A 110413-nucleotide genomic window follows, 5' to 3' on the forward strand; every position below is an offset into this window, starting at 1 on the left:
CGGAAGCGTCGGGCTCGAGCCGCTCATCTTGTTCTTGATCATCTTCCTTTGGACGCCACCCCACTTCTGGGCACTGTCGCTCAATCTTGCTGGAGAATATGCCCGCGCCGGTGTGCCGATGTTGCCGGTCGTCGCCGGCAAGACCGAAACAAAGCGCCAGATTCTTCTCTATAGCGTGCTTTTGGTTCCGATCTCGCTGCTGCCTTGTGCACTGGGATTCGCGGGGGCCATCTATGGCGCGGCCGCGGCGATGCTGGGAGCGACCATGATCTTTCTCGCATGGCAGGTACGTCGGAGCCACGACAAGGAAAGGCGGCCTGCTCGTCGCTTGTTCGTGTTTTCGATGCTCTATTTGGTGCTTCTTTTTGGTGTGCTGCTGATGAATGCTGCACCCTCAGCCCAGTCCTACTAATTGGGCTCATTCGAAACGACAGCCGCAGGGCTTACTTCGTGCTGTCGCCGGCGAGATTGGGCTTGCCTGGCCGATCAACCGAAACATCTTCGCCGCGGGGGCGGGCCCCGCCGGGCAAATCAATGGCAGGGCTCAGGCTGGCTCTGACCCGCCACAGCATTCGCCGCGCGTCTGCACCGGAGGGCAGGGGACCGTCCCGTAGGAGCAGAACACGCAGCAATCGCCGGCAAGCGGCTTGAGGCGGGTGCCGCAGCCGCGGCAGTCGTAGAAGAACTGGCAGGCATCGGTCGGCATGGTTTCGGTCGCGGCAAAGCCGCAGGCCGGACAGGTCAGGGTTGAGATGAGTTGCATGGGCCGCGGATCCGTTGGTCAGTTCCTCATGTCATTTCGGCGATCGCTCAGGTCAAGTGGCAAGATTGTGATCGGCGGTCGCCAAAGACGGGCTTATCCAGGCGCAATGAACTCGCGAACCGACGTCGATAACGCGCGAATCGAACCGAATCCGTAACGGCATCAAAAATATTCATGGTTTGGCCGATCGGGGTGTAACCAAACCGGCCGCCTGAGCGAACCAGACCATAGAAGCGCTGCATGACGACCGCGGAAAACGAGCTCAAGCAACTGATGCTTGCCAGCCAGGATGGCGATGCGGCGGCCCACCGGGCGTTGCTGGAGCGCCTGAGCCGGCATTTGCGTGCCTACTACAAGAGCAAGCTTGCGAGGAGCGGCCGCGGCGCGGCGGAGGCGGAGGATCTGGTGCAGGAGGCCGTGCTGGCAATTCACCTGCAGCGGCACACCTACGATCCGGCACAGAAGCTGACGCCCTGGGTGCACGCGGTCGCGCGCTACAAGCTGATCGATTTCCTGCGCCGCACGCGCGCCTCGCGCGCCGACGTGTCGATCGACGCGGCCGACGACATCACCGCGCATGACGATCATATCGGCGCCGAGAGCAGCTTTGACGTCAGGCGATTGCTCAAGCAATTGCCTGATAACATGCAGTGCGCGATCGCGGCCGTGAAGCTCGATGGATTGAGCGTCGCCGAAGCGGCGCAACGGTGCGACATGTCGGAATCCAGTGTGAAGGTCAGCGTTCATCGCGGGCTGAAGGCCTTGGCCGCGTTGATCGCCGGGAGGACGGAGCCATGAAGACGGACGAACTCATCGCGGCGCTGAGCAACAATGTCGAGCCGGTCGATCGCCGGCTGGTCGGCCGGACCGTCGCTATCGCGCTCGGGCTAGGGCTGATTGCCGCGCTTGGCCTCGTGTTTGCCGGGCTCGGCGTTCGCGCCGACCTCGCCACGCCGCGCGCCGTGACCTTTCTCTTTCTGAAGCTCGCATTCGCGGTCGGCATTGTCGGCGCGGCATCGGCCTATCTGACCCGGCTGGCGCGGCCGGGCGGCGAGCGAAAGATCTCGCTTGGACTTGCCGCACTGCCGTTCGGAGCGATCATGCTGCTTGCCGCCATCAGCCTCGGCCAGGCGCCCAGCTCGCATTGGGACAGGATGGTCATGGGAGACCAATGGCTCGAATGCCTGATCTCCGTTCCGATCATCGCGATCGTGCCGTTTGCCGTGGTGATCTGGGCAGTCAGAAAGGCGGCGCCGACCAATCTGGTGCTGGCGGGGGCATTCGGCGGCCTCGTCGCAGGTGGCGTAAGCGCCGTCGGCTATGCGCTCCACTGCACCGATGACTCATTGCCCTTCGTCGCGCTGTGGTACGGCGGCACGATCGTGCTGTGCACACTTGCAGGCGCGGCATTAGGGCCGCGGTTGCTGCGCTGGTGAAAGCAGATCAGATCTTTCACGTCAGCGTGAGCGTGTAACGGGGGAAACGCCGGCTCCGAACTCATGATTGGAAGCGCAAATCAATGCGCTTCAGCAAAATGATGGAGCCGACGATGTCGATCAACAAATGCCTTCTTGCCTTCTCAATCCTCGCGCCGCTTGTGGTGGCATCGGCAACCGCGCAGGCGGGCCTGACGGCCTCCGACCGGAGATACTTGCCCAACGAGACCGCAGAAGCCGCCCCGGTGGGTACCGTTGCCGTGCAGCGCGATCCAATGTCCGCATTCGGCTATGATCAGGGGGCGATGCGCGTGCAGCCGGCGAGTGTTCCGGACGCTGCCCGGACGCCGTGGCGCTATCACGGTGGCCCGAAGTCTCCATATCAATAGCCGCGACATGCGGGACGCCAGGCCGGGATGAACGATTAACCACCCAATCTCCCGCTGGTGCAGTTGTGAACAGGGTGACCTTTTCAGCACCCGTCATTTGTGAGACTGTCGCGACATGAATGTTCGCCAATTGTTCAGATTGCTGCTCGCCGTCCTCGTGACGGCAGGCCTGACAATTGCGCCGCTGGCTGTGCCCGCGGCGGCCGGATCTTCATTGACCGGTATGAGCCAGGTGGCGGACATGTCGGACATGACGGCAGATATGCCGTGCTGCCCCGACAAGCAGAAGAGCAATGATTGCCGGGATTGTCCGCTGGTTGCGATTTGCATGTTGAAGGTCCTGCACGCGGGACCATCGACCCTCGGCCTCGCGGTGAGGCCGTCGACACAGCTGCGATTGCATCTGCGTGACGATCTGGTCGCTGACGGGCTGGTCCGTCCGCCTCCCGACCATCCTCCTCGACATTTGGTCTGACTGGCGCCGCAAGCGCCGGTTGCTGCCGCGCGACCTTCGGTCGCGTGGACGCCGCGTGCCGCGCAAGCGGCAGATCAAATCCTATCGAGGAATGAAACGAATGACGTCGTTCAATACGTCGCGTGCCGTAGTGGCCGCGCTCATCGGCCTGGCGCTGACAGGCACTGCCACTGTCGCGCTCGCCGACATCAAGGATTACGAATTCCAGCTCGTCGACCAGACCGTCCAGGCTGGTCCGGACAAGGTCGTCACCGTCCGGCTGATGAACATGAAGACCGGCAAGGCCGTCCCTGACGCCGTGATCTTCACGACGCGGCTCGACATGGCCCCGGACGGCATGCAGGAGATGGCCACCAAGGTCACGCCGATGCCGGGCGTCGAACCCGGCACCTATCGGTTCAAGGCGAATTTCGGCATGGCCGGGCGCTGGCAGCTGTCGCTCGGTGCGAAGGTGCAGGGCGAGACCGGCACGGTCGAAAGCAAGCTCGTCGTCACGGCCGGGAAATGAACCGGCTCGCTCTGGCAGGCGCTGCCGCTGCGATCGTTGCAGCGGCAGGCGTCGCATATCTCGGTCGCGGCCTGCCGCCGTGGCCAGGCGCAAATCTCGCTCCCTCTGCCGCGCAAGCGGCCGAGGCCGGCGCGCCGATCTATTTCCGCGATCCGGACGGCAAGCCGTCTTACTCGCTGACGCCGAAGAAGACGCCTGACGGCCGCGACTACCAGCCGGTCGCCGCCGGCGCCGATCTCAGCTTTGACGAGCCGGACGCGCCAATGGCGATGCCGGCGGGCAGCAACGCCACGGCCGCCAAGGGCGAGCGCAAGGTCAAATATTATCGCAACCCGATGGGCCTTCCCGACACCTCGCCGGTGCCGAAGAAGGATTCGATGGGGATGGACTACATCGCCGTCTATGACGGCGAAGACAGCGACGACGGCTCGATCACGCTGTCGCCGGGAAAAATCCAGCGCACCGGCGTCAAATCCGAAGCGGCGGAGCTGCGCCGCATCCGCACGCTGGTCCGTGCCCCCGGCACGATCCAGCTCGACGAACGGCGTGTGTCGGTGATTGCAATGCGGGCCGAGAGCTATGTGCAGAAGGTCGCCGACATCACGACCGGCAGCCGGGTGACCAAGGGGCAGCCGTTGATGGAGATCTATAGCCCGGCGGTGTCGTCCGCCGCGGCCGAATATGTCGCGACCATGACCTCGAAGGCGATCGCAAATATCGAGCCTTACGGGCGAGGCTCCAAGCAGCGGCTGACCAATCTCGACGTTCCCGAGACGGTCATCGCCGAGATGGAGAAGAGTCACACGGTTCCGCTCGCGATCCAGTGGTTGTCGCCGCGCGACGGCATCGTGTTGCAGCGCGCCGCGATCGAGGGCATGCGCGCCCAGCCGGGCGACGTGCTGTTCCGGATCGCCGACGTCTCTGTCGTATGGGCACTGGTCGATGTCGCCGAGCGCGATCTCGGCAACATCGTGGTCGGGCAGAAGGTCGCGGTGCGGGCCCGCAGCTATCCCGGCCGCACGTTCATGGGCCAGATCAGCATGATCTATCCGCAGGTCAACAAGGACACGCGCACCGCGCGGGTGCGGATCGAATTACAGAATGCCGATCTCGCGCTGCTGCCGGACATGTATATCGACGCCGAGATCGACATCGGCAGCGCGGCGCCGGTGCTGACGGTGGCTGACAACGCGATCCTCGACACCGGGAGCCGCCAGACCGTGCTGATCGACCGGGGCAACGGCCGGTTCGAGCCGCGCGAGGTCAAGCTCGGGCGGCGCGGCGAGGGCTATGTCGAAATCCGCGACGGGATCGCGGAGGGCGATGCGGTCGTCACGTCGGCCACTTTCTTGATCGATGCCGAAAGCAACCTGAAAGCCGCGATCAAGGGCTTTGCCGAGGCCGGCGCTGCGCAAGCGGCAACGGCCGACAGCCAGATGACGGACGGAGGCCGGCCATGATCGCCCGCATCATCGCCTGGTCGGCGCGCAATCTGCTGCTGGTGCTGTTCGGCACCGGCTTTGCAGCCGCCGCGGGCCTCTACGCGCTGCTGCATCTGCCGCTCGATGCGATTCCCGATCTCTCCGACACCCAGGTCATCGTCTACACCGAGTATCCCGGCCAGGCGCCGCAGGTGATCGAGGACCAGGTCACCTATCCCTTGACCACGGCGATGCTGACGGTGCCGAAGTCGAAGGTCGTGCGCGGCTTCTCGTTCTTCGGCGTCTCCTTCGTCTACGTCATCTTCGAGGACGGCACCGACATCTACTGGGCGCGCTCGCGCGTGCTCGAATTCCTCAACGGTGCGGCGTCGCGATTGCCGGCCGGCGTTTCGCCGACGATCGGTCCCGATGCGACCGGCGTCGGCTGGGTCTACCAGTATGCCGTGATGTCGAAACAGCTCAATCTGGCGGATACCCGCACGATCCAGGACTGGAACCTGAAATTCGCGCTGGCGAGAGCGGAAGGCGTCGCCGAGGTCGCGAGCGTCGGCGGCTTCGTCAAGCAGTACAATGTGATCCTCGATCCGCAGCGGATGCGTGATCGCGGCATCACCATGCAGCGGATGCGCGACGCGATCCGCGCCAGCAATGCCGATGTCGGCGGCCGCACCGTCGAGCTCTCCGAGTTCGAATATGTCATTCGCGGCAAGGGCTATCTGAAGGACATCAACGATCTCGGCAACATCGTGCTGAAGACCGACAACGGCACGCCGGTGCTGCTGCGCGACGTTGCCCGCGTCGAGCTCGGCCCCGACGAGCGGCGCGGCATCGCGGAATTGAACGGCGAGGGCGAGGTGGCGAGCGGCATCGTCCTGCAACGCTTCGGCGTCAATGCGCTCGACGTGATCGAAAACGTCAAGAAACGCTTCAAGGAGATCGCGACCAGCCTGCCGAAATCGGTCGAGATCGTGCCGGTCTACGACCGCTCCAACCTGATCTATGCGGCGATCGACACGCTCAAGCGCACGCTGTTCGAGGAGAGCGTCGTGGTCGCGCTGGTCTGCTTCGTGTTCCTGCTGCATGTCCGCAGCGCGCTGGTCGCGATCCTGATGCTGCCGGTCGGCGTCCTGATGGCGTTCGGCGCGATGAAGCTGCTCGGGATCGGCTCCAACATCATGAGTCTTGGCGGCATCGCGATCGCGATCGGCGCCATGATCGATGCGGCGATCGTGATGATCGAGAATGCGCACAAGCATCTGGAGCGGGCCGAGCCGGGCCGGTCGCGGGTCGCGATCCTGATCGAGGCCGCGGCGGAGGTGGGACCGGCGCTGTTCTTCAGCCTGCTCATCATCACCGTGTCGTTCATGCCGATCTTCACGCTGGAATCGCAGGAGGGGCGGCTGTTCTCGCCGCTCGCCTTCACCAAGACGTTCGCGATGGCGGCAGCCGCGCTGCTGTCGGTGACGCTGGTGCCGGCATTGATGGTGATCTTCGTCCGCGGCAGGATCGTCCCCGAGCACAAGAATCCGATCAACCGGTTCCTGATCTGGATCTACCGTCCCGTCATCAACGGCGTGTTGCGGGCCAAGACGCTGGTGATCCTGCTCGCGCTCGCAGCGATCGCCGTCACGGTCTGGCCGGCCCGGCAACTCGGCACCGAGTTCATGCCCGACCTCAACGAAGGCACGCTGCTCTACATGCCGACCACGCTGCCGGGGATTTCGGTGACCAAGGCGGCCGAGCTGCTGCAGATGCAGGACCGCATCATCCGCAGCTTTCCGGAGGTCGTCTCGGTCTACGGCAAGGCCGGCCGCGCCGCCACCGCGACCGACCCTGCGCCGTCGGAGATGTTCGAGACCGTCGTCAACCTCAAGCCGAAACAGCAATGGCGCAAGGGCCTCACGCTCGACGGCCTGATCGCCGAGATGGACAAGGCGCTGCAATTCCCCGGCGTCTCGAATGCCTGGACCATGCCGATCAAGGCGCGCATCGACATGCTGTCGACCGGGATCCGGACGCCGGTCGGCGTCAAGGTGATCGGCCCCGATCTCGCCGTGATCGACAAGCTCGCGCGCCAGGTCGAGCAGGTCGTGAAGGGCGTGCCCGGCACCTCGTCGGCCTATGCCGAGCGTGGCCTCGGCGGCTACTACCTCGAGATTACGCCGAACCGCGAAGCTTTGTCGCGCTACGGCATCGCGGTGCAGGACGTGCAGGACACGATCGCGACCGCGCTCGGCGGCCAGACCGTCACGACGACAGTGGAGGGGCGCCAGCGCTTCACCGTCAACATGCGCTATCCGCGCGACCTGCGCGACAATCCGGCCGCGATCGCCAGCGACATCCTGGTGCCGATGCCGGCGGGCGGGGCGGTGCCGCTCGGCGAGGTCGCCGATATCACGCCGGCGCGCGGACCGACCACGATCCGGACCGAGAACGGGCAACTCGCGACCTACATCTATGTCGATATCCGCGATCGCGATCTCGGCGGCTATGTCGCGGATGCGCAGCGCGCGGTGCAGGCCGGCGTCCAGTTTCCGCCCGGCACCTACGTGGTCTGGAGCGGGCAATACGAATATCTCGAACGCGCCACCGCGCGGCTCAAGATCGTGGTGCCGGTGACGCTGCTGATCATCTTCCTGCTGCTCTACCTCAACTTCCGCTCGGTGGTGGAGACCATGATCGTGATGCTGTCGCTGCCGTTCGCGCTGGTCGGCGGGCTCTGGCTGATGTGGGCGCTCGGCTTCAACCTGTCGGTTGCGGTCGCGGTCGGCTTCATCGCGCTCGCCGGCGTCGCCGCCGAGACCGGCGTCGTGATGCTGATGTATCTCAACCATGCGCTGGCCGGGATCACCGCGCGTCGCGCCGCCGAGGGACGCTCGATCGACCACGAAGATCTCAACCGCGCGATCATCGAAGGCGCGGTCGAGCGCGTGCGGCCGAAGATGATGACGGTGGTCGCCATCATGGCCGGACTGCTGCCGATCATGTGGAGCACCGGCACCGGCTCCGAGATCATGCAGCGCATCGCGGTGCCGATGATCGGTGGTATGATCTCGTCGACCTTGCTGACGCTGATCGTGATTCCCGCAATCTTCGCCGTCGTGAAGGGCTTCGCGCTGCGCGCGAGGATGCCGGAGGCGGATGTCGTCGCGCCCGTCATGCGACAGCGTGTAGCAGGGGCAGGGAATCCGTTGGCCGGTTCAAACCGGATTGAATGATACCCTGCGGGGGTATATAGGATGGCGGTTCGCAGCCGATTGATTTGCAGTCGGGGTGCGGGCGAGGTGAGTTCGGGGCGATCACGCAGGTGCTGGTGCGGTTGACGAGGTCAGGGCGGGTGCGGGCGGGATGTTCCATCATCCTGGCCTATCTGTTCTGCGTCCTCGCGCCGTCCGTCGCGCTCGCGTTCGGGGCGCCGTTTCCGTGCCTGACCGATGAGGTCCAGCCGGCCGTCGCGGTGCATGTGCATGTGCATGATGCCTCGATGGCGCATGCCGATGGCGCCATGCACGATAATGCCGGCCACGATCATGGCGGCATGCATATGAACCACGCGGCCGATGGCGCCGAACCGCCGGTCAAGCACAGCCACGACGGCAAGAGCGCGCCCGGGCCGTGCTGCGCGATGATGTGCGTGTCGGCGCTGCCGGCCGATCTTCCGCTCGTCGCCGGTCCGTTGCATCCGATCGCGACCCGTCTCACTGAAGCCTTGCAGAGCCTGCACGGCGAGGCGCCCGCGCGACTCTATCGTCCCCCCATCGCCTGATCCTCAGCTGACATCGTGGCTGCGCCGCGCGCTCGCGTGCGCATGCCTGCTATTCATCTGATGATCGGGACAGACCCATGTATTCGCATTTCGGGGCGAGGCTCGCCGCCGTGGCCACACGGCTTGGCAGCAAGCTTGGCCGGCGCGCGCCATCCACATTCGTGTCGCGCATCGCCGCCGCCATCCTGGCGGCTGCGCCGCTCGCCGGTTGCATGGCCGACGGCCGGCCGCTTGCCGCCGCAGGCGATCCGGCCAACCCGTCGGCGCACACGGCCGGCGTCGGCTACCGCTCGACGATCGCGCCCTACAGCAGCCTGCGTCCGGCGACGCCGCTGCCCTGGCGCGAGCGCAACGATGGCGTGACGCCGCAAACCAATTCCGATCACAAATCGGATCGGTAGGAGGGCGCCATGCGACATCTGGCCATTGCGCCGATCCTGCTGCTGACATCCGCGCTCGCGGGATGCGCCTCGTTCTCGCCCGACAGCGGCATGGGCGTCGTCTCCGACGTGACCGAAAAGGCGATCGGCAAGGATGTCGCCTTCGTTCGCTCCGCGGATGAAGCCGCGACCGTCGAGGCCGCGGTGAAGCGGTTGCTCGCCCGCAACCTGACCGCGGATGCGGCCGTCCAGCTCGCGCTGCTGAACAACAAGGGCTTGCAAGCCGCCTATAACGAGCTGGCGCTGGCGGAGACCGATCTCGTCGCCGACAGCCTGCCGCCGAATCCGACCTTCTCGGTCTCGCGCATCACCGGCAACGGCGCCAGCGAGGTCGAGCGGCAGGTGGTCGGCGACATCCTGGCGCTGGCGACCTTGCCGGCCCGCTCCGAGATTGCGCGCGAGCGCTTTCGTCAGGCACAGCTGAAGGCCGCGCTCGCCACCTTGCGGCTCGCCGCCGAGGTGCGGCGCAGCCATGTCGCGGCGGTGGCCGCGAACGAGACGGTCGCGCTGCTGACTGATGCGAAGGCGACCGCTGAGTCCACCGCGCAACTCGCCAAGAAACTCGGCGAGACCGGCGGCATGAACAAGCTCGACCAGGCCCGCGAGCAGGTGTTCTACGCCGAGATCACCGCCGACCTCGCCAGCGCGCGGCAGAACGCGACGAGCTCGCGCGAGCGGCTGGCGCGTCTGTTGGGATTGTGGGACGGCGATCTCGGCTTCCGACTCCCCAGCAAGTTGCCATTGCTGCCGAAGCGGCCGCTGGAACAGCCGTCGATCGAGGTCGCGGCGGTCGGTCATCGCGTCGATCTGCAGATCGCACGGATGGAGATTGTCGCGCTCGCAAAGGCGCTCGATCTCACCGAGGCCACGCGCTTCGTCACGCTGCTCGACGTCGCCGGCATCGACAGGCGGACGCGCGATCCCGAGGGCCCGCCCTTCACGGAGCGCGGATTCGATGTCCAGTTCCAGATCCCGATCTTCGACGGCGGCGAGGTGCGCCTCCGACAGGCGGCCGAGACCTACCGGCAGGCGATGAACCGCCTGACCGAGAAGGCGATCAACGTCCGCTCCGAGGCGCGCGACGCCTACCGCGTCTACCGCTCGACCTACGACATCGCGAGCCACTACCAGCGCGAGGTGCTGCCGCTGCGGCAGATCATCACGGAGGAGATGCAGCTGCGCTTCTCCAGCATGCAGGTCGACGTGTTCGCGCTGCTGACCGAAGCGCGGCAGCGGCTAGGCTCGCTGCGCGCGGCGATCGACGCCAGGCGCGACTTCTGGCTGGCGCAATCCGACTTGCAGACCGCGATCAACGGCGGCGGCGCGGCGGCCGCGCCATCGACACCATCCGCCATCGCCTCGACCGCACCCGCGGCCGGCGATCATTGAGAGGAGACGTAGATGTTTTCACGTCGAGGATTTTTAGGGAGCGCCGCGCTGGTCACGGCAGGCGCGGTCAGCGGCCGCGTCCAGGCCGCAGCCATTCCGGAGGCGCCGACCATGGACAAGGCGGTGATGCAGCCGCCGCTGCATCCGTCGAGCGGGCCCGACTACCGGCCCGTGGTGACGCTCAACGGCTGGTCGCTGCCATGGCGGATGAACGGCGACTGGAAGGAATTTCATCTCGTCGCCGAGCCCGTGGTGCGCGAATTCGCCGACGGCATGAAGGCCAATCTGTGGGGCTATAACGGCCAGGCGCCGGGACCGACCATCGAGGCGGTCGAGGGCGACAAGGTCCGCATCTTCGTCACCAACAAATTGCCTGAACATACCACGGTGCACTGGCACGGCATGATCGTGCCATCAGGCATGGACGGCGTCGGCGGCCTCAACCAGCCACACATCAAGCCGGGCAAGACCTTCGTCTACGAGTTCGAACTGAAGAACAGCGGGACCTTCATGTACCACCCGCATTCCGACGAGATGGTGCAGATGGCGATGGGCATGATGGGCATGTTCATCGTGCATCCGCGCGATCCGGCGTTCCGCCCGGTCGACCGCGACTTCGTCTTCATCATGAGCAGCTATCTCATCGACCCCGGCACCTATCTGCCGAAGGTCAACGAGATGACCGACTTCAACATGTGGACCTGGAACAGCCGCGTCTATCCCGGCATCGATCCGATGCCGATCCGGCTCGGCGACCGGATTCGCGTGCGGATCGGCAATCTGACCATGACCAACCATCCGATCCATGTGCACGGGCACAATTTCGCAGTGACTTGCACCGATGGCGGCTGGGTGCCGCAGAGCGCGCAATATCCGGAGACCACGACCGACGTGCCGGTCGGCGCCGTCAGGGTGTTCGACATGCTCGCCGACAATCCGGGCGACTGGGCATTCCACTGCCACAAGTCGCACCACACCATGAACGCGATGGGCCACGACGTCAGAAATTTCATCGGCGTGTCGCGCCAGGATCTGGCGAAGGCGGTCGGCAAGCTCGCGCCCGACGCGATGGTGATGGGATCGACCGGGATGGCGATGGGCAACATGGAGATGCCCGCGCCCGACAACACGCTGCCGATGATGACCGGAACCGGACAATTCGGCCCGATCGAGATGGGCGGCATGTTCACGGTGATGAAGATCCGCGAGGGCCTCGGCCGCGATGATTACACCGATCCGGGTCCCTACAACTATCCACCGGGCACCGTCGCCTATGAGGTCGATGCGCCCGCCGCCGAGCCCGCGCGGCAGCCGCCGGCGGCCCCGGAGCGAAAAGCCAAGCCATCGATGAAGGGAATGAAGATGTAGCGGATCAACGCGCCGTTCCACGACACGCAACCATCAAAAACAAAATGGAGAATCCAATGAAGCACGTTACCACGATCGGCATCGCCCTCATTGCGCTGTCGATCACCGCGGCGCCGTCGCGCGGCCACGAAAAACACGCTCACCAATCCTATTCGGCCGGCGAGCCCGGCGATCCGAGCAAGCCGTCGCGCACGGTCGAGGTCGAGATGAAGGAGATGGAGTTCACGCCGTTCCGCATCGAGGTCAAGCGCGGCGAACAGATCCGTTTCGTGATCAAGAATGCCGGCACCGAGGATCACGAATTCCTGCTCGCGACCACCGAAGAGAATCTGAAGCATGCCGAAGTGATGAAGAAGCATCCGCATATGGAGCATGACGATCCGAACGGCGTCCGCCTCGCGCCCAAGAAGACCGCGGAGATCGTCTGGAAGTTCACCAAGGCTGGAACCTTCGAATATTCCTGCCTGATCCCCGATCACCGCGACTACGGGATGACCGGCCGCGTCATCGTGAAATGAAACCAGCAACAAGAGAAAGGACGACAACGATGAACAGGATGACCTGGATTGCAGCCGCAGCTGCGCTGGCGCTGACATTTGGCGGCGCTTTCGCGCAGGCCGCAGCCATCAACGGCGAGGTCAAGAAGATCGACGAGGGGGCGGGCAAGATCACGCTCAAGCATGGCCCGGCCAAGAGCCTCGGTATGGATGAGCCGATGACGATGGTCTACCGGGTCAAGGATCCCGCGCTGCTCAAGCAGGTCAAGGTCGGCGACAAGGTCAAGTTCGAAGCCCAGGAGGGTGACGGCGGCTACACCGTCACCACGATCCAGAAGGCGAAGTGAGCCGACACCCGTCTCGCCGCTCCGCGCACGTTGGGCTGTCGGCTGAAATGCAGCCGGCAGCCCCGGCAAGCGCGGGTAGGGGAATTCGCCTTGCATTTACCTTAAATGATGGTGCCGGGGGAACGTCCGCGGCAGCGGCGCGTTGCTGTGCATCATTCGTGCGCAGAAGGCCCCTTCCATGACAGTCAACGCGGCAATACTGATGGCGGCATTGGTGCTATCGGGAACCGTGTTGGCGCAGAGCTCCGGTCCGACGGCCGGCTCAGCGGGGGCTGGGCTGGCGGCCAACGTCACCACCACCGGCCAGGCGATCAACAGCAGCAAGCAGACCGGCGACGGCGGCCCGCCAATCGAGAAGGCCGCGCGCCCGGCGAAGCCTGCTGACGGCAGCACGGTGGGCGCGAGCCGTCCGCAAAAGCGGGACCGGCGCCTCGAGCATTACCCCTAGGCTGCGTTCCATCTATCCTGCGGCTACGGGGCAGCAAAAAGCCGGCGGGTCCTGAATGACCGCGCCGGCTTGATCTGTCGATTGTTCGCTTGCTCAGTAAACCAGGCCGGTGCCCGGGGGCTTCTCCAATGCTGCGGCGAGCGAGCGATATTCGTCGCTGTTGGTGCCGGCGAGTTGGGCGATGCGGTTGAGGTGGTATTGCGCCTGGTCGCGGTTGCCCTGTTCGACCTGCCAGAGGCCGTAATACTGCCAGGTGCGCACATGGGCCGGGTCGGCCTTCAGCGCGCGCTCGTACCAGACCTGCGAGACCTTGTAGTCGCCGAGCTTGCGATAGGAATAGCCGATCAGGTTGGCGACGTCGGCACGGTCATCCTGGCCGAGCGCCTTCAGCTGCTCGATCGCAGCGGTATAGTCGTGCTTGTCGTAGATCGTGGCATAGGCGGCGTGATAGCCGGCCAGGAACTTCTGATCGTCGATCGCCGAGCTCTTGTCCTTCTTCGCCTTCTTGCCCTTGCTGCCGCTGTCGGAAGCCGGCGGGGAGGGATTGTCGCCGCCTGCGGCGTAGGCCGAGATGACCGGCCCGGCGGCGAGTGTCATCGAGAGCACTGCGAGGCCCAAAAACCTTGTCGTCCTGCTCATTCCTGGTCGCTCCTGATCGTTCCTGATCGCGCTCGGTAATCGTACACCCAAGCCTGCTGACTTGAACACCCGGGGGTGCAGAACATTCCCGCCCGGTCCCACGATTGCGTGATCCCCGCACTCAGGCGGATGAGGATGAGGGCGGCCAACATGACCAAGATGTCATTCACATGAATGAATTCCGTCAGCGCCCTTCAGAACGGGTTCAGTGCGCGGCCCATAAGGTCACGTGCATTGATCGGTGAGGCCGACCATCCGGCCGGAGACCTCTCGATCCCGCAGAGGAGACCACCATGCTGAAGACGATTTCCGCCGCGCTGCTCGCCATGTCCGTGATCGCAGCGCCCGCGCTCGCCGCTGAGGCCGGCAAGACTGCCGCGCCCGCGCCGGTGACCACGACCGCCCCGGCGACCAAGGCCGCTCCCGTTATCAAGAGCGAGCAGCTGCCCTCGAAGGTGCGCAACGCCAACGCCAAGATGCACCACAAGCACTACGGCCATCACCGCCACCACAAGCATATGGGCATGCTGAAGGTGAAGGCGCCGAAGCATGCGACCAAGCACGTCCATGCGAAGGTCGCCACCAAGCACGTCGCGCCGGCCAAGCGCGGCTGAACCTGACGCCAGAGGGCGTCGTTCGATCCACCATTGCTCCGTTGCGCCCTCAGCGACAAAGGCAAAGCCTTTGCGCGGGGATGCAGATCCGGCCCGTCCGTCCATTGCTTCCCCAATGGCGGCGGGCCGGAGTGCGTCCGGGCTTCGGTCGAGACCCGGACGGCGCCGTCACGGGCAGGAACAACCGAGTTGCGAATTCCCCGCCCGGCGGTTTATGAGACGCAAACGGGGACCCATGAAACAGCTGACTTTGCGGACTTCATCAGGACTGGCGGCGATGCTGCTGCTCTCGATGCCGCTTGCCGGCTGCCTCACCAGCGATGACGGCGGCAGCTCGACCACCTTCACCGACGATCGCGGCGTCGCCAACCAGCCGTTTCCGGACCGGTACCGCGACCAGATCCTCGCCTTCATGCGGACCTATCTGAACAATCCGGTCGGGGTGCGCGAGGCTGTTATCGCCGATCCGGCGCAGCGCACGATCGGCGGCCGGCTGCGTTACGTGGTCTGCCTGCGCTACAGCGCAAAGGATACCGACGGCAATTACCGCCCGGCCCGGGAGCGCGGCGTCCTGTTCGTCGACGGCCGGCTCGACCGCATCCTCGACAATGCCGCCGAACCCTGCGCCGGCGCGTCCTATGCGGCGTTTCCGGAGCTCGAGAAGATGTCGCGCTAGGCATGATCCGGAAAAGTGCGAACCGGTTTTCCCTCGCGACAAACGCGTAGCGTTTGCGCGGAGATCATGCCCAAACAAGGAGCCAAAGCGCGATCTCATCGCGCTTTGGGGCACGGCGGCTTGTCGCAAGCCTGACCGGATCCTTAGCGAACTCTGATCACTTTTCGGGGAGCGCTGAACTTCACCTTAGCCGTTTGCGACCTACATACTGCCGAAATACGGCTGCTTAACCGGTGAAAAAACCTTCTGTGCCAAGGAACAAACGGGCGTTGTTGCGACCCTGTCACAGCTCGGAAACATCACAGGTCAGGCACTGCCCCAAAGCAACCTAATTGGCGTCACGTTGTTTGGCTTAACAGCGCAGCGTTCGTAACGGGGATCAGAAATGAAGAAGTTTTTGCTCGGCACAGTCGCGCTGGCCGCCCTTGCGGGCCCGGCATCTGCGGCTGACATGCCGGCCCGCACCTATACCAAGGCACCGCCGCCTTATACCGCCCCGGCGCTCGTCTACAACTGGACCGGATTCTATATCGGTGGCCATGTCGGCGGCGCGTTCACCGACGGCACCAATCTGATGGGCAGCGACGCGCGCTTCATGGGTGGCGTGCAGGGCGGCTTCGACTATCAGTTCGCGCCCAACTGGGTGATGGGTGTCGAGGCGCAGTACTCCTGGCTGCCGAGCTCCTCGAATAACGGTCTGGTGTTCCCCGCCGGAACGGTCGTGACCGGCAATACCGACCAGCTCGGTTCGGTGACCGGCCGCCTCGGCTACACCTGGGGTCCGGCGCTGCTCTACGCCAAGGGCGGTTACGCCTGGCGCGACAACAACAACATCACGGCGTCGGTCGGCGGCGTGCCGGCGGCCTTCACCACCGATGGCGGTCACAAGGACGGCTACACGGTCGGCGCGGGCCTCGAATACATGTTCGCTCCGAACTGGTCGGCGAAGGCCGAGTACCAGTACTACAATTTCGGCAAGACCACTTTCACCAGCGGTCCGGCCGACATTGTCGGCGCGAGCTTCCGGAACGACGAACATACCGTCAAGCTCGGGGTCAACTACCGCTTCGGCTGGGGCGGTCCGGTGGGCTCCCGCTACTGATCGCGTCTTGGTATCACCGAGATCGAAAGGCCGGCCTTCGGGTCGGCCTTTTTTGTTGGCCCGCCGCTTCCGCGGGCCCCACATTCACCCGATGTTCAGGCCTGATCGTGCAATGCAAAAAATAATTCCTGCATTGCACGGAACTTTCATCGTGATGCGCTATTGTGGGATCGCCGGGCTGGTGGACAAACAAACATGCGTAGCTTTGCGTTAGGGCTGATCATCTCTGCGGTCTCTGTGCCGTGCTTCGCCCAGACCGTCCTCAAATCCGAACCCTTGGCGCTTGCGCCTTACGAGGTGGTGTTCGTGCAGGACGCCTCCTGCACGGCCGGCAAGGTGCTCAAGGTGACCGGGTCGATCCGCGGTCTGCATCGGCGGAAAATCTGCGTGTCGCTCGCCGCCGAACAGGCGTCGCTGGCGACGGCGACGCCGTAAGGGCAGCACGACGGCCGCATCGGCATCCGGTCCGCCCAAGCGCACCGGACGACCCGCTGTCGCTCAGTTCAACCGCGGCTCCAGACGCGCTTCGCGATCGGCATCGGCCTTGTTCTTGACCGGATCCTCGTTCGGTTCGAGCTGGCACGGCCGGATCTCGTAGTCATTGTCCAGCACCGGGCGGGGCGAGGACTTCTCCTCGTCGGAGACGGCATCCACCACCAGGCCCGATTTCCGGGCGAGCTTCCAGACGTCGGCCTCGGTCGGGTAAGCCTTGCTCAGCTTGGCGTCTTGATAGAACAGCGCGTACGGCATTTCGTCATTTCCCCAAACAACCGACAACGCCAAGGGCCTTCCCGGGTTTCAGGCCAGATCGCCGTTCCGATCACGGAACCGTGAGCTAGGTTTGGGCAAGCATCTGAAAACATGAGTTATTCCGGACCTTTCGCCGGAGGGGCCTGAGTCCTTAATGAGCGGTAAACCCCAGAAAAAAGAATCCCCGGGACTCCTCCGCTAGAATCGCCGGATGCTCCGAGCCATGAGAGCGATCCACCAGCCCCCCTACGAACGCGTGCAGCTCGCGCTTGCGGTTGTGCTGCTCGCAGCCTGTGCCGCCAACGTGGCGCTGGTCTGGTCGTGGCTTTAGGGAAAATCTGGCTTTAGCCAAAATCTGTATGTGGCGACCCACGCGAAAACGCCGTGGCCGCGCGACGCCTCTACCGATTGACGGCCACGCCGTTCCTTCCATCATTGCCGGCAGAACAAGGGCCCGCCGCTGCCTGGCGGACGGGGCAGCGAAGCGGGGTGGAGCTGACATGATCGAGATGCTGAAGGAACGGGTCAATTGCGACGCCGGCCTGGTGCGGCGCGGCCGCTATCTCACCACGACTTTCCTGCTCGAGATCGGCAAGGCCGCCTGGCTGATCGCGATCCATGAGGGCCGGATCGTCGCGGTGACGAAGGGGCCGTTCGTGATGCCGTCGTCGTCGTTTGCGCTGCGCACCTCGGACGAGGAATGGGACAGGTTCTGCGAAAAGCGGCCGCCGCCGGGCTCGAACGACCTGATGGCGCTGATCAAGCGCCGTGTGCTGAGGGCCGAGGGCGAGCTGCAGATCTTCATGGCGAACCTGCGTTACTTCAAGGAGGCGCTCGGCAAGCTGCGCCGCGAGGGAGTGACCGCATGAGCGCCAAATTCGAACCGATCATCGGCCGCTACATGCAGCTCGAGCTGTCCGGCCGAGCGCACCGCGTCTATGTCGAGGAGGCGGGCGAGGGCACGCCGCTGCTCTGCCTGCACACCGCGGGCGCCGACGGGCGGCAATATCGCGGCCTGATGAACGATGTCAGCGTCACGCGCAACCATCGCGTCATCGCCTTCGACATGCCCTGGCACGGCAAGTCGTCGCCGCCCCAAGGCTGGCACGACGAGGAATACCAGCTCACCTCGGCGCAATACACGGCGATGATCCTGGCCGTGATGGAGGCGCTCGACCTCGACAGGCCGATCGTGATCGGCTGCTCGATCGGCGGCCGGATCGCACTGCATCTCGCGCTCGAGCATCCCGAACGCTTCCGCGCCATCATCGGCCTGCAGGCCGGCGCACATGTCGATCCCTATTACGACCTGAATTTCCTGCACCGGCCGGATGTGCATGGCGGCGAGGTCGCGGCCGCCATCGTCTCGGGCCTGGTCGGGCCCGACGCGCCCGACAAAGAGCGGTGGGAGACGCTGTGGCACTACATGCAGGGCGGGCCCGGCGTGTTCAAGGGCGACCTCTATTTCTACAAGATCGACGGCGACATCCGCGCCCGCGTCGCCGAGATCGACACCAGACGCTGCCCGCTGTTCCTGCTGTCGGGTGAGTACGACTATTCCTGCACGCCGGAGGAGACGCTGGCGGTGGCAAACAGCATTGCCGGCAGTGAGGCCACCATCATGAAAGGCCTCGGGCATTTCCCGATGAGCGAGAACCCGGGCGAGTTCTTGAAGCATCTGCTGCCGGTACTGGAGAAGATCGGCGGCCGCTGATTTTAGTGCCGGGACGTGCTGCATCCGTCATGGCCGGGCTTGTCCCGGCCATCCACGTCTTTTCCTTGCATGGAGACCAAGACGTGGATGCCCGGGACAAGCCCGGGCATGACGAGGCGGCGGGATAAGACAGTACTTGCCGGAGCGCGGCGGCTTACAGTAGTCGCGGATCGCGATACGGTGTGACAGACTGCGAAATCGCACGAAAAGATTGCGCGGGAGGTCCCCATGCTTCCGAAGGCTGAAGCGGCATATTTCGCGATTGCCGACATTTCCGGCTACACCAACTTCCTCGCGGCGGTCGAGCTCGACCATGCGCAGGACATCATCGCCGATTTCATGGACGTGGTGGTGAAAGGGCTGCGCCCGCCATTTCGCCTCGCCAAGTTCGAGGGCGACGCCGCCTTCGTCTACTCGACCGGGTCAATCGACGGCTCGCTGCTGCAGGACGCGATCGAGGGCGCCTATTTCAAGTTCCGCCGGCGGCTGCGCGACGTCCGCCAGGCCTCGACCTGCGAGTGCAAGGCCTGCGTCGCGATGGGCGATCTCGATTTCAAATTCGTCATCCATCACGGCGAGATGGTGAAGCAGAAGATGGGCGGCAGGGAAGAGCTCGCCGGGCGCGACGTCATTCTGGTCCACCGACTGCTCAAGAACACGGTGGGCGAGAAGCTCGGAGGGCGGGCCTACGCGCTCTACAGCGATGCGGCGATCCGTGCCATGGGCGTCGATCCGGTGGCGCAAGGTCTCATCCCGCATCAGGAAACCATCGACATCATCGGCGATGTGACGCTGTGGGCGCGCGATCTCGAAGCGGCGTGGCAGCAGGAGGACGCGCAAACGCGGATGGAGGTGACGCGCGAAGACGCCTACGCGATACTGGAGTTCGACATCGCCGCGCCGCGGCAGACGGTGTGGGAGTTCATCACCGTGCCCGGGCAATGGCGGAAATGGTGGGACGCCGACGACATCGTCGAGGAGTCGGGCAAGGGACGACGCGGTGTCGGCACCAAAAATCATTGCGCGCACGGCAACCATACCAATGTCGAGGAGACGCTCGACTGGCGTCCTGTCGATTACTTCACGGTCGGGATCACGCTGCCGGTGCCCGGAGCGCCGCGCATCGTCATGACCCGGGCTGTTCTCGACGGCCCGGACGGAACGTCCCGTTTCGAGCTGCGGATCGCCAAGCCGAAGCCGAAGGACAGGGCGTTCCTTGATGGCGCCGCGGCCAAATTCGCCGAACGTATGACCCAGGCGGTGGCCGGCCTGCGATCGATGCTGGAAGGCAAGCAGCCCGGCGTTGACGCGATGGAAGAGCCGACGCTGGCGCACTCGAGCGGACGCTTCCTGACCGAGCCGGTGAAATCGGGCGCGCGGGGCTGAAGCTCAGCGAACGGCCAGAGATTAGAGGATGCGGGTTACTTGCCGGAGCGCGGCAGTTCGCTGTTGTCGCGGATCGCGGCGCGCACCTTGGCCATTGTGGTGGTGCAATATTCCTCGCGCTCCCTGAGGAAACGCTGCTGCTGCGCGCGGAAATTGGCGACCCGCTCCCGCACCTCGGATCCGAAGTCGCCGCTGATGTCGAGCTTGGCAAATTGCGGCAGCTGCGCCGGCGGCGGCGGGACTTCGACGACGGTCACCGTCAACGGCGGCGGCTCGGGGGGCAGGCCCTCGAGCACGGTCGGCACCGGAAGCGGCGGCGGCATGACGACCCTTGGAGCCTCGGCAGCAGGCTTGATCTCCAGGGCTGGCTTTGCCTCCAAGGTGGGCTTTGCCTCCAAGGCTGGCTTTGCCTCCAAGGCTGGCTTTGCCTCCAAGGCTGGCTTTGCCTCCAAGGCTGGCTTTGCCTCCAAGGCTGGCTTTGCCTCCAAGGCTGGCTTTGCCTCCAAGGCTGGCTTTGCCTCCAAGGCTGGCTCGACCATGGTCGCCGCGGTGGCCGGCAGCGGAGCAGGTGCTGGCGCTTCGGCGGTCTGCGGGGCAGGCGTCGGCAGCTCAGCGTCGGGCAGCTTGCCCTTCACCGACTGTACGAAAGCCATTGTCTGCGCGATCAGGAGATCGCGTTCCTTCATCCACTTCATGGCGCACCTTGTGCGCGCGGATTGCAGCAGAGCAACCCCGCGGAATCAAGCACTCGCCATCATGATGGTTGACGAAGACGGCTGTTTTGCAGGTACGGTGACAAAATTGTGACGTGACCTGTACGCGAGCATGGTCAGCGCTGGCGAGGATTGGTGTTCGGGACGAACGGGATACCGACGATCCGGACCGGCGTCCGGGTCTGTGCCTGGCTTGGGGCGGGCGCCTGATTCGCGGCCGGCCGGGGCGCGGCGTTGGCCGGCGCGGGCGCCGGATCGAGCAGGGCGACGATGCCGGCAGCGGCCACGCTCAGCAGCGTGAAGCTGCCCAGAAGCATCAAATTTCGGTTGGTCTCGCGTACCCTCATGCAGGGAAAATCGCCTGAGGGGCATCATGTTCCAAACAAATCCTCAGGCGTTTTCGCGCGGTTTGGCCTCAGGCTTCAGAAGGTGCGTCAGGAGTGGACCCGAGAGCTCGGGTCACATGTCCTGCAAGGCGCCTCCTGACCGCGATCGGTCGGGTGCACCGGCGGGAGCGGGTGGGTCAGCCTAGTGCGCCATCGCCTCGACAGAGGCTGGTTCGATGCTGCGGGCCTCGATCAGGTCGGCGTAGCGGCCATACTCCTCGGCCATTTCGAGCAGCTTTTCACGCACCGCGGCGTCGGTGACCTGGCGGGCCAGCCGTCGCGCCTGATCGGACTGGAAGCGATAATGCGCTGTGTCGGACATCGGAGGCTCCTCACACATGTGTAAGGGCCGTCCGGCAAAGGTTCATCAAGACGTCATTGAAGGGAAGACGTCATCGAAGGGCAGGCGCTATTGAAGGGTGTTGGACCGATCGGTCACCGTCGCCGCGATCGGGGGGCCGGCCTTGTCCTCGCGGACCTCGACCTCGAACCAACCCATCTCCTTCAGCTCGCGCGCCTTCTTCTCGGCCGCGTCTTCGCTGTCGCGCTTCAACACGATTTGGCTGGTGCCATCCCGGGCAAGGATCAAATAGGTCATTGGCTGAGTCCCATCCCGCATTCTGCATACCCCAATTCTGTTCGCAAGGACAGTAACAAGGCAAGGGATGGGTGATCCTACGGGGATGATCCCACGATTCCTGCCAAGGAGCGCGGATTGCGCCACTTCCGAAAACTCTGTGATTTCGCGGTGCCCCTGAACACGGTTGCGTCTTCGGTCAGTCCATCATTGCCGCGCCTGTTCCAGCACGTGCTGCCAGTGCGCACCGCCGCCTCATGGAGACCGGAAGACTACGGCTTCCGCTGCGCCTTGTGGGTAAGCCAAGCGAGGGACTTTGATTGAATCGCGAGTCCGTGCTCGGCTTGGTCCAAGGACAACACTCGGCGCAAGCCGCGTAGATCTGGATGGAGGACTCGATGCCAAGGCACTTCGGTTTGAAGGCAACGTCTGCGGCAGGACGGTCGGCATTCACGGGATCATCAAGAGATTTGCAGCAGCGGACCGCGTCGGCGTCTGCGTCGAAGAACCGTGCTTCGGTCAGTTCGCCGGCGTCAAAGCCCGCTTCGCCATGCGCGGAGCTGCCGTATTCTCCGACGAGCTGGCGGGGCTGCTGCGGTCGACGGTCGATCTCGGCCGACTGAAGCTGCGCGCGACGAGGCGTGGCCGGCCAGTCTTCAGAGCTCGGACGGCGCGTGGTTCTTGTCGCGCTTCAGGTCCAGGCGATCGACGCGTTCGTCGATCAGCCGATTCAGTCTCTCGTCCCGCAGCGTATCCTTCCTGTACAGCCCGCCATGCAGGCGATAGGCAACCAGGAGCAGGACAACGGCAACGCCGACGAGATAGTAGGACCAGTTCATCATCAGAACCGCGCCTGGCAGTGTTCATTGTGAAGCAGCGAGCCTCGGCAACCCTGCCAAGCAGCGCGACCGGCGGCTCGTCAGCACGACCGCAGGGTCAGCTCAATTGGCGCCCGCGAGGACGAACAAATTGTTGTAGACGGGCAGTGCAATGAGGGCGACCACATAAGCCATTTGGCGTTCGCTGTTGCCGTGCCAAAGCAACCACATCACGAGGTAGGTTAGGCCCAGTTTGGCAACAAGCCACCATTCACCCAACCACTCCTGGGTGAGCCACATGAACGGGTTCAGTTCGCCCATTCCCCGCTGCAAGATCTCGTTGGTGGTGATGAGATCCGAGTAGCCCATCAGCAGGGCAGAGACCAACAGCATTGCCTTTAGCAACGACGTCCTTGTCCGCAACTGCTTTTCCGTCATCCGGTGCCTGCCCGAAATCCGCTTGTGGCTCCCTGTCGCGCAATTTTGCGGAATGTTTTCAGCGAGTGCAAGTCTCCACGACCCGGTTGCCCAACGCTCCGCCCTCCAAAGCGACCACGTGGGGTACCCCGTACCGAGGCACGGTCAACTGACCCGTCTCATTGATTTCGTAAAAAACTGGTGCCGGCTGAGGGGATTGAACCCCCGACCTTCAGTTTACAAAACTGCTGCTCTACCGCTGAGCTAAGCCGGCGACATGGGAATGATTTGCGCGCTCGCATAGCAGACTTGGCGGGGCAGGGCCAGAACCTGAAGGCCTAAACCCGCAAGGTCCGGATCGACCGCTTCCCCACCGGCCAGGCGGCAAAAAGGCAGCCCGAAGGCCGCCTTTTGCGCTTCAGCGTTTCGCCTGAGCTATTGGCAGGGATGCTGGAGGCCGTCGCTGCCGCGGAACCAGGTGCCGGGGGTGCAGACAAAGCCGTTCTGCCGGGCATATTCCTCGCCGCCGATCGGGGTGCGGGCATATTCGCTGCCGCCGAAGGGGGCGGTCGCGATCGCAGCCGCCGTGCCGACCGCGCCGCCGACCACGCCGGCAGGGCCCGGGTCATACCGATTGTAGCTGCCCTGCCAGTCGCGATCGCGCCGATAGGCGTGGTGGCGATAGGCAGTGCGCGTGGTGCCGGGCGCCATCGTCTGGCATGGGGCGCCCGGACCGGCATTCGAGCAGCGGGCGGCGGTGCCGATGGCCTGTTGCGCCATCGCGGGGCTAGCCAGCACCGAAGCGAGCAGAGCTGCTGCGCTAAGGATCTTGAGCTGTGTCATGCAGGATCTCCTCTCGTCGTCGTGGAGAGCTAATCTCGCCATGCCGCGACCGTTCCGGCGCGGCCTCGCCCTGTGTTCAAACCAGTGTGAAGTTCCGTAACTCTGGCGCATGATGCGTTCCGGACGATGCTGTCTTTGACGAGAATTGGTCGCGGCGTTCGAGAACGAGATGCGCGCCGGTAAGGTTGCCGACTGGCAGGTGATCAGCTACGGCAACACGCTGCACGGTTTTGCCAACCCGGCCGCCGACGGCTCGATCATGAAGTCGGCGCTCTACGACGCGCGGGCCGACCGCCGCTCCTGGGCGGCGATGCAAGGCCTGTTCGACGAGGTGCTGGTTTGACGAGCTGCCGGCCTGACAAGATCGGCGATGTCGTGTTTGATCTGCCGTCACGCGCCGGCGCGGAGGATGGATGTTCGCAATCTTGAGTCTTGGCTTTCTGCTCGGCATGCAGCATGCGCTGGAGCCGGATCACATCGCGGCGGTATCGAGCATCGCGGCGCGCCGTACCCATGTCGGTGACATCGTCAAGCACGGCCTGACCTGGGGCCTCGGTCACACGCTCACGCTGTTCGTCTTCGCCGGCGCTGCGATCCTGCTCGGGCACGCGATCCCCGAGACGGTGGCGCAGCCGATCGAGACCGCGGTCGGGGTGATGCTGGTCGGCCTCGGCGCGCATGTGTGGTGGCGGCTGTGGCGCGATCGCGTACACTTCCACACCCATTCGCATGGCGACGGCATGACGCATTTCCACGCCCACAGCCACGCGGGCGACATCCTGCCGCATGCCCGCGCGGCGCACGGCCACGAGCACGGCTTCCGCTGGCGCACGCTGCTGGTCGGCCTGATGCACGGCATGGCGGGCTCTGCAGCGCTGTTGGTGCTGACGGTCTCGCAGGCCCCAAACCCGGTGATCGGGCTCGGCTATGTCGCGCTGTTCGGCGTCGGCTCGATGATCGGGATGGGCGTGCTGTCCAGTGTGATCGCGTTGCCGCTCGCGGCCTCCGCGCGCTGGCTGACCTGGGCCAATCGCGGGCTGCAAATGGCGGTCGGCGCGGTCACGATTGCGATCGGCATCCACTCGATCATCGAGAACGCGTTCACCTGACGCATAGGCACCCAGAGCGGCCGTTAACGATTCCTGATCCCGCACGGCCGCATTGACCGGATGCCGATGCTTACGCGTTAGGCTTACCGCCAGTTTGGCCCGCGCCCTTAACCCTTCCGCCAAGCCGTTGGATTAGGCTGCGGGTGGAACAATTCGGGACGCTGGGTGAACATGCGCGGAAGTCTTGCGCTGGCGATATTGGCTGCGATGACCTCGACGGCGCTGGCCGGCGGCGGCTTCGACATCGTCGTGCCCTCGCGACCCGGCGTACCCATCATCATCAATGGCGTCGATGCCTCCTACGCCGTGGTCGAGAGTGCGATGGGCTTGGCCCGCAACGACTCGATGGTGCCGACCGTCTATGGCGGCCGCCCGATCGATCCCGAGCCGAATGTCGGCCATTATTATCCGAGCCTCGGCCGCATGCCGGGTTACGGCCGCCTCGAGATCGAGCCGCCGGTCAACCGCCGCCTGCCGCGGCCGGCCGAGAGCTATCATGAATCGTGGGGGGCGCAGTCCGCGCCGCTGCCGGCACAGTCCAACGTGCCGGTCGATCCGCCGCCGGTGATCTACGCGCCGCAATTCAACGGGCCGCGGCCGCTGCCGGGTCCGCCGATGCGGCCACCGCGACCGAGAGGCTTCTAAATCGGGAGCCCTCTGGCAGAGGGCCCTTCACAGCCACCAAGAGCTACGCGACCACAACAAGACCTACAGGCAAGATTTACAGGAGAGAGTAATGCGTCAAATGATCAAAGGACTGATTGCGGCCGTCGCCGTCATGGTGACCGCGCCCGCAATGGCGTGCGGTTTCAACCCCTGCGGTGCGCCGGTCTATGCCGCGCCTGCCGTGACCTATGGCTGCGGCGGCTGCGGTGGCTACGGCTATGGCTATGGCGGTTACGGCGCGGTCGAGCGCCTGCCCGACCCGGATGCGGTCTATCCCGACGCAGCGCAGCAGTACTATTACGTCAACCAGGGCCCGAGCTACACCGGCCCGGGCAATTGGGCGCCGCGTCCGTACTACCGCGAAGGCTATGGCCGCCCGTATTACGGCTATCGCCACTACGGCTACCGCCATCACTATCGGTCCTACCGTCCGCACTACGGCTATCGCTACGGCCATCCGGTGCTGCGCCGCTATTACTGATCCAACGATCGTCGACGAGATATCAGCGCCCGTTCGCGTCAAGCGAGCGGGCGTTTTCGCTCACATCAGCCCGAGCCGGCTGGCGCCGATATAGAGCGCGAGCACACAGGCGTTCGACACGTTGAGGCTCTTGATCTCGCCGGGCATGTCGAGGCGGGCGACGACGCGGCAGGTCTCGCGCGTCAATTGCCGCAATCCCTTGCCTTCGGCGCCGAGCACCAGCGCGAGCGGTTGCTGCAGCTGGACCTTGCCGAGATCCTCGGTGCCCTCGCTGTCGAGGCCGACGGTCTGGAAGCCGTGGTCGTTCAGCTCGTTCAGCGCGCGCGCCAGATTCTGCACGGTGACAACAGGCACCAACTCGAGCGCGCCGGAGGCCGACTTCGCCAGCACACCCGTCGCCTCCGGGCTGTGGCGGGCGGTGGTGACGATCGCCTTCACCGCAAACGCCGCGGCCGAGCGCAGGATGGCGCCGACATTGTGCGGATCGGTGATCTGGTCGAGCACCAGCACGATGCCCTCCTGCGCCAGCGTGTCGATGCCGGGCGAGGGCAGGGGATCGGCCTCCGCCAAAAGGCCCTGATGCACGGCATCGGGGGTGAGGCGCCGGTCGATGTCGCCGGGCCGGACGATCTCCGGGGTGACGCGGGTCGCGATGTTTTCGTCGGCAAGGCGCTTCGCGGCGTTCTCGGTGAGGTAAAGCTTGCGGATCTGGCGGTCCGGGTTGGCAAGCGCCGCCGCCACGGTGTGCCAGCCATACAGAATCACCGGTCCGTCGGAACCGGATTCACGTTCCCGCCGGGCCGGCGGGCGGCCGAATTTCGGCCCTTTTTGGAAGGGTTTACCGCCCTTGCCTCGGAAATTGGGTCTGCGGTCGCGATCGCTCATGTGAGGCTTGTGTCACGGCTCCCGAATATTGGCAATTTACACAGCGTTTTCGAGCGAAGTGGAGGGCGGTTCGCGTGAAGAAAACGCGTCAAAAACAAGAATCTAGCCCCCGCAATTGCTCGTTTGGAACAGAGATCGCGACAGCCTGCAAAAGTATGCCAAATAGGCGGCCCGCTTGGTTGACTTTGGGGACCGCCTTCGCCCATAAACGCGCCCGACCGCGCACCCGTTTCGGGTCGGCCGGTTATCAGCGTCATTTCGATGACCCGGTCCGCCGCCACTCGCGCGGCCGGTTCGACGCTGTTGGACGGGGGAGTGTCCCGAGTGGCAAAGGGAGCTGACTGTAAATCAGCCGCCTCATGGCTTCGCAGGTTCGAGTCCTGCCTCCCCCACCACGCTTCGCCCTGACGGGCTACGCGTGGCGCAACCACGCCTGGCCCGTCAGGGCAAAGCGTGTCCGGCGTAGCTTGAGCGCTAGCGATAGCGAAGACGGACTGGCCAAGGGCCTCGCTTCCACGAAGTTCAACTCGGCACGTTACTCCCATTTCGCTGGGCATGCAGTCAGCGCCGCCGCCACCACGACTCACCCCCGCAATCCGCGCCGCAGCAGCTTGGCGAAATCCTGCGCCATCTGCGACGGCGCCTCGTGCGTCGGGGAGAGGATCGCGATCTGGTACTGGATCTTCGGCTTGAACGGGCGAATGGCGAGGCCCTCGGTGAAGGGCTTGCTCACCACGGGATCGACGATGCCGACACCGCGGCCCTCGGCGACTTGGACCTCTCCCGAGAAGATCGGCAGGGTGGCTGCCAATACCACGACGGTCCAGCCTGTATATCGACGGCGCGACGGACGTATGATCACACCTCGACTCATCGATCTCCCTCCGCCGGCAATCCGTTAGTTCATATCGTTGATGTCACCTCCGGGAGCTGCACGATGCAAACTCAGTCCGCGACGTTGCGTCGAGATCAAGGTTGGCACGCTACAGCAAGTCGGAATTTTTTCGCTAAGCGTTTGCGACGGACTTTCGCCAAATGCCTTTCTATATTCGACAGAAAAGCGTCCTAGCTCACTGAAACCAAAATCTGCTGCGACTCTGGTAACCGTGGTTAGTTTTCGATCGGCCTCCAGAAGAACTTTCCTGGCATGTAACAATCGCAATGTGCGCAGGCGCCGGCAAGGCGGAACGCCATGAATCTTGGTGAATGCACTGCGCAGCGTACGCTCACTCACCGCAAGGGACCGGCATATATCAGAAATGGATAGCGCTTGAGCCGGACGGATCAAAACCAATTTCTCAGCTTGTCCTACCAGATCGCGCCAGACCTCTCGCTGTCCTGCGGATACCATTTCTAGAATGGTCGGGGGTCGATGACGCCTGGACATTCAACCGATCCCATGTGCCAGGCACGCCACTGCGATCGCCTCGACAATGCGCTGGTCGAGACTAGCGTAAGCGCCCAGATCGGTCTGTGCGTGCGCCGATTGGACGATCGCCGACGACGCCGCTACGACGGTTGTCTGACGGATGACCCTAGCTCCTCCTGTTTGTCGCGAACGGATGGAGCTGGTTCTGCGGTCGGCCGCTCGGGCTCGGCGAAGTGACTGCATGACGTGGTGGCTACCGTGCTCGCCAGACTGCGCGGCTCAATGGCAGAGCGGATAGGGGCTTGCGCGATTCAGAACAACGGCGACATCATCTGCCACCGATGATCCGTGCTCCTTGAATCCGGAAACCGTGACGTTCGGAGGATCTTTCGCGAAGTTGTCGCTACCGTTGCCCCAATCCTCGACAATTCGCGTTGTCAGATCGAGGGCCGCCGCTCGAACCGGTGTATCGGCGAACACGATTGCAGTCGGCGAGACCCCCACCAGCACCAGTTGGCCGTCCTTCAGGTTCGCGCTCCGCGAATTGATAACGAAGCGCGAGGGTACGACTTCCGGCTTGATCTGGCCGATGGCTTTCTCAAGCAGCGCAAGCGGCTCATATTCGGGTGTCGAATAAGCAAAAGATCCTGGGGCCAAGCCAGCGATGCGGCGGCGCAAGCGGCGATCAGGGTTGTGCGAAGCGGCATTGTTGTTCTCTCCCCCTACAAAGGCGGACTGTTTTTGCTTCGGCCGGCCCGGATAGCTTTCCATAGCGTCCCTGCGCTTCAGTTGAACGAAAAACAAAATGGCTCCTTGGGGAGCCCGGAAATCTCGCTAAACATTTCGCGCCAATTGAAATCGTGCGTCTTGCCATTTCACGCCAATCTTGGGAATGGTTCAGCCATCGATCGCGCAAGGTCGTTTGCGATGGGGCGCCTGCCCATGCTTACCGGCAAGTTGCTGCCGCCTATAGACAACAGGTTGAACTTTCATCCAACGCGCGAAAGTGCGGCTGAAGCTGCTTGCGTTGGCATACCCAAGGAATTTCGCGATTTCCGACAAGCGCTTGCTTGAGTGCGCGAGCAAATGGCAAGCGACGTCCAGACGAACCTCGGCGAGCATTCGACTGTGACTTGTGCCCATACGGCCAAGATGACGCTGCAACGTCCGCGTGCTGATCTTGCATGCGCGAGCTGTACCATTTATCGTTGCATCGCCGTGTCGCAACGACGCGACAATGGCCGCGCGGATCGCCTCGGATGAAGGCAAACGGACAGCTCTCATCTGTTGGTGCGAGGCGCGAAGCCTATGCTCCCTCTAGGGAATACCGGATGCTTCGGGGTCCATGGGTATTCCGGGCTTCCACCGACGCGCTCTAAAGGCTGAATTTTCTTCCGTGCCGGTCGTAGTTTTGATTTCATGTAAGCCTATGCAGCAAGTTGTTGGCCGTCTGGCCATGAGGCGCCAAAAAGCGACCGCAAGATCCGCATCGAAGGAGCGGCCTTGCTGGTCGATGCCGCGGATCGCTGCGGTGCAAAGAGCCGTGCGTGCCGGAAGGGGATCATCGAATTCTCCCATTCTTGCCGGCCACACAAACGGCGGTCTCAACGGAATTCCTGCCGACAAACAGCATGCATTTTGCGATCGAGGGGCAACCCGGTGGCAAATATTCATTTGACGCGCTGCCAATTCCTCATTCCCTTCGCTGATATCCTTAGCGAGATCGGCGCATCGGCGGGCTCATTTCTGGAAAAAACTCGTCTTCCCCCATCGTTGGAAGAAAAGGCCAACCATTACGTTCCGATCCTGCAAGCGATCGACTTCGCGGAAATCGCCCGGAGATCGCAGGGCATTACGGATTTTGGATTCCACGCTGCTCGACGTCTGCACTATTGTCATCTGAGCGAGAAAACCCGGACTCTGATCGGCCATGCCCCAACACTGTTGGTCGCGCTGCAACAGGCTTGCAAATGGGCATCGATCGAGGACTCGAACTTGAGCAACTGGATCGAGCGCTACGACGATCACGTGAGGTTTTGCAGCAGACTCACTGGAACAAAAGGACTCCTGCATCTCGAGCATTCACAATGGCTTCAGAATATTTTCCCCATATACATGGTCCAGCAATTCGCCGGGCCGAATTGGGCCCCGGCGACGATCGCCTTTGAAGCCCGATATACGCCGAGCCTGGCGTGTCAATCATTCTGGCCAAACACGCGCTTTCTGTCTGGTCAGGACGCATCATGGATCGATATTCCAATCTCGCTCCTCAGCCGCCCTAATCAGTCAAGGGAAAGAACTCCCTCTTGGCAGGACGACGAGGCTGGCCCAACAGGTTATGATATTATCGCAACTCTCAAGTTGATGTTGCCGTCTTACCTTGATCAGGGACTTCCAGCTCTCGCTGAAATCGCGGAGATGGCTGGCGCGAGCACGAGGAGCTTACAACGCAAACTCGCATACGCCGGCCTTACATACTCGGATCTCATCGATACCATCCGGTTCGAGAATGCCAGCAAGCTTTTGCGTGACACGGATTCCAAGATCATCGAAATCGCATTCTCCTCCGGCTACACTGATCCGGCGCACTTTACTCGCGCCTTCCGCCGAATTACCGGCGTTACGCCTAGGCAGTTTCGCGCACAATCACGGCCAGGATAGGCACGGTCTGCCTAGGGTACCCGTCCGCCCCGAATTGATTGAAAGTATCCCTTGGGTCGACACGCCTTCGTTGTTGGCCCGGCAACGCAATCACGTGGCGGAACAGACGCGCGCCGAGCTCAACATCGATCCGGTTGGTGGTGCGGGAGAAGACATATATGTACGGAGACTCCGAGAACGCACTCGAAGATCGATACGACGACGAGGCCGAACACCAGCACGTCGAGCGTCGTGTAGCCGCGATGCGCCGGCACCTTGTCAGATACAACCTGGAAGAGCTGCCGCGTAACCGTAAGTGTCGTTTCGCTCCCACCTTTCCGGGGGCACATGGGATCGGCAAGCTTCACGATCGGCTTGTGTTTATGCTTGACAACACGCTTAAGTTGGGCGCTGCAGAACGGCGTCACGCTGGCAATGGTCAGGCGGCGCGGCCTAGCGTGCCACGTAGGCGCAGCACCATCATCCCCGAAAGTACATCAAGAGAACCTAAAAGTCCGGACCGAATACGTCGCTATTGAACTGGGCCGAGGCCTCGTCGTTGTCCATGCTGTTGATCAGGTTCTGCTCGGGATCCGTAAAGCCACCTGCTGAGAGTGCATCTGCCGGCAATGCGCCATAGCTGGCGCGATATTTGTCCATCGCGGCCACGCTGCCGACATACGCACAGATGCACCCGGAGGGATCGGCATAGACATAGTACGGACGCCCGCCCTTTTGCCGCAGCTGGAATTGATTGGGTGGAAACGACTTCAGCCGATTCAAGATCTCCGGCGTGGTGGCGGCGATGGGGTTAAAACCCGATGATATCAACAATTGGCCCGTCGATTGCTGAGCATAGACGCGGGCGCCAAAATATGCCTCGGCGAGAAGAACGACCGACACGATGGTTGCAGTAGCGCATGCAGATCGAAGACTCATCTTCTCCTCCGGGGAGGCCTGAGTGAACCACCGGTTCGAGCCGGGAGTGAAACGGAAGGCGTCTATAAATATGCCGTATACGAGCCGATCCACACCAGGATCGACATCAGCAAGCCAATACATCTAGATGTCTTGCAGGCGAAACTCGGTCTGCGCGTCCTCGCCTGCTCGTAACCGGCTGTCAATTGCTTGACTTGCTGGCGCGCCTGGGCGAGCGAAGCCTCAAGTTGGTTGACCTTGTACTGGAACGGCGCCGGATCGACGCGGAACAGCACGGTACCGGCTTTCACCGGTTCGTAGGCTTGACCGGAATGTCGATCACCTCGCCGGACACATTTGGCGTGACCTCCATGACGCGGGAAATCACGACAAAGCTTCCCGACGGGGTGAGATAGTTGAACATCGCGGGGATGAAGGCACCGAACAGCCCTGCGACGGTGCCGGACGCCCAACCCCATCGCATGAGCTTGAACCTGAAGAAGACGAGCCACACCAGGATCAAGTACAGCGTCAGGATGATGAGCACGACTGAATTCCTCTATCTGCCGTGCACCGGGATTGCACACTAACAAGCCCGGCAACACGGCGGTATCGGCCAAATGCTTGCATCCACGACACCATCGCCGCGCATCAAGCCGGCGCAAATCCGGTCTCTACGAGACGCGCTTGAAGACGGGAGGCTTCCACGTCCCCTCACCAGCGGGCAGTATCGATGGCGACGTGGTTTTCGGCCAGTACAGCCGCATCACCACATAGATCGGGCCATCCGGCGCCGGCAGCCAGTTTGCCTCCTTGTCCGCTCCCGGAGACTTGTTCTGGATGTAGAGCGTCAGCGAGCCGTCGGCGCCGAGCTTCATGTTCGGCAACATCGGCGAGTTGATCAGGTAACGGTTGAGAGGGTTCCTCACCAGCAGCTGCGTCTTGCCGTCATACATCGTGACCGACCAGAAGGCATTGACCGGCGGCAGCTGTCCCGCCGGGAAGGTGAGCGCGTAGCTCGACTTCGCGCAGTCGAGCTCTTTGCCATCGGCGTCCACTTTGCTGAGAGGATACATGGCCTCCACCGCGTCGTTGCCATAGATGCCGGCCTTCGCGGCTGCTGCGCGCAAGAGCCAGTCGCCATGAAAGAATGCGGCATCGCCGAACGACGCGCCGACGCGCCAGCCGTTGATATCCTTGCCGAGCGTTGCTACGGCCTCCGTGACCTTGCGCTCGCCCTCCTTCATGCCGAGCAGGATTTCGCCTTTGTCTTCCAGCGACAGGCTGCGGAAATCAAAGCTCTTGCCCGGCCCCACACCGATCCGCGCCAGTTGCTCGCGGATCCAGCGATCCTCCGGCAGCGCCGGCGCGAACTGAAGCGCGAAATCCAGGTATTCGAAGAACTCGGTGCGGACGAGATCCTTCGCGAATTTGGGGAAAGAAAGCGCCGGCGCCGGCGCGGGCGCAGGCTCATTCAGGAAGCTGGAGAGCGATTGCGCCTTGTAGCCGGCCTGAACCTTCTTGACGGCCTCAATATCGGCCGGGTCGAACAGCTGCGTGCGGAGAAGTCCCAAACAGAAATCGGTGGTCGAGCGGAACACCTTCTTGATGCCGGGGGGCGTCACGCCGGTCCATCGCGGGCCGACGACCATATAGCTTCCAGCATCGCTGCCGGTGGCGCGCGTGCCGACATAGCCAAAATTATACGTGTTGAGGTCGTTCAACTGCAGCGCGTAGTAGCGCTTGGGATCGATTGCCGGCACGGAAAAGACAATGGGCTCGGCCCGTAGGTCCAGCCACGCGAACGAATACGGCGTGTCGCTGTTGGGCGTGATGACGGCGGTATCTTCGTATGTGAAGACGCGCGCCTCGTTGAACAGTGTATTGAACGGCGCCTTGTACTGGCCCGACGACTTGTCGACCGCGTACTCATTCATGACGCCATAGGCCATCACGATCGGGAGGCCATAAATGAAGCCGGCTTCTGCAATGTCCTTGGCCTTGAAAAAGCCGGGACGCTCGAACGACTGGGCCCAGGCTTGGCTTGATTTGGCCCCAGCCGCGACGATGGTCGCCAATGCGGCAGATCGCACAAAATCGCGCTTCGTCAGCATGAACGTGCTCTGGCTCAATCGTCGTTGCATCAAATACTCCGTTTCCGTTTTGGACGGGGCTGACACGCCGGGCGTCTTCTCGTCCGCTCGCCAAGCTTAACGATCGCGCGGCGGCGCACTATGCAAATTCGGCAGCCTGATCGGCATGGCGACGGCGTGTCCAATTGTCGCTTGCGCGGGCAATCTTCTCGCCACCACGCGCTGCGTCGGGCGGATCCCACTGGCGGTGCGTACGAACAGGGATCGCCGAGCGCGTCGCGCAGGCGGGCAAGCGGTTGCTGACCGCGGGCTTGGTCATCGTCAGCGCGCTCGCCGCGCGCATGACACTGCCCTCGGTCATCAGCGCCTCGAAGACTTTCAGCAGGTTGAGGTCAAGCGTGCGGAAGGACACGAGAAATATTCACAATGGTGATGTGATAGATAATAATTATAAATTGTTCCCATAATACCGATTTGTCTATCATTCCCCCGGACTGACCTCGCGGCGCGTGCCGAGACCCCAATTTCGGCTTCGCCGGCGTGTTCGGCGTCACCGCCACAGTGCTGTTGATCGGCGCCGTCACCGTGCTCTTGATGGGCGTACCGACGCGCGGCCGATCGCTGGAAGACATCGCAAGCGAAGCCGCGTAATCACGCCGGCTGCATCCTGACCGGAGACCACTATGCCTACCATCCTCTTCAAGAATGCCGCGCTGCTCGATCCGCTACGCTCCGATCTGCTCGAAGGGCACCATGTGCTGGTCGAGGATCGCCTGATCAAGGAGGTGTCGGACCGCCCGATCGAGGCCTCGACCGATCGCGTCGTCGACCTCAAGGGTAAGACGCTGATGCCCGGCCTGATCGACCTGCATGTGCACGCGGTCGCCGTCGAGCTCGACCTTTCGCTGCAGGCGCGCATGGCGAACGTGCTGGTGACGCTGCGCTCGACCATGCTGCTGCGTGGCATGCTGAAGCGCGGCTTCACCACCGTCCGCGATGCCGGCGGCGCCGGCTATGCGCTCAAGCAGGCGATCGACACCGGCCTGACCGATGGTCCCAGGCTGTTCGTGTCCGGCCGCGCGCTCAGCCAGACCGGCGGGCATGGCGACGGGCGCGGCCGCTCCGACTATCTGAGCGACCCGACCTGCTCCTGCTGCGTGCGGGTCGGCGCCATCGCGCGCGTCGTCGACGGCGTCGATGCGGTGCGCAAGGCGGTGCGCGAGGAACTGCAGATGGGCGCCGACCAGATCAAGATCATGGCGTCCGGCGGCGTTGCGTCACCCACCGATCCGATCGGCGCGTTCGGCTACTCCGAGGACGAGATCCGCGCCATCGTCGCGGAGGCGCGGGCGCGGCACACCTATGTGCTGGCGCATGCGTACACCGCGGAGGCGATCGAGCGCGCGGTGCGCTGCGGCGTGCGCACCATCGAGCACGGCAATCTGGTCGATCTTCCGACCGCGCGCCTGATGGCGGAGCAGGGCGCCTATGCGGTGCCGACCCTCGTCACCTACGAGGCGCTGGCCACCGAAGGTGCCAAATACGGCCTGCCTGCGGCGAGCGTCGCCAAGGTCGCCGACGTGCGCGACGCCGGCTTGCGCTCGCTGGCGATCTACCGCGAGGCCGGCGTCAAGATGGGGTTCGGCACCGACCTGCTCGGGCCGTCGCAGCGCCTGCAGAGCGAAGAGTTCCGGATCCGCGCCGAGCTGCTCGGTGCGCAGGCCGTGATCCATAGCGCGACCGTTATCGGCGCCGAGGTGCTCGGCATGGAGGGCAAGCTCGGCCGCATCGCGCCGGAGGCCTTTGCCGATTTGCTGGTGGTGGAGGGCAATCCGCTGCGCGACGTGGCGTGCCTGCTCGGCCAGGGCGAGCACATCCCGCTGGTGATGAAGGCCGGCAAGGCCGAGGTCGACCGGCTCGGCGGGTAGGACGGGAAGAGGTCGCTCTGAATCGATCCTGCGACAGGTTCCCTGAACCGCTCCCGCTTGCGGGCAGTGCGATCGCATATGGCTATCGGCCACGTTCCATAGCCTGGCCCTGACGACGTGGAGACGTCAGTTGCAGAAGTCCGCAAATGCCATATGCGATCGTCCCGGGGCGAGGCTCTGCACGATTTCTGGATAATAGAAGAATGCCGCTGATTTGCCCGACGAGTCAAGTTGCCCGTGTCGAACTGCCCGTGTCGAACGTGCCCGTGTCGAACGCCGGCGGCCGCCGGCTACTTTGCATGGGGTTGTTTTCGATATTTTGGCAGTGCGTCCATGCGACGGCAGCCTATCGCATCCTTATGACGGTCCGGCCTCACCACACCACGCGGAGGCCCGCGGTGCCCTGCCGAGGGGCTCGAGCAGGCCGACTGGCTCGATCACGATACCGCTGGCGGCGTTGACGTGGCCGGGCGGAAGCACGACATACCGGTTGCCGACCCCACCCGCCGCTCCGGAGCCAGCCATGAACGCGCCCAACATCGATTCCGTCCCGCCGCAGTCCGACGGCGACGTTGTGAGCTGGTTGACCAACCAGACGCGCGACCAGCGCTTTATCGACAATATCTTCGCCGAGCTGTGTATCCGGTTGCAGGGCGCGGGCATTCCGCTCAAGCGGGCGACGATGAATCTCCTGATCCAGCATCCGCAATGGCTCGGCGCCCGGATCATCTGGGCCGACGGGAAACGCGAGGCCGAGATCACGAGGGTCGACTACGATGTCCAGCAGCGATCGGAATATATCGGCAGTCCGGTCTACGAAATCCATCAGGGGGCCGACGAGGTGCGCGAGAAGCTCGAACGCGACCCGTCACAGGGCCGCAAGCACGCGCTCTTTGACGAGATGCGCGAGCAAGGCGTGACCGACTATGTGGCATGGCCGTTGCTGCATACGCTCGGCAAGCGGCATGTCGTGACCTTCGCGACCGATCGTGCCGGAGGTTTCGATGAAGCGCATATCGCCAGCCTGAAGACGGTGCTGCCGGTGCTGGCGCTGGTCAGCGAGATCCGGATGAAGAACCGCCTGGCGCGGACGCTGCTCGAGACCTATGTCGGGTCGCACGCCGGCGAGATGATCCTGGCCGGCGCGACGCGGCGCGGCAGCGGGACGACGGTGCGTGCCGCGATCATGATCTGCGACTTGCGGGATTTCACCCGAATCTCGGACTCCTGGCCGCGCGATGACGTCATCGATCTCCTCAACGACTATTTCGACGCGATGTCGGAGCCGATTGCGCGGCATGGCGGGGAAATCCTGAAATTCATCGGCGACGGCCTGCTCGCGATTTTCCCGCTGAGCGATCCCAAGGCCTGCGCCAACCTGCTGCATGCGGTGTCCGAGGCGCGGCTGGCGATGGCGGCGCTCAGCGAAAGGAACGGCATGATGGGCCGTGCGCCGATGAATTACGGCATCGGCGTCCATGTCGGCGACGTCATGTACGGCAATATCGGATCGCGCAGCCGGCTTGACTTCACGGTCATCGGTCCCGCGGTGAACATGGCTTCGCGCCTCGAAGCCCTCACCAAGCAGTTGAAGAAGACGGTGCTGCTGTCCCGCGCATTCGCCGATCTTGTCGAGCACGATTTCGCGCTCGAGCATGTCGGCGAGCATGCGGTGCGCGGCTTCAGCGAGCCGATCGAGTTGTTTGCCTATAACGGCTGACGCCTGATCGGTCAGATATGTCGGGCCGGCGTCGTGTTCGCCGGCGCGGCCCGCTCGACGAATCCCTTGGCGAGGGCGTGATAGACGCCTTCCTTGCAGATCAGGCGTGAACTCGCGTGCGCGATCAGGGCCGCGGCCATCAGCGGCACCACCATCGCGTGATTGTCGGTCATCTCCGTGACGATCACGAAGGCCGTAATCGGGGCCTGAACCACGCCTGCGAAATATGAAACCATGCCGAGCAGCATGAGGGCCGGCAGCGGCGCGCCGTGAAACAGCGGCGCGATGTTGGAGCCGAGCCCGGCGCCGACCGCGAGCGAGGGCGCGAAGATGCCGCCCGGCATGCCGCTGATCGAAGCAAATGTGGTGGCGAGGAATTTCCAGAAGCTGAAGCTCGCGGGCAATTGTGCTCCGGCTTCGAGCGCGGATTTGACCTGCTGATATCCCGTGCCGTAGATCGCACCGTCCGAAGCGATCCCGCAAATCGCCGCGGCGAATCCGCAGATCGCGGCAAAGCCGACCGGATAGCGCTTGATGGTGCGTCCGACCGGATTGGCAAATCCGCGCGCCATTGCGATCAGGATGCGGCTGAACAGGCCGCCCGCCAGACCCCCGGCCACGCCGCAGAGCGGGACTGCGAGCCAGTCGGCACCGTTGCGCAGCGCCGTCGCGCTGGTGCCGAAATAAGTGTAGTTGCCCATCAGAGCGAGCGACGTCAGGCCCGCGGCGATTACCGCGCCGATGATCAGGCTGGAGGTTCGCGTCTCGAAGGCGCGGCTCATTTCCTCGATGCCGAACACGATCCCGGCCAGCGGGGTGTTGAAGGCTGCCGCGACGCCTGCGGCCGCACCGGCCAGGATCAAGCCGGGCTGGCGCCGGGGCGAGAAGCGGCCGAGGGCAAACATGATCGACGCGCCGATCTGCACCGTTGGTCCCTCGCGCCCCACCGATGCGCCGCACAGCAGGCCGAACAACGTCAGCAAGATCTTGCCGGCGGCAATCCGCAGCGAGACCAGACTTTCGCGCGCGCTCTGGTCGGTCAGATGGCGTGCGGCGATGGCCTGCGGGATGCCGCTTCCCTGCGCGTTCTGAAAATAGCGATTGGTCAGGAAGACCGACAGCGCGAAGCCTGTCGGCGTCAGCACCAGCGAGGCATACCGGACATGCGACACCAGTGCCGTAAAAGCGACCTGCGCCAGATCCGCAAGCTGCGCGAGCGCGACGGCCGCCGCACCGACCGCAATTCCGCCCAACAGGAAGATGGCGCGGCGCTGCCAACGCGCGGAAACGATTCTGAACAGCCGCCTCTGGCGGTTTGAGGGGAAGCCCATTCTGACGCAATTCCGGCTGATGTCGTGGTCCGGTCCGGACGGATCACGGCATTCCTAGCATGCGTCGATCGTGTGCGAAGCCCAACAAATCAGCAAGGCGTGCCCGCGCAGCCGCCAAATGCCGAAGCCGAAATCTGTGATTTTCCGCGCGCAGCAGATCCCGCGCCTATCTCCGGCGCCGCTGCTTCCTTGGAAACAGCCGATCGCGGATATAGCGCGAGGTCGCCGTCAGGCGAAGTCCCCGCGGCTTCTGCCAGGCCGCGCGGTCGATCTCCTTCTTGTCGCCGATCGCCAGTCTTCCCTTGGCGTTCTTGGCGATGAAGATCGCGTCGCTCATCTTGCGGCCGGAACGCTTGTTCTTGGCGGTCACTTCCTTCCAGAGGCTGAGCCTGCCGAGCTTGAGCTTCGGCAGCTCTTCCTTGATCTCACGCTTCAGACAGTCCTTGCCGGTCTCGCGCGCGCGCCTGCGGCCGCCGGGGAACATCCACAGCCCGTCAGATCGACGTCGGACCAGAAGGACCTTGCCGCGCTTCGCGGCAACCAGTTTGGAAGATTTCGTCATGTACTGCGCAATGATCGAAGCAGAATCGACTCCATTCTAATTTGTCTATTTGAGTAGACAAGTTCCAAGGGTGAATTGTTCCACAGTCATGTGTCGACCGTTTGTCTGTGACGGATGGCCGGAGCGCTGAGGAAATCCGACGCGCATTCTCATAAGAGAAGGCCGCAAATGAGGAGGCGGGCCGGCAGTGAGGGTCTATCGCGGCTTCATCGGCAGACGCTTGCACACGATCGCCGTGATCCCGGCTGGGCGCGTTGGTCCGAGGCTCTGGTCTCGTTTCATTGAACATCCTCACGTTGAGTTCGTGAGTATGAGATACTCCTGGTTCCGTAGCGGGAACTGGTGCCATCGCATATCGATGACAAAGTCCGTGACAGGCAGGCTCCGGCCTTGACTTGATGTTCTTGTTTTGTTCTAATTGCCTCCACCGTGAATAGGAGGCCGCCATGGACAACCGTATCAGCGAAATTCGCAGGCAGATCAGGGCACTACGCGTCAGCATGCTCGAGGCCGAGGCCATCATGCGACAGCAGATCAACCGGGACGAGGACTGCGCCTTCGTTGCCGGGGACCTCCTGAAGATGCGCCTGGTGATGAGCCGTCTGGTCGAAGAGCGGGGCATGCTGGGCGACCGCGAGCCGATCATCGTGCATGCGGGCGTTGCTCCGCGCCGCCGCGCCGCGACACCGATCTTTCTGCGCGCGGCGAAGCGGGAGCTCGTCGCCGGCGAAGCGCGTGGGTGATGACGCACCCAGGATGCAGCGGCTGCGCGCCGAGTTGCGCGAGCTCGACGCATCCGTGAACCGGCTCAGGCAGGCCGGACGCGATAGTGCATCGGCACAGCTTCTGCTGTCGCGCAAGCGCGCCGAGCTGGAGGACGTGATCTGCCGGAGGAAAGATGAGAGAGCCGCTTCGGTATTTCCACGACAGCGATGATCATGCGCCCTGGATCAAGGCGCTGGCCGAGGTCCGGCACATGGCGACGCGGGAAGGCTGGTGCTTTCACCACGTGCAGGCGATCATCGTGGCGATCGACCAGTATGCGGAGGCCGCGCTTGGCAACCGCGAATTCTTCCTCAACCGCCCGCAGACCGTCGGCCCGCTGCGGCGAGGCGAGGTGCCGTAGCGAGCGGCTGATCTCGCGCGCGATCCGCATCGTCGCGCCACAACCGATATCAGTTTGTTGTTATGCCGGGCGCATGACGCTTCCGGACGCAGGGGCCAAATGTTCCGGCCTGGCTGATCCGGCCGGGATGGCCAATCCGCGGCTGACGACATATCGTGACGTTCCGCAGCCGAATCTGAGGCGGATCGTTCATCGCCGGGTCATCTACATCAGGCCATCGTCAGCGCCGCGCCCGCGAGCGGCGGCGGCACATTTTTCGGAGGAGGTTTCGGATGATCAGGGGCTGGCAGATTGCGACGTCGGCGCTCGCCATCGTCGTGATGGTTGCAACGCTGGGCGCAGAGGCGAACGCGGCGCAGTGCGGCAACGGGCCCGGCGGATTCGAAGCCTGGAAGGAGCAGTTTGCCGGCGAGGCGAGGGCCAAGGGCGTCGGCGCCACCGCGATCGACGCGTTGATGCAGGCACATTACGCCAGTGCGACGATCGCCGCGGATCGCGGCCAGCGCAGTTTTGGCCTGTCGCTCGAGCAGTTCATGGCCAAGCGGGGATCTGCGACCATCGTGGCGCGCGGCCGTTCGCTGAAGCAGTCGCAGGCGGCGCTGTTTGCCTCGATCCAGCAGCGCTACGGCGTGCCGCCGGGACCGCTGATCGCGATCTGGGGCATGGAGAGCGGTTTCGGCAGCCAGCGCGGCAACCAGAACATGCTGTCGTCGATCGCGACGCTTGCCTATGACTGCCGCCGACCGGACTTCTTCACCGACCAGCTCTATGCTGCGCTAAAGCTGATCGACCGCGGTAGTCTGTCCGGGAGCACGCGCGGCTCGATGCATGGCGAAATCGGCCAGACCCAGTTCATGCCGAAGAACGTCCTCGCCTATGGCACCGGCAATCTCGACGTTGCCGCCAATGCGCTGAGCTCGACGGCGAACTTCCTGCGCGCCCATGGCTGGCGCGCCGGCGCCGGCTATCAGCCGGGGGAACCCAACTTCGCCGCGATCGAGGCGTGGAACGCGGCGCAGGTCTATCAGAAGGCGATCGCCATCATGGGACGGCAGATCGACGGCGGCCAATGAGCGCAGGGCTCAGGTTCTCACCCAAGTTCCTTCACCCGAGTTTCCTTCATCGAAGTTCCTTCACTCCCTGTTAACGCGACGGTGCCCAGATCGTTTGTTGTGAAACGGAGCGAGTGGAGGCAGGCTCCATGCTCAAGAACGGCACTTATGCGGCGTGGTTTCGAACGTCGCTCGCCGACGGCACCGGCATCGTGCACGTGGCCGACGGCAGGCTGTGGGGCAGCGATGCCATCATGCTCTACAGCGGCACTTATGAGGTCGACGGCGAGCGCTTCTCCGCCGTTCTCACCGCCAGGCGGCACTCCGAGGGACATTCGACCGTGTTCGGCACCGACGATCTCGTGGTGCGGCTCGACGGCGTCTGGAGCGGCGCGATCGCGACCTGCAAGGGCAGGGCCGATACCGTGCCCGATCTCGCCTTCGAGGTGACGCTGATGCCGAGCCACGAGGTGACGCCCGAGCCGCCGCCGGATCTGCCGTTGCCGAAATTCGATCCGAGCAAGCTGCCGAAATTGCCGAAACGCTCGAGCCGTTGAGCAGCTCCCCAGAGCGCGATCTCTACGCGTCGCTTGGGCCCGCAGTTTCCGGAAACGGTGCGCCGGGGGTGTAGCGCTTCAACGCGCGGATCTCGTAGACCGCCGACGGGTTGGCGCTGCGCAGGTCGCGCGCCGCTGCGATCGCTTCTGCTTCATCGGCGCAATCGATCACGTAGAAGCCGAGCAGCTGCTCCTTGGTCTCCGAGAACGGGCCGTCGATCACCATGCCGTGGCCGGGCCCGCGCAGGGTGCTGGCGTTGCGGGTCTCGCCGAGCCGTGCGGCCGGGCCGAGCCGCCCCCTCAACCGTTGATGGACCTCGCGCAGCCCCGCCATGACGGCTGCGTCCTCATCGGCGCTCCACGACTTGACCTCGGCTTCGACGTGATAGGCCAGGATGGCATAAAGCATCTCGTGAGCTCCTGATTTCTGATGCGGCAGGCCCAAGGACGAGCCAAAGCCAGCCACGCCGACATTTCATGTGTAGCGGACCGGCCGGTTTTTGTGCTGCGACAAGGCATCCCGCCGGCGGCATGGCGGCGGCGAGGTGCGCGGCCCGAACAGCCAAAAAGGCGCGGCGGAATCGCTTCCGCCGCGCCCCCGGATTTGTTGTCTCGCTGGTCCAGGGCTGAGAGCGCCCCGATGCCAGGCTGATTACTCAGCGCCTAGCGGGCGATCCCAGCGAGGTGACAGCGCTTGAGACAAGACACTAGATCACCTCCTTTCTTTGTTGATGGGACCAGCAATATAGGTGGCGAATCTGCCGCTGTTAAGGTCGCCGTCCGCCCCATCCGGGCCAGGAACCGGCCCGATCGCGCCGACATAGTCTCGTTTACCGGCGCACAAGGACGCCAGCCGAAGCAGTTGAGACGGCCGTCCGGCCGTGTTAGGTGATCGCCCGATGCGGGTGTAGCTCAATGGTAGAGCAGCAGCCTTCCAAGCTGAATACGAGGGTTCGATTCCCTTCACCCGCTCCAATGTTTTCAATCACTTGCGGCACGCCTCAACTCCATTCTGACAAGCGGGCTGTCGCTCATTCTGACATTCGGTCGGTTTTTGTTCGCACCGCGCGGCGCTTCCTGGTGCCGGTGGCGATCTGTCTTGTGGTGCGCTTCACGTAGCGCGGCAGGACCTTGACGGTGGTGTGCCGACTCTGCGCGAGGATCTCGCGGTCGGTAAGCTCGGCGTCTCCAGTTTCGGTCAGGCCGCCGTGCCGGAAGCTGGCGAATGATAATTCGTCGCGCATCTCGGCGGCGCGGATCACCGCCTTCACCTTCCTGCTCATGTGGGTGAAGTCGGGTACGTCGGGTTGTGGCCATGTCGGCCATGGTGCCTTGTTGCCCCAATCCCGGCGCAACATCAGGCCGCCGATGCGATCGCGCTTGATGGCGTCGAGCTCGGCCATCAGTTCGGGATAGAGCGAAAGATTCGTCTCAGGATCGAATAGCGGTATCCAGCTCTCAGTGCCGGTCTTGGCGTCTACAACGCGCGTCATGTTGGGCCGCTCTTTCGGCCGATAGTGCGCAACGTCAAAGGTCGCGAAGATGTCAGTCTCTCGCTGCAGCCACTCCCATCCGATCAGCGCGGCGGTTGCCAGCGACGGCAAGCCCAGCTCCACAGCTTTAGCGCGGAACGTGGTCAGCTCCTCATAGGTAGCTGTCGGAGTCTCGCGGTCGGAGGATTCCAGGCCCATCTTGGCGAACGGGTTGACCAAGGGAATGGAGCCGGCAACAACCATCTTCGGATTGCGGCGGGCACAGATGAACCACGCGCGACGGCAAGACTTCATCGAGTGATTGACGGTGGTGCGCCGCTCGCGCTCCGCCACTTTGCCGCTCGCGTCGGTGACCTTGACCACCAACAGTTTCTCATAGAGGTCATCGGTGATTGATGTATCGATGGCAGTCAACCGCTTCTGCCCTAGTCGCGTACCGTCTTTGAGGGCGTAGCCGCCGACGAGTTTGAATCCATTCTCGTGATTGCGCTTGTGCTTGGCCGACAGCTTCTTGTAGCGGCGGTCTGCACGATACTCGGCGAACATCCAATCCAACGTTCCGGGTTTGGCTACTGCAGGTGACTCGGCCGGTGCAGAGCCGCCTTTGCGCCACTCATCGAATGCTGGCAGCAAAACCCTTTCGGCGCGCTGCGTGGCCTCGTCATAGTCTGTGCCAAGCGCCTCGGTCTCAATCGGGCAGCCATTCTTCCGCGCCCACATCGGCGGGTTAAAGAAATAGGCAGGTCCCGTCTTCAGCAATTTACGGAGAGTGTAGCGCGGCAATGGCAGGGCAGAGCGAGGCGGTTTCATTAGAGCAGCCCCCGGAGATCGTCTGACGTGTCGCTGACTCCCCTATCCTGGTCCGACCCGGCCCCGTCGGCAACAACGATGATTCGTCCATCTGGTGAAATCTCGACCCGGCCAACCGTCACGCCGGCCGCCGCTACGGCCCTGACGGCCTTGGTGACGTCGGTCTGTTTGAAGGCTTGCCTGGCGCGAGACATTACGCCGTCCCTGCGTTTGGCCGCCGATCGAGATAGTCCGGTATGTCTAGCCCGTCATCTGGCGCGAGTGGGGCGGACTCGGTCTTCGGCGCGGTGGTCTCCTCGGCCTCGATCGCCTTCTGCTTGGCCCGGTCGACCTCGGCCAACAGGTCCATAGCTTCACGCAGCTCGTCTCGCGAACACGCGTCGGCCAGTGCCGCAATGGGCTTGCCGCGAAACACGATCAGGCGTCTAACGGCTTCACTGAAGAATCTTCGCTCGGCACAACCTGATCCGAATGGTTGTTCTGCTCGAACCGGACCAGAAGATGAAGGACCGGGATGTACTCGTGCTGTTGGAGGCGTGGTCACGACCTCCGGACGGGACTTCGGCTTGGTGGTCGGTATCGGCTTAATCGACTTCGATTTGTTGGTCGGCTGACGCCTGCCCTTGGTGTCGACAACTCTCTCGACGTGGGGAATGCTCCCCACGCGTTCCTGTTCGCGTCGAACGGCAGCGACCGTCTTGTGATCCACCTTGGCTATCTCAGCGGTCGCGCGGTCGGATCTCTCCGGGCTTTCTTGCAGAAGCTTCGCGATCAGATCGCGCTTGGTCTCCTGCGTCAGGTGTCGCCGGTGGATATTGGCGCTCGCAATGTACTCGACGGGATCGTATAGGATGACATTGACCGCAGCGGCCATTGACCTCGTGCCATGGTTAAACTCGAGGTTGAGGTCGACCTGTTCGCCATGTGGGTCAAAGGCTTCAACTTCCCAGCGATACTTCGTCTGGGACTTCCTCACGATCTTGACCTGAAGCCCGACCCGCTCCATTGCGTCCAGTCGGTTGCGGCCGTCGATCAACAGCGCCTTGTTGTCCTCGACTATGACAGCGATCGGGCTGGCCAAGCCATTGCGCTTGATGTCCTCGCCGAGAGCGGCCAGCTCTTCATCAGTGAGCATGGGGAACAGATCGGCGGCCGGATGTACTGGGAGATGATCGCGCCAGGACATCATCGCCCCCCCGGCCGCTTCGCCCAACCCTCGGGATCGGCGACCCATGCATTGATTTCGGTGCATCGCCATCCAAAGCGATGCGGCGAAATACGGATGCGCCGAGGGAACAAGCCGCGCTTCTCCATGCGCTGGCGTGTCGGGTCGCGAAGCCGCGTTATCTTCTCGACTTCGGTCGGGAGTAGGAATTCGGGATTTGCAACGCTCATGAGACAAGCCCATCACAACATGGTGGATGTTGCGCGGGGGCCCCTTTGGTCCAATCAATCCCCGCTGGGCCAGTCCCCCTGACACCGCACCGTTTAGCGTGAAGGGGCGCGGTTGTTTCCTCAAAGAGGTCGGGAGTTGTCGGTCCTCATATGGTTTTGTGCGCTAGGGTAGTCAAGAGTCAGTCTCCGGCTCGAACGAAAAGCCGCATGAACAAACGTTCAGCCGCCGTTGAACGCGCTCCCCGGCGCGCGCTATTGCTCGCGAGCAAGCGCGTGAAGAGCAGCATCGATACCGGCGACAAGCTCGCGGCAAACAGGCGAAGGCATCTGCGAGAGACGATTGCGAAGAATCTCGAGACCTGCCACGGCTTGCTCGATCTCGGCGCCGGCTGCGCGTTCTCGTAGCCGGTCCATTTCCCAGGCGTCGATGCGACGGGCGTTTGCATACCAAAGATCCCTGGTTCTGTTGTAAGTGAAGCCCAATCGCCTCGCGGCTCGGTAGATCGCCGCCTTGACGCTGTCGCCGACGGGCCTAGGCTCGGCGCAGCGATGTACTAGGTTCCGTGCTTCATCGGTCGGGGAGCCGCAGGGCGAGCGAGGTAACAATGTGGACGAAACTTCAATCGTCGCATCGCTAGTCGAGTACATTTGTGATGCCTGTTCCTTATTTCTCTCTTTCCCTCTGGACCATTGCTTCGGGAATGGTGGCGTCGGCTGTTTCCTTGATCCACTCGCCGGCTCCAACGTGGGCTTCGGCGGCATGCTGTGTCATAAAGCCGTAAAGGCGGCGATCGCGGATCGCGCTAACGACTTTTTCCAGATACTCAGCCGCTTCCGCCGCTGACATGGCGTATTCAATGGCAGCAGTCGTATCCAGAGGTGGCGGGTCGCTCGATTTGGGGTTGGGTTTCGCTCGAAACTCAAGTGACACAGCTACGATCATAAAGTCGTCCGGATGGGGCTTGGGTCGTTCTTTTCTTTCAGCCATTAATGTTGTCTCCTTGAGGTTCGTTGATCACCAAAGTCGAAGTGGGCATAGCTCCGCCGCTCACTGGCAAGGTGCATTGGGTTGCTCACGGATTGATTTTTGATAGAAAATCAATTAATGCTTCTGAAGACGGAAATCAATAGAAATTCTATCAGTGGGCAAGAATGATTTCGGTTCGTCAACTCAAAGCCGCGCGCGTACTGTTGGCCTGGTCGCAGGGGAACCTGGCTCAGGCCTCGGGAGTATCTGAGCCGACAATTGCTCGTCTTGAATCGGTTGATGGACCTGTAGGGGGGAGGCCAGAGACGGCCGCGGCGTTGGTCGGAGCCCTCGAAAAGGCCGGCGTCGAGTTCATCCCGGAGAACGGGGGAGGGGCTGGCGTGAGACTTAAAAAAAAGAAGCGATAGAGTCGGATGCCTCCTGGTGCTCAACGTTCTGCTGTTGAATCGGTGCGTCGACATCGAAACTACAGCCGCTGTGCCGTGCGAACCAGTGCTGCTCAAGCCATCTTCCGGTCGCAAATGCGGGATCGAACCGCGGCGCCAGCCTCCCGGGCTTCTTCAACATGGCGAGCTGGGCTGCGGTAGGGCCTGTCTCCTCGGTAACTGGTGCGTAGGCATTCCCCCTGTTAGGCCTTCGTCGCGATGCCTGTGATGACATCACCCAGCTGGCTGGTTCCGAATATTTTGTCGGATGGATTTGGACAAATTGTCTGCACAACCGCGCGGACGGAAATCTAAGCCATTGAAAGCCTTGTTCGATCGCAGTGGCATGATCATTGCGAAGACGGTAATGCTAGTAAAGTGTGCCAATCATGAGGACCTCTTCGGCACGGGGTTCAGTCGCCCTGGCGGCGCTGATCGGTGGCTTTCGTCAGGAGAGACAGTCGATCGAGCCGCCGCCGGCGAACAAGTGCTGAAGTTCATCAGAATGGAGTTCTTGCTGCTAAAATTGCGATCGTTTGATTCAGCGGCCGCGGCCACACCGTCAAGCCCGCAGAAGCGGTGCAACGAAGTGTTGCATCGGCTCGATCGTATATCCGCCCGAAGGCTGAGCGCGCTCTCGTTGAATTGCTTTGAACGATCTTGTCCAGCGGTCGTTCATGAAGTTCAATAGTTCGCGCGGACCCGCCCACCATTGAGAACGTCCATGAAGAAAAAATTCGATCCTGCGCCCATCGACAAGCTCGTGGTCGATCCCAAGAAGGCGATCGAGGCGGACTTGAAGCAAACCAAGCTCGAGGAAGGTCTTGAAGAGACGTTTCCGGCCTCCGATCCTGTGAGTGAGACTCAACCTAAACCCTCAAGATACTGATCATTTTTGCGACGCCTTCCGTGGCATGTGCTTCGAGGCGGATCGCGACCGCTGTGCATCTGGTGATCATGCGCTATTTCCTGGATGCTGAGTTCAACGGATTTGGCGGTGAGTTGATTTCTATCGCACTTGTCCCGCAAGACGATGCCGCGCCGGCATTTTACGAGGCCGTCATCTGCGAACGTCCGACTGCCTGGGTACGCGAGCATATTCAGCCAGTGCTCGACAGACATCCGCTGAGTCGCGAGCAAGTCTCTCGGACCGCTTTTTCGAGTACCTTCACAATGACGAGTGTCCCATCATCGTCGCCGACTGGCCAGAGGACATCGCGAATGCGGCGCGGCTGCTCATTCTTGGTCCCGGAACGATGCAGCCCATCCGCCGAATTCGCTTCGAGTTGATCGACGCCGCGATCATCAGTCCATATGTCCCTTCAGCCAAGCGACATAACGCCTTGCGCGACGCTGAAGCGCTCCGCGCCACCGTGTTGGCCTACGAGGAACGCCTGCATTGGGCCAGCTTTGATCGTGTTCCTTATCACCCGTCCGCTTCTTGAATACAGGACTCGAAGGTGAGGGCCGAGCGGATCATCGATCGGCGTCGCGCTTCTGTTAGATGCAAGTTTGTCCGGCTCAGTCGGCCAGGTTCGCAAGAAACTGCCGCGGCGGTACGAAGAACGTTGCTCCAGAGACGGGGGTTGAGTAGTCGAGGATGCGATCGTGAAGCGGAGGCGGATCTCCGATAAACATCCGCTCAAGCATTTTCTCGATAACCCACAAGTGCCGGGAGTAGCCGATGAAGTAGGTCCCGTATTCTCCCCGCCCCGGCACCGCGAACGGCATATTGTCACGCAGAATATCGTGCTCGCCCTGTTCATCGGTGATGGTGCACAGTGTCTTATGGGACTTCTGCCCCTCACTCGCGTCCGCCAGCTCGACATTGTCGAACTTGGTGCGACCGATGATGGCCTCCTGCGTTTCGGCGGTCTGAGCCCGCCAGGCAGCCAGATTGTGGAGGTACTTCTGGACGACCACATAGCTGCCCCCGGCATGGTCCGGATCTTCATCCCCGACGAGAGTCGCGGCGGGAAGATCTAGACCATCGGGGTTCGCCGTGCCGTCCACGAACTCCAGCAAGTCCCGGCCGTCGAAGTACCGGAAGCCAGCGACATCATCCACGGCGGTGACTGCGTCGCCGAAGGCCTCCAGCAGGATTTTCTCGAACTCGATGATTAGATCGGCGGAGGCGGCGCGGATATGGTAAAGCAGATCGCCCGGCGTTGAAATCGCGGTATGCTTGGCTCCCTTGATCTCCCTGAACGCAGTGAGCTCCCTGGGTTCGGGTTTGCCGGTGAGAGTTCGCCAGACGCGATGACCGATTCCCACATTGGCGGTGAACGCCTCGCCGTTGGCCCGTCCCTGGATATCCTTGATAAGATCGGCGGTCGAACCGACGACAGCACGAACCGTCTCGAGAGCCTGATCGCCAGGATTGATCGCCAGCACCAGGAAGGCCGCCGACGCGGTCGTCGGCGCATCGATGTACTGGGGCTCGGAGTCCATCGCGCGCTGCCGTGACTTTTGAGTCTGCGCAGTTTGTGTTGTGTTGGACGCTGTCACATTCATAGTGTCGTACTCGTTGAGTCAGAATCGTCCTGCCGGGTCCGTTGCGTGTCGTTCGTCCAGTATCCGTCTCGGCTTCGGCGACCGATTGGTCGCCTGCCCAAATCTGGCCGAAGATCTCATGTCCTGCAATTGCGCAATTGCGAGCTGCGCTATCTCACGAATGGTTGGGCGGGGTGGTTAGCGCCAACTGATAGACAATTTGTCTGTCGCTCCTCAGACAAATTGTCAGAAGTTGCTTCATCGCAGGTCCCAAGTCGTTGACGTTACTGCGCGCTGGACGATGGCACATCTATTGCTCCGAGAAGCTCGGATTGGTTCATGAAGATTGTCAGATGGCGCTCGCTCGAGATCCCGATGGCCAGTATGAGGTTCACCGTCATGGAATTTATTTCGTGATGTACAGCGATAGTGCCGAGGTCACATGCATGATCGCGCGCAGAGCTCTCAATGTGATGCGCGTCCGATTTCATCCTGTTCCAAGCGTCGAGGAACTCTTCCTGATGCGGCGAGCGCGCATCGAACGCGCCGCCAGCGACAAGTTTGAAAACCGTCAATCCGGTGTGGCCCGCGTGGTTTCGCTCGATCGGTTCGACGTAGATTTCTAAGCGCAGTTCAGTCTCATAAATGATGTTACAATCCGACACAGCGGCCGCATTCTCTGCTCCATCGCAGGAAAATCCTCCCGGATCCGGAGCACCGACGCCGGCGGCGACCCGGTCCGGAGTGCTCTCGGGCGTGTTCCGAGCTAATCCCATTCCCCGATCGGAAGAATATCTGCGCGGGCCTGCCCGCGGCAACGAAGCTCGGACCGGCCCGGCCTTGCAATCCGGGCATGGGAGTCGGCCTTGGATGTCGGGGAGGCTGCAATGATCGTACGCTCCAGGCCAGGCTTCTGGGACGTTGCGTTCGCGGTGAATGGATCGATCTTGCCGCGGATCGCGCCGCATCTCGTGGCCATTGCGCTGATCAGTGTGTTGGCAATCTTTGCTGCCATGGAGCATCCGGGCATTTTCGCGCGCATCAGTGCGGTTCCGTTCACGCTGATCGGCATCGCGCTGTCGGTCTTCATGAGCTTCCGAAACAGCACATGTTATGCCCGTTGGTGGGAGGGGCGCGAGCTCTGGGGCAAGCTGATCATCGCCTGCCGTTCGTTCGCACGTCAGATTGCCACCCTAGAGGAAGACGATCGCCGCGTCCTGCTCCGCGGCCTATGTGGCTTTTGCTCCGGACTAACAGCGCGCCTGCGGGGTGAGGACGAAGTGGCGGCGATCAAGCCATGGTGCGACATCGACGCCGCTTCAGGCGGCCCCAACCCGACCAATGCCTTGCTCAGCCAGATCGGGCTGCACTGCTTGATGCTGATGAAGCGGGATCGGATAGAGCCGATCCACTACGCGGTCCTGGAGGGGCAGCTTACCGCTCTCTCGGACGTGCAAGGGGGATGCGAGCGCATCGCGTCGACCCCGGTGCCATTCGCCTATTCGCTGCTGCTGCATCGGACCGCCCTGATCTTCTGCGTGACGTTGCCGTTCGCGCTCGCCGGATCGCTCGATTGGTGGACGCTGCTGCCCGTTCTGCTGGTCGCCTACACGTTTTTCGGCCTCGACGCGCTTGGCCATCAGCTTGAGGCTCCCTTCGGGTTGGAGCCAAATGCCCTTCCGCTCGACGCAATGAGGCGAGCCATCGAGCGCGAGATGCTCGCCCTGCTCGGAGAGCGCGATTTGCCCGCGCCGATAGAGCCTCGTCGGAATGTGCTGATGTAAGCCTCGTAAGCCGCCGGGTGTCGGAGTGTGCAAGTCACGGCGCACGATGTTCGTTGGAACGCGCGTGGCCTGGAATGGCCTCGATCAGTCGTAACCCTGCGGTGGGAGCACAGCCCAAATGATTGTCTCGAAAAAGAAGAGGCCGCGAAAGCCACTCGATACGATCATTGTGCTCGTGTCATGGGCGCTGTTGACGGCCGGTATCGTCTTTCTTGTTGTCAATTCACGATGATTGGTGCGAGCCGCAGGAGGGACGTCATGCTCCGGCATGATAGTCGCAGCTGACCTGAAAATGACAGAGCGGGCTCCTCGCACGCCGGCGATCAGTGTGGGGGTGTTGCGGGTCGCCAGGAAAGATCGCCGGACCAGACGTAGATTGCTATGGCCGCCAGGCATAAGGCGATGCCAACCCAGAAGACAGGCGAATGATGGATTGGTCGTCGGTCTCCCGGATCGCGCTTCATTCGGTCTCCTCGCTTGCACGAATAATCAACGAAGCGTCCTTGCGCATGAACGCGGCACCCCAACATTCGTGAACGTAAGCGAAAGCGGTGTTGAAGTCATTCGTCATCGCGTTACGCAAGCCATCTACTGCGCCGAGCAAATGCATTCGGACGTCGATGGCCCGTTGATGCGGGACGCGTGTCCACGGCGACGGCGTTGAGCGTTGCGCCAAAAAGGATGAAGTCGGGGCGGGAAATGTACGTGCCGCAACATGCCACGGCGGACAACTTGGCCAAAGCCGTCGTGACAAATTGTCCATCGTCGATGGCCCGCGCCGCCTAACTCATTGATATAGCGATGCGCTCAGACTGGCACGCCTGTTGCTAACCTCTCCTCGATGCACGTTTCACGGTTAGGCAAAAGAAGGAGATGAAAATGAACTGGGATCGCATCGAGGGAAACTGGAAGGCTGCAAAGGGCGCACTCAAGGCAACATGGGGCAAGCTGACCGACAACGACATTGATGTCATCAACGGCGACAGGGAGCGGCTGGAGGGCAAGCTGCAAGATCTCTACGGCATTGACAAGAACCAGGTCCGCAAAGAGGTCGACAAGTGGGCCAGGGAAGCAAATTGGGATCGATCCTGATTGAGTGATCCCGACGGATCGACGGCTGCTGCGAGGCAGCATCGACTCCCGATTTACATTCATCGTCCGCACCGGACGATCACAGCGGATCGCAAAGCTGCGTAGAGCTTGGGTCGGCGAAGCCCGGCCTCAAGGGTCTCCTGAATTGCCGCGATTTGCGCCCCCGCGAGAGCACCAGCCAGGACAGGATAGATAAGGAGATACAATGTCCAAGGATCACGACAAGGCGTCACACGGATCGCAGGACGCGCGACGTCACAAGATCGATCATCAGACGCGCAACGAGTGGCTTCACAGAGACGCCGGCCTCCAGGATGCGTGGCGCGCATCCGGCATGACGCGTGATGACTTTATCCGGCACAACGAAGGCATGATCGACAAGGTGATCGTCGCCAGCCTCGACCAGGATCGATAAAGCCGCCGTTAGCACGGTCCAGCGTGTTGCGGGTGATCTCATTCAGGTCGCCCCGCTGAAGACCCTACTGAAGATCTGACAATTGCGGAGTTGATTTATGTTGGACGGCAAGCCGCGCTTTAAGACGTATCATCATCCCGCCGGTGGTTGGGGTGCCGCCGCAGCGACTGCAAAGATCCTTCTCGAGCAGAGCGTGGTGACGAAGGGATCGCGCGCGCTTCTGTCAATGAACCAGCCCGGCGGATTCAAGTGCTCGAGCTGTGCGTTTCCCGACGCGGAATGCAAGAAGACGCTCGATTTCTGCGAGAACGGTGCCAAGGCGTTAGCATTTGAGGCAACGAAGTTTCGAGTCACGCGAGAGTTCTTTGAGCAGCACACCGTGTCCGAGCTCATGGAACAGTCGGACTACTGGCTCGAGATGCAAGGACGTTTGACGGAGCCGATGCGCTATGACTCGTCGTCGGATCGCTATGTGCCGTGCAGCTGGGACGACGCGTTCGCGCTGATCGGTCAGCATCTGCGGTCTCTCGACAGCCCCCACGAAGCGGAATTCTACACGTCCGGCCGTACGCCCAACGAAGCGGCGTTTCTCTATTCGATATTCGTCCGGGAGTTTGGGACGAATAATTTTCCCGACTGCTCGAACATGTGCCATGAGCCGACCAGCCGGGGCTTGCCGCCCTCGATCGGTGTCGGGAAGGGCACCGTTATCCTCGATGATTTCGAGCACGCCGAAGCGATTTTCGTCATCGGGCAGAACACCGGGACGAACTCGCCGCGGATGATGAGCAATTTGGTCGAAGCGAGCAAGCGCGGGGTTCCGATCGTCGCCGTCAACCCGATGCCCGAGCGTGCGTTGGTACGCTTCGCCGATCCGCAAGATGTCATCCAGATGGCAACCTTCGGTTCGACGAAGATTGCCAGCGAGTTCGTTCACGTCCGCATCGGAGGTGACCTCGCCTTCCTGAAAGGTATCATGAAGGTCATGTTCGAGCGCGAGGAGCGCGGTGAAAAGATTATCGACCGGGAGTTCATCCGCGAGCATACCGTCGGCCTGGACGCGGTCCGGAACGACGCGATGGCGCAGACATGGTCGGAACTGGAGCGGGCCTCGGGGCTCGAGGAATCGCAAATCCGGAGATGCGCCGAGATCTACATTCGCTCGCGCGCGACGATCATTTGCTATGGGATGGGTATTACGCAGCACCAGGAGGGGTCGCGACTGGTGCAACAGTTGGTCAATCTGCTCCTGCTCAAGGGCAATTTCGGCAAACCCGGCGCCGGAATTTCGCCCATTCGCGGTCATTCCAATGTGCAGGGAGATCGTACCGTCGGTATCGATGAACAGCCGAGCCAGGACTATCTCGATCGCGTTCGCGATGTCTTTGGGTTCGAGCCGCCCCGCGAACATGGTCATCATACGATCGAGTCCGTCGCGGCCATGCAGGCGGGCACGGCGAAGGTATTCATCGGCCTCGGCGGCAATTTCGTTCGGGCGGTGCCCGATACCGAACGCTCGTACGCGGCCATGCAAAAGCTCGCGCTGACGGTCGCCATCACGACCAAGCTGAATCGCGGACATCTGGTTCACGGCCGCAATGCCTTGATGCTGCCCGTCATCGCGCGCTCGGAGACCATCCAGACGGCAGCCGGTGAGCAGTTCGTGACGATCGAGGACTCGATGTCGAACGTCACCGCGTCTCGCGGCGTGTTGCAGCCGGCGAGTCCGCACCTCCTGCCCGAGGTGGAGATCGTCTGCCGGATCGCGCAAGCGACCTTGCCAAACAGCAAGGTCGACTGGAAGAGCTACAGCGAGGATTACGGCTTGATTCGCGACAAGATCGCGGAGGTCTATCCGGAGATCTACAGCGACTTCTCCGAGCGCATCGAAAGCCCGAGAGGTTTTCACCTCGACGTGCCGCCGCGCGAGCTGGTGTGGCCGACACCGAACGGCAAGGCAAACTTTCTGCTTCTGCCCGGTCTGGAAGTGAACGCATCCGTTCCGGATCCCGATATGCTGCGACTGGCAACCATTCGCTCGCACGATCAATTCAACACGACGATCTACAGCAACAACGACCGCTATCGCGGTGTCTACAATGACCGCATGGTACTGTTCATGAACGCCGAGGATCGAGCGGCGCGAGGGCTCGAAGACGGCGCGAGCATTGCGCTCGAGACGATCAGCGACGATGGCATACAGCGGCGCGTGAGCGGATTGAAGGTGCTGGACTATCCGATGCCGCGCGGATCGGTTGCGGGATATTACCCCGAGCTCAATCCGCTGCTGCCTCTGGACTACTACGACAAGATCAGCGGAACGCCGGCGGCCAAGTCTATTCCAGTGCGGGTTGTTGCCGCTTGATCGGCCGGACGCCGGTGACGAAGTGCCGGGACGCATATCCTGAGGCAAGGAGGGGACATTGCTGGACAATCTCGATGCGGTGATTCTGGCGCGCGCCCAGTTTGCGTTCACCGTCTCGTTCCATTTCATATTTCCGTCCTTCTCGATCGGGCTTGCGAGCTATCTGATGGTGCTCGAGGCGCTGTGGCTGAGGACGGGACAAGGCGTCTATGCCAATCTGTTCCGCTACTGGCTGAAGATCTTCGCCGTTGTGTTCGGTATGGGTGTCGTCTCGGGAGTGGTGCTCTCATATCAGTTCGGTACGAATTGGTCGGTATTCTCCACGCGAGCCGGGCCGATCATCGGGCCGCTTATGGCGTATGAGGTGATGACGGCCTTCTTTCTGGAGGCCGGCTTCCTCGGCGTCATGCTGTTCGGCATGAGCAAGGTCGGGAAAGGCCTTCATTTCTTCGCAACGTGCATGGTCGCGCTTGGTACATTGATCTCGGCAACCTGGATCATTGCCGTGAACAGCTGGATGCAGACGCCAGCGGGATTCGCGATCAATGCGAAGGACCAGTTTGTGCCCGCCGGATCCTGGATCCCGATCATCTTCACCGCGAGTTTTCCGTATCGCCTCGTCCACACCGTGATCGCGGCCTATCTGACGACGGCGTTCGTGGTTGGTGGTGTCGGCGCCTGGCATTTGCTGCGGGACCGCACCAATGCCGGCGCGCGCAAGATGTTCTCGATGGCGATGTGGATGGCCGCGATCGTGACCCCGATCCAGATCCTCGCGGGTGATGCCCACGGACTCAACACGTTGGAACACCAGCCCGCCAAGGTTCTCGCCATGGAAGGGCACTACGAACCCAGTCCCGATGGCGCGTCGCTGATCCTCTTCGGCTTTCCCAGCAACGAGGCAGCGCAGGTCCGTTACAAGCTCGAAGTGCCGCGCCTCGGATCGCTGATCCTCAAACACGATCCGGGTGCACCCCTGCCGGGGCTCAGCGACTTCCCCAGGGATCAATGGCCGCCGGTGCCGATCGTGTTCTGGTCGTTTCGGATCATGGTCGGCCTTGGATTTGCGATGCTTGCTGTCGGTCTCTGGAGTCTGCTCGCGCGCTTCCGGGGAAGGCTCCACGACTGGGCCTGGTTGCATCGCGCCTGTGTCGCGCTCGGACCGGCCGGCTTTGTCGCTGTGATCGCTGGATGGGTGACGACGGAGGTCGGTCGGCAACCCTTCACCGTCTATGGGCTGTTGCGAACGGCGGAATCGCATTCGCCGCTGGCTGCGCCGGCGGTGGCGGCCTCGCTTGTCGCTTTCGTGCTGGTGTACTTCGCAGCCTTCGGCGCCGGCACCTATTATCTCCTGCGCCTGATGGCGAAGCCGCCCGCTCCGGGCGAGAAGGAGCCGCCCAAGGTACCGCAGCGCGCTGCAGGTATTACCCCGGCGAGCAGCGTCGGCGTGCCTCTGACCGCGGCGGAGTGAGGCCAATGTACAGCATCGACCTTACCACCTTCTGGGCTGCCATTATCGGCTTTGCGGTGATGGCCTACGTCGTCATGGACGGGTTCGACCTCGGCATCGGAATTCTGTTCCCGAGTTTCGCGGTCGGCGATGAGCGCGACCAGGCCATGAATTCGATCGCGCCGGTCTGGGATGGCAACGAGACGTGGTTGGTGATGGGCGGCGGCGGTCTGTTGGCGGCGTTTCCGCTCGCCTATGCGATCATCCTTCCGGCTACCTATCCGTTGATGATCGCCATGCTGCTTGGGCTCGTCTTCCGTGGCGTCGCCTTTGAGTTCCGCTGGCGCGATCCAGGGCATAGGCCGCTATGGGACATTGCGTTCTGGTTGGGCTCCCTGGTGGCCGCCTTTGCGCAAGGCGTGACTCTCGGCGCAATTCTGCAGGGTATCCACGTTGTCAATGACGCATATGCTGGAGGCTGGCTCGACTGGCTGAGCCCATTCAGCATCCTGACCGGCGTCGCGGTTGTGATTGGCTATGCGCTGCTCGGCGCAACGTGGCTGATCTGGAAGACCGAGGGGACCAGCCAACGTCACGCACGCCGTGCCGCCTTCTGGCTCGGCGCCGGCACACTTCTGGCGCTGGCGGCCGTCAGCGCGGTGACGCCGTTCCTCGACTATGACTACTGGCGGCGATGGTTCGCGATGCCCGGCGTCTTGTTGACGGCTCAGGTGCCATTATTGGTACTGATCTGCTCGGCAACCTTCTTCTGGAGCCTGAAGCGTGAGTTCGAGCGGCTGCCGTTCCTCATGGCGCTGGCACTGTTCTTGTTGAGCTTCATCGGGCTCGGAATCAGCATTTATCCTTACGCTGTTCCGCGCGCGATTACGATCTGGGATGCCGCGGCACCAGCCGAAAGCCAATTGTTCATGCTGGTGGGCGCCTGCGTTATCATTCCGCTCATCCTCGCCTACACGGGTTGGGCCTACTGGGTGTTTCGCGGCAAGGCCGGCACCGCAGGATATCACTGATGCAGGCGCGGATTCCGCTATGGCAACGGCTCGTGTGGATGGCCGCGATCTGGATCGCAAGCGTTGTGGCGGTCGGCTTCGTCTCGGGCCTGATCAGACTGTGGTTACGATAGTCCAGTTTCATTCATCTTGGTTTCCAAACCGTCCCGCTTGTCGCGAAGCCGCGAACATTGACCGGGATGCATAGTCGTTCCCGGCAGATTCCCAAATGACACATACCTCGAACTACGATCTGACTGCGCTCTGGACGATCTTTCTTTCGTTCTGGCAGCGAAGCATCCTGGACCTGACTGTCGGACACCTCGTCGTTTCGATCGTCATTCTCGCAATCGCGGTGCTGATCCGGCGCTTCTTTAGCCGCACGATCATTTCTCGTATCCACTCTTGGTCCTCGGGCAAGGAAGGAGACCTCAGCCGAACGATCGTCGAGGCTCTTGCTCCTCATCTCCAGTCCATTCCGATCGTCTTGGCGATCCTCATTATCGGGGAGTTTATTCTTACCAATCAGAGGCTCAAGGATGGGCTTCTCCAGATCGATCAATCGTTGATTGCATTTACGATCTTCTGGGCATTGTTCGAGGTGATCGGGCCCCTATGCGCCGTTCTGGATGGTCGAACGCCGATCTTCAGCAAGGCCATGATCGGTTGGACCGTCAGGGTCGGACGCGCCATCATCGTTGCGCTAGGCGCTACCGCTGTCCTGGAGGTCTGGGGCATTCACGTCGGCCCGGTGCTGGCGAGCTTCGGGCTCGTCGGTGTTGCGGTGGCGCTGGGCGCTCAGAATCTCTTCAAGAACCTGATCTCTGGAATCTTCATCATTGGAGAACAGCGCTTTCGAAACGGCGATTGGATACTCGCCGAGGGGATTGTCGAAGGCACGGTTGAGACCATTGGTCTGCGGACGACGAAGGTCCGCCGGTTCGATCAAGCACCCGTATTCGTTCCGAACTCGTATTTGGCGGACAATGCCGTCACCAACTTCTCGCAGATGACGTCCCGACGTATTTCCTGGATCGTCGGCCTCGATTACAGCACGACTATCGACCAGCTTCGCGATGTCCGTAATGCAATCGAGGCTTACATCCTCGGCAATCAGGATTTCGTTCATCCCCCTGAAGCGGTCGCGTTCGTACGCGTCGACAAGTTCAATGACTCGTCGATCGATGTCATAGTCTATTGCTTCACCCGCACCACGGTCTGGGGTGACTGGCTGAAGATAAAGGAGGAGCTCGCGTATGCCATCAAGGCGATCGTGGCAAAGGCCGGCTCTGATTTCGCCTTTCCAAGCCAATCCCTCTATGTGGAGGCGGTTCCAACGGGACTCGAACTCTTTCCCTACACCAAAGCACCGGGCACCAACCGGACGACTGCTCCGACCAGCCCGGAAGTGGATCGTGAGCCCGATCCTTCCCGAGCCGCACTGGGTCCGGTAGATCGGTTCGTTCGGGATGGTGGTACGCCGCCAGGCACTTGAGGCCGTTATCGAGGTCGATCGGAAGGATCCGTGACATGACCGCCAATATCATTCTTGCTTCGGAAAGCCCGGCCGCCGAGAAGTTGCTGAGGAATGCTGGGATTGGTGTCGAGCTTCAAGCCATTGATCTCGACGACGGGGCGCTCGAAGCGCCTCTTGTTGAGACCGGCAGCTCTCCAGAGTGCATTGCCCTCGTCGTCGCGGAAGCCAAGGCGACAGCAATCAGCGAACGAAACTCGGGAGCTATCGTTCTTGGCTGCAAGCAGGTCGTGGCGCTCGACGATGACATTCTGCGTGCTCCTGCCGACATGGATGAAGGCCGCAGGCGCCTGCTCCTGCTGTCCAATCGCACCCATCAGGTGAATAGTGCTGCCGTCGTCGCCCGTGATGGAAATGCGCTCTGGCGCCATGTCGGCGTCGCTCGCTTGACGATGTGCAGGCTCGATCCACCGTATGCCAGCCGTTACCTGGCCCGCGTAGGGCCGTCTGCCTTGCAAAGCCCTGGTGTCTATAGGATTGATGGTGAGGGTGTGCAGCTTTTCACCGAGATCGACGGCGACTACTTTACGATTATCGGGCTCCCGCTGCTGGCTGTGCTCGCAGAGTTGCGCCGTTTGCAGGTGATCGATTGCTAATTGCGTCCGACCCATGCCGACCGCAGCGACCTCGGCTCAGGTGGTCGAAACCGCTCTCGCCCGGTCTGTCGGTCCTCGACCCCCGGTCATTTTGTCCGGGGGATCTCGGACAAAATGACCTCCTTACGAAGTCGATCTCCATAACACATTGAAATCGCACCGCTTGCGACCTGGCACGGCGATTGCGTTGCCGTGATGCGAGGATGGCGCCGTTCGCACGCAGGGGGCCGATCCGCGTGCAGCGAGACTCGCGATCTACCAAGAGCAACTCGATCTTTGGACAAATCATCTATGGCGCAGACATGTGGAATGTCGGAACCGAAGCGAGCGTTCACGGGATTGATGACCGAAGCGCGAGGGAAGTGGGGTTGGTTCGTCGCCCTGGGCATTCTTTTTATTGTGCTTGGCTTCGGAGCACTCAGCAATCTGCTGTTGGCGACCATAGCAACGATCTTCTACATCGGCGTCTTGATGATCATCGCGGGCGCTTTCCAGATCGTCCATGCGTTTAGCGTCAAGAACTGGCGTGGGTTCTTTCTTTGGGGCCTGGGCGGCTTCTTCTATGCTGCAGCCGGTACGACAATCGTTCTGGATCCAGCAATCGCTTCGCTTGTTCTGACTCTCATATTGGCTGTTTTCACGATCGCGTCGGGCCTCATGCGCCTGCTGCTTGGCTTCAGAGCAAGGGGAGATCGTGGCTGGGGCTGGCTATTTGCCTCCGGACTGCTCACCGCGATCGCAGGATTGGCGTTTCTCCTGGGGTGGCCGCTCAACAGTCTCTGGCTGCTTGGTCTGTTGTTGTCGGTCGACCTGGTTTTCCAGGGCTGCACGCTGATTGGCCTGGGCCTGCAGCTTCGGGATGCGCGGTAGACGGCCGGCTCGGGCGCGCGAAGAACGGCGCTCTTCCGACTGGCCCTCAACAAATCAACGGCAAAGATAAGAGAGCTGCCATGACCAATAACAGCACGCCCAGGAATCCTCATCACAACAGACAGATTCACCCACACCACACTCAAGGAGGGACTCATCAGGAGAGGCAAGATGTAGAGAGGGTGACGCCTGAGGATTCTGCAAGGGAAGCAGCCTCCGAATCGCCAGATGCTGCGAGCGTCCCGCCGGGAGGAGCAGAAGACGCGCATGATGCTATCGCGCGGCTCGTGGCGGAAAATGTTGACCTCAAGGACCGCCTGCTTCGGGCGCTCGCAGATGCCGAGAATGTACGCCGGCGGGCTGAGCGCGAGTTGAACGACATGCGGCAATACGCCGTGACCAAGTTCGCGGGCGATATGGTCAACGTCGCGGACAACCTGGAGCGTGCGATATCCAGTCTTCCCTCGGAGCTGCGCGGCAATGCCGGCCCCTTCAAGACGTTTGTCGCGGGTGTGGAGCTTACCGAAAAGGAGCTGCTGCGATCACTGGAGGCGCACGGCGTCAAGAAGCTTGATCCGACCGGAAGCCGATTTGATCCTCACTTGCACGAGGCCATGTTCCAGGTCCAAGATCCGTCAGTGCCAAGCGGCACGGTCACGACGGTCGTGCAGCCAGGTTACACGATCGGATCGCGTTCGTTGAGGCCCGCGAAAGTCGGCGTCGCGAGCTGAAATTCCCGCTCGCTTCCAAGACGGCCGCGCAATGGCCCCGATGCTTCTAGCAGTGCCGGCTTGGATCGACTACCTGTGCTTGGGAAGCGTCACGGTCATCACGCCGTTGTCGAAGTACGCGCTTATCTTATGAGCATCGACCGAACGGGGTAATAGCATCGAGCTCAAGACTCTGATTGTCCGTTCGGCACCGCGACCGTCGTTTACCTGCCGCTCGGCGATGATGGTAAGTACACCACGCTCGACGGACACGTCTATGTCGTTTGCCGTTAGACCATGCAGCTCTGCAACGATTTGGAGTTCGTCATCTGTCTCGTTCACGTCAACATTGAGCATCGTGAACCATCCTGATCGTACATGCGACGGTATAGACCATCGAGCGGATCAACCAGCAGCAATACGTGTGCCATCGGCGCGGCAAGTCATATCAGCAGCTTAAGGTGTTGGTCGGTTAGCCCGCGGACACTTTGTCGAAGTCGATCGGACAATTTGTCTGATGCAGGTTTGGTACAGGCGCGATCTGTACGCTCTGGACGTGCCCGAAAACGGCGCTAGCATTGATCATGCAGGCTGGGGAGGGATCGAGTGTCGAGCAAGATCGATCAGGCCGCGTCTGCGATCGATGACGTCCGGCCGCTTGTGCAGCGATTGCGTCGAGTTGAGGCGTGGCGACGGAAGCGCTTCGAGCGTGCAATTCAGGATCTGGACGAAGAAATGGTCCTTGATCGATCGAACGTGATCAAGGTTGCGCAGCTATACACAGCGGTTTCAGTTCGTCGAAAAGCTCTCGAAGCAGGAGTCGTCAAGCCTTGGCGTGGCTTGCGATAGGCGCATGATGACTTTCGGGTTTCCACGCGTTGAATGGTTGATCGAGCCCTCCATGATCAGAGCTTGTGTTGAAGCCAAGGCGCGAATTCCCCCGACACAGCAACTTTGCGAGGACATGCCATGAGTGCCGGCAAGTTATCTTCCAATGCTCCTTCTGGCGATCTTTGGCCAGCTCTATCCTGCCAGGCCTTCGAGCAGACGCGGCATCTTCTCCACATGGTGTTGCAGGCCGTTGGCAAGCTCAAGCTGGCCGGGCCTTTCCAGGCGCAATGGTCCGAGGTTCCGCTATGGCTCGGCGCGAGAGGCCTTACCACCGGTCCGATCCCTTACGCCGGCGGCGTCTACGAGGTCCGCGCCGACTTCGTCTCGTACGAGTTGCAGTGGCTCACGAGTTCGGGCGTATCGGGACAGCTGCCGCTGGGCCCGACGTCCGTCGCCGCACTGGTCGACACGTTCCTCGACCGACTTCGTCATGCGGGGGTAGATGCTGCCATCACGCTGATGCCGCAGGAAGTGTCCAACCAGATCCCGTTCGACGAGGATAGGCAGCAGCGCCCATACGACCGCGACATGGTCAACGCCTGGTGGCGCATTCTCCTCAGTACGCAACGCGTCATGCAGGTCTTCCAGGGGCGGTTCACGGGCAAGACGCAACCCATCGGCCTGATGTGGGGGACGTTCGATATTCGCGTGCCGTTCTATACCGGCAAACCCGCTTCACCGGCGCCGAACGCTGATTTTGTCCGGCGCAATGCGATGAATGCAGAGTTGATGGAGATGGGGTGGTGGTCGGGTGATCCCTCCTATCCCAGACCCGCATTCTACTCCTTCACCTATCCGCAGCCACAAGGTATCGAGATCGCGAAGATCGGTCCAAGCGCCGCGCGATGGGACGCCAGCCTGGGCGAGTTTCTCCTCGACTACGACGACCTGTGCAAGTCTGGCGATCCTGACGGTGATCTGCTTGGCTTCCTGGAATCGACCTACAATGCTGGTGCGACTGCGGCGGGCTGGGATTCCGCCCTGCTGGGCAGCGGGCGTCCGGAGTAGCTCTCCGATGACTGCATGCCCGACGGCAGATGTATTCTCCATGGACGTGCACACAGACTTCCTTACGAGATGTTTCGGTGCACGTCGCAAACGATCAGGGCGGAGTCCGGGCGAGCTAGTGCGACGAGCGTGAGTCCCGCCTGCTCTGCGCGTTCGACCGCAAGGCTCGTAGGCGCTGAAATGGTGACGAGCATCGGACAGCCTGCGCGAACGGCCTTCTCAACAAGTTCATAGCTGCATCTGGCAGAGAGCAGCAGGAAACCGCCGGACGCTGGGATGTCGGACAGCGCCAGCGCGCCGATCAGCTTGTCGAGCGCATTATGTCGACCGACGTCCTCCCGAACGCACAGGATTGATCCGTCGGGGCGGCAGAATGCCGCCGCATGTGTTCCGCCGGTGGATCGACCGAGCATCTGATGGTGTTGCAGGGCATTTAGCGCGTCAGCGATGGCTTCCCGGCTCGTGGTGATGCGCCCACGTATCGGCGGCAACGGGCGCAGCACCTGCTGGATATTTTCCAATCCGCATAGCCCGCAGCTGCTTTCCGAAACGCGCTTGCGAGCGCGCTCCAGTGCGATTGTCGCGCCTTCTCGAGGTAAGGTAAGCCGGATGATCCAACCGCCTTCCGTCTCGTGGACGATGATGTCACTGAGGTCCTGTACATGCTTGATAAGGCCCTCGGCCAACGCGAATCCCGCCGCGTAGTCGCGAAGGTCCGACGGTGTCGCCATCATCACGGCATAGCCTATTCCACAGACCTCGATTGCGACGGGGACCTCAACCGGAACAACACGAATGAGCTCGCCGTCACTACGATCGGTGAATGCAAGGCGTCGCACCGAAATAGTCTGGGTTTGGTTGGTCATGTCATTGCTCGCGCAAGCCAATGATCTGAAGCGGTTGCCCCGTTAGTCAACGTCCCGAGTGAACGTTATCGAGAAGTTCTATCGCAACATGCGTGCCACCCGACTGACTGAACAACGTCAGCAGCTTACGACGTGGCTTCGGTGGATCGACGGACAACTTGTCCAGCGGTAATCGACAATCTTTCCGTAGTGTCGGTTACGGCAGGACAGACCGAGGCCCGTCACGCGTGCCTAAGCCAATAGACACTTTGTCCGAGGCGCTCCGGACAAAATGTCCGACGTGTAGTGATCTCGCTGCGTAAGTCGTTGAAATCACGTGGGACGTGATGTGGCACATGTGTTGCTCAACGGTAGTGGCGCAGGGCGCAAGCCGCACATAGTCGATCAACGAAAAAGTCAGAGGAGCGCGACGTGGCAAAAGTGATCGGAATCGACCTCGGGACGACCAATTCATGCGTCGCGGTCATGGATGGCAAGAACACGCGCATCATCGAGAACGCCGAGGGCGCGCGTACGACACCTTCCGTCGTGGCGTTCACGTCCGATGGCGAACGCCTGGTCGGACAGCCGGCCCGGCGGCAGGCGGTGACCAACCCGACCAATACCATCTTCGCGGTGAAGCGCCTGATCGGGCGCCGCTACGATGATCCGACGGTCGAGAAGGACAAGACGCTCGTCCCCTACAAGATCATCAAAGCGTCCAATGGCGACGCTTGGGTCGAGGCCGAGGGAAAGCCGTATTCGCCCTCCCAGATATCGGCCTTCATCCTGCAGAAGATGAAGGAGACCGGCGAGGCCAATCTCGGTGAGAAGATCACGCAGGCCGTTATCACTGTTCCCGCCTATTTCAACGACGCGCAGCGCCAGGCCACCAAGGACGCCGGCAAGATCGCCGGTCTCGAGGTTCTCCGCATTATCAACGAGCCTACTGCGGCTGCGCTTGCCTACGGTCTCGACAAGAAAAAGCAGGCCAAGATCGCTGTCTACGATCTCGGCGGCGGCACCTTTGACATCTCCGTTCTCGATATCGGCGATGGGGTATTTGAGGTGAAGGCGACCAACGGCGACACCTTCCTGGGTGGCGAAGACTTCGACATGCGGCTGGTCAACTACCTTGCCGACGAGTTCCAGAAGCAGCAAGGTATTGATCTGCGCAACGACAAGCTCGCCCTTCAGCGCCTCAAGGAGGCGGCTGAAAAGGCCAAGATCGAGCTTTCCACCGTCACCCAGACGGAAGTCAACCTGCCGTTCATCACCGCGGATGCCTCCGGCCCAAAGCACCTTCAGGTCAAGATCACGCGCGCCAAATTCGAGTCCCTGGTCGAGGACCTCGTTCAGCGGACGATCGAGCCGTGCCTCAATGCCCTGAAGGACGCCGGGCTTACGGCCAAGGACATCGACGAAGTCGTGCTCGTCGGCGGCCAGACCCGCATGCCGAAGATCCAGGAGGTCGTGCAGAAGATCTTCGGCAAGGAGCCGCACAAGGGCGTCAATCCCGATGAGGTTGTCGCCGTCGGCGCGGCAATCCAGGCCGGCGTCCTGCAGGGCGACGTCAAGGACGTGCTGCTGCTCGACGTGACGCCGCTTTCACTCGGCCTCGAGACGCTGGGGGGCGTGTTCACCCGGCTGATCGAGCGCAACACGACGGTTCCAGCGAAGAAGAGCCAGGTGTTCTCCACCGCCGAGGACAACCAGAGTGCAGTGACGATCCGCGTCTTCCAGGGCGAGCGCGAGATGGCATCCGACAACAAGTTTCTCGGCCAGTTCGATCTCGTCGGTATTGCCCCGGCGCCGCGCGGCGTCCCGCAGATCGAGGTGACGTTCGACATCGATGCCAACGGCATCGTCAACGTTTCGGCCAAGGACAAGGGCACCGGCAAGGAACAGAACATTCAGATTCAGGCATCCGGCGGCCTGTCCGAGAGCGACATCGAAAAGATGGTCAAGGATGCAGAAGCTCATGCTGCGGAGGACAAGAAGCGGAAGGAAGCAGTCGAAGCGAAGAACGCTGCCGAGGCACTTCTGCACGCAACGGAGAAGACAGTCGCCGAGCATGGCTCAAAGCTCGCGGCACCGGACCGCGGCGCGATCGAAAGCGCGATGTCTGATTTGCGCGAAGCGTTGAAGGGCGACGATGCCACGACGATCAACACGAAAGTGAGCGCCTTGCAGCAGCATTCGATGAAGCTTGCGGAGGCCATGCAGAGTGCCGCGCAGGCGGATCCTGGTGCGGCCCCGGGCTCAGGCAGAGACAATGTCGTCGACGCCGAATTCACCGAAATCGACGACGACAAGAAGAATTCGAAGTAACGCGCTTCCGTAAGCGCGGGCGCGAGCCCGCGACGATCAATCGCGCTTTGCAGCGCTGTCGGGACGAAACGCCAGCTCTCAAGTGCTGGAATGCAATCCCGGTTGCGTCTTTTTACTCAGACTTCAGCAGACGTCTTGAAGGCATTCCGCCTTCCTTTTGTAGGAGCTTTCTTATGCGACGACGTTCGACGGTCCTCACTGCCTTTGCCGGAGCAATGCTGGCCGCCCTGGTATCAACCGCGCAAGCCCAGCAGCCCGTTCAAAAGGTGCAAGTCGGCGTACTTGAATGCAAGGGTGGGCCGAGCATCGGCTTTATCGTAGGCGCGGTGACCAATCTGGCGTGTGTCTTGCGCATCAACGGACTACCCGAAGATTACTATGTCGCGACGATTCAGAAGGTCGGTCTCGACATCGGCATTACCGAGAGCACCGCGCTTGCCTGGTCGGTGTTCGCGCCCATTGCCCAGCCCGGCCGCGGCGATATCGCCGGGACGTATGTCGGCGTCGACGCGATGGCTGCGGCAATCGTCGGCGTCGGCGGCAACGTGCTGCTGGGCGGTTCGAACAACAGCATCGCGCTGCAACCCCTGAGCGTGCAAGCGGAAACCGGCCTGATCGTCGCAGCAGGATTGGAGAGCGTGACGCTGCAGCCGGGTCGCTAGGGCGTACCGAAACTGACACCGTTCGCCGCTGCGAACGGTGTCGTGCATCACGCGAATAGCAACGTTTTTTCGCCAAGGTTCTCATATGTTGAAGCGACTGCTGACGACGACATCTCCTGTAGTTTTCGCTGTCTTGCTGCTTGGAAGCGCATGCGTCATGCCGACGGCCGCGTTGTCCCAGGAAGCAGCCTGCTCTCAAGTCACGGCCGTGGAAACGCCACCGCCGCCGTTGCCTCGATACGAACAGCCCCCTGTGCCTGCGCCGGGGTATCTCTGGTCTCCGGGATATTGGTCGTGGGATGAGGATGCCGGTGACTACTATTGGGTGCCGGGAACCTGGGTGCAGCCGCCGCGACCGGGCCTGTTGTGGACCCCGGGCTACTGGGGCTGGCTTGCGGGAGCCTACATTTTCCACCCGGGCTATTGGGGTGAGCGCGTCGGCTTCTACGGCGGCGTCAACTATGGCTTCGGCTATTCCGGCATTGGCTACGAAGGTGGCCGCTGGGATCGTGGCCAATTCTTCTACAACAGCACGGTCAACAACGTGCGGAATGTGACGATCAGAAACGTCTATCAGAAAACCGTCGTCGTCAATGAGACGGTGAACAACGTCAGCTACAATGGCGGACGAGGCGGCGTCGAGACTCGTCCGACAGCTGCGGATAGAGCTGTCGCCAAAGAACAACATTTCGCACCGACGCCGTTGCAACGTAAGCACGTCGAGGTCGCGAGCCACGACACCCGCCTGTTCAACAGGACAAACGGCGGGGCGCCGCCTGTGGTGGCTACGCCGCGTCCAGCTGTCCTGAACGGGCGAGACATTGTTCGGCCACGCCCGCCCGCCGAGGTCGTCCCCGCGAATACGGACAGGCCTCGGCCTGAAGATCTCAAGCGCGCGCGCCCCGAGGATCCCTCGCGGCAGCGGCTCGAGGAGTCTCGACGTCCGTCGGAGACGCCGGCGCGTCAGTCGCCGGCGGATGAAGGAAGAAAAGTTGCGCCTCGCGAGCTTGAGCGTGAACGGACGCCGTCGCCCGAGGCCGCCCCGAGACCTCTCGCCCCGGAAGAGCGAAGGCGTGAGGAAATCCGCGTGCCGGAGGCAAGGCCGGATTCCGCGCCGAGGCCGGAGCCTCGCCCCGAACCCATGGCTCGCCCGGCGGCGAGGCCGGAAATCGAGGCCAGACCTGCTGCGCCAGCTGTAAGGCCGGAACCGCAGAGAGAGGAAATGGGCGCTCCTCCGCGCCGTGGACCATCGGGAGAGGAGCGTTCCGGTGAAAGACCCGAGGAGCGGCGGCCCGAGCAACGCTGAGCGTGACACGGACGGTTCCTGTCAGGCCAGCTGCGGCTGAAACATCATTGAAGAAGAGTGTGCAGAGGTTGGAGGGCGATGACAGCGAGTCTCGGAGGCAATGGACAGCTTGACGACGGCAAGCCGCGGCTAACGGAAGACGACATCGTGCGGGCGCGGCTGGGTCCGCGCGGTGTTCCCGGAGCACCGGATCCCGCACGGATGACGCCTCAGCAACTGAAGAACTACCCCAAATACGTGGATCCCGGTCATGTTGAATAATCGGGACCCGGCGCTCGGCCGTTCCTCGCTACGGGCAAATCCAATCTCTGCCATCTTCAAGTCGGGAGCGGTCATTGGCTAAGAACCCGTACGATGTGTTGGGCGTGTCCTCCTCAGCGTCGGCCGCCGAGATACAAAAGGCCTATCGTAAGCTTGCGAAGAAGCTGCATCCGGACCTCAATCCCGGCGACAAGGCCGCGGAGGAGAAGTTCAAGGAAGCGGCCGGGGCCTATGACCTGCTCGGCGATGCTGACAAGCGCAAGCGCTTCGACAATGGCGAGATCGACGCGACGGGAGCCGAACGGCCGCAGCATCACTTCTATCGCGACTACGCCGATGCCGGAGACCCGCATGCTTACACCAGCGGGGCCGGCTTTGCCGACTTCATGGATTCGGACGATGCGTTCGCCGATCTGCTAAGGCGCGGGCAGCGCGCACGCGCAAACCGGCGCGGTGAAGATCTGCACTATCGCCTGCCGATCGCGTTCGTCGAATCGATCAGCGGCGCAACCAAGCGAATCACACTGCCGGATGGCGGGACGCTGGAAGTGAAAATTCCGCCGGGTCTGGTCGACGGGCAGGTCTTGCGCCTGAAGGGCAAGGGAACACCCGGCGCCGGCAAAGGCGGACCAGGCGATGCCCTCATCGAAGTCGAGGTCATGCCGGATCGACGCTTTACGCGCGATGGCGACAACATTCTGCTCGAAGTGCCGATCTCGTTGACCGAGGCGGTTCTGGGCGGTCAAATCCGGGTGCCGACACCGACCGGCGACGTTACCATGGCGGTGCCGAAGGGATCGAATACAGGCACGACACTCCGCCTCAGAGGAAAGGGCGCCCCGCGCCGAGGCGGGAGTGCCGGCGATGAATTGGTGAAGCTGACGATCGTCCTGCCGAAGTCGCCGGATCCGGAATTGGAAGCATTCGTCGAGAACTGGGCCAAGGGGAAAGAATTCGATCCGCGTGAAGGCACCTTGTAATGACCCTGACCAAACAGGAATTTCTGATCTCCTCGGGACTGCGGGTGCAGACACTCGAATTCTGGCTGGAGCAACGATGGCTGCTTCCAACCGAGGCGACTTCAGGCGCGCAGTTCTCTGACGCGGATGTGGCCCGCGCGCACCTGATCCGCGATCTCAAGAGCGACCTGGGCGTCAACGATGAGGGGATCGACGTCATCCTCCATCTTATCGATCAGCTGCATGGTGTCCGACAGGCTTTCGCGTTGATGCGTACCGCAATTGACGACGATTCATGAACGGTTTGACAGAACGGGTGACCACGGTCGATCGGGCGACAGGCATTAGGGAGCAGCTATTCAATGGAACGCACGCTCGGCAACGGACCGATTGTTGGCTTGGTGCTTGAGGCCCTGGTCCGCACGCTCCTCGCGAAGAACGTCTTGTCGTCCGATGACGTGAGGGCCTTGCTCTTTGAGGCGGCGACGGGCCTGGACGTTGAAGGCAGCCCGCAAGCGCTGCAGGCAGCGAAGATCATGGTCGATGAGGATCTGGCGCCTGTCTTCCTTGGTGACGACAGGAAGGTATCGATCGATCCGCCTCCCAGGAAGTCATCGTTCATCTCGACGCCGACCGAGGAAAAGTAACCCGCGCGAGCGCCAACGCGCGCATATCGACGCCCCGGAGAACAACCCAGAGATGGGCAGGAACAACACGCCAACGTCAGGACGTTTTCGCTATCGCGAACCGACGATCGCGGACGACGGCTTCAATGGCGGACTTGTGCCTCCCGCGATGTCCGCGATCCGGCCGAGGAGCGGAATGACTTATGGCTTGGCGCGGCTTGTGGTAGGCATATCGTTTTGCCTTCGCTTTTTCATTGCGCTGGAGAGGACCATCGCCCTGCGTTGAGATGATGGTCGTCGAGAGCGGAGTCGGGAGAGATATGGATGTCTGAGGAAGCCCCGCGTGACGTTGCCGAACCGGTGGTCGACCCGGAATTCGGACCTTGGCTTGCGCAAGCCTCGATTCTGATCGTTGACGACGAACCGGGCATGCGCAATTTCCTCGTCAAGCTCCTGCGCCCGCGCTGCAAGCTGATCGAGGAGTCTGCGGACGCCAAGGATGCATCCCGGAAACTCGACGGGCAGCATTTCGACGTCGTTATCCTCGACAACGTCATGCCCGGAAAGACTGGCCTCGACTGGCTTGCGGAGCAGCGAGCGATCGGGTTCTTCACCGATGTCATCCTTATGACCGCCTATGCCGATCTGGATACGGCAATCGGCGCGTTGCGCATCGGCGTCATTGATTTTGTCATCAAGCCATTTCGATCCAATCAATTGCTGAATGCCGTTGCGCGTTGCCTCGACCGAGCGCGACTGCAGCGAGAGAATTTTGTGCTGCGCCATGAGATGAAGTCATCCTCGCAGCAGCTTTATCTGCGTAACAAACTCCTTGGGGCATCCGCAGCAATTCAAAAGGCGCGGGAGACCATCGCTCGGGTGGCACCCTTGCCGACGCCGGTTCTGTTTACCGGCGAGTCCGGAACCGGCAAGGAGGTCGCCGCTCGATCGCTCCATTCGTTGTCCAATCGAGCTGACAAGTTGTTCGTGCCGGTTAACTGTGGTGCAATCCCTTCGGAAATGATCGAAAGCGAACTGTTCGGCCATGTGAGGGGGGCGTTCACAGGCGCAGGGAAGGCCCGAGAGGGTCTGTTCATGTTCGCGCAAGGAGGCACCCTTTTCCTGGACGAGATCGGCGAGCTCCCATATCATCTGCAGAGCAAGCTGTTGCGCGTGCTTGAGGATCGTCGGGTACGTCCCGTCGGCTCGGAGCGTGAGGTGCCGATCGACGCCCGGTATGTCTTCGCGACCAACGCCGATCTGCAGAAGCGGGTTGCGGCAGGCACTTTTCGTGCGGATCTCTATTTTCGTATCAACATCATGCAGATTGATCTTCCGTCCCTTCGGGAGCGCGATCAGGATGTGCTCGAGCTCGCCGAGATCTTCATGCGAGAGATTTCCGAGCAGCTTGGCATGCCACGCGTTCCAATCGATGCCGGCATGCGCACGTTCCTCTTGCAGTACGATTGGCCGGGTAACATACGGGAGCTGCGCAATCTGATCGAGCGAACGTTAATCCTCGGCGAATTCCGGGAGGATTATCTCAAGTCACGCGCCGAAAGATCGACAAGCGATATCACGCTCGCCGATGTGGAGCGGCGCCATATCCTTTTTGTGCTTCGCGAGTCAGAGGGCGACCGTGAGGAAGCGGCACGCCGTCTCGGGATCTCGCGCAAAACGATCGACCGCAAATGCGCAAGCTGGCAGCTCTGATCGCGAGTTTTTCTCCAGGGGCGTCCGTGCGGTATCGTCTGCTGGCGATGGCACTCTTGCCGATGCTCGTCATTCTTCCGCTCCTTCTTGCGATCAGCATCTATCGCTGGAACGTGAGGTTCGACGCGGTATTGACATCCAAGGTCCATGACGATCTGACGATCGCCAGGCAATATCTCGGACGAATTTTCGAGAACACCGAGGACTATCTGGTATCGTCGGTGAACTCCGCGCGCTTTCAGTCGATTACGCAGGCCCCGGGCTATGAGCGCGGCGCCCTGAGCGATTATCTCAAGGACATCGCACAGGCTCGCGGCTTCGATTTTCTCTACGTCATCGCTGACGATGGAACGGTGATCGCGAGTGAATATCAGATGGCGGCCGCGCCACGATGGAATTGGCCTGTCATCAGTTCGGCGCTTGAGGGGCGCGCACAAACCGCGATTGACGTGTTTCAATCCGTGGAACTCGCGGCGATCTCCCCCGATCTTCCGAAGCGTGCCCAGATCGACATCGTGACGACGTTCGGAAGCGCGCCGAGCACGCGGACGCAGGAGAGCCGAGGACTGGTGCTGCAGTCGGCGACGCCGGTTTTGCTACCGAATGAACGAAAGGCTGCGTTGGTTGGCGGGATGCTGCTCAATCAGAACCTTGCGTTCGTCGACACAATCAATGATCTGATCTACTCCGGGGCGGGTTTGCCTGAAGGCAGTCGCGGGACCGTTACGCTTTTCCTCGATGATGTACGTATCAGTACCAATGTGAGGATGTTCGAGGCGCAGCGTGCAATTGGCACACGTGTCTCTGCGGAGGTTCGAGATGCGGTTCTCGATCGCGGCCGGACCTGGCTCGATGGCGCATTCGTCGTCAACGACTGGTACATCTCTGCCTATGAGCCGATCCGTGACAGCTATAATCGTCGCGTCGGAATGCTCTACGCCGGTTATCTCCGGCAACCGTTCACCGCAGCAAAGCGCGGTACCGTTCTGGAAATCGCGCTGGCATTCGTGGTTGCCGTTGCACTGACTGTCCCGCTGTTTCTGACGTGGGCGGCAAGTATCTTCCGTCCGCTTGAGCGGATGACGACGACGATTTCGAAAGTGGAAAGCGGCGAATTGGGCGCACGAACCGGACCCGTCGATGGGCGCGACGAGATCGAGCAGGTTGCAGTTCATCTGGATCGCCTGCTCGATCAGATCCACGAGCGCGACGCCGAGCTGCGGCAATGGAACCAGGAGCTTAACCAGCGCGTCGAGGAGCGCACAAACAAGCTCGTGCATGCCAACCAGCAGCTCGAAGCAACCACCAAGCAGCTCATCATGTCCGAAAAGCTCGCGGCAATCGGCGAAATCACCGCCGGTGTGGCTCATGAGATCAACAATCCCATCGCGGTGATGCAGGGCAACCTGGAGATCATCAGGGATATGATGGGCGCTAGGGCCGACGAAGCAAAAACCGAGTTTCGGCTTATCGACGAGCAGATGCATCGTGTCAGTGAGATTGTGACGAGGCTCCTGCAATTCGCCAAGCCGCAGGAATACGCCGGCTTTACCGATCAATACGATGCTGCCGTCGTCGTCACCGACACGCTGCCGCTCGTTCAACATCTGCTGAACAAGACAACGATCAGCGTCGAAACGGAATATCACGCCTCACGTCTGATCTCGATGAACCGCACCGAATTGCAGCAGGTGCTCGTCAATCTCCTCGTCAACGCAATTCACGCGACGTCCGGAGGCGGGCGTTTGACGGTTCGAACCTTCGATCGGAATGAGGGAAGGCGCCGTGGCGTCGTGATCGATGTAACGGACACCGGTGGCGGTATGACGCCGGACGTGATGCAGCGGATCTTCGATCCATTCTTCACCACCAAGAGGCGGGAGGGAACCGGCTTGGGGCTGTCCATCAGCCAGATGCTTGTAACGCGCCAGGGTGGTAAGATTTCCGTTGAGAGCGAGCCCGGCAAGGGTACGACCTTTACGGTCTGGCTGCCTGCGGAGGACTGATGATGATCGAAGAGCCGGTGACATTTCGTCGCCGCTGGAAAGACAAATTGTCCGTTGGCTTCTGGTTGCGGTCGTTAAGCGATTGATATCTCGTGATGCCTCGCCTGGCATGGCTGTTGCTGGAATCGCCAGGGGCGGTCGGAGCCTGAACCGCGTGCAACAATGAGTCTGTGGTCAAGGAGAAGGAGACGCAGCAATGCCACGTCATCATGGAAAAATGCCCCCTGTTCCGCGGGCCAACCGCAGCCCGAAGGGCACCGGCAGTGATCCCGAAGTCAAGAAGGATACGTCGTCGAAGAAGCGTGAAGACAATTACGCGGAACAGGGCGATACGGCAAACATCCGCGAGAACACCACCAATGAGGGCTACTTCCAGGGACGCCGCATCAAATGATGCCAGGCCGGCCGATGTTTTCCTGCCGGCAGTGACGGCGCTCGACCTGCGTGTGAAGAGCGAGGAGCGTTAGAAATGACCATTGTGTCCAACCAGCAGCTGTCGAAGGATATGCAGGCCAAAGCACATCTGCTCATCGATCAGGTCGGTCTCATACCGCAGGCGCAGGATCGGCCATTGGAAGCGGACGACCTGCTCTTTTACATCAGTGAGACGACGATGCCGATGGCGGCCTTTTTGCAGAGCCATGGGCTGTTCATGGACGATGCGGGGCTGCACTTCGACTTTTCGCAGTTCGATGCCATCCGTGAAGTCGCCGTCAAGGTCGTTGCCGAGCACGATGCCGGAAAGCTGGACGGCGTGTGGCAGCAATTTGATCTCTCTACCGATGAGGACGTCGACTACAATGGCGAGTACATCCTGCTTGCCCTTGCCGCCCTCGCGATCATGTATGATCAGGCGGACTAGGCGAGCCGGGCGCCCCATTGCATCGGCAGCAGGCGAGATCGCTAACAAGGAGGTGCGTGATGACGCTGATTGAACTGGCTGATGCGCTGGAAAAGGTTGACGAGGAGGCGTTTGCATCAATGATGTTGGAGTACGAGCTCAATCACGATGATGAGCCCAAGGTCGTGAAGACGATGGTCGTTGAGGCACTTCGTTTTGCGGACGCGCACGGATTTCGCGTGGCCCGGCCGCCACTCGATGAGGCCGACTAGTCGCGCCGTCGTCTCGCTGCTTTGCTCTGGAGCGCTTACTGAGCTTGCCCGAGGAGCTGATGCCGCGCTTTCGCGTCGTTGGCCGATCTGGCGAAATGGCCGGCCATGGCCGGCATTGGTGCATCATCGACGCAGCCCATCTGGGTATAGCCGCTCCAAGTGCGTCGGGAGCGTAGAAGTGCCCGCGGGTGCTCGCCGCTTGCTGTCATTCGAGTTCGATCCATATCGAACGCTACTTTTGACAAGCGATCTTTCATCCTCGGTTTGGTGAGCCGGGCTCCAACGCGACACGCAGGACATTTTGTCCGGCTTGCTTCCGACAAGTTGTCCGAAAGTACCTCCCCCCGCGACGCAACTGATTGATATCGTAGAACTTCAGACGTGGCACATGAGTTGCTCAGGATCTCGGGGCAGCAGCGCGGTCGCGTGGCAGTCACCATGCCGTCGCCGATGTTCTCTCCAGAGGAGATGTCCATGTCGTTCACGCTTCCCGATCTGCCCTACGCGCATGACGCGCTCGCTCCCTACATGTCGAGGGAAACGCTGGAATATCACCACGACAAGCACCATGCTGCGTACGTGAATGCCCTCAATGCCCTGATCAAGGGCACCGAGTGGGAGGGGATGAGCCTGGAGGATGTCGTCATCGGCTCCTTTGGGAACAACGTTCCCATATTCAACAATGCGAGCCAGGACCTGAACCACACCTGCTTCTGGAAATGGATGAAGCCGCACGCCGGAAGCGCGCTGCCGGGAATCCTGGAACGGAGAATCAAGGCGGACTTCGGTTCGATCGAGAAGATGAAAGAGGAGTTCGTCGCAGCCGGCGTCGGACAATTTGGCTCTGGCTGGTGTTGGCTTGCAGTGCAGAACGGCAAGACAATCGTCATGAGAACGCCCAATGGCGAGAACCCTCTCGTCTACGGTGCAAAGCCCATACTGGGCTGTGACGTTTGGGAACACTCCTACTATATCGATTACCGAAATCGAAGATCTGACTACATCAAGGCGTTTCTCGAACACCTCGTGAACTGGGAGTATGTCGAGGATCTCTTCAAGAAGGCGGTGTGACCGATGAAGCGCATATCGACTGGCACAATCGGACGCTTCACGCTCGTTGTAAGACCCGAACATCTGGCCAACCGGTTCAAGGACAGCATCCTGCCGCCGGTGTTGGCGACACCAGTCATGATCATGGCGATGGAGAATGCCGCCTTGAATGCCGCTCGCAGCTATCTCGAGCCGGGTGAAAGCGTAGTCGGTACCACGGTCAACATACAGCACCTTGCTGCGACTGTGGTCGGACAGACGGTTACTGCCACGGCGGAAGTCACTGCGGTCGACGGCCGCCGGATCGCATTTGCCGTCAGTGCCTCCGATGAAATCGAGGAAATCGGCAAGGGGACCCATGAGCGGATGGTCATCGAGGTCGCCAGATTACGACAGCGCCTCGATGCAAAGATTGCGCGATTGGCAGACACGCAAGCCGCGCCGCGCTGAGACTGGGACGATTCGCTGTCCTTTAGAGCCGGAATTGAGCATCAAGCAGGGAGCAATCGCCATGTCCGACCTCATCGTCCATCCCACCGAGGCCAAAGCCGAAGGGATAAGGCAGAAGCTTCCGGGCGTGCAGCCCGCTGCGCCGACGTCAACCAGATCTCAACTCCATTCCTGACCATTTGACGACAGACCGCGGGTCTGAAAGGCGGCTTCATGAATCCCGAGAAATATACCGACCGCGCGAGGGGCTTTATCCAGTCGGCGCAGTCTCTGGCAACACGGGAAGGTAACCAACAGTTCACGCCTCTCCATGTGCTCAAGGTGTTGCTCGACGACAACGAAGGCTTGGCCGCCGGTCTGATTGATCGGGCGGGTGGAAACTCGCGGGCGATCCTGCACGCGACGGAAGCGGCTTTGGCAAAACTGCCGAAGGTGTCCGGTTCGGGTGCGGGACAAGTTTACATGGCGCCCGACACCGCGCGCCTGTTCACCGCTGCGGAGGAACTGGCGGAGAAGGCGGGCGACAGTTTCGTCACCGTCGAACGCCTGCTGCAGGCCTTGTCGACGGACAAGAGCAGCGAAGCGTCGAAGGTCCTGGCGCAGGGGGGGCTCAATGCCCAGGCTCTCGGCGCCGCGATCGATTTGCTCCGGAAAGGCCGCACCGCAGACAGCGCGTCGGCCGAGAATGCATACGACGCACTGAAGAAGTACGCCCGCGATCTGACGCAGGCCGCGCGTGACGGCAAGCTCGACCCGGTGATCGGTCGCGACGAGGAGATCCGTCGCACAATCCAGGTGCTGTCGCGCCGCACCAAGAACAATCCGGTCCTGATCGGTGAACCGGGCGTCGGCAAGACCGCCATCGTCGAAGGGCTTGCGTTGCGGATCGTTAATGGCGATGTTCCCGAGAGCTTGAAAGACAAGAAGCTGCTCGCGCTCGACATGGGCGCGCTGATTGCAGGTGCCAAGTATCGCGGCGAGTTCGAGGAACGGCTGAAGGCCGTGCTCTCCGAGGTGACATCCGCGGATGGCGGTATCATCCTCTTCATCGACGAGATGCACACGCTCATCGGTGCTGGCAAGACCGACGGCGCGATGGATGCTTCCAATCTCCTCAAACCCGCGCTGGCCCGCGGTGAGTTGCACTGTGTGGGTGCGACCACGCTCGACGAATATCGCAAGCATGTCGAGAAAGACGCCGCGCTGGCCCGCCGTTTCCAGCCGGTATTCGTGTCGCAGCCGACGGTAGAGGACACCATATCGATCCTGCGCGGCCTAAAGGACAAGTATGAACAACATCATGGCGTGCGGATCTCGGACGCGGCGCTGGTCGCTGCCGCAACGTTATCCAACCGCTACATCACCGACCGGTTTCTCCCCGACAAGGCCATCGACCTCGTCGACGAGGCTGCCGCACGGCTCAAGATGCAGGTCGACTCCAAGCCCGAGGAGCTGGATTCGCTGGACCGCGAGATCGTGCGTCTCAAGATCGAGCAGGAGGCACTCAAGAAGGAGGGCGATGCCGGATCAAAGAGCCGTCTGAAGACGCTCGACCAGGATCTGGTTGATCTCGAGAAGCGTTCCGCTGACATGACGACGAAATGGCAGGCCGAAAAGAGCAAGCTTTCGGACGCCCAGAAGATGAAGGCGCAACTCGAGCAATGGCGTACTGAGCTGGCGAACGCACAGCGCAAGGGCGAATACCAGCGCGCCGGCGAATTGTCCTACAGCACGATTCCCGAGCTGGAAAAGAAGCTGGCCGCTGTTGAGTCCAGCGAGAGTGGTTCAATCAGTGAGACGGTCACGGCCGACAATATCGCCCAGGTGGTCTCGCGCTGGACCGGCGTTCCGGTCGACAAGATGCTCGAGGGCGAGAGGGAGAAACTCCTCCAGATGGAGGAGATGATCGCCAAACGCGTTGTCGGACAGAAAGAAGCCGTTCGCGCCGTGTCAACGGCCGTACGACGGGCCCGCGCGGGATTGCAGGACCCGAACCGGCCGATGGGTTCGTTCATGTTCCTTGGTCCCACCGGTGTTGGCAAAACAGAATTGGCCAAGGCGCTCGCGGAATTCCTGTTCGACGATGAACACGCGATGCTTCGCATCGACATGTCGGAGTTCATGGAGAAGCACTCGGTCGCGCGGCTCATCGGCGCGCCCCCAGGTTATGTCGGCTACGACGAGGGCGGCGTACTCACGGAAGCGGTGCGGCGACGGCCATATCAGGTCGTGCTGTTCGACGAGATCGAGAAGGCGCATCCGGACGTCTTTAACGTGTTGTTGCAGGTTCTGGACGACGGGCGGCTGACCGACGGCCAGGGGCGTACGGTCGATTTTCGCAACACGCTCATCATCATGACCTCTAATCTGGGCGCGGAGTACCTCGTCAATCAGGGCGAAGGCGAAAAGACCAGTGCCGTTCGCGACAAGGTCATGGAGATGGTCCGCGCGCATTTCCGGCCGGAATTTCTCAACCGCGTCGACGCGATCATCCTGTTCCAGCGGCTGCAGAAGAACGACATGGGTCGAATCGTCGACATTCAGTTTGCGCGTCTCCGCAAGCTCCTCGACGATCGCAAAATTACGCTGTCGCTCGACGCCAAGGCCCAGGCCTGGCTCGCCGAGAAGGGCTGGGATCCTGCCTACGGGGCGAGGCCATTAAAGAGGGTCATCCAGCGGTATGTACAGGATCCGCTGGCCGAGATGTTGCTCGCCGGCGACGTCCGCGACGGCTCCACAGTGCAGATCTCCTCCGGGAAGGACGGTTTGACGTTCAATGGAAAGGCAGTGAAGCCGCCGGACGATGACGAAGCGATCTGAACGTCAGGCTTGGGAATCACAGGGAACGAGCAGGTACATTTCATGGGAAAGCATCAGATCAAGGAAGGCATGGAGGTCGTCGGGTTTGACGGCGTGCAGATCGGTGTCGTCGATGGCATCGAGGGCGATCGTATCAAGCTAAGGAAGAGCGAAAGCGGTGGTAGCCGGCACAAACGACATCACCACTATATCGGCATGGATTTCGTCGACAGCGTCACGGATCACAAGGTGCGGCTCTGCTCTGACGCCGATATCGTCGAACTCTTTGAGGAAGAAAAGTCGGGCCGCCCGGTCAAGTGATTGGTGCGAGCGGTCCGCGGTCACGCAGTCGATACGGATCATGGCTCGCGTGATCCGCTGCAATGGATTCCAGGGAGAAAGGTACGGCTATGAACAAGATCAACGGCGGTATGGAAGTAATCGGCGCTGACGGTGTGCATGTCGGCACGGTCGATCAGGTCGAAGGTGATCGTATCAGGCTCAAGAAGAGCGACAGCTTCGGGCATCACAAAGGTCACCAGCACTATATCGAGCTAGGATTCGTCGCCGGCGTCGAGGGCAATAAGGTGCGCTTATCCGCCAATGCCGACATTGCGGTGACACTGGAAGAAGAGCCGTCAGGACGTCCTGTCGATCTTGGATAGCCGGGATATTGCAGCGGGACCGCCGCGGCCGCTGTTGTCCGGCAGGACGTTTCGATTTCACGGCAGCGACATCCGGCTCGACGCTGCGCGAGCCCGATGCGCACGCAGCTTGGACAATTTGTCCCCGCCGGATCGGACAGTTTGTCAGATCCGGTCGGTCAGATTGGCGTAAGCTCTTGATATCTCGATGCACTCAAACTGGCATGGCGGTTGCTCCGTAGCCGAGAAATGGCCCGATAGAGCAACAGGGAAAGCATCGACACGATGGAAGAATACGATCTCTACATCAATGTGAAGAAGCCGGCGATCGGGATTTACGTCCGCAAGGGCGCGCCGCTCCCGGACCTCGCGGACAAGGGCGACTGGGTTTTTGACGGGACTTCCGCTCAGGATCTTTTGCCGCCGGGCGTGATCGAAGGTGTCAAGGCCGATGGCCATGCCTTTCGGGATATGGATTGACCAAGTCTCGGCCTGATTGGTCGAAGTGACATCTCAGAGGATGGCAGCGGCCTTGTGTGTTCGTTATCCCGATCGCACTGCCGGTGATTTCCGCACGACGCCTCGTTCGAGAAGCTCGTCGATGCCAATGGCGGCGGGCTGCACCGACCGCGCGGGCGGTGTTCAGGCGGACGGCCAAGCCCGGAGCATTGAGGACTCCGAATGGGCCGCCAAGGAGTGATTGTGCCAGCTGTCGTCCCACAACCCGTCGTCGCGAAACTGACGCGAGCCGCGATATTTCTCGTCGTCCGGATCAATCCTGGAAAGGACAGCGAAATTACGGTGCGCCGTCTATGTGCCGGTCTGTCGGCACTCCTGCGAGCCGTCGGATTTCGCGATCCCGAAGCGCGGCTATCATGCGTGATGGCCCTCGGTTTCGATGCCTGGGACCGACTGTTCGGTGATCCGCGACCCAAGGATCTTCATCCCTTCAGGGAAATCCATGGGGTGCATCACGCAGTCTCCACGCCGGGCGACATCCTTTTTCATATCCGGTCAGTCCGCATGGACCTATGCTTCGAGCTTGCCTCACAGATCATGTCCCGGCTGGGCAAAGCCGTGACAACGATCGACGAGGTTCATGGGTTCAAATACTTTGACGATCGCGACTTGCTTGGATTTGTCGATGGAACCGAGAACCCGTCCGATCAGGACGCGGTTGGCGCGACGACCATCGGACAAGAGGACCCTGCATTCGCCGGCGGAAGCTACGTCATCACCCAGAAGTATCTACACGATCTGCAGCGCTGGAATGCGATATCCACCTTGGAGCAGGAAAATATCATCGGTCGCCACAAACTGTCGGACATCGAGCAGGACGATGCGGCCAAAGCGCCCTACGCGCATAATGTTCTGACGACGATCATCGAAGACGGCGAGCAGCTTGAGATCGTGCGCGGCAACATGCCTTTCGGTGAGATCGGCAAGGGTGAATTTGGCACCTATTTCATAGGCTACGCGCGCTCGCCCCACCGGATCGAGCAGATGCTCGAGAACATGTTTGTCGGTCGGCCGCCCGGCAACTACGACCGGCTGCTGGATGTCAGCCGCGCCGTTACGGGGGCGCTGTTCTTCGTACCGTCGGCTACATTTCTTGACGACGTTTCGCCTGAAGACGATGGCGCCACGGCTTCCAGCGGGGAAACGCCGGTCGACGGTGAGCAGCGTGGCACAAGCTCGCCAGATACCGCTCGTAAACGTCCGCCCGTCAACGACGGCTCGCTTGGAATTGGCTCTTTAAAACAAGAAGGCGAACCATGAATAATCTTCACCGCCAACTCGCTCCCATATCCGACGCGGCCTGGGCTCAAATCGAGGAGGAAGCTTCCCGTACCCTGAGGCGGCACCTTGCCGGCCGGCGCGTGGTCGACGTCCCCGAAGCCAAGGGGGGTGGCTTCTCGGCGGTGGGCACTGGCCATGTCAAACAACTTTCGGCTCCAGGCGAGGGAATGACGGCGCAACAGCGCGAGGTGAGGGCGCTCGTCGAACTGCGCGTTCCATTCCAGCTCTCGCGTCAGCAGATCGATGACGTTGAGCGTGGCGCCTTGGACGCCGACTGGGCGCCGGTCAAGGATGCTGCCCGCAGAATCGCATTTGCCGAGGACCGTGCGATTTTCGATGGATATCCGACCGCAGGGATCGAGGGCATTCGCGAGGCCAGCAGCAATGCAGCGCTCATTCTTCCGGCAAATGCGAAAGCCTATCCAAGTGCCGTCGCGCGAGCGGTCAGTGAACTCAGACTTGCCGGCTGCAACGGGCCATATGCCCTCGTCCTTGGGGCAGAGGCATACACGGCCGCCAGCGGCGGAAGCGATGAAGGATACCCTGTCTTTCACCACGTCGAACGGATCGTCGATGGCGGCGTTTTCTGGGCGCCTGCCATTAGCGGCGCTTTTGTCCTAACGACGCGAGGAGGCGATTTTGAACTGGATATCGGCCAAGATCTTTCGATCGGATATCTCAGCCATACCAGCACGACCGTCGAACTCTATTTTCAGGAGACATTCACCTTCCGTGTTTTGACGGCGGAAGCATCCGTTGTGCTGCGTCGGGCCGACGTCGTCGAGACGAAGAAATCGTAAATCAACCCCATTCCTGGTGTCGACGTAATTCCGACTTCCTGCGTACAAGGTACGACGACTTATCCAAAAATGGCCGAGGAGGGTATGCGAGTTCTGGTTCTTGAATCGCCATCAAAGGATCGTCGTTTCAATTGCTGCCCGAAGGGCCGGCTTGTTCGCTTCAGTGGTCGTAGTCGCTATCGTTGCTGTTTCGACGGATGGTCTTCTTGTGTACGTTCGTGGCAAGTGCCGGTCCCTGCCGACACGGTGCATCGTGATCAGACGATCGAGCTTACGACGCGATTTGATGTCCTGGTTTAGCATCTGTCCGCGGTCGTCGATGGATCTCGCATTATTGCGACCGGCGTTTCTGGTAAGTTGCCGTGAAATGTCCTTCGACCACGAACACCACCGGCTTCATATTGTGTTGACCAAGCGCCGTAGTTCGACAATTTGTCCACCGCTGGCAAGATTGGTATGATGATGAGAAATCCACGCTCGACATCGCCCTTCGCTAGTGACGGCCCAGCGGAACGATCCGGCTGTGTGCGGGTGCGCGGCGCGCGTGAAAACAATCTGAAGAATGTTGATGTCGATATCCCACGCGACGCGTTCGTGGTGTTCACGGGCATATCCGGATCCGGTAAGTCGTCGCTCGCCTTCGGCACCCTCTATGCCGAGGCGCAGCGTCGTTACCTAGAATCGGTCGCTCCCTATGCACGCCGGTTAATCAACCAGGCGGGGGTTCCAGAGGTTGACTCGATCGACGGATTGCCGCCGGCAGTTGCTCTCCAACAGCAGCGGAGCTCACCAAACGCTCGTTCCTCCGTTGGTAGTTTGACTACGCTGTCCAGCTTGGTGCGCATGCTCTATTCACGCGCCGGCGATTACCCGCGCAATCAACCTATGCTCTATGCTGAGGATTTTTCGCCCAACACCGTGGAGGGCGCCTGCCCGACATGCCATGGGCTCGGGCGCGTTTATGACGCCACCGAGAAAACGATGGTGCCGGACCCATCGCTGACAATTCGCGAGCGCGCGATCGCCGCCTGGCCGCCAGCCTGGCACGGCCAAAATCTTCGCGATATTCTCGTATCGCTCGGCTATGACGTCGATACGCCCTGGCGCGAATTGTCGAAAAAGGATCGTGGCTGGATTCTTTTGACCGACGAACAGCCAACCGTGCCCGTATATGCGGGCTTTACCCCACAGCAAACCCATACAGCGCTCAAGCGCGGAATGGAGCCAAGCTATCAGGGCACGTTCACGGGCGCTCGCCGTTATGTATTGGACACGTTTGCCAATACGAAGAGTGCGTTGATGAAGAAGCGCGTTTCACGATACATCATCGGTCGCGACTGCCCGACCTGTCATGGCAAGCGGTTGAAGCGGGAAGCGCTTTCGGTGAAATTCGCGCAACTCGACATAGCCGAGTTCGGCGATCTGTCATTCCTTAAGCTCAGAGAATTGCTAACGTCCGTTGCACGTGGCGAGTTCGGTGGTGCCGAAGTCGCTTCAAGAGGCGACGTACTCGACAAGAGGGCTCGCGTCGCGGCGGTCGAGAGACGGGTGGCCGCGGGCGGATCGGCACACAAGAGCGCCCCGGATGTGCGCCGCACGCCCAACCTTTCCGAAGAGAAGCGTGTTGCCGCACAACGTCTCGCATCCGAATTGCTAGAACGCCTTATACCGCTCATAGATCTTGGGCTCGGATACATCTCCCTTGATCGTAGCACGCCGACGCTGTCATCAGGCGAACTGCAGCGCTTGCGGCTCGCAACGCAACTGTCTTCGCATCTATTCGGTGTAGTCTACGTGCTGGACGAGCCGTCCGCGGGGTTGCATCCTGCGGACGGAGCGGCGTTGCTCACGATCCTGCAGCGCCTTAAGTCCGCCGGAAATTCGCTGTTCGTCGTCGAACACGATCTGGATCTGATACACCATGGCGAGTGGCTAGTGGATGTGGGGCCGGGTGCCGGCGAGCAGGGCGGCCAAGTGATTTACAGCGGGTCGCTCGCAGGACTGGCCGATGTCGAGGCTTCGATCACTCGGCGCTATCTGTTCGATAAACCAGCTGCGGTTGACCGGGTGCCACGGAATCCCAAGGGATGGTTGCGGCTGGAAGGTATCACGCGCAATAACCTCCATGCTCTCGATGCCGCGTTTCCGCTCGGCGTTTTTACGGCGGTCACGGGACTCTCAGGCTCGGGTAAGTCCAGTCTTGTCAGTCAGGCGCTTCCCGAACTCGTGAGCGAGCACTTCGGGCGGCCGCTTGCCGTCTCGGGGGAGGACGAGGTCGACCCGCTGCTTCCGGTGGCACAGCAAGCTGCAGGACGCATCGTGAGCGGCATGGATCTCATCCGCCGTCTTGTTCAGGTTGATCAGAAGCCAATCGGGCGTACGCCGCGTTCGAATTTGGCGACCTATAGTGGTCTCTTCGATCAAGTACGCCAACTTTTCGCCGACACGCCCATGGCGCGAAGGCGCCACTACAGCGCAAGCAGATTCTCGTTCAACGTCGCACAAGGTCGTTGTCCGACCTGTGAGGGCGAAGGCTTTGTCATGGTCGAGCTGCTGTTTCTGCCCAGCGTGTATGCACCATGCTCGACCTGCAATGGCAGCCGGTACAATCCACAGACGCTCGAGATCGAATGGCGTGGCCGCAACATCGCGCAAGTGCTGCGGATGACCGTCGACGAAGCTTGCCAGTTCTTCGCGGACGAAGCGCAAGTGTTGCGACCGCTTAGCGTGTTGCGCGAGATCGGGCTTGGCTACCTGCGGCTCGGGCAACCGGCGACGGAACTCTCGGGCGGTGAGGCGCAGCGAATCAAGCTGGCGACCGAACTACAGCGTGCGCAGCACGGCAATACGCTCTATGTGCTCGATGAACCGACCGCCGGCCTCCATCCGGCCGACGTTGACCGGTTGATGCTCCAACTGCAGGGGCTTGTCGATGCCGGCAACACGGTCGTCGTCGTCGAGCATGACATGCGGGTCATCGCGCAGGTGGATTGGGTCATCGATCTTGGCCCCGGGGCAGGGGACGACGGTGGTCGTGTCATCGCACGCGGTACGCCCCAGGAGGTTGTCAACGTGGCAGATAGCCGGACGGCGGCTTACCTGAAACCGTTGTTAGAGAGGGGGCGGAAGCGAGAAGTGGCCCGTGCACGGCCTAACGGAAGTGACAGACATAAGCATTGACGACGACTCGCGGGCGGCACCTTGCCGTTGAAGGTCAAGAGCTGCATCGAAAGATGGACTCAAACCGAAATAAGCTTCGCCGAACCGCCATCGGACAACGTCATCGCGGATCTCGGTCTGCCAGACCCCGAAACCCGGCTCCTGAAATCGAGGATCGTCGGAAAAACTGACGAGGTCATCGAGAATGGCGGCCTGACCCGGGCGCATTATGAGCGTCCCTCATCATTGTGCGCGGCTTCTGGTGCTTTTCACCGGCTGTAATGGGCTGCTGCCAATGACACAGATTCAGTTCGCGCGGAGACAGGCCGCTTTGGCAAGGCCCCTGCTTGCCGTTCGCGACGTCAGCGTCGTTGGCAAGCCTCTTTAGCAATTGGCGAGATTTCCAGCACTAGCGGGGTTCTAACTCCGCGCACAGCTACCGCGCTGAAAGATAAGCGAGAGCTGGCGCATTCATTGAAGCGCGCGCCGCAAGCCCGGATGCATCCAGTAGTGCTCGCCGAGCTTCGGAATATCGTCGTAATTGATCCTGTCCCAATGGATCTGATTGGCGTCAGTCCTCATGAACGAGATCCGAAGCATTTCCTCCGTCGACTCATTGCCGCGAATGTCACGAAACGGCCCGCTCTCCCGGAAGACGATTGATTCGACCTGCGGGAATTTGGCAAACACAGCAGGGATTAGTCGTGCAGTGTAGACGTTGAAGCCGCTAACGGCCGTGCCGGCTGTTAGAACGGAATTGACGGTGCGATTGATCACGAGCACGCCCTTGTCGAAGGTCACCTGAGACTTGTCGATCATGGCCATTGCGAGTTGCTCGGGTGTCGTGGCTTTTTCGATTTTTGCGCGCTGCTCGTTTTCTCCTCCGAAGCCCAACAGCGCGACTAACCCAACGAACCCCACAATTAGAACTAGGAGCACCTTTTTCATTGCGATTCTCAACTATGGCCGCGATCGTCGGACCCTAGATGTGCTCAAGAGCCAACGCAACGAGCGCCGAACCGGCAAATCGAAATTTGGTTTGGCTTCAAATCCCTCAGGCCATCGTTTGCGATGGCCGCAGAGCGCGGCCATCCACGCGCCGTGTGTCTGGGCGGCCGGGATCACGCCAGCTCATGGGCGAGGCTGGCGCGCGTCCTGCGGCACATGACGAATGGCACTACGGGATCACCGATGACGTCGCCAATATCCCGGCAGGCTGGACTCCCCGGAGGGCCGTCAATGATCGATCTCGTGCTTGCCGCCGCTGCCGTCGTCTCGATGGCGGTTGCCGCAATGTTCATCGCCGCCGATCGTAACGCCATCAAGCGTCACGTTGGTGATCACGACGCCGCGCCCTGACCAGTCCACAAAGCAAACGGCCCGCTCGATGGCGGGCCGATGGTCGACGGTGATGGTGACGAGATCAGGCAGCCTTGCTGATCTTCGCAATGGTCGCGCGGCTGCATCCCGTGGCGGCCTGTATCGAGGACCACGACGCGCCGGCCTTGAGCATGGCGGCGATGCCGGCATTCCGCTGCACATCGGCGGGGCGGCCTTTGTACTTGCCCTCTGCCTTCGCGGTGGCTTGTCCTTCCGTCTGACGGCGTCTGCGATCGTCGTAATCCTTGCGCGCAATCGCGGCCAGCATGTCCAGCAACATGCCGTTGATCGCATCAAACATACGGCCGGTGAATTCATCGCCGGCCTTCGCCGCCATCGTCCAGCTGGTCGGGAGATCGAGCGCCACAACGCGGATGCCACGCGCGGTGATCTCGCCCTTCAGTCGTTGCCAGTCGGCAAGCTTCAGGCGTGAGAGTCGGTCGACCTGTTCGATGAGCAGGATATCGCCGGGCTTAGAGTCGTTGATCAGCCGGAACAACTCGGGACGGTCAACAACGGTCCCGCTCATGTTCTCGGCGTACCATCCGACAACATCGAGGCCGCGATCATCGGCGAAGGCTTGCAGTTGCGCACGGGCGCGATTGGCGTCCTGGTCCTCAGTGCTGGCGCGAAGGTAGGCTCTGACGTGGCACATGGGGAAACCTCACGGGTCAAATTGGATAGGTTCACAATATATGGTTCAGTTAGAATTGGCAAACCATTTTTTGTACCAGTATTTCGGCCGGTTTCCAAGGGGTGTGCCCAAACTGAACCAACGCTACACGGACCGTGATAGCCAATTTGGGACATGTCCTGTGGCATAGGGTGTGCACAGTTGGAACCGCCAGGGATTTTGCGTCACCCTTCCTTGGGGCTAGAGCCAGCGCCGTCCGCATGCATTTTAAGCGGACGGCGGTGTGCTGATGAACCGCCGGCCCGTTGCAGTATCCCGCTCCCGTGCAGCACAAAGGCCGGGCCGCCATGGCTAAGCCACCGATACCTCTCGGGGAACAGATCATCACCGTCGTGTTGCTGGTGATCTTCGCTTTGATCATTTGGTATGGCGTCCTGATCTGAGACGCTGGCGCCCGGCCGGCATGTGAAATAGCTCACAACTGGATCACAGCTTTCCGGTGCAGAGTTGGCCGTCCCGAAAGAGGTTCAGTGCATGATCCGCATCACCGATTTGTCCATCGATTTGGCTATCATTCTTGCGTCGGCGGTGCTCGTGGGCGTGTGGGCGGCAATCTGGCTGGCCTAGCAGCGGCATGCTGCAGGCGGGCAGGCAGGAGGGGGTGTGCAAATTGCACACCCAGACGAGCGCAAGTCCCGCAACGGCAATGTCCATCGAAATAAAATCGACAACCGGATGTGTGTGGTGCCGACCGTCACCCACTGCTCGGCGAGAAAATCCTGCGATGACCGGATGTGCGCTGCCCCTATGGCCGTAAGCTATCGAGTGGCATCGAGTGGCACCAAGCAGACAATGAGTCTGGAAACATGCGAAGGGGCGAGTAATGGAGGATGGCACGGTTGAGCAGACCTTACTTTCAGTGATGCCGAGATCAACGCAACGCTGCCCGCCATGCTAAGAAAGCCATTGAGTGCCGAACTTTTAAGGCGCAAGCGGCAGGATCTAGGCTTTACATCGACAAGCCGTTTCACCGTCGACTCATATTAATTCGTGTTAGCCTTGGGACCAGCCATCTATGTTCGCAGCGAAGAGTAAGGGATCAGAGTTTTTCATGTCGTTGCGTCAGTTTGCGGCATTGGCCGCCCTGATCTCGTTAACGATCTGTACGGGTACAGCGTCCGCCACCATGCCGAACCTGTCGCAGAAGCCGTCCCAACCGTCGCAGGCCACCTGTCTGAAATGGGCGCAAAGCCAGAACTCGGACGCACTCGAAACATGGGGAACGGCCGAGGACGGCACGTCCTCCCGCGATGTCGGCGTCATGCGGCTCACGCTGTACTGTCTCGGAGATGGGGTGCCCGTGATCGTCGGCGCGACGTCGAGCGCGGGCGCGATGGCGGCCTACTGCACCGAGCACGCTTCAGCCGGCATCTGCGGACGGCACGTCAAGCAGGCGACGGGCTTCGTGTTCAGCCCCGACGGCATGACGAATGCCGCGGAGTCCGCCGAGACTGTGCGCCTCGGCGAGAAACTGACCGCTGACGCCCTGCGTCGCCGGTTTCCCGGCTACAAGGTCAGGGTGGCCAAGGGAGAGGACTGTCTGGTGTGCGCCAGCGTCGAGGGCCCAGCGGGAAGCTTCGGACTCGACTGGACGGAGAACGGGCGCACGGTGACGGGACTCTACACCTACGACAAGGGCGCCTCCGACGCCTTCGGCAATCGCAATGGCGGCTCGCTGCGGGACGCAGTCGGAGCGCGGGCGGTCTGCGACAACGGGCTCGAGTTCGGCTGCGAATCGCCCAAGGCGAAGGGCTTCTGGTACGTGGTCGAGGAGAACGAGAAGTGCTCATTCGCGGCCGAAACCGACAAGCCGGTATCCATCCCGGCCTGCGCGCGCATCGGCGGCATCAGGATCTACAGGCCCAAATAGCGGGCAACGGAGCAGCGGCTGATACTACTATCTATATCTTACATGTGGGACCGGCGCGTTCGCTCTCTAGCGCTACCAGTCGTCCGACCCCGGCATGCTGTCGGTGGCGTCGGCCACGTACTGGAGCAACCGCCGCTGGTGCGCGACGCGCCCGATGCAGTCGCGCAGCTCGAGCAGCTGATAGCGGCCGGCGGCTCTGAGGGTGCCCGACACGCAGCGACCCCGTCTTGCGAGCGGCCGCTTGGCGGGGTCGCCTGCTCCACAGGCTTCAAAGGGGGGCTTGCGAAACCCGGCGGGAGCAGGGGCAGTCTACGCCAGGTTTCGAGGAATGAATTATTGCTCAAGCGGAGCACTCCATTTGGTCATGCCCGCGCGCTCGCTGGGGCGAGCTCTAGCGCCACCACCAGAGCACCAGCGCAAGCACGATGAGAACAGCGGCGCCAATCGCCCACAGGCCATCAGCGCTGATCGACAGGCTCCAGAGACTGATCTTGATTTGCAGCTTGTTCGACACGGCAGGGCTCTCCATTGAAAAACATCAGAGAGCCTTCGGGGGATAGGTTATGTGCTCGCGGCGTTGCGTTGTGGTCAAGACTCCGCGCTCTTAGCCCATGAGCGCTGTTTTGCCCGTAAGGCATTGGGAACATGGGACGGAGTTCGAATCGTGCGACGGCCCTCCACAGACATTTTGTGGTCCGTGCGCTCCCACTGGCGGCGCGCTTCAGTCAAACGGGATCAGACTGTCATCGTCAGGCATCTCGCATCTGATCTCGCCCAGGTTCAGCAAGATATCCTCGGAGCGGTCGCGGGCATCACGTAGCCACCGCACATCGGATTGCCAGGTCCTGAACAGCTTGCGGTGCTTCAGCAACATCTGCAGCAGCTCGCATGGTGTTGCCACGTAGGTGCTTGCCCGCATGGCCTCACGGATCGAGCGGACCACGACGGCGGCCGAGAAGCCCGGCCCATATCCCTGCCACGTCTCCGGATCGTCGAGCGTTTCGAGGTAGGCGGCGACGGTGTGCTCGGAGATGTTCTTGGCGTTCGGCATCGCCATCAGCATGGCGTCGAAGGCCATCGGCATCCAATCGGCCGGCGCTGGTTCGCGCTCGGCGACGGTGAACAGCTCGCCGGCTCGATCAAGTGTGTTTTCGTCAGGGATGAAATCGAAATAGCACCGCGCCATGTCGCGATTTCTCACGCGGGCCTCCTTCCGCGTGTCCGGCAGCTCGACCGTTACAGCGCCGATTCTGTCGTGGTGCTCGGCGCACCACTGCAGGGGCTTCCACATTATCTTGATCGCCTCGATCGTCGGTTTGGCCGCCGCGAACACCATCGGCAGCGTGATCTTGCTGGCGGTGGTGGCGGTGACGATCTGCTGGCCGGTTGCTTTGGCGGTGATCTGGTTCATTGCAGCCCTCCCTTGGCGGCGAGGGCAGCGAGCCGGGCCATGAGTCGGGCTTCGTGAGGATTACTGGATGGTGGCCGGTGCGGTGGCGGCGCTGCTGTCGGGTTGCCGTCCTCGATGGTGTCGGCGATCGGCGTGGCGGCCGGCTCGTTCGCCCAGCTGCCTGCGTTGAGCCAGGTCGTCGCATGCTTCGTGTATTTGGGATCTTGCCCGGTGCGCTCCGCGGCGTAGCGCATGGCGCCGGCCAACAGCCCGGCCGGGGTCACTTGCTTCTTCGAGACGATACGGCGATACACAAGCTTGGCTTTGAGCTTGTCCACCTTTCGAGGATACTGGTTCCAGAAGGACTCAAAGGCGGCGTCGATATCGAGAGCCTGAGTCTGTTCCCTTGGACGCGGCCCTTCTTCACCAAGATCGAGGCGAGGAGAGTCTGACTCTTCTTCAATGGATTCTTCAGAGGGTTCTTTAAGAGGGTTTGGCGGCAATGGGTTGCCGGTCACTCGTGCAGGTTTTTGCCGGTCACTCTGCTGAATCTTGCCGGTCACTTCGGAGTGAGCGGCAATAGGTTGCCGGACATGAGTGGCAATGGGTTGCCGGTCACTCTCCTCTTTCAAGGCGAGGTGATACAGGCTCGTTTCCATCCGGCCGCGCCGCTTGGTGATCAGGTGGTCGGCCTTGATCAAGGCCGACAGCGCGAACCGGACCGTGCGCTCCGGCATGCCGAGATCGAGCGCCAACTTGGCCTGTGACATCCAGGCCCAGCCGTCATGCTCGCGGTTGAAGTATTTGGTCAGCGCGATCGCGACGCGCGTGGCCGTAGGTGGCAGCTCACTGTCGAGTGCTACCTGTCGCAGCCAATCAAACTGATCGCGGGTGAATTTGTCGCCCTTGGTGTCGCTGGGCGCTTGCTTGGCGGAGCACGGAATACTAGATGTGTTCATGTTCATGGTGACTTGACCTCACCGTGGATGGTGCCGAGTTAGCGGGTGGTGCCGCTACTCAATTGATCAGTGAAAGCCCTGTCGCCCTGCTAGCGGCAGGGCTTTTGCATTTCCTGATCTGCGGATTGCGACCCCTGCGTTTGCCCGTCCCCGGATGCGTCGCGGTCGCTCGAATCCTCAAATAGTCATCACACCGGCACACCGGAAGATATCGCTTCCCGATTTACCGAATTGGTGCAGCGCGCAGCTCGGCCTCGGCGGCCTTCAGCGTGGCGATCTGCTGACGCAGCTCGGCGAGGAGATCGGCGGGATGACGGTTGGAGGAGGGCAGGGGACGATTGCTTTTCATGCGCCGATGACCGCATGTTCTGACAGCCCGAAATAGCCGTTAGCGCTCAATGGGCCTGTTAAGGGCAATTTGTCAGAATTGACATTGAAGAGACTGGCGGAACGTGGGCCTTCCAAGCTGAATACGAGGGTTCGATTCCCTTCACCCGCTCCAGCCTTTCCAAAGACTTAGCGAGAGGGTCGGATTTCATTCTGACAAATAGGCTGCGTACACGTTCTGATGCTCGCTTTCCGATCGACGGCTTCACGTGTCGCTTGATGCGCTGCCGTATTCCCCGCGCTACCCCGGACTGCTTGAGGTGCGAACTCATCAAAACCGAATCTCCTGGTTTGGAGAAGAGGTACTGAACGCGCGTGCGGAAGTCGGCGACGATGGCGTAAAAAAGGACGGATCGAACACAAGCTTCGCGAAAATTTGCGCAGATGAGTGGTCAGACGATCAGTCGGGGTAGGGTTCTGCGACGGTGATCTGCGCCTCGGCTCCCGAACTGAAGTTGAACTGCCGGGATTTGACCAATCGCTTAAACCAGGCTCGGGACATCGATCCGAGCGATCCTTTGAAGCTAATGCTGCCCAAAGCCCAGAGCAATGAGGTCAACGCCGTAGTGGTAAGGTCGCCACCGCATTCACCGCTCCGGCAACCCCGCGTCGACCTCGGCCTGAACGACGCGCTCCCAGGCTGCGATACAAACCGGACTTGCGTTCTTCATCGGCGACGAGACGTTGAGCCTGGTCGTGCCGGGCCGCAGCCTCAGTCCCTCCGCGATCGCCGCCCTCGCCTCCTCGAGGTGGCCCGATCTCTGGTAGGCGGCAGCGAGCAGCAAATGCGAGCGCCCGGTCGCCGGCGTGATGGCGATCGAACGTTGCAGCCACGGCAGCGCCTCCTCGTCGCGCCCCATCAACACATTCGCAAAGCCGGCGCCGAGCAGCCAGGTCCAGCGCGAGGCCGGCGGCGTGTCGTAACGATCGGCCTGCCGGAATGTCGCGAGCGCGTCGTCGAAGCGGCCGAGATAGATCTGACCTAAGCCGATCAGATAGAGCGCAGACCCGTTCCACGGATCGAAGCTCAACGCCTTGGCGCAGGTAACGAGACTTTCCACGAAATGGTTGGTCGCGCTGAGGAAGCGGCAAGTGGCCTCGAGCACCGGAATGGAATTCGGCTTCGACCGCAACGCCTGCTCGAGCGTCGCATTGGCCCTGGCCTCGACCGTAACAGCCTCCTCCGGGCTGAACCAGACCATCTGGATGCCGCGCATCTGGAGCGAGGCGAGCGCAACCGCGATGTCGAGATTGTCGGGGTCGTCGATGAGCGCCTTCTGCAGCATGGCCTGCGCCGCGCCAAAACGCTCGCGCGTGGTCTGGTTGATCGAGGCGAGCGCCTGCTCGACGGCGACCTTGTCGCCGCCCGCGGACGATGTGCGGCTCGCGGATGAAGACTTGCTCGGCTCCAGAATTTCATTCAGCCGGCGCGCGAGCACATGACCGACGCCGGCGACGAGCCGGGACTGCGCAAGCTGCGCGTCCGCCTCGTCAGCGTTGACCGACGCCGCGACAACCGATTGAACCTCGCCGGTGCCGGCCTTGATGATGCGCGCCCGCAGCGTCCAGGATTGATCGCTATGCTGCAACTCGCCGCGAATTTCGTAATCGGGCGATGTGGCAGGCGAACTGGTGCGTTCGACGCTCGCGAGCGCTGGCGATCGTGGCGCAACCACGCTGATATTCTGGATCTTGGCAAAACCGTCCGTCAGACGGCCGGTAACCTCTTCCGCCATCACCGCGCCGCGCGGGTCGTTGCTGGCGTCAACGATCGGCATCACGACCAGCCGCGGCGGCGTTCGCGTGAACAGGAGGTCCGGTTTCAGCACCGGGGCGGCAACCGCAAGGCTTATGACAATCACACCGAGCCCGGCCACTGCGGCCGCCATGGCCCGCCGGCTGAAACCGAAGATGAAGCGCTGCGACCTCGCCTGTAGCGAGACACCCTCGGTCGGCGCCGCAGGCGCGGCCTCCACGGCCTGGGCGAGCGGAGGCGCCTCGGACTGCGCCGTGACCTCCGTCGCCAGCAGATAACCGCCGCCGGAGGCGAGCTTGATCAGCTGCCGCCGCTCGTCGCCGAGCGCAGTGCGAAGCTCGCGGATGCACTGGAACAGGCTGTCCTCGCCGACATGGACGTTCGGCCAGACCGCCTCCATCAGCTCCTGCTTGGTCAGCACGCGGCCGCCGCTGGCGGCGAAAAACCGGAGCATCTCGAAGGTCTTGGGCCGGAGCTTGATCGAAGCACCATCGGCCCCGCGCAGCTCCGCGCGCTGCGGGTCCAGCTCGAAGCCGGCGAAACGAAGCAAATGATCCCCCAAAGCGTCTCCCAAGGCGGCTCGTATAGCGGAAGTCTGTCCAAGATGCCCGAAGATCGGGTCTGAAATGGAAATATCAGAAACTTTCAGAAACTAGCCACCCCCTTATCAGGACACCCCTCCGGACCCGGTGCGATGAAGATGCGGCAGACTCGACTTTCCGGGCTGCGGGAATGATCGCGCACGGATGAGCCGCCAGGCTGATCCGTGCCGCGCGGCGGGGGGAACGCAACAGTGGCAGCGGCAGCGGATCAATTTGGCGGCAAGCACCGCTTGCGGGCGCTCTTTTTGGTGTCAACGGCCTTGGCGTTGGTATCGACGCTGCCGGCGCTGGCCCAAAGCACGGGCGCCAACGGTGTGGCTGGCGGTGACGCGCCAAGCAGCTCGACGCCGGGCGGGGGTGGCGCGGCGGGTCTCGCCGGCGACGGCTCGACAACAGGCACGAGCGGCGGCAGCGGCGCGTCCGGCGGCAATGGCATCGCCGGAGCTGGCGGCGGCTCGGATCAGGGCGGCGGGGGTGGCCAAGCCTCCGGCATTGCATCGGGCGGCGGCGGCGGCGGTGCAGGCGGCGCCGGGCTGACCTTGACCACGGACTTGACGAACAACGCCGCGATCAAGGGCGGCAATGGCGGCAACGGCGGCATTAGCCGTTCGGCCAACATCCCAACCTACTCCTTCGGGGCCGGCGGTGGCGGCGGCGGCGGCGGGTCGGGCGTCATCGCCACGACGGGCAGCAATCTCGTCAACACCGGCACGATCGCCGGCGGCAATGGCGGCGGCGGTGGCGCGGGTGTCGGTCCGGGCCTCCCCTTTCCGAGTTCTCCCGCTGATGGCACCGGCGGGCGCGGCGGCCACGGGGTTACCGCTACGGCTTCCGCCGGGCTGACGATCACGAATTCAGGCTCGATCAAGGGCGGTGCCGGCGGCACGGACTTTCAGAACGCGAATATTTCCTCCAGGCCGCAGGCTGGCGGTTACGGAATCGTCGGCCAGAACCTGACCATCGTGAACAGCGGAACGATTGCCGGCGGTGAGCAGGGAGGCGCCAACACGATGCCTTTCGGCGGTGGCACCGGCGTGCTTTCATCCGCGATCTTCATCACGGGCGGAGTCAACAGCATCACGGCGCTCGCCGGCAGCAACATCGGCGCGATCGAACTCGGCAGTGCCACGACGCTGGCAGGCACCTTCAACAGCACGGTCCAGGTCAATGGCGGCGTCACCATGTCGGTGACCGGGGCAACGGCGGCGAATGACGCAACCGGCATCACGACGCTGACGAACTACGGCGCCATCGCCATCGGCGCCGGCCGCACACTGAGCGCCCAGACGATCAACAACTATGGAAGCACGATCAGCGTCGGCGCCGGGGCGACGTTGCAAGGTGTCGGCAACACGCTCAACAACAACGCGGTGATCGACGTCGGCGCCGGCGGCGCCATCGTCGACGCCGGTGCGGTTAACAATCTTGGCGGCGGCACGATCAATTTCAACGGTCCTGGCGGAACGGCGACGCTGTCATCGGGAATAAACAGCATTGTCAATGACGGCAGCATCAAAGTGCTCGGCGGCGACGTCGTGGTCACCGGGAACATCACAAACCAGAACAACGGCGTGTTGACGCTGACCGGCGGCAACATGACCGGTATCACCACCCTCACCAACAATTCGACATCGGCGTCGGCCGTGAATGTCTCCTCTGGCCGGACACTCAGCGCCACCACCATCGCCAACAATGCCGGCACCTTCACTAATCGTGGGACGGTGACAACGACCGCCGGCATCACGAACGGAAGCGCGGGAACCTTCACCACCACCGGCACCGTCAATGGCGGGTTCACGAATAGCGGCACCGTCAATGCGGCTGGCGCGATCAACGGCGGTATTGCCAACCAGAGCGCCGGCTCGTTCGCAGTGACCGGCGCACTCACGACCAACGGCGCCTTCACCAACAGCGGCACGGCAACGCTCGCGGTCTCCGGCGGCAATTTCACCGGCATTTCGACTTTCATCAATAATTCGACGTCGACCTCAGCCGTCAATGTCTCCTCCGGCATGACGCTCAGCGCCGCCACCATCGCCAACAACGCCGGCACCTTCACCAACAACGGCACGGTGACGACGACCGGCGGCACTACCAACAGCGCCACCTTCACCACCACCGGCACCGTCAATGGCGGCCTTGCCAATACCGGCACCGTCAATGCGGCCGGCGCGGTCAACGACGGCATTGCCAACCAGAGCACCGGCTCGTTCACGGTGACCGGCGCACTCACGACCAACGGCGCCTTCACCAACAGCAATACGGCAACGCTCGCGGTCTCCGGCGGCAATTTCACCGGCATCACCACCCTCACCAACAATTCGACATCAGCGTCGGCCGTCACTGTCTCCTCCGGCAGGACGCTCAGCGCCACCACCATCGCCAACAATGCCGGCACCTTCACCAACAGCGGCACGGTGACGGCGACGGGCGGCACCACCAACAGCGCCATCTTCACCACCACCGGGACCGTCAATGGCGGCCTCACCAATACCGGCACCGTGAACGCGGCCGGCGTGGTCAATGGCGGCATTGCCAACCAGAGCACCGGCTCGTTCACGGTGACCGGCGCGCTCACGACCAACGGCGCCTTCACCAACAGCAATACGGCAACGCTCGCGGTCTCCGGCGGCAATTTCACTGGCATCACCACCCTTACCAACAATTCGACATCAGCGTCGGCCGTCACTGTCTCCTCCGGCAGGACGCTCAGCGCCACCACCATCGCCAACAATGCCGGCACCTTCACCAACAACGGCACGGTGACGACGACCGGCGGGATCACGAACGGCAACGCGGCAACCTTCACCACCACCGGCACCGTCAATGGCGGCCTTACCAACAACGGCAACGTGAATGCGGCTGGCGCGATCAACGACGGTATTGCCAACCAGAGCACCGGCTCGTTCGCAGTGACCGGCGCACTCACGACCAACGGCGCCTTCACCAACAGCGGCACGGCGACGCTCGCGGTCTCCGGCGGCAATTTCACCGGCATTACCACCTTCACCAACAATTCGACGTCGGCCGCAGCCGTCAACGTCTCCTCAGGCATGAGGCTCATCGCCACCACCATCGCCAACAATGCCGGCACCTTCACCAACAACGGCACCGTGACGACGACCGGCGGCACCACCAACGCGGCGACCTTCCTCAACAACGCCACCGGCACCGTCGCCGGCCTTTTCACCAACACCGGAACCACCACCAATGCGGGCCAGCTCAACGGCGGTGTGAACGTCTCCGGCGGCACGCTGACGACCACCAACACCATTGCGGGAGGCCTCACCAACACCGCCACCGTCAACGCCAATGGCGGCGTGATCAACGGCACCATCGCCAACAATGCCAACGGCGTGTTCAATGTCGGCGGCACGGTGACGAGCGCTTCGACCTTTGCCAACGCCCATGGCGCGACGCTGGCAATCAACGCGAGCGGCGATTACACGCTTCAGGGTCTGCTGACCAATAGCGGCGCAATCACCGTCGCCAATTCTGGACGATTGACGGCCACAGCCAGCGGCATCACCAACACCTCATCGGGCACGATCGTGGTTTCCGCGGGCGGCCGCATCAGCGACGCCCTCAACAACGCCGGCAACGTGACCAACAACGGCACTTACATCGCAGACGTCGCGAGCAACACCGGTACCATCACCAATAACGGAGTGTGGACCGGCACGATTGCGAGCGCGGGCAGCTTCATCAACAATGGCGGCGGCACGGTATCCGGCCTTGTGACCAACAGCGGCACCGTCACCAACGCCGGCACGCTGAGCGGCGGCCTGACCAACATGGCAGGCGCCACAATCAATTCAGGTTCGATCCTGGGAACGACCACGGTGAATGGTGGCATCCTGACCGGCACCGGTTCGACGGCGACGCTGAACGTCAACAGCGGCGGCACCTATGCGCCCGGCACCACCATCGCAGGCTCCTCGGCGTCCGTCACCGGCAGCCTCGCGTTCGCCTCCGCCGCGATTTATCTGGTGCAGATCAACCCCTCGACCGCCTCGTTCGCCAATGTCACGGGTACGGCGGCACTGGGTGGCGCCACCGTCAACGCGGTGTTCGCGTCGGGCAGCTACGTCGCCAAGCAGTATACCATCCTGACCGCCGGCAGCATCAACGGCACGTTCGGTTCCGTCGTCCAGACCAACCTGCCGTCGAACTTCCACACCACGCTGAGCTATGACGGCACGCACGCCTATCTGAATCTGATCCTGAACTTTGTCGCGCCATCGGGTGGCAGCCCCAGCGGCAATCAGCAGAATGTCGGCAACGCCATCATCAATTCCTTCAACCGCAATGGTGGCATCTCGCTGGTCTATAGCGGGCTGACGGCGGCCGGCCTGACACAAGCCTCCGGTGAAACTGCTGTGGGTTCGCAGCAGACCACGTTCCAAGCAATGGGCCAATTCACGGGCCTGCTCACCGATCCCTCCGGCGCCGGCCGCGAGACTGGCGCGACGGCACCGCCAGCCTATGCCGATAGCGCGCCGGCAGGCACCGCACGCGACGCCTTCGCCATGCTGCCGCCGGTCAAGACCTTCGAGCAGCGCTGGAACGTGTGGGCTGCGGGCTTCGGCGGATCGCAGACGACGGATGGCAACACCGCGCAGGGCACGAACAGCGCAACGAGCCGCCTGTTCGGCACCGCCGCCGGCGCCGAATACGCCTTCTCGCCGCAGACGCTCGCCGGCTTCGCCCTCGCCGGCGGCGGCACCAGCTTCTCCGTGACTGGCGGTGGCACCGGCCGCTCCGACCTGTTCCAGGCCGGCGCCTATCTTCGCCACACCAATGGCCCGAGCTACCTCTCTGCCGCGCTGGCCTATGGCTGGCAGGACGTCACCACCGATCGCACGGTGACGCTTGCCGGCGTTGATCATCTGCGCGCCGAGTTCAACGCCAATGCCTGGAGCGGCCGTCTCGAAGGCGGTTACCGCCTCATTGCACCATGGATCGGCGGCATCGGCCTCACGCCCTATGCGGCGGGCCAGTTCACCACGTTCAATCTGCCGGGCTATGCGGAAACTGTCGTCTCGGGCAGCAATGCCTTCGCGCTCGCCTATGCCGCCAGGAGCGCGACCGACACGCGCAGCGAGCTCGGCCTGCGCGCGGACAAATCCTTCGCCATGCAGAACGGCGTGCTCACCCTGCGCGGCCGCGCCGCGTGGGCGCACGACTTCAATCCGGATCACTCGGTGGCCGCAACCTTCCAGGCGCTCCCCGGTGCGAGCTTCGTCGTCAGTGGTGCACGACCGGCAGCCGACTCCGCTCTCACCACGGTCTCCGCAGAAATGAAGTGGCTGAACGGGTGGTCGGCAGCTGCGACCTTCGAGGGCGAGTTCTCCAACGTGACGCGCTCCTATGCCGGCAAGGGCACTGTGCGATACGTGTGGTGAGGCCTGCTTCGGGAGCTGCGGAGACCTTTGGGGGCCGAGTCAAATCGCATTGCGAGCGGGCAGGGCGCACAGTTGACTGGGCAAGCCGTTGAAGGCTAAGGAAACTCACGAGCGGGGCGCGTCTGTGGGGGGCGTCTCCCCGCAACCAAGTTTGAGATTAGCTCTCGACGAAAATGGCCCGCTTCACGCGGGCCATTTTCGTTAATGGCGAATCCACCCTGCATCGTCGCGTCCACGATTCGTCGCCGTTCTGACAACGGAAAATCCTGTAACGATCTCAATGGGCCAAAAACGCCAAAAATGTCAGAACGGCCTTTGAAAACACTACAAGATTTCCCGACTTCCAAGCTGAATACGAGGGTTCGATTCCCTTCACCCGCTCCAGTGTTTTCAATCACTTGCAGTGCGGCTCGACCCCATTCGGACAAAGCGGCTGCTGCTCATTCGGGCAAATGTCCGCCATTGGTTCGTATTGCCCGGCGCTTTTTGGTGCCGGTAGCGATCTGTTTCGTGGTGTGCTTCACGTAGCGCGGCACTTGAGCTGCTCTTGGACCCGCGCGATACAAGATCGACATCCGCAACTATAGGACGACCTCGATCAGGCGAGGACCGCGATTGCTCATTGCGCTGGCGAATTGGCTCGCGAATTCCTCGACTGATGTCGCGCGGCTCGCCTCCACGCCCATGCCGGACGCCAGCTTGACCCAATCGAGTTCGGGATTGTGCAGATCGAGCATCGAAAAGGCCTTGGGACCGGCATTGCCGGCGCCAACGCGCCCGAGCTCAATATTCAGGATCGCGTAGGAGCGGTTGGCAAAGACCACCGTGGTGACGTCGAGCGCCTCCCGCGCCTGCGTCCACAGCGCCTGAAGCGTATACATCGCCCCACCGTCACCGTGGAGACAGACGACCTTGCGGTCCGGACAGGCCACCGCAGCGCCCGTGGCGAGGGGAATACCCTGCCCAATCGCTCCGCCCGTGAGTGTCAGATGGTCGTGCGGCTCGATACTGGCAGCAAATCGATGCATGCCGCCTCCAGCCGTGGCGCCTTCGTCCGAAACGATAGCTCCGGCCGGAAGATAGTGGGCGATAACCTGTCCGGCTGTCCGTGCATCAAGCGGTCCGCCCGGAATGTCCGGCTTGTTCAATATGCCAATCTGCTGCGGCCGCCCTGTGGCCTTCACGGCCTCGGCAAGAGCCTCAAGGGCGTCTGCGCCATCCTCATGCTCGTGGGCGAGATGGAGGATCTCGCAATCCGCAGGCGTGCACCAGGACGGCTTGTTTGGGTAGGCGAAGAAGCTGACGGGAGGCTTGGCGCCGACCAGAATGAGCTGCTCTGTGCCACTCATGAACTCCACGATCTGCTCTGCGAAGTAAGGAATGCGTTCGACCGGCACGCGCCCGGCTCCGCGCTGGCAGCGTGGTGCAAAGGTATCGCAGGCGATCCGTGCGCCGGTCGCAGCGGCGATCCGGCCGGCCGCGTCGAGCCCGCGCTCCTTCAACGCGGCTCCGCGGATCAGCATCACGGTTTTCTTGCCCGACCGCAGCGCGGCCGCAGCCTGGCCGATCGCCTCGGTCGAAACCTTCGCCGGCATCGGTTTGGGCAACGCCGGCGCCGGGCGATCAGCCTCCAGCCATGCCGTGTCGGCCGGCAGGATCAGCGTCGCGATCTGACCCGGATACTGCAACGCAGCCTGAACAGCGCGAGCGCCGTCCGCAGCGACAGTCTTGGCACTTGCCGACGAATGGATCCACGCGGAGACCGGCTGCGCGAAACCGTGGACGTCGGACGTGAGCGGTGCATCATATTGCGCATGGTAGGTCGCGTGGTCTCCGACGATGTTGACGATCGGCGTCGCCGCGCGTCGCGCGTTATGGAGATTGGCCAATCCGTTCGCGAGGCCGGGTCCGAGATGGAGCAGCGTCGCAGCCGGCTTCTCGGCCATGCGACCATAGCCATCGGCCATGCCGGTCACCGCGCCTTCGAACAGGCCAAGCACGGTCCGCATCCCCTCGACCCGGTCGAGCGCCGCCACGAAGTGCATCTCCGATGTGCCGGGGTTGCCGAAACAGACCTCGACACCCGATCCGACCAGTGTCCGCAAAAGGCTTTCTGCGCCGTTCATGTCGCCTCCCCATCGTTGCTATTGATCGCCCGGTCCGCGAGCGGTTCGTGTGACGGGCCGTCTTGCGTCACGACGGCCAAACGTTATGCCGGAGCGTCGCGCGACGCCGAGGGCTTGTGAAGGTCCGAACCGGACATCGACCGCGTCCGAATTGCACATGCTGCCCTCATCGACGACAGCGGTCTATACCCAAATTGCTACTACTTGCGGCAGTGCCTCGACTGCATTCGGCCAAAGGCGCAGCTGCTCCTTCGGACAAAATCCGCGCTTTGGTTAGCACAGCCCAGCGCTTCCTCGTGCCGGCAGGAGCGCGCCGAGCGCTTGAGGGGGCGCGCTGCAATGGCGCGCGGCTTCCGTATTGAACTCGGCCGAAGATCGCGGCGACCAAAGGTCGGTAGACTGGAGGATCACGACATGCCCGACTGGATTGTCGCACCGATCTGTGTGATCGCACTGGGCGGCTTTATCTGGTTCGCGTTTCGGCAGGGGTTCAGCGTCAAGCCCGACGAGAACAACCGCGACCATCCGACTTGGCCCCTTGGACCGGACGGGTCGTGGCGCTAGGGGTGCCATGGATGGGTGTCAACGGCGTCCTTTGCTGTCGGCGATCCTATGCCCTTTGGAGGGTGACGATCGTCACGTGAACCTTTTGCTCAGATGTGTAGACCTATTGCCTACCGGGATTTTGCATTTCCTTCCTGGGGCTAGAGCCGACGCCGTCCGCATGCATTTTAAGCGGACGGTGTCGTGCTGATCTGAACCACTGCCCCGTCGCAGCATCCCGCTCCCGCACGCGGAGGCGGCCTATGAAGCGAATACCCACGAGCGAAGCGATCATCACCGTCGCCTTGTTGGTGATATTCGCGCTCGTGATCTGGTTTGGCGCCATGCCCTGAGAGGGGTGGTGCTCGGCGCGGGTCGCTCGGCCGATGTCTCCGTCAGGGGAGCGAAACGACTCGCAGGTTGTTTGTGCTTCCCGCCTGCCCAAAGGGAATGCCGGCGACAACGACCAGCAGGTCCCGGCTTGATGCAAATTGCTCGGCATGCGCGAGAGCCGTCGCGCGCTCGACCATCTCCTCATAGCTCTGAACGTCGTCGGAAAGAACGCTGTGTGCGCCCCAGAGCAGGCACAAGCGGCGCGACACTTCGCGGCTGGGGGTGATGGCGAGGATCGGCAGGCTCGGCCGCTTGCGCGCGACGCGTGCGGCCGTGGTGCCGCTCGAGGTGTAAGCCACGATCGCTGCGGCGTGAATGACGGAGGCGAGGTCGGCGGCGGCCGTTGCAACGGCATGCGGCGGCGTTTGCTCCTCGCCGGGCTGGGTCGCCTCGACGATCGAGCGGTACATCTTGTGCTGCTCCGTGCTGCGGATGATGCGATCCATCATCTCGACGGCCTCGCGTGGATAGCGGCCCGTCGCGGATTCCGCCGACAGCATCACGGCGTCCGCGCCGTCATAGATCGCGGTCGCGACGTCGGAGACTTCCGCGCGGGTCGGTGTCGGCGCGGCGACCATGGAGTCCAGCATCTGCGTGGCGACGATCACGGGCTTCACCGCGAGACGACACGCCCGCACCAGCTCCTTCTGGCGCCCCGGCACGTCCTCATGCGGAATTTCGACGCCGAGATCACCCCGCGCGACCATGATGGCGTCGCACAATTGGATGATGTCGTCGATCCGCTCGAGCGCCGCCGGCTTCTCGATCTTGGCCATCAGACCGGCGCGGTCGCCGACAAGACTTCTCGCCTCGATGATATCGGAGGGCTTCTGCACGAATGACAAGGCGACCCAATCGACGCCGAGGTTCAGACCGAACTCCAGATCGAGGCGGTCCTTGGCGGTGAGCGGTGAAAGATCGAGCACCGTCCCCGGCAGGTTGACGCCCTTGTGGTTCGAGATCGTGCCGCCGACGATCACCTCGGCTTCGATGAAATCGTCACCGAGCCCGGTGACGCGAACCCGGACCCTGCCGTCGTCGATCAGAAGGTCGTGGCCCGGAGCCACGGCGGCAAAGATTTCCCGATGCGGGAGGGGAATTGAGGTTCGCTCGCCATCCGATCCTGACAGCACGAATCGGATGGTCTCGCCGGCCGCCACAGCGATCTTGCCATCCCGCAAGGTCCCGACCCGGATTTTCGGACCCTGGAGGTCCATCAGGATACCGATCGGCCGGCTGACTTCCCGTTCCAGCTTTCGGATCGCGGCGTGGATGCTTGCGTGGTCGCTCTGGGTTCCGTGGCTGAAGTTCAGACGGAACGTATCGACGCCGGCGAGCAGCAGCGCCTTGAGCATCTCGGGGGAACTGCTGGCGGGGCCGACGGTTGCGACGATCTTGGCCCGTCGATGACGACGCATGGGTCACCTCATTGCTGGCGTGCCGGCCGCAATCAGCACGGCGCGGATATCGTTGACATTGGTAAGCGTCGGGCCGGTGCGCACGAGGTCTCCAAGGCGGTCGAAGAACGTGTAGCTGTCATGGGCGGCCAGATAGGCCCGTGCGTCGAGGCTACTCGCGGCGGCGCGCCGCAGCGTATCCGCACCGATCAAAGCTCCAGCCGCATCTTCCGTTCCATCAATACCATCGCTGTCTCCGGCAATCGCCCAGATATCGGATGCACCGGACAGGGCGATGACAAGCCCCAGCAGGAATTCGGTGTTGCGGCCGCCGCGGCCCGCCGGCCCGCGTCCGATCGTCACCGTCGTCTCTCCGCCGGAGAGCAGCACCGCAGGGGCAGGACCGGGCTGCCCATGCCCTGCGACCGACCGGGCGATGCCCGCCATCGCGGTTCCGAGTTCCCGTGCCTCGCCTTCGATCGCGTCGCCAAGGATGATCGGGGTCAGGCCTTCATCTCGCGCTACCTTTGCCGCGGCGTCAAGCGCGTGGATCGGCGCGGCAAGGATGCGGACATCGGCATCGATCTCGCCGGGTTTTGGGGTCTCGTCGGCGCGCTCAAGCACAAGCCGCGCCGCGGCCGGCAGGTCGATCGCAAACCGGCGAACGATCTCTTGTGCATCGGCTCTTGTGCTGCTGTCCGGCAGCGAGGGACCGGAGCCGATCGCCGCGGGATCGTCGCCGGGAATATCTGAGATCACAAGCGTCGTGACGTGGGCGGGGCGGGCGGCGAGCGCAAGCCGTCCGCCCTTGATCGCGGACAGATGTTTGCGAACGACGTTCATCTCGGCAATCGTTGCGCCGCTTGCAAGCAGGGTACGGTTGACCGCCTGCTTGTCGGCGAGGGTCATCGGGGAGGCAGGAAGGGTCATCAGGGCCGAGCCTCCGCCGGACATCAGGACGATGACGAGATCGTCAGCCGAAAGTCCCTGAACGGCGCTGAGCATGCGGAGGGCGGCGGTCTTGCTCGTGTCATCAGGCACGGGGTGAGATGCCTCGAGCACTTCGATGCGGCCCGCGGGAACTAAATGACCGTGGCGCGTGACCACGACACCCGACAGGTCGACGTCGGGCCAGGCCGCGTCGAGGCCCGCTGCCATCGCGGCCGAAGCCTTGCCGGCGCCGACGACGACGCATCTGCCCTTCGGCTTGGCCGGCAGAGCGCGTGCGATGGTAAGCCTTGGATCGCAGCTGGCGATTGCAGCATCGAAGATCCTCCGCAGCGCCGTCCGAGCCCGCAGGTCGGTCCAATCAGTGTTCAATCGCCGCGCTCCGGCCAGGTGCAGGCGCGATCGCGGCCTTTGCCGTCGTCTCACTGCCTAGAATGAACGCGCGCCGCATCGGCTTGATCACCAGCAAGGCCGTCAGGGCAGCGGTGGCATTGAGCGCAACCGCGACGATGAACACGGCCTGCCAGCCGAGCTGCGAGGAGATGATGCTCGCGAGCGGTACCAGCAGTGCCGCGGTGCCCTTCGCCGTGTAGAGCATGCCGTTGTTGGTGGTCGCGTATTTGGCGCCGAAGGTGTCGCCCGACGTCGCCGGAAACAGGCTGTAGATTTCACCGAAGACGCCGAAATAGACCGCCGTGGCCAGCACGAAGACAACCGGAATGTGGCCGTAGGTCGACAGCGTCAGCAACATCAGCGCCGCAGTCGCGAACGCTATAAACATCGTGTGCTCGCGGCCGATCGTGTCGGAGACCCAGCCAAAGAACGGACGGCCGAAACCGTCGAACACACGATCGAGCGAGATGGCAAAGGTCAGCGCCGCCATCTGGAAGCCCGCCAGGGTGACTGGCGTGTCCGCGATCTTGAAGTCGTGGGCGATCGGTCCGATTTGCGCGGCGGTCATCAGCCCGCCGGAAGCCACCATGACGAACACGAGGTACATGACCCAGAAGATCGGCGTGCGCAGGACCTGGGGCGGCGTGTAGTCGATTGCGCTCTGCGGCAGGTTGAGCTGCTTTTTCCTCGGGGCCTCGACGCCATGCGGCGGGCGGACGAACCAGGCCAGCAGGAGAACGATGAGTCCTTGGCCGACACCGAACGTCAGGAAGGTGCTCTGGTAGCCGCTGGCGGCAATCATGTTGGCGATCGGCACGACAGTGAGGGCCGCGCCGGCGCCAAAGCCTGCGGCGGTCGCGCCTGCGGCGAGGCCGCGCCGATCCGGAAACCACTTCAGCGCGTTGCCGACACAAGTGCCGTAGACGGCGCCGGCGCCGATGCCCGCGACAATAGCCGCCGCATAGAGCATGACAAGAGAGGAGGCGCATGAGTTCAGCACCCAAGCCAATCCGATCATCAGCCCGCCGAACATGATGACGATGCGCGGGCCGTATTTGTCCACGAACCAGGCTTCCACCGGCACGAGCCATGTCTCCGTCATCACGAAAATCGTGAAGGCGAGCTGGATGGCCGGACGGCCCCAGTGAAACTTGTCGTCGATCGGATCGACGAACAGCGTCCACCCGTATTGCAGGTTGGCGATCATCGCCATGCAGACGATGCCGATCGCGAGTTGGAGCCAACGGAAGCCGCCGGGCGTCGATGCCGGTTTCGTGCTGGAGATCATGTGCGCTCCCAAAAGATGTTGGTCGGTTGGTCCGGCTGCGTCGGGCTATGGTCCTGCCGCCGCCTACTGACGAAATTCGTTGGTCAACTCGCCGATTCCGTCGATCGCGACGGTGACCGTATTGACGGGCTCCTTCATCACTCCGACGCCGATCGATGTCCCGCAGCAGATCAGGTCGCCGGGCAACAGCGTCATGTCGTGTGAGATCTTGCTGACCAGCGCCTGCGCGCTGAAAATCATGTCAGCGATCGGATAGTTCTGGCGCTCGATGCCGTTGAGGATGGTGCGCACCACAAGGCGTGCGGGGTCGAGGCCGGAGGCAATCACGGGACCAACCGGGCCATATCCGTCAAAACCCTTGGCCCGCGCCCATTGCGGGAAGGTCGGATCGCGATTGAGGATGTCGGCGGCGGTGACGTCGTTGGTGCAGGTGTAACCGAAGATGAAGCCGTCGGCCTGTTCGGGTGTGACGGCCGTGCAGCTCTTGCCGATGACAATGCCGAGCTCGCCTTCGTAGGTCGTCTTGCCATCGTAACCCGGGGGACGCGTGATGACGGCGCCGGGCGCGGTGACGCTGGTCTGCGCTTTCAACAGATACAACGGTTCGGCCGGCTCAGGTGATTTCAGCTTCGCCGCCAGCGCGTGGAAATTGTTCCAGAGCGCGATGATCTTGCTCGGTTCAGTCGGCGCGAGCAGCTCGACATCGTCCAGCGCCAGCGTCCGTCCGGTCGGTCGCGTTTCGCCGAACATCTCGCCTGCGTGCACGGAGATGCCGGAAGGTGTGAGTTGCCCGAAGCCGGTTTCGGCATGGTGGCGGAAGCGGACCCAGCGCGCAATGTTGGCCATCGCGATCACGCCACCGCAAGCGATTGGGCTTCGACGCCGGCCGCCCCGTCATAGAGGCCCGCCAGCCTGGTGCGCTGCGCGACCAGCGCCAGCACCGCATCGAGCGCGGGCGTTGCAATCCCTGTCATCCGGCCCATCTCCTGCACCACGGTGATCAGCGGATCGATCTCGACGGGACGTCCGCGCTCGAGATCCTGCAGCATCGAGGTCTTGTGCGCGCCGACCTTGCGTGCGCCCTCGATGCGGCGTTCGACATCGACCCGGAACTTGACGCCGAGGCTTTCCGCGATCGCCTGGGCCTCCAGCATGATTGCCCTGGACAGTGCGCGCGTGCCGGGATTGGTGCAGATCACGTCGAGGGTCGCGTGGGTGAGGGCGCTGATCGGGTTGAAGCAGACATTGCCCCACAGCTTGAGCCAGATCTCGTCGCGGATGCGGTCGAGGACCGGCGCCTTCATGCCCGCCGCCGCAAACAGGGCGGAAAGGCGCTCGACATCAGGTGTGATCTCACCGGAGGGCTCGCCGAGCGGAAAGCTGTTGCCGTAGACGTGGCGGATCACGCCGGGCGCCTCGATTTCGGTGGCGGGATAGACCACGCAGCCGATGGCGCGCGCGGGATCGAGCTCGTTCCATTGCCGTCCGCCGGGATCGATGCTCTCGAGCGCCGATCCTTCGTGCCGTCCGCCGTGCTTGTAGAAATACCAATAGGGAATGCCGTTGACGGCGGTGACGATGCGCGTCCGCTCACCCAGCAGCGGCCGCATCGGCTCGATGACGCCGGTGATCGAATGTGCCTTGAGGCAGATGATGACGAAATCCTGCTCGCCGAGTTCGGCGGGATTATCGGTACAGCGAGGATGCACCACGCGCTCCTCTTCGCCGATCAGGAGCTTCAGGCCGTTCTGCCGCATCGCGGCGAGGTGCGCGCCCCGCGCGACCAGGCTGACATCGGCGCCAGCGCGCATGAATTCGACACCGAGATAGCCGCCGATGGCACCGGCGCCGTAGATGCAGACCTTCATGAAAATCCTCGCGAGCAGAGTAGGGACACAGCATGAGCCGTAACGGCTCGAACCGAATTGCGTGGCAATGGCCTCGGAAAAGTCCGTCAGGCCGCGCAGGCGGCTTCTTCCAGGGCAAAGCCGATGTCCCGCATGCTCACGACGCCGACGAGCCGGCCGTTGTCGATGACGGGGATATGGCGGATGTCGTGACGGACCATCAGATGCTCGACATCGGTGAGCGCATCCTGCGAATTGCAGGACACCAGCGGCCGCGGCGAAATGAACTGCGCAACTTTCGCGGCAAGACCACCCGTGCCGCGCTCGGCGATCACAGCGACCACATCGCGCTCGGTGAACATTCCGACCACGGCGGCGTCGACGCTGCGCGAGACGTTCCGGACCACGAGTGCGCCGACATTGCTCGCGTACATCAGGTTCGCCGCAATGCTCACGGTTTCGCTCGAGCCGATCGTCACCACGTGCGCACTGTTGGTGCGAAGGATGTCCCCGACATACATGGCATGGTCCTCCCGGTTGCATCATTGGATCGTTAAGAAGCAATCGTGGTATACATTATCCCAGAAGTCAAACAAAAGAATCAGTGTGTTCTGCAGGAAAAATGGCAAAAATACTTACCTATTGTTCAATTCTGTTGCCTTGACTCCGAGGTCGTTTGGTATGCCATATGCCAATTGTGACGCTCGTTATCGGCGAGCAATTTCGTTCTGAACCGCAACCGGTTAGGGGCAGGTCGTGATGAAAAGAGAGCCGATCCGGCGCAAGCCGTCCGATCCCGATTTTCGCGCGCAGCCGGATCAGGACGCGCGAGACGGCGGCGT

At 62.1% G+C, this 110413-nt stretch carries 121 protein-coding genes, 3 tRNA genes and 2 pseudogenes (2 of these 126 only partly in view); 78 read left to right on the plus strand and 48 right to left on the minus strand.

Annotation, left to right across the window (positions count from 1 at the left end; genetic code table 11):
* On the plus strand, positions 1-412 hold the final stretch of the coding sequence (locus ACE10Z_RS19255) for a heme o synthase (protein ID WP_375789307.1). 497 nt of this gene lie to the left of the window's left edge; 412 of the gene's 909 nt are visible here — the last part of the coding sequence; the start codon falls outside the window, past its left edge; it ends in the stop codon at positions 410-412.
* A gap of 132 nt (positions 413-544) precedes the next feature.
* Here ACE10Z_RS19255 and ACE10Z_RS19260 read toward each other — a convergent pair whose 3' ends face one another.
* Positions 545-763 (minus strand): GDCCVxC domain-containing (seleno)protein, encoded by a 219-nt coding sequence (locus ACE10Z_RS19260; RefSeq protein WP_375789308.1) that lies wholly within the window; start codon positions 761-763, stop codon positions 545-547.
* A 240-nt stretch (positions 764-1003) separates the two neighbouring features.
* Here ACE10Z_RS19260 and ACE10Z_RS19265 point away from each other — a divergent pair, with 240 nt between their 5' ends.
* The 13 genes from ACE10Z_RS19265 (at position 1004) to ACE10Z_RS19325 (ending at position 13268) form a co-directional block, all read left to right on the plus strand.
* The gene (locus tag ACE10Z_RS19265) at positions 1004-1561 is read left to right on the plus strand and encodes a sigma-70 family RNA polymerase sigma factor (protein WP_375789309.1); all 558 of its coding nucleotides are present in this window, start codon (positions 1004-1006) and stop codon (positions 1559-1561) included.
* Positions 1558-2199, plus strand: a complete 642-nt coding sequence (locus tag ACE10Z_RS19270; RefSeq protein ID WP_375789310.1) for a DUF1109 domain-containing protein — start codon at positions 1558-1560, stop codon at positions 2197-2199. The genes ACE10Z_RS19265 and ACE10Z_RS19270 overlap by 4 nt, the downstream gene beginning before the upstream one ends.
* A 113-nt stretch (positions 2200-2312) precedes the next feature.
* On the plus strand, positions 2313-2588 hold the full coding sequence (locus ACE10Z_RS19275; RefSeq protein ID WP_375789311.1) for a hypothetical protein: 276 nt from the start codon (positions 2313-2315) through the stop codon (positions 2586-2588).
* Positions 2589-3163: 575 nt separating this feature from the next.
* Positions 3164-3571, plus strand: a complete 408-nt coding sequence (locus ACE10Z_RS19280; RefSeq protein WP_375789877.1) for a FixH family protein — start codon at positions 3164-3166, stop codon at positions 3569-3571.
* Positions 3568-5031: an efflux RND transporter periplasmic adaptor subunit gene (locus ACE10Z_RS19285; RefSeq protein WP_375789312.1), complete on the plus strand. Its 1464-nt coding sequence runs from the start codon at positions 3568-3570 to the stop codon at positions 5029-5031. Before ACE10Z_RS19280 ends, ACE10Z_RS19285 begins: the two co-directional genes overlap by 4 nt.
* Positions 5028-8231 (plus strand): efflux RND transporter permease subunit, encoded by a 3204-nt coding sequence (locus tag ACE10Z_RS19290; RefSeq protein WP_375789313.1) that lies wholly within the window; start codon positions 5028-5030, stop codon positions 8229-8231. The genes ACE10Z_RS19285 and ACE10Z_RS19290 overlap by 4 nt, the downstream gene beginning before the upstream one ends.
* Positions 8232-8326: 95 nt before the next feature.
* Positions 8327-8779: a hypothetical protein gene (locus ACE10Z_RS19295; protein WP_375789314.1), complete on the plus strand. Its 453-nt coding sequence runs from the start codon at positions 8327-8329 to the stop codon at positions 8777-8779.
* A gap of 77 nt (positions 8780-8856) precedes the next feature.
* Positions 8857-9180 carry a hypothetical protein gene (locus ACE10Z_RS19300; protein ID WP_375789315.1) on the plus strand — a complete coding sequence of 108 codons (324 nt, stop codon included), beginning with the start codon at positions 8857-8859 and terminating at the stop codon, positions 9178-9180.
* Between the two features lie 9 nt (positions 9181-9189).
* Complete coding sequence (locus ACE10Z_RS19305) at positions 9190-10608, plus strand: TolC family protein (RefSeq protein ID WP_375789316.1); 1419 nt, start codon at positions 9190-9192, stop codon at positions 10606-10608.
* 12 nt (positions 10609-10620) lie between these two features.
* Entirely contained in the window at positions 10621-11976 is a 1356-nt protein-coding gene (locus ACE10Z_RS19310) for a multicopper oxidase family protein (RefSeq protein ID WP_375789317.1), read from the plus strand.
* Between the two features lie 56 nt (positions 11977-12032).
* Entirely contained in the window at positions 12033-12494 is a 462-nt protein-coding gene (locus tag ACE10Z_RS19315; RefSeq protein ID WP_375789318.1) for a cupredoxin domain-containing protein, read from the plus strand.
* 29 nt (positions 12495-12523) lie between these two features.
* Entirely contained in the window at positions 12524-12820 is a 297-nt protein-coding gene (locus ACE10Z_RS19320) for a copper-binding protein (protein WP_375789319.1), read from the plus strand.
* 178 nt (positions 12821-12998) lie between these two features.
* Positions 12999-13268: a hypothetical protein gene (locus ACE10Z_RS19325; protein WP_375789320.1), complete on the plus strand. Its 270-nt coding sequence runs from the start codon at positions 12999-13001 to the stop codon at positions 13266-13268.
* Positions 13269-13361: 93 nt separating this feature from the next.
* On the opposite strand, the gene ACE10Z_RS19330 is transcribed toward ACE10Z_RS19325, so the two are convergent.
* Positions 13362-13907 (minus strand): tetratricopeptide repeat protein, encoded by a 546-nt coding sequence (locus ACE10Z_RS19330; protein ID WP_375789321.1) that lies wholly within the window; start codon positions 13905-13907, stop codon positions 13362-13364.
* Positions 13908-14200: 293 nt separating this feature from the next.
* On the opposite strand from ACE10Z_RS19330, the gene ACE10Z_RS19335 reads away from it, so the two are divergent.
* The 4 genes from ACE10Z_RS19335 to ACE10Z_RS19350 all read left to right on the plus strand — a co-directional run bounded on the left by ACE10Z_RS19335 (position 14201) and on the right by ACE10Z_RS19350 (position 16734).
* Positions 14201-14521 carry a His-rich protein BRANT gene (locus ACE10Z_RS19335; protein WP_375789322.1) on the plus strand — a complete coding sequence of 107 codons (321 nt, stop codon included), beginning with the start codon at positions 14201-14203 and terminating at the stop codon, positions 14519-14521.
* 235 nt (positions 14522-14756) lie between these two features.
* A complete protein-coding gene (locus tag ACE10Z_RS19340) occupies positions 14757-15197 on the plus strand; it encodes a hypothetical protein (RefSeq protein ID WP_375789323.1) in 441 nt (146 codons plus the stop codon).
* Between the two features lie 385 nt (positions 15198-15582).
* Positions 15583-16299: an outer membrane protein gene (locus tag ACE10Z_RS19345; protein ID WP_375789324.1), complete on the plus strand. Its 717-nt coding sequence runs from the start codon at positions 15583-15585 to the stop codon at positions 16297-16299.
* A 195-nt stretch (positions 16300-16494) separates the two neighbouring features.
* Positions 16495-16734, plus strand: coding sequence for a hypothetical protein (locus ACE10Z_RS19350; RefSeq protein ID WP_375789325.1), 240 nt, complete (start codon positions 16495-16497; stop codon positions 16732-16734).
* A 63-nt stretch (positions 16735-16797) separates the two neighbouring features.
* On the opposite strand, the gene ACE10Z_RS19355 is transcribed toward ACE10Z_RS19350, so the two are convergent.
* Complete coding sequence (locus tag ACE10Z_RS19355; protein WP_375789326.1) at positions 16798-17049, minus strand: hypothetical protein; 252 nt, start codon at positions 17047-17049, stop codon at positions 16798-16800.
* Between the two features lie 500 nt (positions 17050-17549).
* On the opposite strand from ACE10Z_RS19355, the gene ACE10Z_RS19360 reads away from it, so the two are divergent.
* The 3 genes from ACE10Z_RS19360 to ACE10Z_RS19370 all read left to right on the plus strand — a co-directional run bounded on the left by ACE10Z_RS19360 (position 17550) and on the right by ACE10Z_RS19370 (position 20149).
* Entirely contained in the window at positions 17550-17918 is a 369-nt protein-coding gene (locus tag ACE10Z_RS19360) for a hypothetical protein (RefSeq protein WP_375789327.1), read from the plus strand.
* Entirely contained in the window at positions 17915-18763 is an 849-nt protein-coding gene (locus ACE10Z_RS19365) for an alpha/beta fold hydrolase (protein ID WP_375789328.1), read from the plus strand. The genes ACE10Z_RS19360 and ACE10Z_RS19365 overlap by 4 nt, the downstream gene beginning before the upstream one ends.
* A gap of 228 nt (positions 18764-18991) precedes the next feature.
* Positions 18992-20149: a DUF2652 domain-containing protein gene (locus tag ACE10Z_RS19370; RefSeq protein ID WP_375789329.1), complete on the plus strand. Its 1158-nt coding sequence runs from the start codon at positions 18992-18994 to the stop codon at positions 20147-20149.
* A 35-nt stretch (positions 20150-20184) separates the two neighbouring features.
* Here the strand turns inward: ACE10Z_RS19370 and ACE10Z_RS19375 are convergent, their stop codons facing one another.
* Positions 20185-20472, minus strand: a complete 288-nt coding sequence (locus ACE10Z_RS19375; protein WP_375789330.1) for a hypothetical protein — start codon at positions 20470-20472, stop codon at positions 20185-20187.
* On the opposite strand from ACE10Z_RS19375, the gene ACE10Z_RS19380 reads away from it, so the two are divergent.
* Positions 20471-20956: a hypothetical protein gene (locus tag ACE10Z_RS19380; protein ID WP_375789331.1), complete on the plus strand. Its 486-nt coding sequence runs from the start codon at positions 20471-20473 to the stop codon at positions 20954-20956. The genes ACE10Z_RS19375 and ACE10Z_RS19380 overlap by 2 nt on opposite strands.
* A gap of 22 nt (positions 20957-20978) precedes the next feature.
* Here ACE10Z_RS19380 and ACE10Z_RS19385 read toward each other — a convergent pair whose 3' ends face one another.
* From ACE10Z_RS19385 to ACE10Z_RS19415, 7 genes are all read right to left on the minus strand, one after another.
* Positions 20979-21179 (minus strand): hypothetical protein, encoded by a 201-nt coding sequence (locus ACE10Z_RS19385; RefSeq protein WP_375789332.1) that lies wholly within the window; start codon positions 21177-21179, stop codon positions 20979-20981.
* 211 nt (positions 21180-21390) lie between these two features.
* The gene (locus tag ACE10Z_RS19390; protein ID WP_375789333.1) at positions 21391-21570 is read right to left on the minus strand and encodes a hypothetical protein; all 180 of its coding nucleotides are present in this window, start codon (positions 21568-21570) and stop codon (positions 21391-21393) included.
* 87 nt (positions 21571-21657) lie between these two features.
* Complete coding sequence (locus tag ACE10Z_RS19395) at positions 21658-21846, minus strand: hypothetical protein (RefSeq protein ID WP_375789334.1); 189 nt, start codon at positions 21844-21846, stop codon at positions 21658-21660.
* A gap of 635 nt (positions 21847-22481) precedes the next feature.
* The gene (locus ACE10Z_RS19400; RefSeq protein WP_375789335.1) at positions 22482-22667 is read right to left on the minus strand and encodes a hypothetical protein; all 186 of its coding nucleotides are present in this window, start codon (positions 22665-22667) and stop codon (positions 22482-22484) included.
* A gap of 99 nt (positions 22668-22766) precedes the next feature.
* On the minus strand, positions 22767-23081 hold the full coding sequence (locus ACE10Z_RS19405; RefSeq protein WP_375789336.1) for a DUF5658 family protein: 315 nt from the start codon (positions 23079-23081) through the stop codon (positions 22767-22769).
* Between the two features lie 178 nt (positions 23082-23259).
* Positions 23260-23334 (minus strand) — tRNA-Thr (locus ACE10Z_RS19410).
* A gap of 161 nt (positions 23335-23495) precedes the next feature.
* Positions 23496-23903 (minus strand): hypothetical protein, encoded by a 408-nt coding sequence (locus tag ACE10Z_RS19415; protein WP_375789337.1) that lies wholly within the window; start codon positions 23901-23903, stop codon positions 23496-23498.
* Between the two features lie 169 nt (positions 23904-24072).
* Between ACE10Z_RS19415 and ACE10Z_RS19420 the strand changes: the two genes are divergently transcribed.
* The 4 genes from ACE10Z_RS19420 (at position 24073) to ACE10Z_RS19435 (ending at position 26159) form a co-directional block, all read left to right on the plus strand.
* Positions 24073-24246 (plus strand): dienelactone hydrolase family protein, encoded by a 174-nt coding sequence (locus tag ACE10Z_RS19420; RefSeq protein ID WP_375789338.1) that lies wholly within the window; start codon positions 24073-24075, stop codon positions 24244-24246.
* Between the two features lie 70 nt (positions 24247-24316).
* Positions 24317-25012, plus strand: a complete 696-nt coding sequence (locus ACE10Z_RS19425) for an urease accessory protein (RefSeq protein WP_375789339.1) — start codon at positions 24317-24319, stop codon at positions 25010-25012.
* A 171-nt stretch (positions 25013-25183) separates the two neighbouring features.
* Positions 25184-25657: a hypothetical protein gene (locus ACE10Z_RS19430; protein WP_375789340.1), complete on the plus strand. Its 474-nt coding sequence runs from the start codon at positions 25184-25186 to the stop codon at positions 25655-25657.
* A gap of 91 nt (positions 25658-25748) precedes the next feature.
* Complete coding sequence (locus ACE10Z_RS19435) at positions 25749-26159, plus strand: hypothetical protein (RefSeq protein ID WP_375789341.1); 411 nt, start codon at positions 25749-25751, stop codon at positions 26157-26159.
* A gap of 60 nt (positions 26160-26219) precedes the next feature.
* On the opposite strand, the gene rlmB is transcribed toward ACE10Z_RS19435, so the two are convergent.
* Positions 26220-27044 carry a 23S rRNA (guanosine(2251)-2'-O)-methyltransferase RlmB gene (rlmB, locus tag ACE10Z_RS19440; protein WP_375789342.1) on the minus strand — a complete coding sequence of 275 codons (825 nt, stop codon included), beginning with the start codon at positions 27042-27044 and terminating at the stop codon, positions 26220-26222.
* A 309-nt stretch (positions 27045-27353) separates the two neighbouring features.
* On the opposite strand from rlmB, the gene ACE10Z_RS19445 reads away from it, so the two are divergent.
* Positions 27354-27439 (plus strand) — tRNA-Tyr (locus tag ACE10Z_RS19445).
* A 188-nt stretch (positions 27440-27627) separates the two neighbouring features.
* On the opposite strand, the gene ACE10Z_RS19450 is transcribed toward ACE10Z_RS19445, so the two are convergent.
* From ACE10Z_RS19450 to ACE10Z_RS19465, 4 genes are all read right to left on the minus strand, one after another.
* A complete protein-coding gene (locus ACE10Z_RS19450; RefSeq protein WP_375789343.1) occupies positions 27628-27918 on the minus strand; it encodes a hypothetical protein in 291 nt (96 codons plus the stop codon).
* A gap of 24 nt (positions 27919-27942) precedes the next feature.
* On the minus strand, positions 27943-28431 hold the full coding sequence (locus ACE10Z_RS19455; protein WP_375789344.1) for a helix-turn-helix domain-containing protein: 489 nt from the start codon (positions 28429-28431) through the stop codon (positions 27943-27945).
* Between the two features lie 261 nt (positions 28432-28692).
* Complete coding sequence (locus tag ACE10Z_RS19460) at positions 28693-29184, minus strand: hypothetical protein (RefSeq protein WP_375789345.1); 492 nt, start codon at positions 29182-29184, stop codon at positions 28693-28695.
* Between the two features lie 126 nt (positions 29185-29310).
* On the minus strand, positions 29311-29697 hold the full coding sequence (locus ACE10Z_RS19465; protein ID WP_375789346.1) for a helix-turn-helix domain-containing protein: 387 nt from the start codon (positions 29695-29697) through the stop codon (positions 29311-29313).
* Positions 29698-30072: 375 nt separating this feature from the next.
* Between ACE10Z_RS19465 and ACE10Z_RS19470 the strand changes: the two genes are divergently transcribed.
* Positions 30073-31074, plus strand: coding sequence for a helix-turn-helix domain-containing protein (locus ACE10Z_RS19470; protein WP_375789347.1), 1002 nt, complete (start codon positions 30073-30075; stop codon positions 31072-31074).
* Positions 31075-31153: 79 nt separating this feature from the next.
* On the opposite strand, the pseudogene ACE10Z_RS19475 reads toward ACE10Z_RS19470, so the two are convergent.
* From ACE10Z_RS19475 to ACE10Z_RS19500, 6 genes and pseudogenes are all read right to left on the minus strand, one after another.
* Positions 31154-31364, minus strand: a pseudogene (locus ACE10Z_RS19475) (hypothetical protein); the annotation flags it as partial.
* A 196-nt stretch (positions 31365-31560) separates the two neighbouring features.
* Positions 31561-31992, minus strand: a complete 432-nt coding sequence (locus ACE10Z_RS19480; protein WP_375789348.1) for a hypothetical protein — start codon at positions 31990-31992, stop codon at positions 31561-31563.
* Positions 31993-32054: 62 nt separating this feature from the next.
* Complete coding sequence (locus ACE10Z_RS19485) at positions 32055-32267, minus strand: hypothetical protein (protein ID WP_375789349.1); 213 nt, start codon at positions 32265-32267, stop codon at positions 32055-32057.
* An 11-nt stretch (positions 32268-32278) separates the two neighbouring features.
* On the minus strand, positions 32279-32518 hold the full coding sequence (locus tag ACE10Z_RS19490; protein WP_375789350.1) for a hypothetical protein: 240 nt from the start codon (positions 32516-32518) through the stop codon (positions 32279-32281).
* Between the two features lie 127 nt (positions 32519-32645).
* On the minus strand, positions 32646-34085 hold the full coding sequence (locus ACE10Z_RS19495; protein ID WP_375789878.1) for a DUF1254 domain-containing protein: 1440 nt from the start codon (positions 34083-34085) through the stop codon (positions 32646-32648).
* Positions 34086-34277: 192 nt separating this feature from the next.
* Positions 34278-34425 (minus strand): annotated as a pseudogene (locus ACE10Z_RS19500) (LysR family transcriptional regulator); the annotation flags it as partial.
* Between the two features lie 322 nt (positions 34426-34747).
* Here ACE10Z_RS19500 and ACE10Z_RS19505 point away from each other — a divergent pair.
* Both ACE10Z_RS19505 and ACE10Z_RS19510 read left to right on the plus strand, forming a co-directional pair.
* Positions 34748-35992 carry an amidohydrolase family protein gene (locus tag ACE10Z_RS19505; RefSeq protein WP_375789351.1) on the plus strand — a complete coding sequence of 415 codons (1245 nt, stop codon included), beginning with the start codon at positions 34748-34750 and terminating at the stop codon, positions 35990-35992.
* Positions 35993-36515: 523 nt separating this feature from the next.
* Positions 36516-37712 carry an adenylate/guanylate cyclase domain-containing protein gene (locus ACE10Z_RS19510; protein ID WP_375789352.1) on the plus strand — a complete coding sequence of 399 codons (1197 nt, stop codon included), beginning with the start codon at positions 36516-36518 and terminating at the stop codon, positions 37710-37712.
* Between the two features lie 11 nt (positions 37713-37723).
* On the opposite strand, the gene ACE10Z_RS19515 is transcribed toward ACE10Z_RS19510, so the two are convergent.
* Positions 37724-39043 carry a chloride channel protein gene (locus ACE10Z_RS19515; protein ID WP_375789353.1) on the minus strand — a complete coding sequence of 440 codons (1320 nt, stop codon included), beginning with the start codon at positions 39041-39043 and terminating at the stop codon, positions 37724-37726.
* A gap of 166 nt (positions 39044-39209) precedes the next feature.
* Positions 39210-39605, minus strand: coding sequence for an NUDIX hydrolase (locus ACE10Z_RS19520; protein ID WP_163159328.1), 396 nt, complete (start codon positions 39603-39605; stop codon positions 39210-39212).
* A gap of 446 nt (positions 39606-40051) precedes the next feature.
* Between ACE10Z_RS19520 and ACE10Z_RS19525 the strand changes: the two genes are divergently transcribed.
* From ACE10Z_RS19525 to ACE10Z_RS19540, 4 genes are all read left to right on the plus strand, one after another.
* Entirely contained in the window at positions 40052-40348 is a 297-nt protein-coding gene (locus tag ACE10Z_RS19525) for a hypothetical protein (RefSeq protein WP_375789354.1), read from the plus strand.
* 155 nt (positions 40349-40503) lie between these two features.
* Positions 40504-40731, plus strand: a complete 228-nt coding sequence (locus ACE10Z_RS19530) for a hypothetical protein (RefSeq protein ID WP_021081740.1) — start codon at positions 40504-40506, stop codon at positions 40729-40731.
* 272 nt (positions 40732-41003) lie between these two features.
* Positions 41004-41804, plus strand: a complete 801-nt coding sequence (locus tag ACE10Z_RS19535) for a lytic transglycosylase domain-containing protein (RefSeq protein ID WP_375789355.1) — start codon at positions 41004-41006, stop codon at positions 41802-41804.
* Between the two features lie 128 nt (positions 41805-41932).
* Positions 41933-42340 carry a hypothetical protein gene (locus ACE10Z_RS19540; RefSeq protein WP_375789356.1) on the plus strand — a complete coding sequence of 136 codons (408 nt, stop codon included), beginning with the start codon at positions 41933-41935 and terminating at the stop codon, positions 42338-42340.
* 22 nt (positions 42341-42362) lie between these two features.
* Here the strand turns inward: ACE10Z_RS19540 and ACE10Z_RS19545 are convergent, their stop codons facing one another.
* Positions 42363-42749: a YciI family protein gene (locus ACE10Z_RS19545; RefSeq protein WP_375789357.1), complete on the minus strand. Its 387-nt coding sequence runs from the start codon at positions 42747-42749 to the stop codon at positions 42363-42365.
* 492 nt (positions 42750-43241) lie between these two features.
* Here ACE10Z_RS19545 and ACE10Z_RS19550 point away from each other — a divergent pair.
* Positions 43242-43315: transfer RNA gene (locus tag ACE10Z_RS19550), tRNA-Gly, on the plus strand.
* Between the two features lie 56 nt (positions 43316-43371).
* Here the strand turns inward: ACE10Z_RS19550 and ACE10Z_RS19555 are convergent.
* The 3 genes from ACE10Z_RS19555 to ACE10Z_RS19565 all read right to left on the minus strand — a co-directional run bounded on the left by ACE10Z_RS19555 (position 43372) and on the right by ACE10Z_RS19565 (position 46038).
* Positions 43372-44643 (minus strand): hypothetical protein, encoded by a 1272-nt coding sequence (locus tag ACE10Z_RS19555; RefSeq protein WP_375789358.1) that lies wholly within the window; start codon positions 44641-44643, stop codon positions 43372-43374.
* A 193-nt stretch (positions 44644-44836) separates the two neighbouring features.
* A complete protein-coding gene (locus ACE10Z_RS19560) occupies positions 44837-45829 on the minus strand; it encodes a ParB/Srx family N-terminal domain-containing protein (RefSeq protein ID WP_375789359.1) in 993 nt (330 codons plus the stop codon).
* Positions 45829-46038 carry an AlpA family transcriptional regulator gene (locus ACE10Z_RS19565; RefSeq protein WP_194460709.1) on the minus strand — a complete coding sequence of 70 codons (210 nt, stop codon included), beginning with the start codon at positions 46036-46038 and terminating at the stop codon, positions 45829-45831. The genes ACE10Z_RS19560 and ACE10Z_RS19565 overlap by 1 nt, the downstream gene beginning before the upstream one ends.
* 207 nt (positions 46039-46245) lie before the next feature.
* Between ACE10Z_RS19565 and ACE10Z_RS19570 the strand changes: the two genes are divergently transcribed.
* Positions 46246-46443, plus strand: coding sequence for a hypothetical protein (locus ACE10Z_RS19570; protein WP_194460710.1), 198 nt, complete (start codon positions 46246-46248; stop codon positions 46441-46443).
* 259 nt (positions 46444-46702) lie between these two features.
* Here ACE10Z_RS19570 and ACE10Z_RS19575 read toward each other — a convergent pair whose 3' ends face one another.
* Positions 46703-47026, minus strand: coding sequence for a hypothetical protein (locus tag ACE10Z_RS19575; protein WP_375789360.1), 324 nt, complete (start codon positions 47024-47026; stop codon positions 46703-46705).
* A gap of 1149 nt (positions 47027-48175) precedes the next feature.
* Here ACE10Z_RS19575 and ACE10Z_RS19580 point away from each other — a divergent pair.
* Positions 48176-48340: a hypothetical protein gene (locus ACE10Z_RS19580; RefSeq protein ID WP_375789361.1), complete on the plus strand. Its 165-nt coding sequence runs from the start codon at positions 48176-48178 to the stop codon at positions 48338-48340.
* 367 nt (positions 48341-48707) lie between these two features.
* A complete protein-coding gene (locus tag ACE10Z_RS19585; RefSeq protein WP_375789362.1) occupies positions 48708-48896 on the plus strand; it encodes a hypothetical protein in 189 nt (62 codons plus the stop codon).
* Between the two features lie 76 nt (positions 48897-48972).
* Here ACE10Z_RS19585 and ACE10Z_RS19590 read toward each other — a convergent pair whose 3' ends face one another.
* Positions 48973-49965 carry a Dyp-type peroxidase gene (locus ACE10Z_RS19590; RefSeq protein WP_375789363.1) on the minus strand — a complete coding sequence of 331 codons (993 nt, stop codon included), beginning with the start codon at positions 49963-49965 and terminating at the stop codon, positions 48973-48975.
* 395 nt (positions 49966-50360) lie between these two features.
* Here ACE10Z_RS19590 and ACE10Z_RS19595 point away from each other — a divergent pair, with 395 nt between their 5' ends.
* Positions 50361-50570 carry a hypothetical protein gene (locus ACE10Z_RS19595; RefSeq protein WP_375789879.1) on the plus strand — a complete coding sequence of 70 codons (210 nt, stop codon included), beginning with the start codon at positions 50361-50363 and terminating at the stop codon, positions 50568-50570.
* A 261-nt stretch (positions 50571-50831) separates the two neighbouring features.
* Positions 50832-51728 carry a bestrophin family protein gene (locus ACE10Z_RS19600; protein WP_375789364.1) on the plus strand — a complete coding sequence of 299 codons (897 nt, stop codon included), beginning with the start codon at positions 50832-50834 and terminating at the stop codon, positions 51726-51728.
* A 460-nt stretch (positions 51729-52188) separates the two neighbouring features.
* Here the strand turns inward: ACE10Z_RS19600 and ACE10Z_RS19605 are convergent, their stop codons facing one another.
* Positions 52189-52338 (minus strand): hypothetical protein, encoded by a 150-nt coding sequence (locus tag ACE10Z_RS19605; protein WP_375789365.1) that lies wholly within the window; start codon positions 52336-52338, stop codon positions 52189-52191.
* A 269-nt stretch (positions 52339-52607) separates the two neighbouring features.
* Here ACE10Z_RS19605 and ACE10Z_RS19610 point away from each other — a divergent pair, with 269 nt between their 5' ends.
* The 10 genes from ACE10Z_RS19610 (at position 52608) to grpE (ending at position 61791) form a co-directional block, all read left to right on the plus strand.
* A complete protein-coding gene (locus ACE10Z_RS19610; RefSeq protein ID WP_375789366.1) occupies positions 52608-52820 on the plus strand; it encodes a CsbD family protein in 213 nt (70 codons plus the stop codon).
* Positions 52821-53025: 205 nt separating this feature from the next.
* Complete coding sequence (locus ACE10Z_RS19615) at positions 53026-53235, plus strand: hypothetical protein (RefSeq protein ID WP_038387864.1); 210 nt, start codon at positions 53026-53028, stop codon at positions 53233-53235.
* 97 nt (positions 53236-53332) lie between these two features.
* Complete coding sequence (locus ACE10Z_RS19620) at positions 53333-55600, plus strand: FdhF/YdeP family oxidoreductase (protein WP_375789367.1); 2268 nt, start codon at positions 53333-53335, stop codon at positions 55598-55600.
* A 58-nt stretch (positions 55601-55658) separates the two neighbouring features.
* On the plus strand, positions 55659-57071 hold the full coding sequence (locus ACE10Z_RS19625) for a cytochrome ubiquinol oxidase subunit I (protein WP_375789368.1): 1413 nt from the start codon (positions 55659-55661) through the stop codon (positions 57069-57071).
* 5 nt (positions 57072-57076) lie between these two features.
* Entirely contained in the window at positions 57077-58081 is a 1005-nt protein-coding gene (cydB, locus tag ACE10Z_RS19630) for a cytochrome d ubiquinol oxidase subunit II (protein ID WP_375789369.1), read from the plus strand.
* Positions 58082-58119: 38 nt separating this feature from the next.
* Positions 58120-58194 carry a hypothetical protein gene (locus ACE10Z_RS19635; RefSeq protein WP_375789880.1) on the plus strand — a complete coding sequence of 25 codons (75 nt, stop codon included), beginning with the start codon at positions 58120-58122 and terminating at the stop codon, positions 58192-58194.
* A gap of 95 nt (positions 58195-58289) precedes the next feature.
* Positions 58290-59555, plus strand: a complete 1266-nt coding sequence (locus ACE10Z_RS19640; protein ID WP_375789370.1) for a mechanosensitive ion channel family protein — start codon at positions 58290-58292, stop codon at positions 59553-59555.
* A 35-nt stretch (positions 59556-59590) separates the two neighbouring features.
* A complete protein-coding gene (locus tag ACE10Z_RS19645) occupies positions 59591-60190 on the plus strand; it encodes a Maf family protein (protein WP_375789371.1) in 600 nt (199 codons plus the stop codon).
* A gap of 309 nt (positions 60191-60499) precedes the next feature.
* Positions 60500-61060, plus strand: a complete 561-nt coding sequence (locus tag ACE10Z_RS19650) for an HdeD family acid-resistance protein (protein WP_375789372.1) — start codon at positions 60500-60502, stop codon at positions 61058-61060.
* 80 nt (positions 61061-61140) lie between these two features.
* Positions 61141-61791 carry a nucleotide exchange factor GrpE gene (grpE, locus tag ACE10Z_RS19655; RefSeq protein ID WP_375789373.1) on the plus strand — a complete coding sequence of 217 codons (651 nt, stop codon included), beginning with the start codon at positions 61141-61143 and terminating at the stop codon, positions 61789-61791.
* 69 nt (positions 61792-61860) lie between these two features.
* On the opposite strand, the gene ACE10Z_RS19660 is transcribed toward grpE, so the two are convergent.
* Positions 61861-62127, minus strand: coding sequence for an Hsp20/alpha crystallin family protein (locus ACE10Z_RS19660; RefSeq protein ID WP_375789374.1), 267 nt, complete (start codon positions 62125-62127; stop codon positions 61861-61863).
* Positions 62128-62376: 249 nt separating this feature from the next.
* Here ACE10Z_RS19660 and ACE10Z_RS19665 point away from each other — a divergent pair, with 249 nt between their 5' ends.
* The gene (locus tag ACE10Z_RS19665) at positions 62377-62619 is read left to right on the plus strand and encodes a hypothetical protein (RefSeq protein WP_375789375.1); all 243 of its coding nucleotides are present in this window, start codon (positions 62377-62379) and stop codon (positions 62617-62619) included.
* Positions 62620-62739: 120 nt separating this feature from the next.
* A complete protein-coding gene (locus ACE10Z_RS19670) occupies positions 62740-63669 on the plus strand; it encodes a DUF5996 family protein (protein ID WP_375789376.1) in 930 nt (309 codons plus the stop codon).
* 62 nt (positions 63670-63731) lie between these two features.
* Here the strand turns inward: ACE10Z_RS19670 and fdhD are convergent, their stop codons facing one another.
* A complete protein-coding gene (gene fdhD / locus ACE10Z_RS19675) occupies positions 63732-64535 on the minus strand; it encodes a formate dehydrogenase accessory sulfurtransferase FdhD (protein WP_375789377.1) in 804 nt (267 codons plus the stop codon).
* A 411-nt stretch (positions 64536-64946) separates the two neighbouring features.
* On the opposite strand from fdhD, the gene dnaK reads away from it, so the two are divergent.
* The 22 genes from dnaK (at position 64947) to ACE10Z_RS19785 (ending at position 86475) form a co-directional block, all read left to right on the plus strand.
* Positions 64947-66845: a molecular chaperone DnaK gene (dnaK, locus tag ACE10Z_RS19680; protein ID WP_375789378.1), complete on the plus strand. Its 1899-nt coding sequence runs from the start codon at positions 64947-64949 to the stop codon at positions 66843-66845.
* Between the two features lie 173 nt (positions 66846-67018).
* The gene (locus ACE10Z_RS19685) at positions 67019-67507 is read left to right on the plus strand and encodes a DUF992 domain-containing protein (protein ID WP_375789379.1); all 489 of its coding nucleotides are present in this window, start codon (positions 67019-67021) and stop codon (positions 67505-67507) included.
* Between the two features lie 157 nt (positions 67508-67664).
* Entirely contained in the window at positions 67665-68813 is a 1149-nt protein-coding gene (locus tag ACE10Z_RS19690; protein WP_375789380.1) for a hypothetical protein, read from the plus strand.
* 78 nt (positions 68814-68891) lie between these two features.
* On the plus strand, positions 68892-69074 hold the full coding sequence (locus ACE10Z_RS19695; protein WP_375789381.1) for a hypothetical protein: 183 nt from the start codon (positions 68892-68894) through the stop codon (positions 69072-69074).
* Between the two features lie 74 nt (positions 69075-69148).
* Complete coding sequence (locus ACE10Z_RS19700; RefSeq protein ID WP_375789382.1) at positions 69149-70054, plus strand: DnaJ C-terminal domain-containing protein; 906 nt, start codon at positions 69149-69151, stop codon at positions 70052-70054.
* A 5-nt stretch (positions 70055-70059) separates the two neighbouring features.
* Positions 70060-70332, plus strand: a complete 273-nt coding sequence (locus tag ACE10Z_RS19705; protein ID WP_375789881.1) for a chaperone modulator CbpM — start codon at positions 70060-70062, stop codon at positions 70330-70332.
* Between the two features lie 63 nt (positions 70333-70395).
* Complete coding sequence (locus tag ACE10Z_RS19710) at positions 70396-70680, plus strand: hypothetical protein (protein WP_375789383.1); 285 nt, start codon at positions 70396-70398, stop codon at positions 70678-70680.
* 303 nt (positions 70681-70983) lie between these two features.
* Complete coding sequence (locus ACE10Z_RS19715) at positions 70984-72372, plus strand: sigma-54-dependent transcriptional regulator (protein WP_375789384.1); 1389 nt, start codon at positions 70984-70986, stop codon at positions 72370-72372.
* On the plus strand, positions 72351-74378 hold the full coding sequence (locus ACE10Z_RS19720) for an ATP-binding protein (RefSeq protein WP_375789385.1): 2028 nt from the start codon (positions 72351-72353) through the stop codon (positions 74376-74378). The genes ACE10Z_RS19715 and ACE10Z_RS19720 overlap by 22 nt, the downstream gene beginning before the upstream one ends.
* Positions 74379-74574: 196 nt before the next feature.
* Positions 74575-74772, plus strand: coding sequence for a hypothetical protein (locus ACE10Z_RS19725; RefSeq protein ID WP_375789386.1), 198 nt, complete (start codon positions 74575-74577; stop codon positions 74770-74772).
* A 75-nt stretch (positions 74773-74847) separates the two neighbouring features.
* Positions 74848-75240 (plus strand): hypothetical protein, encoded by a 393-nt coding sequence (locus tag ACE10Z_RS19730; protein ID WP_375789387.1) that lies wholly within the window; start codon positions 74848-74850, stop codon positions 75238-75240.
* A 59-nt stretch (positions 75241-75299) separates the two neighbouring features.
* Positions 75300-75491, plus strand: a complete 192-nt coding sequence (locus ACE10Z_RS19735) for a hypothetical protein (protein WP_375789388.1) — start codon at positions 75300-75302, stop codon at positions 75489-75491.
* Between the two features lie 474 nt (positions 75492-75965).
* Entirely contained in the window at positions 75966-76562 is a 597-nt protein-coding gene (locus ACE10Z_RS19740; protein WP_375789389.1) for a superoxide dismutase, read from the plus strand.
* Between the two features lie 3 nt (positions 76563-76565).
* Positions 76566-76991: a thioesterase family protein gene (locus ACE10Z_RS19745; protein WP_375789390.1), complete on the plus strand. Its 426-nt coding sequence runs from the start codon at positions 76566-76568 to the stop codon at positions 76989-76991.
* A 213-nt stretch (positions 76992-77204) separates the two neighbouring features.
* Positions 77205-79811, plus strand: coding sequence for an ATP-dependent chaperone ClpB (gene clpB / locus ACE10Z_RS19750; RefSeq protein ID WP_375789391.1), 2607 nt, complete (start codon positions 77205-77207; stop codon positions 79809-79811).
* 42 nt (positions 79812-79853) lie between these two features.
* Positions 79854-80111 (plus strand): DUF2171 domain-containing protein, encoded by a 258-nt coding sequence (locus ACE10Z_RS19755; RefSeq protein ID WP_375789392.1) that lies wholly within the window; start codon positions 79854-79856, stop codon positions 80109-80111.
* Between the two features lie 89 nt (positions 80112-80200).
* Positions 80201-80455 carry a DUF2171 domain-containing protein gene (locus tag ACE10Z_RS19760; protein ID WP_375789393.1) on the plus strand — a complete coding sequence of 85 codons (255 nt, stop codon included), beginning with the start codon at positions 80201-80203 and terminating at the stop codon, positions 80453-80455.
* Positions 80456-80719: 264 nt separating this feature from the next.
* Positions 80720-80914 carry a hypothetical protein gene (locus ACE10Z_RS19765; protein WP_375789394.1) on the plus strand — a complete coding sequence of 65 codons (195 nt, stop codon included), beginning with the start codon at positions 80720-80722 and terminating at the stop codon, positions 80912-80914.
* Positions 80915-81115: 201 nt separating this feature from the next.
* On the plus strand, positions 81116-82213 hold the full coding sequence (locus ACE10Z_RS19770) for a Dyp-type peroxidase (RefSeq protein ID WP_375789395.1): 1098 nt from the start codon (positions 81116-81118) through the stop codon (positions 82211-82213).
* On the plus strand, positions 82210-83034 hold the full coding sequence (locus tag ACE10Z_RS19775; protein ID WP_375789396.1) for a family 1 encapsulin nanocompartment shell protein: 825 nt from the start codon (positions 82210-82212) through the stop codon (positions 83032-83034). Before ACE10Z_RS19770 ends, ACE10Z_RS19775 begins: the two co-directional genes overlap by 4 nt.
* A gap of 462 nt (positions 83035-83496) precedes the next feature.
* Positions 83497-86214: an excinuclease ABC subunit A gene (locus ACE10Z_RS19780; RefSeq protein ID WP_375789882.1), complete on the plus strand. Its 2718-nt coding sequence runs from the start codon at positions 83497-83499 to the stop codon at positions 86212-86214.
* 21 nt (positions 86215-86235) lie between these two features.
* Positions 86236-86475 carry a hypothetical protein gene (locus ACE10Z_RS19785; protein ID WP_375789397.1) on the plus strand — a complete coding sequence of 80 codons (240 nt, stop codon included), beginning with the start codon at positions 86236-86238 and terminating at the stop codon, positions 86473-86475.
* A gap of 189 nt (positions 86476-86664) precedes the next feature.
* Here ACE10Z_RS19785 and ACE10Z_RS19790 read toward each other — a convergent pair whose 3' ends face one another.
* Positions 86665-87141, minus strand: a complete 477-nt coding sequence (locus tag ACE10Z_RS19790; RefSeq protein ID WP_375789398.1) for a hypothetical protein — start codon at positions 87139-87141, stop codon at positions 86665-86667.
* A gap of 475 nt (positions 87142-87616) precedes the next feature.
* Positions 87617-88228 (minus strand): recombinase family protein, encoded by a 612-nt coding sequence (locus ACE10Z_RS19795; protein WP_375789399.1) that lies wholly within the window; start codon positions 88226-88228, stop codon positions 87617-87619.
* Positions 88229-89318: 1090 nt separating this feature from the next.
* Between ACE10Z_RS19795 and ACE10Z_RS19800 the strand changes: the two genes are divergently transcribed.
* Positions 89319-90137 (plus strand): hypothetical protein, encoded by an 819-nt coding sequence (locus ACE10Z_RS19800; RefSeq protein ID WP_375789400.1) that lies wholly within the window; start codon positions 89319-89321, stop codon positions 90135-90137.
* A 72-nt stretch (positions 90138-90209) separates the two neighbouring features.
* Here the strand turns inward: ACE10Z_RS19800 and ACE10Z_RS19805 are convergent, their stop codons facing one another.
* The 6 genes from ACE10Z_RS19805 to ACE10Z_RS19830 all read right to left on the minus strand — a co-directional run bounded on the left by ACE10Z_RS19805 (position 90210) and on the right by ACE10Z_RS19830 (position 95203).
* Positions 90210-90350, minus strand: coding sequence for a hypothetical protein (locus tag ACE10Z_RS19805; RefSeq protein ID WP_375789401.1), 141 nt, complete (start codon positions 90348-90350; stop codon positions 90210-90212).
* A 178-nt stretch (positions 90351-90528) separates the two neighbouring features.
* Positions 90529-90651 (minus strand): hypothetical protein, encoded by a 123-nt coding sequence (locus tag ACE10Z_RS19810; protein ID WP_375789402.1) that lies wholly within the window; start codon positions 90649-90651, stop codon positions 90529-90531.
* Between the two features lie 207 nt (positions 90652-90858).
* Positions 90859-91548, minus strand: coding sequence for a hypothetical protein (locus ACE10Z_RS19815; protein ID WP_375789403.1), 690 nt, complete (start codon positions 91546-91548; stop codon positions 90859-90861).
* A complete protein-coding gene (locus tag ACE10Z_RS19820) occupies positions 91545-92492 on the minus strand; it encodes a helix-turn-helix domain-containing protein (protein ID WP_375789404.1) in 948 nt (315 codons plus the stop codon). Before ACE10Z_RS19820 ends, ACE10Z_RS19815 begins: the two co-directional genes overlap by 4 nt.
* 217 nt (positions 92493-92709) lie before the next feature.
* The gene (locus ACE10Z_RS19825) at positions 92710-92835 is read right to left on the minus strand and encodes a hypothetical protein (RefSeq protein ID WP_375789405.1); all 126 of its coding nucleotides are present in this window, start codon (positions 92833-92835) and stop codon (positions 92710-92712) included.
* 625 nt (positions 92836-93460) lie between these two features.
* Positions 93461-95203 (minus strand): winged helix-turn-helix domain-containing protein, encoded by a 1743-nt coding sequence (locus ACE10Z_RS19830; RefSeq protein ID WP_375789406.1) that lies wholly within the window; start codon positions 95201-95203, stop codon positions 93461-93463.
* Positions 95204-95479: 276 nt separating this feature from the next.
* On the opposite strand from ACE10Z_RS19830, the gene ACE10Z_RS19835 reads away from it, so the two are divergent.
* Positions 95480-100636, plus strand: coding sequence for an autotransporter domain-containing protein (locus tag ACE10Z_RS19835; RefSeq protein ID WP_375789407.1), 5157 nt, complete (start codon positions 95480-95482; stop codon positions 100634-100636).
* 581 nt (positions 100637-101217) lie between these two features.
* Here the strand turns inward: ACE10Z_RS19835 and ACE10Z_RS19840 are convergent.
* Positions 101218-102762, minus strand: a complete 1545-nt coding sequence (locus ACE10Z_RS19840) for an acetolactate synthase large subunit (RefSeq protein ID WP_375789408.1) — start codon at positions 102760-102762, stop codon at positions 101218-101220.
* 414 nt (positions 102763-103176) lie between these two features.
* Here ACE10Z_RS19840 and ACE10Z_RS19845 point away from each other — a divergent pair, with 414 nt between their 5' ends.
* Entirely contained in the window at positions 103177-103326 is a 150-nt protein-coding gene (locus ACE10Z_RS19845) for a hypothetical protein (RefSeq protein ID WP_375789409.1), read from the plus strand.
* 374 nt (positions 103327-103700) lie between these two features.
* Here the strand turns inward: ACE10Z_RS19845 and pyk are convergent, their stop codons facing one another.
* The 6 genes from pyk to ACE10Z_RS19875 form a co-directional block, all read right to left on the minus strand.
* Positions 103701-105116, minus strand: coding sequence for a pyruvate kinase (gene pyk, locus ACE10Z_RS19850; RefSeq protein WP_375789410.1), 1416 nt, complete (start codon positions 105114-105116; stop codon positions 103701-103703).
* A 3-nt stretch (positions 105117-105119) separates the two neighbouring features.
* The gene (locus ACE10Z_RS19855) at positions 105120-106415 is read right to left on the minus strand and encodes a glycerate kinase (protein WP_375789411.1); all 1296 of its coding nucleotides are present in this window, start codon (positions 106413-106415) and stop codon (positions 105120-105122) included.
* Positions 106405-107724 (minus strand): oxalate/formate MFS antiporter, encoded by a 1320-nt coding sequence (oxlT, locus tag ACE10Z_RS19860; protein WP_375789412.1) that lies wholly within the window; start codon positions 107722-107724, stop codon positions 106405-106407. The genes ACE10Z_RS19855 and oxlT overlap by 11 nt, the downstream gene beginning before the upstream one ends.
* Before the next feature lie 63 nt (positions 107725-107787).
* Entirely contained in the window at positions 107788-108570 is a 783-nt protein-coding gene (locus tag ACE10Z_RS19865) for a fumarylacetoacetate hydrolase family protein (protein ID WP_375789413.1), read from the minus strand.
* 5 nt (positions 108571-108575) lie between these two features.
* Complete coding sequence (locus tag ACE10Z_RS19870; RefSeq protein WP_375789414.1) at positions 108576-109592, minus strand: 2-dehydropantoate 2-reductase; 1017 nt, start codon at positions 109590-109592, stop codon at positions 108576-108578.
* Between the two features lie 86 nt (positions 109593-109678).
* Positions 109679-110092 (minus strand): CBS domain-containing protein, encoded by a 414-nt coding sequence (locus tag ACE10Z_RS19875; protein ID WP_375789415.1) that lies wholly within the window; start codon positions 110090-110092, stop codon positions 109679-109681.
* Between the two features lie 238 nt (positions 110093-110330).
* On the opposite strand from ACE10Z_RS19875, the gene ACE10Z_RS19880 reads away from it, so the two are divergent.
* On the plus strand, positions 110331-110413 hold the 5' portion of the coding sequence (locus tag ACE10Z_RS19880; RefSeq protein WP_375789416.1) for an IclR family transcriptional regulator. It continues 760 nt past the right edge of the window; only the first 83 of its 843 coding nucleotides appear in the window; its start codon is at positions 110331-110333; the stop codon falls past the right edge of the window.

The sequence above is a fragment of the Bradyrhizobium sp. Pha-3 genome (genome assembly GCF_042258615.1).
In the GTDB taxonomy this organism is placed as follows: domain Bacteria; phylum Pseudomonadota; class Alphaproteobacteria; order Rhizobiales; family Xanthobacteraceae; genus Bradyrhizobium.

Excerpts from the sequence above, each read along its gene's own strand:
- ACE10Z_RS19260 (WP_375789308.1), bottom strand. The coding sequence starts at position 763 with ATGCAACTCATCTCAACCCTGACCTGTCCGGCCTGCGGCTTTGCCGCG.
- ACE10Z_RS19265 (WP_375789309.1), top strand. The coding sequence starts at position 1,004 with ATGACGACCGCGGAAAACGAGCTCAAGCAACTGATGCTTGCCAGCCAG.
- ACE10Z_RS19270 (WP_375789310.1), top strand. The coding sequence starts at position 1,558 with ATGAAGACGGACGAACTCATCGCGGCGCTGAGCAACAATGTCGAGCCG.
- ACE10Z_RS19275 (WP_375789311.1), top strand. The coding sequence starts at position 2,313 with ATGTCGATCAACAAATGCCTTCTTGCCTTCTCAATCCTCGCGCCGCTT.
- ACE10Z_RS19280 (WP_375789877.1), top strand. The coding sequence starts at position 3,164 with ATGACGTCGTTCAATACGTCGCGTGCCGTAGTGGCCGCGCTCATCGGC.
- ACE10Z_RS19285 (WP_375789312.1), top strand. The coding sequence starts at position 3,568 with ATGAACCGGCTCGCTCTGGCAGGCGCTGCCGCTGCGATCGTTGCAGCG.
- ACE10Z_RS19290 (WP_375789313.1), top strand. The coding sequence starts at position 5,028 with ATGATCGCCCGCATCATCGCCTGGTCGGCGCGCAATCTGCTGCTGGTG.
- ACE10Z_RS19300 (WP_375789315.1), top strand. The coding sequence starts at position 8,857 with ATGTATTCGCATTTCGGGGCGAGGCTCGCCGCCGTGGCCACACGGCTT.
- ACE10Z_RS19305 (WP_375789316.1), top strand. The coding sequence starts at position 9,190 with ATGCGACATCTGGCCATTGCGCCGATCCTGCTGCTGACATCCGCGCTC.
- ACE10Z_RS19310 (WP_375789317.1), top strand. The coding sequence starts at position 10,621 with ATGTTTTCACGTCGAGGATTTTTAGGGAGCGCCGCGCTGGTCACGGCA.
- ACE10Z_RS19315 (WP_375789318.1), top strand. The coding sequence starts at position 12,033 with ATGAAGCACGTTACCACGATCGGCATCGCCCTCATTGCGCTGTCGATC.
- ACE10Z_RS19320 (WP_375789319.1), top strand. The coding sequence starts at position 12,524 with ATGAACAGGATGACCTGGATTGCAGCCGCAGCTGCGCTGGCGCTGACA.
- ACE10Z_RS19325 (WP_375789320.1), top strand. The coding sequence starts at position 12,999 with ATGACAGTCAACGCGGCAATACTGATGGCGGCATTGGTGCTATCGGGA.
- ACE10Z_RS19330 (WP_375789321.1), bottom strand. The coding sequence starts at position 13,907 with ATGAGCAGGACGACAAGGTTTTTGGGCCTCGCAGTGCTCTCGATGACA.
- ACE10Z_RS19335 (WP_375789322.1), top strand. The coding sequence starts at position 14,201 with ATGCTGAAGACGATTTCCGCCGCGCTGCTCGCCATGTCCGTGATCGCA.
- ACE10Z_RS19340 (WP_375789323.1), top strand. The coding sequence starts at position 14,757 with ATGAAACAGCTGACTTTGCGGACTTCATCAGGACTGGCGGCGATGCTG.
- ACE10Z_RS19345 (WP_375789324.1), top strand. The coding sequence starts at position 15,583 with ATGAAGAAGTTTTTGCTCGGCACAGTCGCGCTGGCCGCCCTTGCGGGC.
- ACE10Z_RS19350 (WP_375789325.1), top strand. The coding sequence starts at position 16,495 with ATGCGTAGCTTTGCGTTAGGGCTGATCATCTCTGCGGTCTCTGTGCCG.
- ACE10Z_RS19355 (WP_375789326.1), bottom strand. The coding sequence starts at position 17,049 with ATGCCGTACGCGCTGTTCTATCAAGACGCCAAGCTGAGCAAGGCTTAC.
- ACE10Z_RS19360 (WP_375789327.1), top strand. The coding sequence starts at position 17,550 with ATGATCGAGATGCTGAAGGAACGGGTCAATTGCGACGCCGGCCTGGTG.
- ACE10Z_RS19365 (WP_375789328.1), top strand. The coding sequence starts at position 17,915 with ATGAGCGCCAAATTCGAACCGATCATCGGCCGCTACATGCAGCTCGAG.
- ACE10Z_RS19370 (WP_375789329.1), top strand. The coding sequence starts at position 18,992 with ATGCTTCCGAAGGCTGAAGCGGCATATTTCGCGATTGCCGACATTTCC.
- ACE10Z_RS19380 (WP_375789331.1), top strand. The coding sequence starts at position 20,471 with ATGACGACCCTTGGAGCCTCGGCAGCAGGCTTGATCTCCAGGGCTGGC.
- ACE10Z_RS19375 (WP_375789330.1), bottom strand. The coding sequence starts at position 20,472 with ATGCCGCCGCCGCTTCCGGTGCCGACCGTGCTCGAGGGCCTGCCCCCC.
- ACE10Z_RS19385 (WP_375789332.1), bottom strand. The coding sequence starts at position 21,179 with ATGCTTCTGGGCAGCTTCACGCTGCTGAGCGTGGCCGCTGCCGGCATC.
- ACE10Z_RS19390 (WP_375789333.1), bottom strand. The coding sequence starts at position 21,570 with ATGTCCGACACAGCGCATTATCGCTTCCAGTCCGATCAGGCGCGACGG.
- ACE10Z_RS19395 (WP_375789334.1), bottom strand. The coding sequence starts at position 21,846 with ATGACCTATTTGATCCTTGCCCGGGATGGCACCAGCCAAATCGTGTTG.
- ACE10Z_RS19400 (WP_375789335.1), bottom strand. The coding sequence starts at position 22,667 with ATGATGAACTGGTCCTACTATCTCGTCGGCGTTGCCGTTGTCCTGCTC.
- ACE10Z_RS19405 (WP_375789336.1), bottom strand. The coding sequence starts at position 23,081 with ATGACGGAAAAGCAGTTGCGGACAAGGACGTCGTTGCTAAAGGCAATG.
- ACE10Z_RS19415 (WP_375789337.1), bottom strand. The coding sequence starts at position 23,903 with ATGACACAGCTCAAGATCCTTAGCGCAGCAGCTCTGCTCGCTTCGGTG.
- ACE10Z_RS19420 (WP_375789338.1), top strand. The coding sequence starts at position 24,073 with ATGCGCGCCGGTAAGGTTGCCGACTGGCAGGTGATCAGCTACGGCAAC.
- ACE10Z_RS19425 (WP_375789339.1), top strand. The coding sequence starts at position 24,317 with ATGTTCGCAATCTTGAGTCTTGGCTTTCTGCTCGGCATGCAGCATGCG.
- ACE10Z_RS19430 (WP_375789340.1), top strand. The coding sequence starts at position 25,184 with ATGCGCGGAAGTCTTGCGCTGGCGATATTGGCTGCGATGACCTCGACG.
- ACE10Z_RS19435 (WP_375789341.1), top strand. The coding sequence starts at position 25,749 with ATGCGTCAAATGATCAAAGGACTGATTGCGGCCGTCGCCGTCATGGTG.
- rlmB (WP_375789342.1), bottom strand. The coding sequence starts at position 27,044 with ATGAGCGATCGCGACCGCAGACCCAATTTCCGAGGCAAGGGCGGTAAA.
- ACE10Z_RS19450 (WP_375789343.1), bottom strand. The coding sequence starts at position 27,918 with ATGAGTCGAGGTGTGATCATACGTCCGTCGCGCCGTCGATATACAGGC.
- ACE10Z_RS19455 (WP_375789344.1), bottom strand. The coding sequence starts at position 28,431 with ATGTCCAGGCGTCATCGACCCCCGACCATTCTAGAAATGGTATCCGCA.
- ACE10Z_RS19460 (WP_375789345.1), bottom strand. The coding sequence starts at position 29,184 with ATGGAAAGCTATCCGGGCCGGCCGAAGCAAAAACAGTCCGCCTTTGTA.
- ACE10Z_RS19465 (WP_375789346.1), bottom strand. The coding sequence starts at position 29,697 with ATGAGAGCTGTCCGTTTGCCTTCATCCGAGGCGATCCGCGCGGCCATT.
- ACE10Z_RS19480 (WP_375789348.1), bottom strand. The coding sequence starts at position 31,992 with ATGAGTCTTCGATCTGCATGCGCTACTGCAACCATCGTGTCGGTCGTT.
- ACE10Z_RS19495 (WP_375789878.1), bottom strand. The coding sequence starts at position 34,085 with ATGCTGACGAAGCGCGATTTTGTGCGATCTGCCGCATTGGCGACCATC.
- ACE10Z_RS19505 (WP_375789351.1), top strand. The coding sequence starts at position 34,748 with ATGCCTACCATCCTCTTCAAGAATGCCGCGCTGCTCGATCCGCTACGC.
- ACE10Z_RS19510 (WP_375789352.1), top strand. The coding sequence starts at position 36,516 with ATGAACGCGCCCAACATCGATTCCGTCCCGCCGCAGTCCGACGGCGAC.
- ACE10Z_RS19515 (WP_375789353.1), bottom strand. The coding sequence starts at position 39,043 with ATGGGCTTCCCCTCAAACCGCCAGAGGCGGCTGTTCAGAATCGTTTCC.
- ACE10Z_RS19520 (WP_163159328.1), bottom strand. The coding sequence starts at position 39,605 with ATGACGAAATCTTCCAAACTGGTTGCCGCGAAGCGCGGCAAGGTCCTT.
- ACE10Z_RS19525 (WP_375789354.1), top strand. The coding sequence starts at position 40,052 with ATGGACAACCGTATCAGCGAAATTCGCAGGCAGATCAGGGCACTACGC.
- ACE10Z_RS19530 (WP_021081740.1), top strand. The coding sequence starts at position 40,504 with ATGAGAGAGCCGCTTCGGTATTTCCACGACAGCGATGATCATGCGCCC.
- ACE10Z_RS19535 (WP_375789355.1), top strand. The coding sequence starts at position 41,004 with ATGATCAGGGGCTGGCAGATTGCGACGTCGGCGCTCGCCATCGTCGTG.
- ACE10Z_RS19540 (WP_375789356.1), top strand. The coding sequence starts at position 41,933 with ATGCTCAAGAACGGCACTTATGCGGCGTGGTTTCGAACGTCGCTCGCC.
- ACE10Z_RS19545 (WP_375789357.1), bottom strand. The coding sequence starts at position 42,749 with ATGCTTTATGCCATCCTGGCCTATCACGTCGAAGCCGAGGTCAAGTCG.
- ACE10Z_RS19555 (WP_375789358.1), bottom strand. The coding sequence starts at position 44,643 with ATGAAACCGCCTCGCTCTGCCCTGCCATTGCCGCGCTACACTCTCCGT.
- ACE10Z_RS19560 (WP_375789359.1), bottom strand. The coding sequence starts at position 45,829 with ATGTCCTGGCGCGATCATCTCCCAGTACATCCGGCCGCCGATCTGTTC.
- ACE10Z_RS19565 (WP_194460709.1), bottom strand. The coding sequence starts at position 46,038 with ATGAGCGTTGCAAATCCCGAATTCCTACTCCCGACCGAAGTCGAGAAG.
- ACE10Z_RS19570 (WP_194460710.1), top strand. The coding sequence starts at position 46,246 with ATGAACAAACGTTCAGCCGCCGTTGAACGCGCTCCCCGGCGCGCGCTA.
- ACE10Z_RS19575 (WP_375789360.1), bottom strand. The coding sequence starts at position 47,026 with ATGGCTGAAAGAAAAGAACGACCCAAGCCCCATCCGGACGACTTTATG.
- ACE10Z_RS19580 (WP_375789361.1), top strand. The coding sequence starts at position 48,176 with ATGAAGAAAAAATTCGATCCTGCGCCCATCGACAAGCTCGTGGTCGAT.
- ACE10Z_RS19585 (WP_375789362.1), top strand. The coding sequence starts at position 48,708 with ATGCAGCCCATCCGCCGAATTCGCTTCGAGTTGATCGACGCCGCGATC.
- ACE10Z_RS19590 (WP_375789363.1), bottom strand. The coding sequence starts at position 49,965 with ATGAATGTGACAGCGTCCAACACAACACAAACTGCGCAGACTCAAAAG.
- ACE10Z_RS19595 (WP_375789879.1), top strand. The coding sequence starts at position 50,361 with ATGTACAGCGATAGTGCCGAGGTCACATGCATGATCGCGCGCAGAGCT.
- ACE10Z_RS19600 (WP_375789364.1), top strand. The coding sequence starts at position 50,832 with ATGATCGTACGCTCCAGGCCAGGCTTCTGGGACGTTGCGTTCGCGGTG.
- ACE10Z_RS19605 (WP_375789365.1), bottom strand. The coding sequence starts at position 52,338 with ATGCATTTGCTCGGCGCAGTAGATGGCTTGCGTAACGCGATGACGAAT.
- ACE10Z_RS19610 (WP_375789366.1), top strand. The coding sequence starts at position 52,608 with ATGAACTGGGATCGCATCGAGGGAAACTGGAAGGCTGCAAAGGGCGCA.
- ACE10Z_RS19615 (WP_038387864.1), top strand. The coding sequence starts at position 53,026 with ATGTCCAAGGATCACGACAAGGCGTCACACGGATCGCAGGACGCGCGA.
- ACE10Z_RS19620 (WP_375789367.1), top strand. The coding sequence starts at position 53,333 with ATGTTGGACGGCAAGCCGCGCTTTAAGACGTATCATCATCCCGCCGGT.
- cydB (WP_375789369.1), top strand. The coding sequence starts at position 57,077 with ATGTACAGCATCGACCTTACCACCTTCTGGGCTGCCATTATCGGCTTT.
- ACE10Z_RS19640 (WP_375789370.1), top strand. The coding sequence starts at position 58,290 with ATGACACATACCTCGAACTACGATCTGACTGCGCTCTGGACGATCTTT.
- ACE10Z_RS19645 (WP_375789371.1), top strand. The coding sequence starts at position 59,591 with ATGACCGCCAATATCATTCTTGCTTCGGAAAGCCCGGCCGCCGAGAAG.
- ACE10Z_RS19650 (WP_375789372.1), top strand. The coding sequence starts at position 60,500 with ATGTCGGAACCGAAGCGAGCGTTCACGGGATTGATGACCGAAGCGCGA.
- grpE (WP_375789373.1), top strand. The coding sequence starts at position 61,141 with ATGACCAATAACAGCACGCCCAGGAATCCTCATCACAACAGACAGATT.
- ACE10Z_RS19660 (WP_375789374.1), bottom strand. The coding sequence starts at position 62,127 with ATGCTCAATGTTGACGTGAACGAGACAGATGACGAACTCCAAATCGTT.
- ACE10Z_RS19670 (WP_375789376.1), top strand. The coding sequence starts at position 62,740 with ATGAGTGCCGGCAAGTTATCTTCCAATGCTCCTTCTGGCGATCTTTGG.
- fdhD (WP_375789377.1), bottom strand. The coding sequence starts at position 64,535 with ATGACCAACCAAACCCAGACTATTTCGGTGCGACGCCTTGCATTCACC.
- ACE10Z_RS19685 (WP_375789379.1), top strand. The coding sequence starts at position 67,019 with ATGCGACGACGTTCGACGGTCCTCACTGCCTTTGCCGGAGCAATGCTG.
- ACE10Z_RS19690 (WP_375789380.1), top strand. The coding sequence starts at position 67,665 with ATGCCGACGGCCGCGTTGTCCCAGGAAGCAGCCTGCTCTCAAGTCACG.
- ACE10Z_RS19695 (WP_375789381.1), top strand. The coding sequence starts at position 68,892 with ATGACAGCGAGTCTCGGAGGCAATGGACAGCTTGACGACGGCAAGCCG.
- ACE10Z_RS19710 (WP_375789383.1), top strand. The coding sequence starts at position 70,396 with ATGGAACGCACGCTCGGCAACGGACCGATTGTTGGCTTGGTGCTTGAG.
- ACE10Z_RS19715 (WP_375789384.1), top strand. The coding sequence starts at position 70,984 with ATGTCTGAGGAAGCCCCGCGTGACGTTGCCGAACCGGTGGTCGACCCG.
- ACE10Z_RS19720 (WP_375789385.1), top strand. The coding sequence starts at position 72,351 with ATGCGCAAGCTGGCAGCTCTGATCGCGAGTTTTTCTCCAGGGGCGTCC.
- ACE10Z_RS19725 (WP_375789386.1), top strand. The coding sequence starts at position 74,575 with ATGCCACGTCATCATGGAAAAATGCCCCCTGTTCCGCGGGCCAACCGC.
- ACE10Z_RS19730 (WP_375789387.1), top strand. The coding sequence starts at position 74,848 with ATGACCATTGTGTCCAACCAGCAGCTGTCGAAGGATATGCAGGCCAAA.
- ACE10Z_RS19735 (WP_375789388.1), top strand. The coding sequence starts at position 75,300 with ATGACGCTGATTGAACTGGCTGATGCGCTGGAAAAGGTTGACGAGGAG.
- ACE10Z_RS19740 (WP_375789389.1), top strand. The coding sequence starts at position 75,966 with ATGTCGTTCACGCTTCCCGATCTGCCCTACGCGCATGACGCGCTCGCT.
- ACE10Z_RS19745 (WP_375789390.1), top strand. The coding sequence starts at position 76,566 with ATGAAGCGCATATCGACTGGCACAATCGGACGCTTCACGCTCGTTGTA.
- clpB (WP_375789391.1), top strand. The coding sequence starts at position 77,205 with ATGAATCCCGAGAAATATACCGACCGCGCGAGGGGCTTTATCCAGTCG.
- ACE10Z_RS19755 (WP_375789392.1), top strand. The coding sequence starts at position 79,854 with ATGGGAAAGCATCAGATCAAGGAAGGCATGGAGGTCGTCGGGTTTGAC.
- ACE10Z_RS19760 (WP_375789393.1), top strand. The coding sequence starts at position 80,201 with ATGAACAAGATCAACGGCGGTATGGAAGTAATCGGCGCTGACGGTGTG.
- ACE10Z_RS19765 (WP_375789394.1), top strand. The coding sequence starts at position 80,720 with ATGGAAGAATACGATCTCTACATCAATGTGAAGAAGCCGGCGATCGGG.
- ACE10Z_RS19770 (WP_375789395.1), top strand. The coding sequence starts at position 81,116 with ATGGGCCGCCAAGGAGTGATTGTGCCAGCTGTCGTCCCACAACCCGTC.
- ACE10Z_RS19775 (WP_375789396.1), top strand. The coding sequence starts at position 82,210 with ATGAATAATCTTCACCGCCAACTCGCTCCCATATCCGACGCGGCCTGG.
- ACE10Z_RS19780 (WP_375789882.1), top strand. The coding sequence starts at position 83,497 with ATGAGAAATCCACGCTCGACATCGCCCTTCGCTAGTGACGGCCCAGCG.
- ACE10Z_RS19790 (WP_375789398.1), bottom strand. The coding sequence starts at position 87,141 with ATGAAAAAGGTGCTCCTAGTTCTAATTGTGGGGTTCGTTGGGTTAGTC.
- ACE10Z_RS19795 (WP_375789399.1), bottom strand. The coding sequence starts at position 88,228 with ATGTGCCACGTCAGAGCCTACCTTCGCGCCAGCACTGAGGACCAGGAC.
- ACE10Z_RS19800 (WP_375789400.1), top strand. The coding sequence starts at position 89,319 with ATGTCGTTGCGTCAGTTTGCGGCATTGGCCGCCCTGATCTCGTTAACG.
- ACE10Z_RS19815 (WP_375789403.1), bottom strand. The coding sequence starts at position 91,548 with ATGAACCAGATCACCGCCAAAGCAACCGGCCAGCAGATCGTCACCGCC.
- ACE10Z_RS19820 (WP_375789404.1), bottom strand. The coding sequence starts at position 92,492 with ATGAACATGAACACATCTAGTATTCCGTGCTCCGCCAAGCAAGCGCCC.
- ACE10Z_RS19825 (WP_375789405.1), bottom strand. The coding sequence starts at position 92,835 with ATGAAAAGCAATCGTCCCCTGCCCTCCTCCAACCGTCATCCCGCCGAT.
- ACE10Z_RS19840 (WP_375789408.1), bottom strand. The coding sequence starts at position 102,762 with ATGAACGGCGCAGAAAGCCTTTTGCGGACACTGGTCGGATCGGGTGTC.
- ACE10Z_RS19845 (WP_375789409.1), top strand. The coding sequence starts at position 103,177 with ATGCCCGACTGGATTGTCGCACCGATCTGTGTGATCGCACTGGGCGGC.
- pyk (WP_375789410.1), bottom strand. The coding sequence starts at position 105,116 with ATGCGTCGTCATCGACGGGCCAAGATCGTCGCAACCGTCGGCCCCGCC.
- oxlT (WP_375789412.1), bottom strand. The coding sequence starts at position 107,724 with ATGATCTCCAGCACGAAACCGGCATCGACGCCCGGCGGCTTCCGTTGG.
- ACE10Z_RS19865 (WP_375789413.1), bottom strand. The coding sequence starts at position 108,570 with ATGGCCAACATTGCGCGCTGGGTCCGCTTCCGCCACCATGCCGAAACC.
- ACE10Z_RS19870 (WP_375789414.1), bottom strand. The coding sequence starts at position 109,592 with ATGAAGGTCTGCATCTACGGCGCCGGTGCCATCGGCGGCTATCTCGGT.
- ACE10Z_RS19875 (WP_375789415.1), bottom strand. The coding sequence starts at position 110,092 with ATGTATGTCGGGGACATCCTTCGCACCAACAGTGCGCACGTGGTGACG.